The organism is Pseudomonas sp. N2-3-1-14 (assembly GCF_041228395.1).
Classification (GTDB): Bacteria; Pseudomonadota; Gammaproteobacteria; order Pseudomonadales; family Pseudomonadaceae; genus Aquipseudomonas.
In genome coordinates, this window is record NZ_CP166199.1 from 5,450,343 (window position 1) to 5,564,025 (window position 113,683).

General features: G+C 60.9%; 105 protein-coding genes and 2 pseudogenes (2 of these 107 only partly in view). 52 read left to right on the plus strand and 55 right to left on the minus strand.

The window, feature by feature from the left end; all coding sequences use genetic code 11:
- A protein-coding gene (locus AB5I78_RS25235) for a sulfite exporter TauE/SafE family protein (RefSeq protein WP_369302472.1) crosses the window boundary here: on the plus strand, window positions 1-616 show its 3' portion. It extends 131 nt beyond the left edge of the window; the window shows 616 of its 747 coding nt (coding positions 132-747); its start codon lies off the left edge, out of view; its stop codon occupies window positions 614-616.
- Here the strand turns inward: AB5I78_RS25235 and AB5I78_RS25240 are convergent.
- The 4 genes and pseudogenes from AB5I78_RS25240 to katB all read right to left on the minus strand — a co-directional run bounded on the left by AB5I78_RS25240 (window position 536) and on the right by katB (window position 4,945).
- Window positions 536-1,375 carry a hypothetical protein gene (locus AB5I78_RS25240; RefSeq protein WP_370004119.1) on the minus strand — a complete coding sequence of 280 codons (840 nt, stop codon included), beginning with the start codon at window positions 1,373-1,375 and terminating at the stop codon, window positions 536-538. The genes AB5I78_RS25235 and AB5I78_RS25240 overlap by 81 nt on opposite strands.
- Before the next feature lie 27 nt (window positions 1,376-1,402).
- Window positions 1,403-2,769 (minus strand): annotated as a pseudogene (radA, locus tag AB5I78_RS25245) (DNA repair protein RadA).
- 35 nt (window positions 2,770-2,804) lie between these two features.
- On the minus strand, window positions 2,805-3,344 hold the full coding sequence (locus tag AB5I78_RS25250) for an ankyrin repeat domain-containing protein (protein WP_145162225.1): 540 nt from the start codon (window positions 3,342-3,344) through the stop codon (window positions 2,805-2,807).
- Window positions 3,345-3,403: 59 nt separating this feature from the next.
- Complete coding sequence (gene katB, locus AB5I78_RS25255) at window positions 3,404-4,945, minus strand: catalase KatB (RefSeq protein WP_369302470.1); 1,542 nt, start codon at window positions 4,943-4,945, stop codon at window positions 3,404-3,406.
- Window positions 4,946-5,232: 287 nt separating this feature from the next.
- On the opposite strand from katB, the gene mscL reads away from it, so the two are divergent.
- Window positions 5,233-5,649: a large-conductance mechanosensitive channel protein MscL gene (mscL, locus tag AB5I78_RS25260; protein WP_106579295.1), complete on the plus strand. Its 417-nt coding sequence runs from the start codon at window positions 5,233-5,235 to the stop codon at window positions 5,647-5,649.
- Window positions 5,650-5,706: 57 nt separating this feature from the next.
- Here the strand turns inward: mscL and AB5I78_RS25265 are convergent, their stop codons facing one another.
- Window positions 5,707-6,483, minus strand: a complete 777-nt coding sequence (locus AB5I78_RS25265; protein WP_145162227.1) for a ferredoxin--NADP reductase — start codon at window positions 6,481-6,483, stop codon at window positions 5,707-5,709.
- Window positions 6,484-6,939: 456 nt separating this feature from the next.
- On the opposite strand from AB5I78_RS25265, the gene AB5I78_RS25270 reads away from it, so the two are divergent.
- Together AB5I78_RS25270 and AB5I78_RS25275 are read left to right on the plus strand one after the other, a co-directional pair.
- Window positions 6,940-7,650: a LuxR family transcriptional regulator gene (locus AB5I78_RS25270; RefSeq protein WP_145162230.1), complete on the plus strand. Its 711-nt coding sequence runs from the start codon at window positions 6,940-6,942 to the stop codon at window positions 7,648-7,650.
- A 166-nt stretch (window positions 7,651-7,816) separates the two neighbouring features.
- The gene (locus AB5I78_RS25275) at window positions 7,817-8,941 is read left to right on the plus strand and encodes a methyltransferase (RefSeq protein ID WP_262206733.1); all 1,125 of its coding nucleotides are present in this window, start codon (window positions 7,817-7,819) and stop codon (window positions 8,939-8,941) included.
- Between the two features lie 67 nt (window positions 8,942-9,008).
- On the opposite strand, the gene AB5I78_RS25280 is transcribed toward AB5I78_RS25275, so the two are convergent.
- The 3 genes from AB5I78_RS25280 to AB5I78_RS25290 are packed head-to-tail and all read right to left on the minus strand — an operon-like array spanning window position 9,009 to window position 11,637.
- On the minus strand, window positions 9,009-9,176 hold the full coding sequence (locus AB5I78_RS25280; protein WP_071489954.1) for a DUF2474 domain-containing protein: 168 nt from the start codon (window positions 9,174-9,176) through the stop codon (window positions 9,009-9,011).
- A 12-nt stretch (window positions 9,177-9,188) separates the two neighbouring features.
- Complete coding sequence (gene cydB, locus AB5I78_RS25285; protein WP_124418507.1) at window positions 9,189-10,196, minus strand: cytochrome d ubiquinol oxidase subunit II; 1,008 nt, start codon at window positions 10,194-10,196, stop codon at window positions 9,189-9,191.
- A gap of 1 nt (window position 10,197) precedes the next feature.
- A complete protein-coding gene (locus AB5I78_RS25290; protein WP_106579300.1) occupies window positions 10,198-11,637 on the minus strand; it encodes a cytochrome ubiquinol oxidase subunit I in 1,440 nt (479 codons plus the stop codon).
- A gap of 328 nt (window positions 11,638-11,965) precedes the next feature.
- Here AB5I78_RS25290 and AB5I78_RS25295 point away from each other — a divergent pair, with 328 nt between their 5' ends.
- Entirely contained in the window at window positions 11,966-13,222 is a 1,257-nt protein-coding gene (locus tag AB5I78_RS25295; RefSeq protein ID WP_145162236.1) for an MFS transporter, read from the plus strand.
- Between the two features lie 145 nt (window positions 13,223-13,367).
- On the opposite strand, the gene AB5I78_RS25300 is transcribed toward AB5I78_RS25295, so the two are convergent.
- The 4 genes from AB5I78_RS25300 to AB5I78_RS25315 all read right to left on the minus strand — a co-directional run bounded on the left by AB5I78_RS25300 (window position 13,368) and on the right by AB5I78_RS25315 (window position 17,598).
- Complete coding sequence (locus AB5I78_RS25300; RefSeq protein ID WP_369302469.1) at window positions 13,368-15,551, minus strand: xanthine dehydrogenase family protein molybdopterin-binding subunit; 2,184 nt, start codon at window positions 15,549-15,551, stop codon at window positions 13,368-13,370.
- Window positions 15,548-16,537, minus strand: coding sequence for a xanthine dehydrogenase family protein subunit M (locus AB5I78_RS25305; RefSeq protein WP_369302468.1), 990 nt, complete (start codon window positions 16,535-16,537; stop codon window positions 15,548-15,550). The genes AB5I78_RS25300 and AB5I78_RS25305 overlap by 4 nt, the downstream gene beginning before the upstream one ends.
- Window positions 16,534-17,058, minus strand: coding sequence for a (2Fe-2S)-binding protein (locus tag AB5I78_RS25310; protein ID WP_145162245.1), 525 nt, complete (start codon window positions 17,056-17,058; stop codon window positions 16,534-16,536). Before AB5I78_RS25310 ends, AB5I78_RS25305 begins: the two co-directional genes overlap by 4 nt.
- 96 nt (window positions 17,059-17,154) lie before the next feature.
- A complete protein-coding gene (locus AB5I78_RS25315) occupies window positions 17,155-17,598 on the minus strand; it encodes a DUF4879 domain-containing protein (RefSeq protein WP_369302467.1) in 444 nt (147 codons plus the stop codon).
- A 210-nt stretch (window positions 17,599-17,808) separates the two neighbouring features.
- Between AB5I78_RS25315 and AB5I78_RS25320 the strand changes: the two genes are divergently transcribed.
- From AB5I78_RS25320 to AB5I78_RS25335, 4 genes are all read left to right on the plus strand, one after another.
- Window positions 17,809-19,104 (plus strand): NCS2 family permease, encoded by a 1,296-nt coding sequence (locus tag AB5I78_RS25320; protein ID WP_369302466.1) that lies wholly within the window; start codon window positions 17,809-17,811, stop codon window positions 19,102-19,104.
- Entirely contained in the window at window positions 19,101-20,180 is a 1,080-nt protein-coding gene (trmA, locus tag AB5I78_RS25325; protein WP_369302465.1) for a tRNA (uridine(54)-C5)-methyltransferase TrmA, read from the plus strand. The genes AB5I78_RS25320 and trmA overlap by 4 nt, the downstream gene beginning before the upstream one ends.
- Before the next feature lie 175 nt (window positions 20,181-20,355).
- Entirely contained in the window at window positions 20,356-20,796 is a 441-nt protein-coding gene (gene aroQ, locus AB5I78_RS25330) for a type II 3-dehydroquinate dehydratase (protein ID WP_145162258.1), read from the plus strand.
- A gap of 5 nt (window positions 20,797-20,801) precedes the next feature.
- On the plus strand, window positions 20,802-21,650 hold the full coding sequence (locus AB5I78_RS25335) for a shikimate dehydrogenase (RefSeq protein WP_369302464.1): 849 nt from the start codon (window positions 20,802-20,804) through the stop codon (window positions 21,648-21,650).
- A gap of 116 nt (window positions 21,651-21,766) precedes the next feature.
- On the opposite strand, the gene AB5I78_RS25340 is transcribed toward AB5I78_RS25335, so the two are convergent.
- Window positions 21,767-22,432, minus strand: coding sequence for a TetR/AcrR family transcriptional regulator (locus AB5I78_RS25340; RefSeq protein ID WP_145162264.1), 666 nt, complete (start codon window positions 22,430-22,432; stop codon window positions 21,767-21,769).
- Window positions 22,433-22,513: 81 nt separating this feature from the next.
- Window positions 22,514-24,415 carry a 3-dehydroshikimate dehydratase QuiC gene (gene quiC, locus AB5I78_RS25345; RefSeq protein ID WP_369302463.1) on the minus strand — a complete coding sequence of 634 codons (1,902 nt, stop codon included), beginning with the start codon at window positions 24,413-24,415 and terminating at the stop codon, window positions 22,514-22,516.
- Between the two features lie 221 nt (window positions 24,416-24,636).
- Between quiC and AB5I78_RS25350 the strand changes: the two genes are divergently transcribed.
- Complete coding sequence (locus tag AB5I78_RS25350) at window positions 24,637-25,971, plus strand: MFS transporter (RefSeq protein ID WP_145162271.1); 1,335 nt, start codon at window positions 24,637-24,639, stop codon at window positions 25,969-25,971.
- A 1-nt stretch (window position 25,972) separates the two neighbouring features.
- Here AB5I78_RS25350 and AB5I78_RS25355 read toward each other — a convergent pair whose 3' ends face one another.
- On the minus strand, window positions 25,973-26,851 hold the full coding sequence (locus tag AB5I78_RS25355; protein WP_145162274.1) for a DMT family transporter: 879 nt from the start codon (window positions 26,849-26,851) through the stop codon (window positions 25,973-25,975).
- Between the two features lie 197 nt (window positions 26,852-27,048).
- On the opposite strand from AB5I78_RS25355, the gene AB5I78_RS25360 reads away from it, so the two are divergent.
- From AB5I78_RS25360 to AB5I78_RS25370, 3 genes are all read left to right on the plus strand, one after another.
- The gene (locus AB5I78_RS25360) at window positions 27,049-27,465 is read left to right on the plus strand and encodes a membrane lipoprotein lipid attachment site-containing protein (RefSeq protein ID WP_145162277.1); all 417 of its coding nucleotides are present in this window, start codon (window positions 27,049-27,051) and stop codon (window positions 27,463-27,465) included.
- A gap of 171 nt (window positions 27,466-27,636) precedes the next feature.
- On the plus strand, window positions 27,637-28,524 hold the full coding sequence (locus AB5I78_RS25365; protein WP_369302462.1) for a neutral zinc metallopeptidase: 888 nt from the start codon (window positions 27,637-27,639) through the stop codon (window positions 28,522-28,524).
- Window positions 28,525-29,511 (plus strand): alpha/beta hydrolase, encoded by a 987-nt coding sequence (locus tag AB5I78_RS25370; protein ID WP_369302461.1) that lies wholly within the window; start codon window positions 28,525-28,527, stop codon window positions 29,509-29,511.
- 135 nt (window positions 29,512-29,646) lie between these two features.
- Here AB5I78_RS25370 and AB5I78_RS25375 read toward each other — a convergent pair whose 3' ends face one another.
- Genes AB5I78_RS25375 through AB5I78_RS25385 form a run of 3 tightly spaced genes read right to left on the minus strand, consistent with a single transcriptional unit; the run spans window position 29,647 to window position 31,711 of the window.
- Window positions 29,647-30,234 (minus strand): HAD family hydrolase, encoded by a 588-nt coding sequence (locus AB5I78_RS25375; RefSeq protein ID WP_369302460.1) that lies wholly within the window; start codon window positions 30,232-30,234, stop codon window positions 29,647-29,649.
- Complete coding sequence (gene tesB / locus AB5I78_RS25380) at window positions 30,231-31,100, minus strand: acyl-CoA thioesterase II (RefSeq protein WP_145162285.1); 870 nt, start codon at window positions 31,098-31,100, stop codon at window positions 30,231-30,233. Before tesB ends, AB5I78_RS25375 begins: the two co-directional genes overlap by 4 nt.
- A gap of 41 nt (window positions 31,101-31,141) precedes the next feature.
- Window positions 31,142-31,711 carry a GNAT family N-acetyltransferase gene (locus AB5I78_RS25385; RefSeq protein WP_242200343.1) on the minus strand — a complete coding sequence of 190 codons (570 nt, stop codon included), beginning with the start codon at window positions 31,709-31,711 and terminating at the stop codon, window positions 31,142-31,144.
- A 76-nt stretch (window positions 31,712-31,787) separates the two neighbouring features.
- Here AB5I78_RS25385 and AB5I78_RS25390 point away from each other — a divergent pair, with 76 nt between their 5' ends.
- Together AB5I78_RS25390 and AB5I78_RS25395 are read left to right on the plus strand one after the other, a co-directional pair.
- Entirely contained in the window at window positions 31,788-32,708 is a 921-nt protein-coding gene (locus AB5I78_RS25390; protein WP_369302459.1) for a histone deacetylase, read from the plus strand.
- A gap of 170 nt (window positions 32,709-32,878) precedes the next feature.
- A complete protein-coding gene (locus tag AB5I78_RS25395) occupies window positions 32,879-34,105 on the plus strand; it encodes a TIGR03862 family flavoprotein (protein ID WP_369302458.1) in 1,227 nt (408 codons plus the stop codon).
- A 122-nt stretch (window positions 34,106-34,227) separates the two neighbouring features.
- Here AB5I78_RS25395 and AB5I78_RS25400 read toward each other — a convergent pair whose 3' ends face one another.
- Together AB5I78_RS25400 and yedA are read right to left on the minus strand one after the other, a co-directional pair.
- A complete protein-coding gene (locus AB5I78_RS25400) occupies window positions 34,228-35,565 on the minus strand; it encodes a DEAD/DEAH box helicase (protein WP_369302457.1) in 1,338 nt (445 codons plus the stop codon).
- Window positions 35,566-35,613: 48 nt separating this feature from the next.
- Window positions 35,614-36,510 (minus strand): drug/metabolite exporter YedA, encoded by an 897-nt coding sequence (yedA, locus tag AB5I78_RS25405; protein WP_106579323.1) that lies wholly within the window; start codon window positions 36,508-36,510, stop codon window positions 35,614-35,616.
- Window positions 36,511-36,670: 160 nt separating this feature from the next.
- On the opposite strand from yedA, the gene AB5I78_RS25410 reads away from it, so the two are divergent.
- Entirely contained in the window at window positions 36,671-37,123 is a 453-nt protein-coding gene (locus tag AB5I78_RS25410) for an Lrp/AsnC family transcriptional regulator (RefSeq protein ID WP_145162303.1), read from the plus strand.
- A gap of 249 nt (window positions 37,124-37,372) precedes the next feature.
- Entirely contained in the window at window positions 37,373-37,681 is a 309-nt protein-coding gene (locus tag AB5I78_RS25415) for a DUF3077 domain-containing protein (protein ID WP_145162307.1), read from the plus strand.
- Window positions 37,682-37,920: 239 nt separating this feature from the next.
- Here the strand turns inward: AB5I78_RS25415 and AB5I78_RS25420 are convergent, their stop codons facing one another.
- From AB5I78_RS25420 to AB5I78_RS25430, 3 genes are all read right to left on the minus strand, one after another.
- Window positions 37,921-38,532: a PolC-type DNA polymerase III gene (locus AB5I78_RS25420; RefSeq protein ID WP_221295693.1), complete on the minus strand. Its 612-nt coding sequence runs from the start codon at window positions 38,530-38,532 to the stop codon at window positions 37,921-37,923.
- 29 nt (window positions 38,533-38,561) lie between these two features.
- Window positions 38,562-39,038 (minus strand): NYN domain-containing protein, encoded by a 477-nt coding sequence (locus AB5I78_RS25425; RefSeq protein WP_119740929.1) that lies wholly within the window; start codon window positions 39,036-39,038, stop codon window positions 38,562-38,564.
- Between the two features lie 128 nt (window positions 39,039-39,166).
- A complete protein-coding gene (locus tag AB5I78_RS25430) occupies window positions 39,167-39,934 on the minus strand; it encodes a DUF2076 domain-containing protein (RefSeq protein WP_369302456.1) in 768 nt (255 codons plus the stop codon).
- A 180-nt stretch (window positions 39,935-40,114) separates the two neighbouring features.
- Here AB5I78_RS25430 and AB5I78_RS25435 point away from each other — a divergent pair, with 180 nt between their 5' ends.
- Together AB5I78_RS25435 and AB5I78_RS25440 are read left to right on the plus strand one after the other, a co-directional pair.
- Window positions 40,115-40,774, plus strand: coding sequence for a YciC family protein (locus AB5I78_RS25435; RefSeq protein WP_242201810.1), 660 nt, complete (start codon window positions 40,115-40,117; stop codon window positions 40,772-40,774).
- 39 nt (window positions 40,775-40,813) lie between these two features.
- Entirely contained in the window at window positions 40,814-41,902 is a 1,089-nt protein-coding gene (locus AB5I78_RS25440; protein WP_369302455.1) for an endonuclease/exonuclease/phosphatase family protein, read from the plus strand.
- Between the two features lie 153 nt (window positions 41,903-42,055).
- On the opposite strand, the gene hrpB is transcribed toward AB5I78_RS25440, so the two are convergent.
- Window positions 42,056-44,563, minus strand: coding sequence for an ATP-dependent helicase HrpB (gene hrpB / locus AB5I78_RS25445; protein WP_369302453.1), 2,508 nt, complete (start codon window positions 44,561-44,563; stop codon window positions 42,056-42,058).
- Window positions 44,564-44,815: 252 nt separating this feature from the next.
- Between hrpB and AB5I78_RS25450 the strand changes: the two genes are divergently transcribed.
- Together AB5I78_RS25450 and AB5I78_RS25455 are read left to right on the plus strand one after the other, a co-directional pair.
- Window positions 44,816-45,235: a polyribonucleotide nucleotidyltransferase gene (locus tag AB5I78_RS25450; RefSeq protein WP_106579351.1), complete on the plus strand. Its 420-nt coding sequence runs from the start codon at window positions 44,816-44,818 to the stop codon at window positions 45,233-45,235.
- 15 nt (window positions 45,236-45,250) lie between these two features.
- The gene (locus AB5I78_RS25455) at window positions 45,251-46,144 is read left to right on the plus strand and encodes a cation diffusion facilitator family transporter (RefSeq protein ID WP_145162411.1); all 894 of its coding nucleotides are present in this window, start codon (window positions 45,251-45,253) and stop codon (window positions 46,142-46,144) included.
- On the opposite strand, the gene AB5I78_RS25460 is transcribed toward AB5I78_RS25455, so the two are convergent.
- Entirely contained in the window at window positions 46,141-47,235 is a 1,095-nt protein-coding gene (locus AB5I78_RS25460; RefSeq protein WP_369302452.1) for a DUF6515 family protein, read from the minus strand. The two genes, AB5I78_RS25455 and AB5I78_RS25460, sit on opposite strands and share 4 nt — an antisense overlap.
- A 442-nt stretch (window positions 47,236-47,677) precedes the next feature.
- Between AB5I78_RS25460 and AB5I78_RS25465 the strand changes: the two genes are divergently transcribed.
- Both AB5I78_RS25465 and AB5I78_RS25470 read left to right on the plus strand, forming a co-directional pair.
- Window positions 47,678-48,157 carry an Lrp/AsnC family transcriptional regulator gene (locus AB5I78_RS25465; RefSeq protein WP_003194418.1) on the plus strand — a complete coding sequence of 160 codons (480 nt, stop codon included), beginning with the start codon at window positions 47,678-47,680 and terminating at the stop codon, window positions 48,155-48,157.
- A 195-nt stretch (window positions 48,158-48,352) separates the two neighbouring features.
- Window positions 48,353-48,562 carry a DUF2788 domain-containing protein gene (locus AB5I78_RS25470; protein ID WP_007975837.1) on the plus strand — a complete coding sequence of 70 codons (210 nt, stop codon included), beginning with the start codon at window positions 48,353-48,355 and terminating at the stop codon, window positions 48,560-48,562.
- On the opposite strand, the gene AB5I78_RS25475 is transcribed toward AB5I78_RS25470, so the two are convergent.
- The 4 genes from AB5I78_RS25475 to AB5I78_RS25490 all read right to left on the minus strand — a co-directional run bounded on the left by AB5I78_RS25475 (window position 48,557) and on the right by AB5I78_RS25490 (window position 55,041).
- Entirely contained in the window at window positions 48,557-49,192 is a 636-nt protein-coding gene (locus tag AB5I78_RS25475) for a pseudouridine synthase (protein WP_242201802.1), read from the minus strand. The two genes, AB5I78_RS25470 and AB5I78_RS25475, sit on opposite strands and share 6 nt — an antisense overlap.
- Before the next feature lie 72 nt (window positions 49,193-49,264).
- Window positions 49,265-50,737 carry an AMP nucleosidase gene (amn, locus tag AB5I78_RS25480; RefSeq protein WP_178119700.1) on the minus strand — a complete coding sequence of 491 codons (1,473 nt, stop codon included), beginning with the start codon at window positions 50,735-50,737 and terminating at the stop codon, window positions 49,265-49,267.
- 186 nt (window positions 50,738-50,923) lie between these two features.
- Window positions 50,924-52,573 (minus strand): acyl-CoA dehydrogenase family protein, encoded by a 1,650-nt coding sequence (locus AB5I78_RS25485; protein WP_369302451.1) that lies wholly within the window; start codon window positions 52,571-52,573, stop codon window positions 50,924-50,926.
- 89 nt (window positions 52,574-52,662) lie between these two features.
- A complete protein-coding gene (locus tag AB5I78_RS25490; RefSeq protein ID WP_369302450.1) occupies window positions 52,663-55,041 on the minus strand; it encodes a 7TM diverse intracellular signaling domain-containing protein in 2,379 nt (792 codons plus the stop codon).
- A 286-nt stretch (window positions 55,042-55,327) separates the two neighbouring features.
- On the opposite strand from AB5I78_RS25490, the gene AB5I78_RS25495 reads away from it, so the two are divergent.
- The 4 genes from AB5I78_RS25495 to AB5I78_RS25510 all read left to right on the plus strand — a co-directional run bounded on the left by AB5I78_RS25495 (window position 55,328) and on the right by AB5I78_RS25510 (window position 58,849).
- On the plus strand, window positions 55,328-56,125 hold the full coding sequence (locus AB5I78_RS25495) for a hydroxymethylpyrimidine/phosphomethylpyrimidine kinase (RefSeq protein ID WP_124418525.1): 798 nt from the start codon (window positions 55,328-55,330) through the stop codon (window positions 56,123-56,125).
- A 19-nt stretch (window positions 56,126-56,144) separates the two neighbouring features.
- Window positions 56,145-56,774: a thiamine phosphate synthase gene (gene thiE / locus AB5I78_RS25500; protein ID WP_369302449.1), complete on the plus strand. Its 630-nt coding sequence runs from the start codon at window positions 56,145-56,147 to the stop codon at window positions 56,772-56,774.
- An 11-nt stretch (window positions 56,775-56,785) separates the two neighbouring features.
- Window positions 56,786-58,069, plus strand: a complete 1,284-nt coding sequence (gene hemL, locus AB5I78_RS25505) for a glutamate-1-semialdehyde 2,1-aminomutase (RefSeq protein ID WP_063026923.1) — start codon at window positions 56,786-56,788, stop codon at window positions 58,067-58,069.
- Window positions 58,070-58,294: 225 nt separating this feature from the next.
- Window positions 58,295-58,849 carry a tetratricopeptide repeat protein gene (locus AB5I78_RS25510; protein ID WP_369302448.1) on the plus strand — a complete coding sequence of 185 codons (555 nt, stop codon included), beginning with the start codon at window positions 58,295-58,297 and terminating at the stop codon, window positions 58,847-58,849.
- A 128-nt stretch (window positions 58,850-58,977) separates the two neighbouring features.
- Here the strand turns inward: AB5I78_RS25510 and AB5I78_RS25515 are convergent, their stop codons facing one another.
- Window positions 58,978-59,304, minus strand: a complete 327-nt coding sequence (locus AB5I78_RS25515; protein WP_003194436.1) for a DUF1820 family protein — start codon at window positions 59,302-59,304, stop codon at window positions 58,978-58,980.
- Window positions 59,305-59,435: 131 nt separating this feature from the next.
- Here AB5I78_RS25515 and miaB point away from each other — a divergent pair, with 131 nt between their 5' ends.
- The 5 genes from miaB to lnt all read left to right on the plus strand — a co-directional run bounded on the left by miaB (window position 59,436) and on the right by lnt (window position 64,849).
- Window positions 59,436-60,764, plus strand: a complete 1,329-nt coding sequence (miaB, locus tag AB5I78_RS25520; protein ID WP_145162435.1) for a tRNA (N6-isopentenyl adenosine(37)-C2)-methylthiotransferase MiaB — start codon at window positions 59,436-59,438, stop codon at window positions 60,762-60,764.
- 218 nt (window positions 60,765-60,982) lie between these two features.
- Window positions 60,983-61,984: a PhoH family protein gene (locus AB5I78_RS25525; protein WP_369302447.1), complete on the plus strand. Its 1,002-nt coding sequence runs from the start codon at window positions 60,983-60,985 to the stop codon at window positions 61,982-61,984.
- On the plus strand, window positions 61,977-62,450 hold the full coding sequence (ybeY, locus tag AB5I78_RS25530) for an rRNA maturation RNase YbeY (RefSeq protein WP_124418527.1): 474 nt from the start codon (window positions 61,977-61,979) through the stop codon (window positions 62,448-62,450). Before AB5I78_RS25525 ends, ybeY begins: the two co-directional genes overlap by 8 nt.
- Window positions 62,451-62,477: 27 nt before the next feature.
- Entirely contained in the window at window positions 62,478-63,317 is an 840-nt protein-coding gene (locus tag AB5I78_RS25535; RefSeq protein ID WP_015373027.1) for an HlyC/CorC family transporter, read from the plus strand.
- A gap of 8 nt (window positions 63,318-63,325) precedes the next feature.
- Window positions 63,326-64,849: an apolipoprotein N-acyltransferase gene (gene lnt / locus AB5I78_RS25540; RefSeq protein ID WP_145162444.1), complete on the plus strand. Its 1,524-nt coding sequence runs from the start codon at window positions 63,326-63,328 to the stop codon at window positions 64,847-64,849.
- A gap of 154 nt (window positions 64,850-65,003) precedes the next feature.
- On the opposite strand, the gene AB5I78_RS25545 is transcribed toward lnt, so the two are convergent.
- Together AB5I78_RS25545 and AB5I78_RS25550 are read right to left on the minus strand one after the other, a co-directional pair.
- On the minus strand, window positions 65,004-65,765 hold the full coding sequence (locus tag AB5I78_RS25545; protein ID WP_369302446.1) for a YdcF family protein: 762 nt from the start codon (window positions 65,763-65,765) through the stop codon (window positions 65,004-65,006).
- 42 nt (window positions 65,766-65,807) lie between these two features.
- The gene (locus tag AB5I78_RS25550; protein WP_370004139.1) at window positions 65,808-66,173 is read right to left on the minus strand and encodes a hypothetical protein; all 366 of its coding nucleotides are present in this window, start codon (window positions 66,171-66,173) and stop codon (window positions 65,808-65,810) included.
- A 262-nt stretch (window positions 66,174-66,435) separates the two neighbouring features.
- On the opposite strand from AB5I78_RS25550, the gene leuS reads away from it, so the two are divergent.
- From leuS to AB5I78_RS25575, 5 genes are all read left to right on the plus strand, one after another.
- Complete coding sequence (gene leuS / locus AB5I78_RS25555; RefSeq protein WP_145162457.1) at window positions 66,436-69,042, plus strand: leucine--tRNA ligase; 2,607 nt, start codon at window positions 66,436-66,438, stop codon at window positions 69,040-69,042.
- A gap of 88 nt (window positions 69,043-69,130) precedes the next feature.
- The gene (gene lptE / locus AB5I78_RS25560) at window positions 69,131-69,736 is read left to right on the plus strand and encodes an LPS assembly lipoprotein LptE (protein ID WP_145162460.1); all 606 of its coding nucleotides are present in this window, start codon (window positions 69,131-69,133) and stop codon (window positions 69,734-69,736) included.
- A gap of 39 nt (window positions 69,737-69,775) precedes the next feature.
- The gene (gene holA / locus AB5I78_RS25565) at window positions 69,776-70,813 is read left to right on the plus strand and encodes a DNA polymerase III subunit delta (protein WP_145162463.1); all 1,038 of its coding nucleotides are present in this window, start codon (window positions 69,776-69,778) and stop codon (window positions 70,811-70,813) included.
- Between the two features lie 218 nt (window positions 70,814-71,031).
- The gene (arfA, locus tag AB5I78_RS25570; RefSeq protein ID WP_003176285.1) at window positions 71,032-71,196 is read left to right on the plus strand and encodes an alternative ribosome rescue factor ArfA; all 165 of its coding nucleotides are present in this window, start codon (window positions 71,032-71,034) and stop codon (window positions 71,194-71,196) included.
- A gap of 61 nt (window positions 71,197-71,257) precedes the next feature.
- The gene (locus AB5I78_RS25575) at window positions 71,258-72,583 is read left to right on the plus strand and encodes a lytic murein transglycosylase (RefSeq protein WP_369302444.1); all 1,326 of its coding nucleotides are present in this window, start codon (window positions 71,258-71,260) and stop codon (window positions 72,581-72,583) included.
- Window positions 72,584-72,759: 176 nt separating this feature from the next.
- Here AB5I78_RS25575 and AB5I78_RS25580 read toward each other — a convergent pair whose 3' ends face one another.
- The 13 genes from AB5I78_RS25580 to AB5I78_RS25640 form a co-directional block, all read right to left on the minus strand.
- On the minus strand, window positions 72,760-73,692 hold the full coding sequence (locus AB5I78_RS25580) for an LD-carboxypeptidase (RefSeq protein ID WP_369302443.1): 933 nt from the start codon (window positions 73,690-73,692) through the stop codon (window positions 72,760-72,762).
- A 179-nt stretch (window positions 73,693-73,871) separates the two neighbouring features.
- The gene (gene lipA, locus AB5I78_RS25585; protein WP_090401916.1) at window positions 73,872-74,891 is read right to left on the minus strand and encodes a lipoyl synthase; all 1,020 of its coding nucleotides are present in this window, start codon (window positions 74,889-74,891) and stop codon (window positions 73,872-73,874) included.
- Between the two features lie 2 nt (window positions 74,892-74,893).
- Window positions 74,894-75,541, minus strand: coding sequence for a lipoyl(octanoyl) transferase LipB (gene lipB / locus AB5I78_RS25590; RefSeq protein WP_106579371.1), 648 nt, complete (start codon window positions 75,539-75,541; stop codon window positions 74,894-74,896).
- A complete protein-coding gene (locus AB5I78_RS25595) occupies window positions 75,541-75,822 on the minus strand; it encodes a DUF493 domain-containing protein (protein ID WP_017136054.1) in 282 nt (93 codons plus the stop codon). Before AB5I78_RS25595 ends, lipB begins: the two co-directional genes overlap by 1 nt.
- A gap of 85 nt (window positions 75,823-75,907) precedes the next feature.
- The gene (locus tag AB5I78_RS25600; protein WP_106579372.1) at window positions 75,908-77,065 is read right to left on the minus strand and encodes a D-alanyl-D-alanine carboxypeptidase family protein; all 1,158 of its coding nucleotides are present in this window, start codon (window positions 77,063-77,065) and stop codon (window positions 75,908-75,910) included.
- 178 nt (window positions 77,066-77,243) lie between these two features.
- Window positions 77,244-78,254, minus strand: coding sequence for a septal ring lytic transglycosylase RlpA family protein (locus AB5I78_RS25605; RefSeq protein ID WP_145162474.1), 1,011 nt, complete (start codon window positions 78,252-78,254; stop codon window positions 77,244-77,246).
- Window positions 78,254-79,264 (minus strand): lytic murein transglycosylase B, encoded by a 1,011-nt coding sequence (gene mltB / locus AB5I78_RS25610; RefSeq protein WP_124418530.1) that lies wholly within the window; start codon window positions 79,262-79,264, stop codon window positions 78,254-78,256. The genes AB5I78_RS25605 and mltB overlap by 1 nt, the downstream gene beginning before the upstream one ends.
- A gap of 17 nt (window positions 79,265-79,281) precedes the next feature.
- A complete protein-coding gene (gene rodA, locus AB5I78_RS25615; RefSeq protein ID WP_057703348.1) occupies window positions 79,282-80,385 on the minus strand; it encodes a rod shape-determining protein RodA in 1,104 nt (367 codons plus the stop codon).
- Between the two features lie 31 nt (window positions 80,386-80,416).
- A complete protein-coding gene (mrdA, locus tag AB5I78_RS25620; RefSeq protein ID WP_242201786.1) occupies window positions 80,417-82,315 on the minus strand; it encodes a penicillin-binding protein 2 in 1,899 nt (632 codons plus the stop codon).
- 15 nt (window positions 82,316-82,330) lie between these two features.
- On the minus strand, window positions 82,331-82,798 hold the full coding sequence (gene rlmH / locus AB5I78_RS25625; RefSeq protein ID WP_369302442.1) for a 23S rRNA (pseudouridine(1915)-N(3))-methyltransferase RlmH: 468 nt from the start codon (window positions 82,796-82,798) through the stop codon (window positions 82,331-82,333).
- A 9-nt stretch (window positions 82,799-82,807) separates the two neighbouring features.
- Window positions 82,808-83,302 (minus strand): ribosome silencing factor, encoded by a 495-nt coding sequence (gene rsfS / locus AB5I78_RS25630; RefSeq protein ID WP_003215432.1) that lies wholly within the window; start codon window positions 83,300-83,302, stop codon window positions 82,808-82,810.
- 69 nt (window positions 83,303-83,371) lie between these two features.
- Window positions 83,372-84,016 (minus strand): nicotinate-nucleotide adenylyltransferase, encoded by a 645-nt coding sequence (gene nadD / locus AB5I78_RS25635; RefSeq protein ID WP_106579377.1) that lies wholly within the window; start codon window positions 84,014-84,016, stop codon window positions 83,372-83,374.
- Window positions 84,016-85,281: a glutamate-5-semialdehyde dehydrogenase gene (locus AB5I78_RS25640; protein WP_369302441.1), complete on the minus strand. Its 1,266-nt coding sequence runs from the start codon at window positions 85,279-85,281 to the stop codon at window positions 84,016-84,018. Before AB5I78_RS25640 ends, nadD begins: the two co-directional genes overlap by 1 nt.
- Before the next feature lie 174 nt (window positions 85,282-85,455).
- Here AB5I78_RS25640 and AB5I78_RS25645 point away from each other — a divergent pair, with 174 nt between their 5' ends.
- Window positions 85,456-86,139, plus strand: a complete 684-nt coding sequence (locus AB5I78_RS25645) for a DNA-3-methyladenine glycosylase (protein ID WP_369302440.1) — start codon at window positions 85,456-85,458, stop codon at window positions 86,137-86,139.
- 196 nt (window positions 86,140-86,335) lie between these two features.
- Window positions 86,336-87,652: a bifunctional DedA family/phosphatase PAP2 family protein gene (locus tag AB5I78_RS25650; RefSeq protein WP_242201779.1), complete on the plus strand. Its 1,317-nt coding sequence runs from the start codon at window positions 86,336-86,338 to the stop codon at window positions 87,650-87,652.
- Here the strand turns inward: AB5I78_RS25650 and AB5I78_RS25655 are convergent.
- From AB5I78_RS25655 to AB5I78_RS25665, 3 genes are read right to left on the minus strand one after another with little or no spacing between them, the layout of a single operon-like run.
- A complete protein-coding gene (locus tag AB5I78_RS25655; protein WP_145162492.1) occupies window positions 87,646-88,239 on the minus strand; it encodes an LON peptidase substrate-binding domain-containing protein in 594 nt (197 codons plus the stop codon). The two genes, AB5I78_RS25650 and AB5I78_RS25655, sit on opposite strands and share 7 nt — an antisense overlap.
- Before the next feature lie 22 nt (window positions 88,240-88,261).
- Window positions 88,262-88,978, minus strand: coding sequence for an LrgB family protein (locus AB5I78_RS25660; protein WP_106579382.1), 717 nt, complete (start codon window positions 88,976-88,978; stop codon window positions 88,262-88,264).
- Window positions 88,975-89,328 (minus strand): CidA/LrgA family protein, encoded by a 354-nt coding sequence (locus AB5I78_RS25665; RefSeq protein WP_145162495.1) that lies wholly within the window; start codon window positions 89,326-89,328, stop codon window positions 88,975-88,977. The genes AB5I78_RS25660 and AB5I78_RS25665 overlap by 4 nt, the downstream gene beginning before the upstream one ends.
- A gap of 158 nt (window positions 89,329-89,486) precedes the next feature.
- Here AB5I78_RS25665 and AB5I78_RS25670 point away from each other — a divergent pair, with 158 nt between their 5' ends.
- The 3 genes and pseudogenes from AB5I78_RS25670 to AB5I78_RS25680 all read left to right on the plus strand — a co-directional run bounded on the left by AB5I78_RS25670 (window position 89,487) and on the right by AB5I78_RS25680 (window position 92,436).
- A complete protein-coding gene (locus tag AB5I78_RS25670; RefSeq protein WP_369302439.1) occupies window positions 89,487-89,942 on the plus strand; it encodes a MaoC family dehydratase in 456 nt (151 codons plus the stop codon).
- Between the two features lie 105 nt (window positions 89,943-90,047).
- A pseudogene (locus AB5I78_RS25675) lies at window positions 90,048-91,765 on the plus strand (C13 family peptidase).
- A 29-nt stretch (window positions 91,766-91,794) separates the two neighbouring features.
- Window positions 91,795-92,436, plus strand: coding sequence for an oxidoreductase (locus AB5I78_RS25680; RefSeq protein ID WP_106579386.1), 642 nt, complete (start codon window positions 91,795-91,797; stop codon window positions 92,434-92,436).
- Window positions 92,437-92,583: 147 nt separating this feature from the next.
- On the opposite strand, the gene AB5I78_RS25685 is transcribed toward AB5I78_RS25680, so the two are convergent.
- The 6 genes from AB5I78_RS25685 to AB5I78_RS25710 all read right to left on the minus strand — a co-directional run bounded on the left by AB5I78_RS25685 (window position 92,584) and on the right by AB5I78_RS25710 (window position 101,532).
- A complete protein-coding gene (locus tag AB5I78_RS25685; protein ID WP_145162504.1) occupies window positions 92,584-92,868 on the minus strand; it encodes a YceK/YidQ family lipoprotein in 285 nt (94 codons plus the stop codon).
- Complete coding sequence (gene ubiX / locus AB5I78_RS25690) at window positions 92,861-93,490, minus strand: flavin prenyltransferase UbiX (RefSeq protein ID WP_003219402.1); 630 nt, start codon at window positions 93,488-93,490, stop codon at window positions 92,861-92,863. Before ubiX ends, AB5I78_RS25685 begins: the two co-directional genes overlap by 8 nt.
- Entirely contained in the window at window positions 93,487-94,836 is a 1,350-nt protein-coding gene (gene mpl / locus AB5I78_RS25695) for a UDP-N-acetylmuramate:L-alanyl-gamma-D-glutamyl-meso-diaminopimelate ligase (protein ID WP_369302438.1), read from the minus strand. The genes ubiX and mpl overlap by 4 nt, the downstream gene beginning before the upstream one ends.
- 264 nt (window positions 94,837-95,100) lie before the next feature.
- Entirely contained in the window at window positions 95,101-95,826 is a 726-nt protein-coding gene (locus AB5I78_RS25700; RefSeq protein ID WP_370004149.1) for a hypothetical protein, read from the minus strand.
- 397 nt (window positions 95,827-96,223) lie between these two features.
- A complete protein-coding gene (locus tag AB5I78_RS25705; protein ID WP_369302437.1) occupies window positions 96,224-99,457 on the minus strand; it encodes a hypothetical protein in 3,234 nt (1,077 codons plus the stop codon).
- Window positions 99,458-99,630: 173 nt separating this feature from the next.
- The gene (locus tag AB5I78_RS25710) at window positions 99,631-101,532 is read right to left on the minus strand and encodes a sigma-54-dependent Fis family transcriptional regulator (RefSeq protein ID WP_369302436.1); all 1,902 of its coding nucleotides are present in this window, start codon (window positions 101,530-101,532) and stop codon (window positions 99,631-99,633) included.
- 272 nt (window positions 101,533-101,804) lie between these two features.
- On the opposite strand from AB5I78_RS25710, the gene AB5I78_RS25715 reads away from it, so the two are divergent.
- The 9 genes from AB5I78_RS25715 (at window position 101,805) to AB5I78_RS25755 (ending at window position 111,328) form a co-directional block, all read left to right on the plus strand.
- Window positions 101,805-103,325, plus strand: a complete 1,521-nt coding sequence (locus AB5I78_RS25715) for an aldehyde dehydrogenase family protein (protein ID WP_369302435.1) — start codon at window positions 101,805-101,807, stop codon at window positions 103,323-103,325.
- A 219-nt stretch (window positions 103,326-103,544) separates the two neighbouring features.
- Window positions 103,545-104,978: an ethanolamine permease gene (gene eat / locus AB5I78_RS25720; RefSeq protein WP_145162522.1), complete on the plus strand. Its 1,434-nt coding sequence runs from the start codon at window positions 103,545-103,547 to the stop codon at window positions 104,976-104,978.
- Between the two features lie 53 nt (window positions 104,979-105,031).
- Window positions 105,032-106,426: an ethanolamine ammonia-lyase subunit EutB gene (locus AB5I78_RS25725; RefSeq protein ID WP_145162525.1), complete on the plus strand. Its 1,395-nt coding sequence runs from the start codon at window positions 105,032-105,034 to the stop codon at window positions 106,424-106,426.
- Window positions 106,423-107,253, plus strand: coding sequence for an ethanolamine ammonia-lyase subunit EutC (gene eutC, locus AB5I78_RS25730; protein WP_369302434.1), 831 nt, complete (start codon window positions 106,423-106,425; stop codon window positions 107,251-107,253). Before AB5I78_RS25725 ends, eutC begins: the two co-directional genes overlap by 4 nt.
- Window positions 107,254-107,349: 96 nt before the next feature.
- Window positions 107,350-107,808: a GNAT family N-acetyltransferase gene (locus tag AB5I78_RS25735; protein WP_369302433.1), complete on the plus strand. Its 459-nt coding sequence runs from the start codon at window positions 107,350-107,352 to the stop codon at window positions 107,806-107,808.
- Window positions 107,809-108,228: 420 nt separating this feature from the next.
- On the plus strand, window positions 108,229-108,885 hold the full coding sequence (locus AB5I78_RS25740) for a DedA family protein (protein WP_106579396.1): 657 nt from the start codon (window positions 108,229-108,231) through the stop codon (window positions 108,883-108,885).
- A 6-nt stretch (window positions 108,886-108,891) separates the two neighbouring features.
- Window positions 108,892-109,722 carry a zinc-dependent peptidase gene (locus tag AB5I78_RS25745; protein ID WP_369302432.1) on the plus strand — a complete coding sequence of 277 codons (831 nt, stop codon included), beginning with the start codon at window positions 108,892-108,894 and terminating at the stop codon, window positions 109,720-109,722.
- Between the two features lie 93 nt (window positions 109,723-109,815).
- Window positions 109,816-110,343: an inorganic diphosphatase gene (gene ppa / locus AB5I78_RS25750; protein WP_003176323.1), complete on the plus strand. Its 528-nt coding sequence runs from the start codon at window positions 109,816-109,818 to the stop codon at window positions 110,341-110,343.
- 214 nt (window positions 110,344-110,557) lie between these two features.
- Window positions 110,558-111,328, plus strand: coding sequence for a S24 family peptidase (locus AB5I78_RS25755; protein ID WP_242201764.1), 771 nt, complete (start codon window positions 110,558-110,560; stop codon window positions 111,326-111,328).
- 311 nt (window positions 111,329-111,639) lie between these two features.
- Here the strand turns inward: AB5I78_RS25755 and AB5I78_RS25760 are convergent, their stop codons facing one another.
- Window positions 111,640-113,076, minus strand: coding sequence for a hypothetical protein (locus AB5I78_RS25760; RefSeq protein WP_369302431.1), 1,437 nt, complete (start codon window positions 113,074-113,076; stop codon window positions 111,640-111,642).
- A 494-nt stretch (window positions 113,077-113,570) separates the two neighbouring features.
- On the opposite strand from AB5I78_RS25760, the gene AB5I78_RS25765 reads away from it, so the two are divergent.
- On the plus strand, window positions 113,571-113,683 hold the beginning of the coding sequence (locus tag AB5I78_RS25765) for a nucleotide pyrophosphohydrolase (RefSeq protein WP_369302430.1). Its footprint extends 271 nt past the window's final position; only the first 113 of its 384 coding nucleotides appear in the window; the start codon lies at window positions 113,571-113,573; its stop codon lies beyond the right edge, outside the window.

The window sequence follows — 113,683 nt, forward strand, 5'->3', positions numbered from 1 at the left end:
ACAGGCGTCGATAGCGACAGCCCGCCTGGCTTCGGTAGGGACGATGTTTGCCGGATTAAGACACTTTCATAACAATGGAAAAGTGGATTACAGGTTAGCGGCCCCCGCCGCCGCACTTGGGTTGGCTGGCGCCTTGGTCGGTGCAAGTCTACTCGTGCAAATAGATCCGGCGCTGCTGCATAAAATCATTGGCGGCCTGACACTGCTACTGGTGGGGCTTTCACTCATCAGGAAGCCCCACTCGCCGAAGACGGCCCCCTCTTCGCTCAGACGCTTTTGCGGCTATATCCTCTTTATTCCCGTCGGCATGATTGGCGGCCTGTTCGGCGGGCAGGCCAAGCTATCAACTTATTTGTATATTATATTTTTTAAAAAAACGATCAGTGAGTCAATTGGCACGCGTAAGGTGGGAGGCCTCATCCTCTCAGTCGGCTCGTTAATAATATTCGGTATCAGCGGAATCATTAATTGGCAGTACGGGTGTTGCCTGATCATAGGCACGCTATTTGGCGCCAATGCGGGCGCCAAGTTTGCTCTACACAAAGGCGATAAGTGGATGGAAAGCGCTTTCAACGTAGTCGTGATTGCCTTGGCGTTGAAAATGATCTTTTGGTAGTGACTCTCTCACGCAAAAGCGACAGTCAGGGAAACGCTGCACTCGGGGGAAGTCGCTTTCCGTGTCCCAATAACCCGCCTTCTGACCCGACACGGCCTGCCATTGCCCATCGATAAAACGATAGGTCGTGTAGCGGGTTGCGAAATCATCGTCGCCGTCACCGTCCATAAAGGACGAGACCTGCAGTAACTCATCCGTACCGCCGGCGGCTGGCGTGGCGATCTGCCAGGCGGCTTTGCCGGTCTGGGCCAGGGTCAGCGGCTCGACCTTAGCGTCGGCGCCCTTGTAATTCAGCGGCGTGAGTTGCTGCCGGCTCGGCAGCAGCAGGTGCGTCGCGGGGCCGCTGTAGCTGCCCATCGGCGCGGTTTGATCGATGGTCAAAAAATACACAGGTTCCGGCAGCCCTTTGATGGGGGCCCTCTCCACCTGGGCCAAGGGGTAGCCGAGTTCTTCGCTTGCCAGCACTTCTCCGGACGCCGACAGCAAGCGCAGTCGGGCGTTGAGCAGCGGGTGTTCAACCAGATCACCGGGCTCGTCAAACGACTCCTCATCCAGGCCATTGCCCCAGCTGTCTTTGTGCAACTGGGCGCTGATGCGCTGGTCTTCCAGTACCTGCAATACGCTGGCGTCTTGCGTTGCCAACGTCTGGGCCGATCGGTAACCGACCGGCAGCTTGGCCGGCTCGGCCAAAGCGCCCATCGGCAACCCTACCAAGGCCATGAACAGGGCAGCGGCTGCCCAGCAGTTCGAGTTGTGCATTGCACTCATCCCTGACTGATCCATGAATTATTCGAACAGTGCATCCAGCGCCTGCTCCAGGCGGTTACACCGATCACCTTCAACCCTGCCGGCATTTCCTTGGGCGCGTTGCCCTTGGGCACAATCGCGCGCTTAAAACCGTGCTTGGCCGCCTCCTTCAAACGCTCCTGGCCGCTCGGCACCGGGCGTACCTCGCCCGACAGGCCGACCTCACCAAACACCAGCAAATCATGCGGCAACGGTTTATTGCGCAAGCTGGACATCACCGCCGCCATCAACGCCAGGTCGGAGGCGGTTTCCAGCACCTTGACCCCACCGACCACGTTGAGGAATACGTCCTGGTCGTGGGTGGGAATGCCGCCGTGACGATGCAGCACCGCCAGCAGCATCGCCAGACGATTCTGGTCCAGGCCGAGGGTCACGCGGCGCGGGTTGGCCAAGTGGCTGTCATCCACCAGCGCCTGCACTTCCACCAGCATCGGGCGGGTGCCTTCCCACGTTGCCATCACCACACTTCCCGGCACTTCTTCCTGGGCGCGGGTGAGAAAAATGGCTGACGGGTTGGAGACTTCTTTCAACCCCCGGTCGGTCATGGCAAACACGCCCAGTTCGTTCACCGCGCCGAAGCGGTTCTTCACCGCCCGCAGCAACCGCAAACGGCCATCGGATTCACCCTCGAAATACAGCACGGTGTCGACCATGTGTTCGAGTACCCGCGGACCGGCCAGCGCACCTTCTTTGGTCACATGGCCGACCAGGAAGATCGCCGTGCCGCTCTGCTTGGCATAACGCACCAGCAGCGCCGCGCTCTCGCGCACCTGGGACACGCCGCCCGGCGCCGATTGCAGCTGTTCGGTAAAAATCGTCTGGATCGAGTCGATCACCATGACCTTGGGCTTTTCGATGCGCGCCGTGGCGATGATGCTTTCGATGCAGGTTTCGGTCATCACCCGCAGTTGGTCCTGGGGCAAGCCCAGGCGGCGGGCGCGCATCGCCACTTGCTGCTGGGATTCTTCGCCGGTGACGTACAGCGCCGGCATGCGGCTGGCGATGCTGCACAGGGTTTGCAGCAGGATGGTCGATTTGCCGATGCCCGGGTCGCCGCCGATCAGCACCACCGAGCCGTCCACCAGGCCGCCGCCAAGCACGCGGTCGAGCTCACCGGACGCGGTGGAGAAACGCGGAATTTCTTCGACGCTGACTTCGGCCAGGGTCTTGATCTGCGCCTGTTGCCCGGTCCAGCCGGCACGACCGGTGGGCGCTGCGGCGCCGCCGCTTTCGATCATGGTTTCCGTCAGGGTGTTCCACGCGCCGCACTCGGTGCATTGGCCGGCCCACTTGGGAAAGGTCGCGCCGCACTCCGTGCAGCCGTACATGCGCTTGGCCTTTGCCATTTGAGAACCTCCAACCGAAAAACCGCGATGATAGCTCAGCGCGGCGCCGGGGTCCGGATTTCACCACTGGCCAATCGTGAAGCGCTGTTGCCGATCGGGTCTTCAGCGTTGAGGTCGGCGCCTTTGGCCTTGAGTTCATCGAGCAGTTCGACGCGCTTGAACAACCCGGCGTACATGGCCGCGGTCTGCCCGGCGCCGTTGCGTTGGTCGGGGTTGCAGTCGGTGGCCAGCAGGCGCTGGGCGATTTTCAGCTCGCCTTTGAAGATGGCGCCCATCAGGGCGGTATTGCCGCGTTTGTCTTGCACGCAGGCGTCGGCGCCGGCGCTGAGCAGGCGCTCCACGAACGGGCCCTGGCCGTGATAGGCGGCGAGGATCAGCGCGGTGTAGCCCTTGTCGTCCTGGGTGTTGAGGCTGTAGCCAGACTCGATGAAGGTGTTGAGCATGTCGATATCGCCACGGCGGGCGGCGTCGAAATAGTAGTCCTGCAACTGCGCCTTGAGCGCGAGCGGGTCAGGCGACTCGGCATGGGCGACAAAGGCCAGCATCGCCATCAGTAAACCAATCGAAATACGCATGGGGGTGTTCTCCTGCCAGGGGGTCGACGCCCGTACAAGGGCGCCGACCGGAACCAACGTCAGTCAGTGAGTTTTTCTGCCAGCGCTTTCACGCGAGCCAAATCACCCTTGGCGACCTTGGTCACGCCGGTGCCGTACTCCGGGTCGGCCTTATAGAGGAACGACAGGATGATGTGCTTGCTCTCGTCATCGGTGGTGGCCAGCGAGCCGCCAAAGTTGTCGATCAAGTCCTGACGCTCTTTCTTGTTGTACGAGCGGTACAAGTCACCGGCCTGCTTGAAGTTCTGCTCACGCTGGATCTTCGCCTGCTGGGTGCTGCCCGACAGCGCCGACTGGCTGTAGCGCGCGGCTTGCGGCTCTTCGCGCGGCAGCAGGCGGCTTGGCTGGTAGTTCACGCCGGTAGTGGTTTTGCCTGCATTCATCGCGCCGTCCTGGTTACCGTTGTTAACGGTTACCCGTGGGGCGTTGATCGGCAGTTGCAGGGCGTTCGGCCCCAGGCGGTACATCTGCGTGTCGGCGTAGGAGAACACCCGGCCTTGCAGCAGGCGGTCTTCAGAAGGCTCGATACCCGGCACCAGGTTGGCCGGCGCCATGGCCACTTGTTCGGTTTCCTGGAAGACATTCGCCGGGTTACGGTTCAGCACCATCTGCCCGACTTTGCGTTCCGGTACGTTCGGCCAGATTTTAGTGGCGTCCAGCGGGTCGAAGTCGAACTTGGCCAAGTCCTCAGGCTTGAGCACTTGCACATACAGGTCCCACTTGGGGAAGTCACCCTTGTTGATGTGGGTAACCAAGTCATGGGTCATGTGGCTGTAGTCACGCCCTTGCACTTCGGTGACTTGCTTGGGATCGAGGTTGTTGATGCCTTGCAGGCTCTTCCAGTGGAACTTGACGTAGTGCACTTCGCCTTTGGCATTAATCAACTTGTAGGCATGTACGCCGTTGCCGTCCATTTCCCGATAACTGGCCGGGGTGCCGGAGTCGGAGTACAACTCGGTGAGTGTACGAGTGGACTCTGGAACATGAGAGAAGAAGTCGAAACGGCGGGAATCGTCATCCAGGTTAGTGCGTGGGTCGGGTTTGAACGCATGAACCATGTCCGGGAACTTGATAGCGTCGCGGATAAAGAACGTCGGGAAGTTATTGCCGACCAGGTCCCAGTTACCTTCGGCCGTATAGAACTTGGTGGCGAAGCCGCGCGGGTCGCGCAGGGTTTCCGGGGAGTGGTTGCCGTGCACCACGGCCGAGAAGCGCACGAACACTGGCGTGGCCTCGCCTGCCGCGAACACTTTGGCCTTGGTCAGGTCGCTGAGGTCGTCAGTGACGGTGAAGGTGCCGTGGGCGCCGGTGCCACGGGCATGCACCACGCGCTCGGGAATGCGCTCACGGTCAAAGCGTTGCAGTTTTTGAATCAGTTGCACGTCTTGCAACAGCACCGGGCCATTGGCGCCGGCCGTTTGCGAGTTCTGGTTGTCGCCCACCGCCGCGCCGTTATCGCGGGTCAGGTTGGCAGCGTGTACGGAGAGTGAAAGCAGGCTGGCGCTCGCCAGTATCAGCGCGTGTCGCGCGATAACCGGGCGGCGCTTGATTGGATTCTTCATCGAGGTTTCCTCTGGTTTTTCTAGTGCACATTCAGTTGTGCTTGCCAGAGGCTAGTGACCCGCGACGCAGAAGATAAATAGAAAAACCCCACCGGGACGATTAAGAAAATACGATGGTAAGCCACTGAAATAGCGAGTATTTCGCGCGCGATTGGTGGCACTTTGCAAACTATTTGCGTTTTAATGTGTCGATAAAAACTGACAGTGTTAACGGTTGTGTCGCGCAAGCCCTCTACGACTGACTTACACTGACCTCCACCCTTCTCATCTGTAACAAGGAATAACCTATGGGCGTGATCAGTGAGTTCAAGGCCTTCGCGGTCAAAGGCAATGTGGTCGATATGGCCGTCGGTATCATCATCGGCGCCGCCTTCGGCAAAATTGTTTCCTCGTTTGTAGGCGACGTCGTGATGCCGCCTCTCGGTCTGTTGATCGGTGGTGTGGACTTCGGCGATTTGGCAATCACACTCAAGGCCGCTCAGGGCAACGTCCCTGCGGTGGTGTTGGCCTACGGCAAGTTTATCCAGAGCGTGGTCGACTTCCTGATTGTCGCGTTTGCAATCTTCATGGGCGTAAAGGCGATCAACCGTCTCAAGCGTGAAGAGGCTGTGGCCCCGAGCCTGCCGCCGACGCCGACCAAGGAAGAGGTGTTGCTGGGCGAGATCCGCGATCTGCTCAAGGCACAGAACGACAAGCCGCTTTAACCGGCACGGGTTTGGCAAAAAAGGCGCCTGTTGCAGGCGCCTTTTTTATGCGCCGTATTACCAGTAATTCTCCACTGCCACCTGGCCCGGGCGCCGGCTCAGGCTCAGTTGCATGTCGCGTTGCTTGAGCAATTGGCGCGTGTCGTCGACCATCTGCGGGTTGCCGCAAATCAGCACGCGGGAGTGTTCGGGGGTCAACTCGACGCCGGCCGCGCGCTCCAGTTCGCCATTCTCGATCAAGGTGGTGATGCGACCGTTCAAGGCGCCAGGGTGTTGCTCGCGGGTGACGGTGGGGATGTAGACCAGCTTGTGCGCATACTCGGCCAGGTACTCACGCTCGCCCAGCGCGTGGATCAGTTCCTGATACGCAAGCTCCTTGGCCTCGCGGGCGCTGTACACCAGGACAATGCGCTCGAATTTCTCCCACACCTCGAAGTCCTGCAGGATCGACAGGAACGGCGCCACGCCTGTGCCAGTGCCCAGCAGCCACAAATCTCGCCCGTCCACAAATCGGTTCAGCGTCAGAAAGCCCGTGGCCTGGCGCTCGACCATCAAGGTGTCGCCCACTCGCAGGCGGCTCAATTGACTGGTGAACTCGCCACCCGGAACGACGATGGAGAAGAAGTCGAGGTGCTCGTCGAACGGTGATGACACGATTGAATAAGCGCGCCACACGGTGCTGCCATCCGCCGTGTTCACCCCCAGGCGCACGAACTGGCCGGCGGTAAACCGAAAACCCGGGTCGCGAGTGGTACGCAAGGTAAACAGGCTGGGGGTCAGCGATTGCACGTCGAGCAAGGTCTGGCGGGTAAATTTCTCAGCACTGGCCGTCATGGGGGGCTCCGTTGAACAGGTGCCCTAGTGTCCCTCAAAGCGTCGCTGGGAAACACCGGTGGTTTGTACTGGCATTTTCATTGCTCGGGCATTCGCAAATGTAACGCCAGTGAAACGCTGATGTTTTCGAGGCAATTGCACCTTCGTCGGGAATTTCGTGCTCACACTAACTATTTAGCTATCGCCCCTCATCCAATAGGCCATTAGATGATGGCGTTCATAAAAACAGCCCTGAATCGGCCGTTTCCGCAACCTATTAAAATCAATAAGTTTTCTTCATCCAGCAACTAACCTTCACAAAAGCCCAGTTGTTGTACAAGTTCAAGCAGTTTAAATAGCCGATCTTACTGACATCTTTTTCATCTCAATATGTAGTCTTTATCCTACACTCCTGTTCGTGGCGCATTGGGAGCCAGGACGTACCCAACTCACACCTACCCCATGGAGATTCACCCTATGGTTAACTGGCGCAACACGAGACTCCCAAAACTGGAAGGCGAGAATAAGATCACCACTGTTTACGAGATGATCGTCAATCAAACTTTCCAGCTCGGTTTTGAATATTGCTCATTTACGATGAGTTCCCAACAACCTGCTAACCAAACAAAACCTATTCGATTAAACAACTATCCAAATGAATGGAATACACTTTATAACCAAGCGCATTTTTTTGATGTGGATCCCGTAGTCGCCCACTGCAAACGCAGCGTAATGCCGCTGGTCTGGGATGAAAAAACGTTCAGCACCGCGCCGCATCTATGGACGCTGGCCCAATCGTTTGGCGTGCATCTGGGATGGACTCAAGCCGTGCATGACTTCCAGGGTGTGTTCAGCATGCTGACCCTGGCCCGAAGTGTCGGCAACGTCAGCCCTGAAGAGCTGTACGAGAAAGCAGGCCAGGTACTGTGGCTGTGTCACGCCATGCACGCCGTTGTAGCGCAAACATATGCCGACACACCGAGTATCACGCCGCCTTGCAAACTGACCCCACGGGAAATAGAAATTCTCAGATGGTCAGCCATCGGCAAGACCGCCTCGGAAATCGCCACGATTCTGTGCCTGTCGGAGCGTACGGTGGGCTTTCATATCAGCAGTTGCCTGAAAAAACTGGGCGTTACCAACAAGATCGCAGCTGTACTGCGCGCCTCAAAAGCGGGGTGGTTTTAGCCAACCTGGAAACACCGCATGTAATCCCCCTGAAAAAAACGTAACATTTACGGCCAATTCTGAGTGTTGAAGCTGCGCCTTTAATGCCGCCTCGCCGTACACTCAGACGGTTACGCCGGGTACCACGCCCGTCGAACGCCCATCGATGACCAGAGCCTCCCCCGCCATGCCCCTGCTTGACAGCCCCTTCGCCCAGCTCGATCTGATTCGCCAGCCAGAGCAACACAATGACCCGCTGCAGGCCTTTGATGCCGCCGATGAGTACTTGCTCAACTACCTGGCCGAACAGTCGCTGAGTTCGGCAACCCGCGTGCTGGTGCTCAATGACAGCTTCGGTGCCCTGGCGGCCAGCCTCGAAGGCCAGGTGCAGGTGACCTCCAGTGGCGATTCGTTTCTGGCAGCCCTTGGCCTTGAGAAAAACCTGGTGCGCAACGCCAAGGCGTTTGACGCCGTAGCGTTTGTACCGGCCTCGCAAGTAGCCACCGGGCCTTTCGACCGCGTGCTGATCCGCGTGCCGAAAACCCTGGCCTTGCTCGAAGAACAGTTGATTCGCCTGCAAGGCCAGCTGGCGCCAGGCGCCGAAGTGATCGCCGGGGCGATGATCAAGCATCTGCCACGGGCCGCCGGTGAACTGCTGGAGCGCTACATCGGGCCGATGCACGCCTCGCTTGCGGTCAAAAAAGCCCGGCTGCTGATCGCCACCGCAGAAGCTCGCCCAACCGCCGTGTCGCCCTACCCTACCCGCTACACCCTGGACGCACCGGCCATCGAATTGCTCAATCACGCCAACGTGTTCTGCCGCGAAGGCCTGGACATCGGCACCCGCGCTTTCCTCCCGCACCTGCCGAACAACCTCGGCAGCGCCCGCGTGGCCGACCTGGGTTGCGGCAACGGTGTACTGGCGATCGCCAGCGCCCTGCAAAACCCAGACGCGCACTACACGCTGGTGGATGAGTCCTACATGGCCGTGCAATCGGCGGCCGAGAACTGGCAGGCCGCCCTGGGCGCTCGCGAGGTCGCCCTGCGCGCCGACGACGGCCTGGCAGGCCAGGCGCCGCAGTCGCTGGACGTGGTGCTGTGCAATCCGCCCTTCCACCAACAGCAGGTGGTCGGTGACTTCCTTGCCTGGCGCATGTTCCAGCAGGCGCGTGACGCCCTGGTCGTTGGTGGCGCGCTGTATATCGTCGGCAACCGCCATTTGGGCTATCACAGCAAATTGGCGAAGCTGTTCCGTGGCGTCGAGCAAGTCGCGGCCACGCCGAAGTTTGTGATTCTCAAAGCGCGCAAATAAAAAAAACCCTGCCGCTCTTGCGAGTGGCAGGGCTGAAAAGCCGGGCCGCGAGGCCCGGATTGGGATGTCAGTGGGTGGTCAGGCCGGCCGCGCTCATGAACATGCGCATCAGGCTGGCCACGACAAACAGGGCCAGCACGCTGCCGGTCCAGATCATCGCCAGCCACCCCAGGCGCCGCCACAACGGCTGTTTCTCGGCCTGTTCGATCTCGTGCAACGAAGGTTTGCCGGACATGAAACGACCCTCCTAGTGATAGCCGTCTTCGTGGGTGACCTTGCCGCGGAACACGTAGTAGCTCCAGAAGGTGTAGCCCAGGATGAACGGGATGATGAACAACGTGCCCACCAGCATGAAGCCTTGGCTTTGCGGCGGTGCAGCGGCGTCCCAGATGGAGACCGACGGCGGAATGATGTTCGGCCACAGGCTGATCCCCAAGCCGCTGTAGCCGAGGAAGATCAGCACCAGCGTCAACAGGAACGGCGTGTAGTGCGCATTTCGCGCCACCGCGCGGATCAAGCCGTACATGGTCACCAGTACCAGAATCGGCACCGGCAGGAACCAGAACAGGTTCGGCAGGGTGAACCAGCGCGAGGCGATTTCCGGGTGCGCCAGAGGCGTCCACAGGCTGACAACGCCGATTACCGCCAACACCACGAACGCCAATGGCCGCGCCAGGTTGTGCATCTGCTCCTGCAACTTGCCTTCGGTCTTCATGATCAGCCAGGTGCAGCCAAGCAAGGCATACGCGATGACCAGTGCAACGCCGCAGAACATCGTGAACGGCGTGAGCCAATCCAGCGAGCCCCCGGCAAACTGGCGGTCGACCACCGGAATGCCATCAATGAATGCTCCCAATGCCACGCCCTGGAAGAAGGTCGCCGCAATGGAACCGCCGATAAACGCCTTGTCCCACAAGTGGCGCTTGTCGTCCTTGGCCTTGAAACGGAATTCGAAGGCCACGCCACGGAAGATCAGCCCGATCAGCATCAGGATCAGTGGCAGGTACAACGCCGACAACACCACCGAGTAGGCCAGCGGGAACGCGCCGAACAACGCCGCGCCGCCCAGTACCAGCCAGGTTTCGTTGCCGTCCCATACCGGGGCGACCGTGTTCATCATCACGTCACGGTCGACTTTGCCTGGGATGAACGGAAAGAGAATGCCGATACCCAGGTCGAAGCCGTCCATGACCACGTACATCATGATGCCGAAGATGATGATCACGGCCCAGATCAGCGGAAGATCAATACCCATCTCAATTCCCCTTGTGCTGAATGTGGGCGTGGTCGTCATCGCTGCCATCATCGGCGGCGGACAACGGACGGGCCGGCGTGCGTTTCTGGCCAGGGCCACCATGGGTTGGCTCGCTGCCTTCGTGGGTCTGCGGCCCTTTGCGCACCAGGCGCATCATGTAGCCCAGCCCTGCGCCGAACAGCGCGAAGTACACCACCACGAACAGCACCAGGGTGATCGTCATCTGCGCCAGGCTATGCCCGGAGGACGCATCCGCCGTGCGCATCAGGCCGTAGACCACCCACGGCTGGCGGCCGATTTCGGTGGTGAACCAGCCGGCAAGAATCGCGATCAGGCCGGACGGGCCCATCCACAGCGCCAGGTACAGGAACGGCCTGGAGGTGTACATCTTGTCGCCCCGGCGCAGCCAAAGGCTGAACAGACCGGTGAAGATCATCAGGAAGCCCAGGCCAACCATGACCCGGAACGACCAGAACACAATGGTCGAGTTGGGACGGTCTTCAGGCGGGAACTCCTTGAGCGCCGGCACCTGTTTATCCAGGGAGTGCGTCAGGATCAGGCTGCCCAGGTAAGGAATTTCGACCGCGTACTTGGTTTTTTCGGCCTTCATGTCGGGCAGGCCGAACAGGATCAGCGGCGTCGGCTCGTTGCCGATATTTTCCCAGTGGCCTTCAATCGCGGCGATCTTCGCCGGCTGGTGCTTGAGGGTGTTCAGGCCGTGGAAGTCACCGATCACCGCCTGGATAGGTGCCACGATCAGCGCCATCCACATTGCCATCGAGAGCATGGTGCGGATCGCCGGGTTGTCCTTGCCGCGCAGCAGGTGCCAGGCCGCCGACGAACCGACGAAGAACGCCGTGGCCACAAAGGCCGCCGTGGCCATGTGCATCAGCCGGTACGGGAAGGACGGGTTGAAGATCACCGCCAGCCAGTCGGTAGGAATCACGCGCCCGTCGACGATTTCAAAGCCTTGCGGGGTCTGCATCCAGCTGTTGGACGCAAGAATCCAGAAGGTCGAAATCAACGTACCGACGGCCACCATCACCGTGGCAAAGAAGTGCAGCTTGCGCCCCACCTTGTTCCAGCCGAACAGCATCACGCCGAGGAAACCCGCCTCCAGGAAGAAGGCCGTGAGCACCTCGTACGTCAGCAATGGCCCGGTTACCGCGCCGGCGAAGTCCGAGAAGCGGCTCCAGTTGGTGCCGAACTGGTAGGCCATGACCAGGCCCGAGACCACGCCCATGCCGAAGTTGACGGCAAAGATCTTCGACCAGAAATGGTAGAGGTCACGGTAGGTGTCGTTATGGGTCTTGAGCCACAAACCTTCCAGCACCGCGAGGTAACTGGCCAGGCCGATGGTGATCGCCGGGAACAGGATGTGGAACGAGATAGTGAATGCGAATTGAATTCGGGCGAGATCTAGCGCCTCCAAACCGAACATAAGTCTTCCTCTGTCAGGTAATACCGGCTGCTGGCTGGAAGCCTGCACCCACTGCCCCACGGATATGGAGTGTGGCGAATTTCAATTCGTTTCTTTTTTTAACCAACCACGTAGGGAATCGGGCCTTTCGGCCTCCAGAACAATCCCGGGGCCGGTTTTGATCTGGATCAAGCATTGCTCAAAGAGTAGTCCCATTTTCGCTGTAGGACGGCGTGGTCTTTTGCCGCGTGACAGCTTGCCTCATGCCGGTGCACAGCAAACCCTTGCAACTATTTGTTACAGCATGATGCTAATCTCGCCGTTCCCTCTGCTCCCGACCTGAATTCCGATGCCTACGAGTGAACCTGCGTTGCTGTTGCGTCACCATCGCCCTTTCATCGCGTTCTGGCTGGCTCGGATTTTCACCGCCAGCGGCTTCCAGATGCTCACCGTGGCCATCGGCTGGAACCTCTACCAACTGACCGGCAACGTGCTGGACCTGGGCTTGGTCGGCCTGGTGGAATTCATCCCACGCGTATTGTTCATGCTGCACACCGGGCATGTGGCCGATCGCTATGAGCGGCGCAAGGTCGCCGCCATCTGCCAGACCGTGCAGGCGCTGATTGCCTTGTCCCTGGCCATCGGCGGCCTGACCGGCAACGTGACGCGCGAGATGATCTTTATCCTCGCCTTCCTGCTGGGCGCTGCGCGTTCGTTTGAAATGCCGACCACCCAGGCGCTGCTGCCAAGCATCGTGCCCAGCGCACTGTTCCCGCGGGCCGTGGCCTCGTCGCAATCGGCGCAGCAACTGGCAACCATCGTCGCGCCGGCCTTGGGCGGTTTGCTCTACGCATTCGGCAGCGTGTGGGTGTATGGCCCGACAGTGGCGCTGTACCTGATCGCCTGCGTGCTGACCCTCAACCTGCCCGCGCGCCAGACCCCTTTGAACAAAGCCAAGGCCACCATGGACTCGCTGCTGGCCGGGATTCGCTTTATCCGCAGCCGCCCGGACATCCTCGGCGCCATCTCTCTGGACCTGTTCGCCGTGCTGCTGGGCGGTGCCACCGCGTTGCTGCCGGTGTTTGCCAAGGACATCCTGCTGACCGGCGCCTGGGGCCTGGGCCTGCTGCGCTCGGCACCGGCGGTGGGTGCGTTGTTGATGTCGTTGTGGCTGGCGCGGTTCTCGGTGGATCGGCATGTCGGGCGCGTGATGTTTACTGCCGTCGGCGTGTTTGGCGTGGCGACCATCGCGTTCGGCCTGTCGACATCGTTCTGGTTTTCCCTGGCAGTGCTGGTGGTGCTGGGCGCGGCGGACATGATCAGCATGGTGATCCGAGCGTCGTTCGTGCAGCTGGAAACGCCGGATGAAATGCGCGGCCGCGTCAGTGCGGTCAACGGCCTGTTTATCGGCGCGTCCAATCAACTGGGCGAGTTCGAATCGGGGATCACCGCCCACTGGTTCGGCACCGTGCCCGCCGTGGTCATGGGCGGGATCGGCACGCTGCTGGTGACCGGGGTGTGGATAAAACTGTTCCCAACCCTGGCCAATCGCGACCGGATGCATGTGCCGGTGGAAGAGCCGAAGGCTGAAGCGGCGAAGGTCTGAGCACCGCCGCCTGACTGGGTGCAGGACTACAAAAAAATGTGGGAGCGGGCTTGCTCGCGAATGCGGTGCGTCAGTCGATACATTCACTGACTGACGCTCCGATTTCGCGGGCAAGCCCGCTCCCACAGTGGTTTTGAGGTGTGTGCTAGAGCACCTTATCCAGGGTGATAGGGAAGTCGCGTACCCGTTTGCCGGTGGCGTGATAAATCGCATTCGCCACCGCCGCCGCCACCCCGACGATGCCGATTTCGCCCACGCCTTTGGAGCCCAGGGCATTAACCACGTCGTCGTGTTCTTCGACAAAGATCACGTCAATCTCGCCAATGTCGGCATTCACCGGGATGTGGTATTCGGCCAGGCTGTGGTTCATGTAGCGCCCCAGGTGATGGTCGATCTGCGTCTCTTCATGCAGCGCCATGCCAATGCCCCACACCACGCCGCCGAGGATCTGGCTGCGGGCCATCTTCGGGTTGACCACGCGACCGGCGGCAATCGCGCTGACCACGCGGCTGACCTTGATGGTGCCCAGGTCTTCATCGACCCGCACTTCCACAAATACCGCCGAGTGAGTGGCCGTGGCGTAGCCCTCGCGTTTTTTGTCGGGCTCGCTGTCAACCTGCACTTGCAGCGCGTCCTCACCGCTGTCTTTAACCAGTTGGGCCAACGACACACTCACATCGCCTGTGTGCAATTGGCCGTCTTCAAAGCGCACGGACTCGGCGTCCTTGAACACCGGGTAAGTCTGCCGGGCAACCTTCAGCAGTTTGGCGTTCAGCGCTTCGCATGCCTGTTGCACGGCGGTGCCGACGGACGACACGGTAAACGAGCCGCCCTGCAAAGGCGCGGTGGGCAAGGACGAATCCCCCAGCAAAAACTGGATATCGCCCATCGCCACACCACTGGCCTGCGCGGCAATCTGGGTCATCACCGTGTAAGTGCCGGTGCCGATATCGGTGGTGGCGCTGCTTACTGTCAATTTGCCTTCGGCGTCGATGCTCGCCTTGGCGCTGGCCTTCATCTGCATGGCTTCCCACACGCCACCGGCCATGCCCCAGCCGATCAACTGGTTGCCGTCACGCATGCTGCGCGGCTCCGGGTTGCGCTGGCCCCAACCGAAGCGCTCGGCGCCTTCGCTGTAGCACTCGCGCAGGGCTTTGCTCGACCAGGGTTTGTCTTCGTTCTGGTTGCGCTCGGCGTAGTTGATCAGGCGCAATTGCACCGGGTCCATGCCCAAGGCGCAGGCCAGTTCGTCCATCGCGCACTCCAGGCCGATCACGCCCAGCGCAGCGCCTGGCGCGCGCATGTCCAGCGGCGTGTACACATCCAGCGGCACCAGGTTGTAGGTCAGTTGCACGTTGTCGCAGTGGTAGAGCATGCCGCTCCATTCCACCACGTGCTCGCTGAAGTCTTCAAAGCGTGAAGTCTGGCCAATCGCGGTGTGCCCCAACGCCAGCAGCCGACCGTTGGCGGCCGCGCCCATCTGCAACCGCTGCAAGGTGCGTGGTCGGTAGCCAAAGGTGAACATCTGTTGACGCGTCAGGGTGACGCGCACCGAACGCTTGAGCGCCAGGGACGCCATCACCGCCAGGGGCAACTGGTATTGCGGGCGCAGGCCCGAACCGAAAGCGCCGCCGACGAACGCGGCAAAGATCCTCACCTGGCTCTTATCCAGGCCGAAGATTTTTTGCACATAGGCCTGGCAGTTCTGCGGGCCCTGGGTTTTGTCGTGGATATGCAGGGTGCCGTCCGGCTGATACAGCACCGTACTGGCGTGGGGTTCCATCGGGTTGTGGTGTTCGATGGGCGTGCTGTAGTGCACGTCGAGGCTGACGGCGGCCGCGCTCCACTCGGCCTGGAAGTTGCCGCGGGGCGCGGGCGGCGTTTGCGGCGAGGGGTACGCCTGCTCCTGCATGGCCAGCAAGTCGGTTTCAAAGGCTTCGCTTGCGTACTCGATCTCGACCAGAGAACCGGCATGTCGCGCCAGCTCCAGGTTGTCGGCAATCACCAGCGCCAAGGGCTGGCCGCTATAAAGGACGCGGTCGTTGTAGAGCGGGCGAAACGGCGAGCCATCCGCCGCATCGTCGTCGGCGAACGCGTCATCGTAGCTGGCAAGCTTGGGGCGATTGTGGTGATCCAGCACCATGACCACGCCCGGCAGCGCCAGGGCCTTTGAGGCATCGATCTTGATCACCCGGCCCTTGGCGATGGTGCTGGAAACCACACTGCCGTGCAGCAAGTCATTGCCTGGAAACTCGCCGGCATAGCGCGCCTGGCCGGTGACCTTGAGCAGACCGTCGACGCGGTCCAGAGGTTTGCCGATAGCGGTCATGGGCGTTCTCCTGCGACTGCGGCGTCGCTCAGGGCGCGAATAATTGCACGGCGCGCCAGCTTGATCTTGAAGCCGTTGTGTTCCAGCGGTACGGCGTCTTGCAGCAAGGCGTCGGCAGCGTTGCTGAAGGTTTCGCGGCTGACCGTCTGGCCAATCAGCGAGGCTTCCACCGCGCGGTCACGCCAAGGCTTGTGCGCCACGCCACCAAGCGCAACGCGGGCGTCGATGATTTGGTCGCCATCCAGTTCGAGGGCGGCGGCCACGGAGACCAGGGCAAACGCGTAAGAGGCGCGGTCGCGGATTTTCAGGTAATGACTGTGACTGGCCAGCTGGTTGGCGGGCAGCTCGATGGCGGTGATCAACTCATCGTCGGCCAGCAGGTTGTCGCGCTGCGGCGTATCGCCGGGCAGTCGATGGAAGTCAGCAAATTCGATGACCCGCGCACCTGCGCGGCCTTCGACATGCACCCGCGCCTCCAGCGCCGCCAAGGCCACGCACATGTCCGACGGGTGCGTGGCCACGCAGTGTTCGCTGGCGCCGAGGATCGCGTGGATACGGTTCAAGCCGGTGCGCGCCGGGCAGCCGCTACCGGGTTCGCGCTTGTTGCAGGGCACGCTGGCGTCATAGAAGTAGTAGCAGCGGGTGCGCTGCAACAAGTTGCCGCCGGTGCTGGCCATGTTGCGCAACTGCGGCGAGGCTCCGGCCAGGATGGCCTGGGACAGCAGTGGGTAACGCGCCTCGATCACGGGGTGCCAGGCCAGGTCGGCGTTGCTCACTAAGGCGCCGATCATCACGCCGCCACTGGCAGTTTCTTCAACGCACTGCAGCGGCAGGCCGGTGATATCGATCAAGTGCTCGGGGCGGCTGATGTTTTCTTTCATCAGGTCCAGCAGGTTGGTGCCACCGGCGATAAAGCGTGAAGCCGCGCTGCTCATGTGCACGGCCTCGTGCACATCGGCTGGCTTGCTGTACTGGAAGGGGTTCATTGCTCACCTCCCTGGGCACGGCAGGCCGGCAAGGCGTCTTCGATGGCATCGCGGATGTTGCTGTAGGCGCCGCAGCGGCACAGGTTGCCGCTCATCAGCTCCTGGATCTGCGCGGTGTCGTGGGCACGGCCTTCATTGGCCAGGCCCACGGCGGAACAGATCTGCCCTGGGGTGCAGTAGCCGCACTGAAAGGCGTCATGCTTGATAAACGCCTGCTGCATCGGGTGCAGCACATCGCCATCGGCCAGGCCTTCGATGGTGGTCAACTCGGCGCCATCGCACATCACCGCTAGGGTCAGGCAGGCGTTTACGCGTTTGCCGTCGCGCAACACTGTGCAGGCACCGCATTGGCCGTGGTCGCAGCCTTTTTTACTGCCGACCAGGTCCAACTGTTCGCGCAGCAGGTCCAGCAAGGTGGTCCACGGCAACACGTCAAGTTGGCGATCCTGGCCGTTCAGGGTCAGACGAATCGGGTGGCTGACGAACGGTCTGGCCGCCGCGCCATTGGGGGTTGCGCTCATAAACACCTCACGGGTTGGGGTATATCCGCGGCGTTCAGGAAAGTCGCCGTCTCAGGGGTACGACTTCCCGGGGTATTGAGCGTTCAAGAGGATTGATCAGCGGATGTTGAACATCGTCGTCAGCGGGGTTTGCGAGCCATTGATCGAAGAATTGCTGTACTCGAACCAGCCAGGGGCCTGGACGTTCAGGTCAAACACATAGATGTAGCCCATCACCGTGCCCACGCCATTACAGGCCTGGCTGATGTTGCCGACCTGACACACCGGCGAGCGTTGCCCGTTCAACTCTGCGCCATCGAAACGGCCCATCGGGCTTTTGCCCAGGCCGACTTCCATCACCGACACCTTGGTGGGCCCGCGATGGGTGCACATCTGCGTGCTGGTCGCGCGCTCCGGGATGGTTTCAGCGCAACCGGCAGATTCCACTTTGAACACGCGCACCTCGCTCAATGCCGGTGCAGTCGCGCCCCAAGCCGGTGCCGCCAGCCCCAGGCCGATTATGGCGAACAGAGCTAGACTGCTGGCGTTGGCTTTTTTCATGCTGTTGACGACTCTGGATTGAACGTCGGCGCAGTATGCCTCAAGGCCATCCACCCACAAAACCAAGCCTATGCGCCATTGGCCTTCGGCTGCTGGTATGATGCGCCGCTTTTTCCGATCCTCTCTGAAACCACAGGCGCTTGGCGCAGTTTGTGCTTTGACTTAGAGGTCAACAAATAACGACGCAAAATAGCGTCACAGGGAGCCGGCATGCTGGAAAAGCTGTTTCAACTCAAAGCACACAACACCAACGTGCGCACCGAGATTCTTGCGGGGATCACGACCTTTCTGGCCATGGCCTACATTCTGTTCGTGAACCCGAGCATCCTTGGCGAGACCGGCATGGACAAGGGCGCGGTGTTTGTCGCGACCTGCCTGGCCGCCGCCATCGGTTCGACCGTGATGGGCCTGATCGCCAACTACCCGATCGCACTGGCGCCGGGCATGGGCCTCAACGCCTTCTTTACCTACACCGTGGTGCTGCACATGGGCCACACCTGGCAAGTGGCGCTGGGCGCGGTGTTTATTTCGGCGGTGCTGTTCTTCCTGCTGTCGATCTTCCGCATCCGTGAGTGGATCATCAACAGCATCCCCTTGCCCCTGCGCTCGGCGATTGCCGCCGGTATCGGCCTGTTCCTGGCGCTGATCGCCCTGCACAACGCCGGGATCGTGGTCGGCAACCCGAACACCCTGGTGGGCCTGGGCGACCTGAAACAACCGGCGCCTATCCTGGCCACCTTTGGTTTTATCCTCATCGTTGCGCTGGAAGCCCTGGCCGTACGCGGTGCAGTGCTGATTGGCATTCTGGCCGTGACCATTGTCTCGATTCTGTTGAATGTCACCCCGTTCGGCGGCGTGATCTCGATGCCACCGTCCCTGGCCCCGACCTTCCTGCAGCTGGATATCAAAGGCGCGCTGGATATCGGCCTGGTCAGCGTGATCTTCGCGTTCCTGTTCGTTGACCTGTTCGACAACTCCGGCACCCTGATCGGCGTCGCCAAGCGCGCCGGCCTGATGGGCAAGGACGGCCACATGCCAAAAATGGGCCGTGCGCTGATCGCCGACAGCACCGCGGCCATGGCCGGTTCGCTGCTGGGTACGTCGACCACCACCAGCTACATCGAGTCCGCTGCAGGCGTGAGCGCCGGTGGCCGTACCGGTTTGACCGCCATCGTGGTCGCGATCCTGTTCCTGCTGGCGCTGTTCTTCTCGCCACTGGCGGCCAGCGTTCCGGCCTTCGCCACCGCGCCTGCGTTGTTGTTCGTGGCCGTGCTGATGACCTCGGGCCTGGCCGAAATCGACTGGGATGACATTACGGTTGCAGCGCCGGCGGTGATCACCGCCCTGGCGATGCCCTTCACTTACTCCATCGCCAACGGCATCGCCTTCGGTTTCATCGCCTGGACCGCCATCAAGCTGCTTTCGGGCCGCTACCGTGAGCTGAACCCGGCACTGGTGATCCTGTCGATTCTGTTTGTGATCAAGCTGGGCTGGTTCAACGCATGACTTTTGACGCCGCAAGCTACACCGCTCAACTGCAAGACAAGGTCACGCGCTTGCGTGACCTGCTGGCACCGTTCGACGCACCCGAGCCGCAGGTCTTCGATTCGCCGCTGCAGAACTTCCGCCTGCGTGCGGAGTTCCGCCTGTGGCGCGAAGGCGGCGAGCGCCACTACGCGATGTTTTCCCAGGACGACAAGCGCACGCCGATTCTGATCGAAGCATTCCCGATCGCCAGCCAGCGCATCAACCAGTTGATGCCGCAACTCAAAGCCGCCTGGCAAGCCAGCGCGGCCCTGAGCCACAAGCTGTTCCAAGTGGAGTTCCTCACCACCCTGGCCGGCGACGCGATGATCACCCTGTGCTACCACCGCCCGCTGGACGAGCACTGGCACGCGGCCGCCAACCAACTCGCTGCCGACTTGAATGTCAGCATCATCGGCCGCTCCAAGGGCAAGCGTGATGTGATCGGCCACGACTACGTGGTGGAAAAACTCGCCGTCGGCGGGCGCACGTTCAGCTATCGCCAACCCGAAGGCGCATTCACCCAGCCCAACGGCACGGTGAACCAGAAGATGCTCAACTGGGCGTATGAAGCCATGGGCGATCGCCCGGATGATTTGCTGGAGCTGTACTGCGGCAACGGCAACTTCACCCTGCCGCTGGCGACCCGTGTGCGTAAAGTGCTGGCGACCGAAATCAGCAAGACCTCAGTGAATGCGGCGTTGAGCAACCTCGATGAAAACGCGGTGGATAACGTCACCCTGGTGCGCCTGTCGGCTGAAGAACTCACCGAAGCGCTCAACGAAGTGCGCCCGTTCCGCCGCCTGCATGGCATCGACCTGAAAAGCTACGAATTCGGTAGCGTGTTCGTCGACCCGCCACGCGCCGGCATGGACCCGGACACCTGCGAGCTGACGCGGCGCTTTGACAACATCCTCTACATCTCCTGCAACCCGGAGACGTTGGCGGCGAACATTGCGCAACTGCATGACACGCACCGGATTACCCAGTGTGCGATGTTTGACCAGTTTCCATGGACGCACCATATGGAATCCGGCGTATTGCTGACCCGCCGGTAACCCGTCTCACACGCGTGCGACCGCCATTGGCAAGGGCGGTCGCCGACCACCGAAAACTCCCACGCGCTGATTTACGGTTCGATAATCGAACAGATCCGCCGCCGTCAATTGACCAAATTAACCATCCAGTACATTTTATCTCCACAACCAATAATAACTGTGGAGATACCCCAAAATGCCGCCCATCGTGCTGGTGCTCAACGGCCCTAATCTCAACTTGCTCGGCACCCGCGAGCCCGCCACCTACGGCCATGAAACCCTGGCCGACATCGCCGCCCTGTGCGGGCGCAGCGCAGAAAAACTCGGGCTGAAAATCGAATTCCGCCAGACCAACCACGAAGGCGAACTGCTCGACTGGATCCACGGCGCCCGCGCCCGTTGCGCCGGCATCGTGATCAACCCGGCAGCCTGGACCCACACCTCGGTAGCGATTCGCGACGCACTGGTGGCCAGCGAAGTGCCGGTGATCGAGGTGCATTTATCCAACGTGCACGCGCGTGAGGCGTTTCGGCATCACTCGTTTGTGTCGCCCATTGCCAAGGCGGTGCTCGCCGGGTTCGGCAGCCATGGTTACCACCTGGCCCTGGAACATTTCAGCCACACGTTGAAAGGGTGAAGCCGATGAAACCGCGCATCCTCGCCGGCCTGATCGGCGCAGGTATCCAAGCCTCCCGCACGCCTGCCCTGCATGAGCAGGAAGGTGATGCCCAGGGCTTGCGCTACCTGTATCGCCTGATCGACCTGGAACCGCTGCAACTGAACATCAATGCCTTGCCCGACCTGCTGCACGCCGCCGAGAGGATGCAGTTCACCGGTTTGAACATTACCTACCCGTGCAAACAGGCGATTCTGCCGTTGCTCGACGAATTGTCCGACGAAGCCAGGGGCATTGGCGCGGTCAACACCGTGGTGTTCAAGAACGGCAAACGCATCGGCCACAACACCGACTGCCTGGGCTTCGCCGAAGGGTTCCGGCGCAATTTGAATGACGTCGCGCGCCAGCATGTCGTGCAGATGGGCGCCGGCGGTGCGGGCGCGGCGGTGGCCCACGCGCTGCTGGCCGAGGGCGTGCACCACCTGAGCATTTTCGACGTGGACGTGACCCGCGCTCGGGACCTGGTGGATAACCTTGCCCAGCATTTCGGCGCCGGGCGCGCGCAGGTCGGCAACCACCTGGAAAGCGCCATGGCCGAGGCCGATGGGCTGGTCAACACCACGCCGATGGGCATGGCCAAGCTGCCCGGCACGCCGGTGCCTGCCCATCTGTTGCGGGCGGCATTATGGGTCGCAGAAATCGTGTATTTCCCGCTGGAAACCGAGCTGCTGCGCGATGCCCGCGCCTTGGGCTGCCGCACGCTGGACGGCGGCAACATGGCGGTGTTTCAGGCGGTAAAAGCGTTTGAACTGTTCAGTGGTGAGAGGCCGGATGCGCAGAGGATGTTGGCGCACTTCCAGAGCATGAATACCTGACTGCCGAAACCCAATCCAAGAAATGTGGGAGCTGGCTTGCCTGCGATAGCGCTTGAACAGTCAATATTGATGTGGCTGACACACCGTCATCGCAGGCAAGCCAGCTCCCACAGGATTTAGGCTTGCAGGTAACGCATCACCGCTTCACAAATCATCTCCCGATGCCGCTGTTTAACCGCCTCGTCCGACAACCCGATCTGAAAGATCTCACTGAACGTATGGCGGTTGGACACTCGGTAAAAGCTGAACGAGTTGATCAGCAGGTGCACGTCCAACGGGTCCAGCCCTTGGCGGAACACGCCCATCTCAACGCCACGCTGCAAGGTGGCGCCAAGCGCTTCGAGAATATTGCTGTTCATCGCCTTGATCGAATCCGAGCGCTTCACGTATTCGGCGTTGTTGATGTTTTCGATGCAGACGATGCGCACGAAATCCACGTTCTGGTCATGGTGATCAAAGGTGAATTCCACCAGCCGACGAATCGCTTCGCGCGGTTCCAGGGCGGTGAGGTTCATGCGGGTTTCAGTATTGCGAATGTCGCCGTAGAGCTTCTCCAGCACCTCGACGTATAACTGCTCCTTGCTGCCGAAGTAGTAATAAATCATGCGTTTGGAGGTGTGGATGCGTTCGGCAATGGCATCCACGCGAGCGCCGGACAGGCCCTGCTGGACAAACTCGACGATCGCTTCCTGCAGGATGTTTTCGCGGGTCTTTTCCGGATTGTTCTTACGACTCTTGCGCGGTGCGTCTGACACAGCGGAGAGGTCGGGGGTCAGGGTCATGGTGCGCTCACGGCCATTTTTGTTGTGCAGGCCGCGATTATGGGCCGAGGCGCTTCCCGAAGGAAGCACCTGGCCGCGCCGTCACAACCGTGCTTGTCGCGGCGCCCCGCTACGCGATTTGGCCATCGCCGCCAGGCGCACTGCCACGTTGGCTGCGCCATACCCGGCATAGCCGTTTTTGCGCTGGATGATCTCGAAGAAAAACCGCCCTTCGAACGGCTCGGTGTACACATGAAACAGCTCACCGCCCTGAGCGTCACGGTCGTACAGCACGTTGTAGTACGCCAGCTCGCTGAGGAACTCGTCGTCGAAATCAAAGCGTGCCGCCAGGTCGTCGTAGTAGTTGAGCGGGATGTCCAGCAAGGGCACACCTGCCTCTTTGGCCCGACTCACCTCGGCGAAAATATCCGCACAGTCGAAGGCGATGTGGTGCACACCCGAGCCGCGGTAGCTTGACAGCGCGTGGGAAATCGCCGTGTTGCGGTTCTCGGAAATGTTCAACGGCAGGCGAATCGAGCTGCAGCGGCTGCGCAGCGCGCGGCTTTTCACCAGGCCGTACGGGTCAGGCAGCACCACTTCATCATCGGCTTCGAAATCCAGCAGGCTCTTGTAGAACAACACCCAACTGTCGAGGCTGTCGGCGGGCAAGGCCATGGCCATATGGTCAATGCGCAGCAGGCCGCCGCTTGAGGTGGTAGTCGGTTGCAGATTGAAGTCGGTGCCGTACAGCCCGCCTGCGTTCTGATCCACCAGGTAAATCAGGCTGCCGTCCGGCGCACGCACGGCGGCCAACTCCAGTTCATTTGGCCCTACAAGCCCCCGATAAGGCTGGCCTTTGTAGGCCACCGCGCGCTGCAACGCCTTGGCGCTGTCCTTGACCCGAATCGCGGTGGCGCACAGCGACGGCCCATGGGCTTCGAAAAAGTTGTGGGCAAAAGAATAGGGTTCGCAATTGAGGATCAAGTTGATATCGCCCTGGCGCAACAGGCTCACGCTCTTGGAACGGTGCTGCCCGGCCTTGACGAAACCCAGGCGCTCCAGCCATTGCGTGAGCTTGGCAGCGAGGTTTTCATCCACGGCAAACTCAAGAAATTCGATGCCGTCGTACTCGCTGGCGGCCGGCGTATCAAACAGCAGGTCGACCGGTTGAGCAGGCGCTTGCTGCTTGAGGCGCTCGCGGGTTTTCTCTTCCAGGTACAACAGCGAGCGCAGTCCATCCGCCGCATTCGCCCGCGTCGGGGCTGCGCGAAAGCCATCGTTGAAAATTTCCAGAGACAACGGCCCGCTGTAGCCACTCTGGATAATCGGCGCGAGAAACCCCGCCAGATCGAACTCGCCCTGCCCCGGGAAGCAGCGGAAATGCCGGCTCCACTCCAGCACGTCCATGGCCAGGATCGGCGCGTCGGCCATTTGCACAAAGAAGATTTTGTCGCCCGGGATCTGGGCGATTGCACTCGGGTCGCCCTTGAGCGACAGGGTGTGAAAGCTGTCGAGCAACACGCCAAGGCTCGGGTGGTCGATCTGACGCACCAGGTTCCACACCTGCTGCCAGGTATTCACGTGCTTGCCCCAGGCCAGCGCTTCATAGCCGATGCGCAGGCCACGGCGGCCGGCGTGCTCGGCGAGCAGGCTGAGGTCGTCGAGCAGAATCTGCTCATCGCCGACGCAATCGGCCGAAGCGTTGCTGCACACCAGCACCAGGTCGGTGCCCAGTTCCTGCATCAAGTCGAACTTGCGCTCGGCGCGCTCGATGTTGCGCGCCAGGCGGTCGCGGCGGCAGCCTTCAAAGTCGCGAAACGGCTGGAACAAGGTGATGGCGATACCCAGGTCGGCGCACATCTGCCTAACTTCCCGTGGGCTGCCGTCGTAATACAGCAGATCGTTTTCGAAGATTTCCACACCATCAAACCCGGCAGCGGCGATGGCTTCGAGTTTTTCCGGCAGGGTTCCACTCAAGGAAACAGTGGCAATGGAGCGTTGCATGGGGCGACTCCCGACAAATGAGGCTCGTCTTATTTACGGCAAATTATTGGCCGCTAAACTGTGCACAGCAATTGAAATGTACGAACCGGTTAGTTTTTTGGGCGATTATCGAACAAAATGGTAATCCGCGAATTGACGAGTTTTTAGCCACTGCGCACCATCGAACACGTATCAAGACCCAGAACACACCATAAAAATTTCAAAAAAACGGGTACGACCTCATGCCTTCGCAAACTCCCGCCGTGGCCGTGCGCCACAGCAATCCGCACAGCGGCATCGGCGACAAAATCCGCGGCGCCATGGCCGTGGGCAAAACCCGCTGGGGCATGCTGGCCCTGGTGTTCTTCGCCACCACCCTGAACTACATCGACCGCGCCGCGCTGGGCGTGATGCAACCGATCCTGGCCAAGGAGATGAGCTGGACGGCGATGGACTACGCCAACATCAACTTCTGGTTCCAAGTCGGCTACGCCATCGGCTTTGTGCTGCAAGGCCGGCTGATTGACCGAATTGGCGTGAAGCGCGTGTTTTTCTGCGCCGTGTTGCTGTGGAGCATCGCCACGGGCGCCCATGGCCTGGCGACGTCGGCCGTCGGCTTTATGGTCTGCCGCTTCGTTCTCGGGCTGACCGAGGCCGCCAACTACCCGGCCTGCGTCAAGACCACGCGGTTGTGGTTCCCGGCCGGTGAGCGCGCGGTGGCCACCGGTATTTTCAACGCCGGCACCAATGTGGGCGCGATGATGACGCCGATGCTGCTGCCATTGATCCTTCACGTGTGGGGCTGGCAGGCGGCGTTCCTGTGCATGTCGGCACTGGGCGGGATCTGGCTGGTGTGCTGGGGCCTGAAGTACTACAACCCGGAAGACCACCCGACGGTCAAAAAATCCGAATTGGACTACGTGCTACAGGAAGTCGAACCGGAGCAACCCAGTGTGCCTTTCAGCCGCATCCTGCGCATGCGCGGCACCTGGGCCTTCGCCCTCGCCTACGCACTGACCGCGCCGGTGTTCTGGTTCTACCTGTACTGGTTGCCGCCGTTTCTGAACCAGCAATACAACCTGGGCATCAACGTGACCCAAATGGGCATCCCGCTGATCATCATTTACCTGACAGCCGACTTCGGCAGCGTGGGTGGGGGAATTCTGTCGTCATTCCTGATCGGCCGTGGGATGAATCCGATCAAGGCGCGGCTGTTGTCGATGCTGCTGTTTGCCTGCTGCATCGTCGGCGTGATCATGGCCGCCGGCTCCAGCCAGTTGTGGGTCGCCGTGTTCGCCATCTCCCTGGCCATCGGCGCGCACCAGGCCTGGACCGCCAACATCTGGAGCCTGGTGATGGACTACACGCCCAAGCACATGATGAGCACGGTGTTCGGTTTCGGCGGCATGTGCGCAGCCATCGGCGGCATGTTCATGACGCAGATCGTCGGCCACATCCTCACGGTCACGAACAACAACTACACCGTGCTGTTCACCCTGATCCCGGCGATGTACTTCATCGCGCTGACCTGGATGTACTTCATGGCGCCTCGCAAGATTCCAACAGTCGAGGCTTGATTCAGCGCCGCCGCTGCTGCCAGGCAGCGGCCAACCCACTCATGCAGATCACCCCGATGCCGACCACCGTGGTCATGTCGGGGGTATGGTTGAACACCAGCCAGCCCAACAACCCCGCAAACACGATCTGGCAGTAGCCGAACGGCGCCAGCAAGGCCGGCGCCGCAAAGCGGAAGGCCTGGGTCAACATCAAGTGCGCGGTCATGCCGCACGTGCCCAGCGCCAGCATCAGCACGCCATGCCACACCGTGGGCAACTGCCAGAAGAACGGCACCATCGCACTCATCACCAGGGTATTGCACAGGCCGGCGAAAAAGTTACTGGTGGTCGGCGTGTCGTATTGGCTGAGGATGCGCGTGAGCAGCTGGTAGAAGCAGAAGAACAACGCCGAACACAGCGGCAGCAGCACCGCAGGGGTGAACAGCTCACCGCCGGGGTGGATGATGATCAGCACGCCGACAAACCCGCAGATCACCGCCAGCCATTGGCCACGTGTCACGTGTTCACCTAGCAAGGGCACTGACAATGCTGTCACCAGGATCGGCGCCAGGAAGTTCACCGCCGTGGCTTCCGCCAAAGGGATGTAGTGCAGCGCCGCGGTAAAAAACAGGCTGGTGCCCAGCAGGCACAACGCACGCACCACCTGCATGCCCGGGCGTTTGCTGCGCAGTACGCGCAAGCCCGACTGCGGCAGGAAAATGCCGGCCATCAGCAAGGTGTGCACCAGGTACCGCGCCCACACCACCATCACGATCGGGTAGAACCCGGCCAGGTATTTGGACAAGGCGTCGTGGCTGGAAAACAGAAACGTTGCCACCACAATCAGCAAAATGCCTTTGAAGGGATGGTTGACGCCGGAAAGGGGTGTACTGACAGTCATTGAATTCTCTTGCATGGCGGGCTGAATGCTGAGCACTGAACACGCAAGCGCTCAACCCGGTAATCTAGCAGGCGGGCCTGCGTGCGCCCCAAGAGCATAACCAAACAGCGTGCGAACAGCGCACTAAATCACCGGATTCGAGTCCAACGCTGCACCTTTGCCCGCGCGTTGCACTTTTTAACCAAGGCCTTGCCGCTATGAAAAAGACACTCTTTGCTCTTTCTGCTCTCGTCCTGCTCACTGCTTGTAACCAAGAGTCCAAAGAAGCACCCAAGCCCGCCCCGGCCTCGGTGCAGGCCACCCTGGTACCGGCCACGCCGCCCACCGACAAATGGGTCGGCAAGTGGATCGGCGTCGAAGGCCTGAACCTGACCATCGCCAAGGACGACAGCATCGGCCGCGGCCACTACGTTCTGACCATGAAGTACGGCCTTGACGCCGACGACGAAGGCACCTTCAAAGGTGAAGCCAACGAAGACGGTATCGCCTTTACCCGCCCGGACGGCCCGCAACAATTGAGCGCCGGTGACGGTGAGGCCACTGGCCTGAAATGGCTGGCGGATAAAAAGGACTGCCTGATCGTCGATACCGGCGAAGGCTATTGCCGCGACTGACCCAATCAAGCTGACACAACTTTCATCTGGCGCCCCTGCCTGCACGGCCTGACAGCAGCAATACTAGGCAACTCTTGTTGCTTGTCGGACAGCCGGGCTGGCGCCATTCATACGCACCAACAACACTGCTCTTACAAAAGTGTTCGACAGGTTTAACGAGAGGATTGCCCCATGCTATGGAAAAAAGGCCGACGCAGCGACAACGTGGTAGATGCCCGCGATGACAGTGGCGGCGGCGGTGGCGGCATGCGGTTTGGCGGCGGCAAGGGGCTGAGCCTGACGGCAATTGTGCTGATCGTCGGTATTGGCTGGCTGACCGGCCAGGACCCGCTGCAGATCCTCGGCCAGTTGACCGGCCAAGCGGAGCAAGCGCCGTCAGTGAGCACGCAGTCGCGCCAGGCACCGCCGGCCAATGACCAGCAGGCCGATTTCGTCCGCGCGATTCTGGGTGACACCGAAGACACCTGGGGCCAGGTGTTCAAGGAAAACGGGTTGGTCTACAAGAACCCGAAACTGATTCTGTTCCGTGGTCGGGTCAATTCCGCCTGCGGTGGCGCCACCTCGGCCAGCGGCCCGTTTTATTGCCCGGCTGACCAGCAGGTGTATTTGGACCTGGATTTCTTCCGGGAAATGTCGCAACGCTTCCAGGCCGCCGGCGATTTCGCCCAGGCCTACGTGATCGCCCACGAAGTCGGGCACCACGTGCAAACGCTGCTGGGCATCTCGGCCAAGATTCAAACCGCGCGCCAGCAGGGCCGCCAGATGCAAGGCGACGGCGGCCTGCTGGTGCGCCAGGAGCTGCAAGCCGACTGCTTTGCCGGCGTGTGGGCCAACCGTGCGCAAAAACGCCTGAACTGGCTGGAGCCCGGCGATATCGAAGAAGCACTGAATGCGGCCAACGCCATCGGCGATGACCGTTTGCAACAGCAGGGTCAGGGCCGCGTGGTGCCGGACTCGTTTACCCACGGCACCTCTGCGCAGCGCGTTCGCTGGTTCAAAACCGGCTTCGCAGCGGGCCAGATCACTCAATGCGACACTTTTACAGCGAAGAGTCTTTAGATGAATAAACGATTGGGATTGCTGTTCGGCGTGATGATTGCCTGTTCCTCCTCCACCTGGGCCGCCGAGAAAGAACACGGCGTCAAGGTGGTCAGCCCCGATCGTTTCCACCTGGACGCCGGTGACCTGAGCCTGGGCTTGAGCCAGGACTGGAACCAGCCGCTGCCCAACGTGACCCGCGCGCTGATCATCGTGCATGGCCGCCTGCGCAATGCACAGACCTACCTGCAAAGCGGCGAAGATGCCGCCGAAAACGCCGGGATTGCGGCCAAAACCCTGGTGATCGCGCCGCAATTTCTCAACGAGTCCGACATAAAGCGCAACCACTTGGGCAGCCAGGTGCTGCGCTGGAACGGCAATGACTGGATGGCCGGCGACGCCTCGACGGGCCCAGGTCAGCTCAGTTCCTACGGCGCGCTGGACCAGATCATCAAGCACCTGGGCAACCGCAAGCTGTTCCCGGCGTTGAAGGAAATCGTAGTGGCCGGCCATTCCGGCGGCGGCCAGGTGGTGCAGCGTTTCGCCCTCACCGGCCACGACCACCCGCTGCTGCAAACCGAAGGCATCAGCCTGCGTTATGTGGTGGCCAACCCGTCGTCCTACGCCTATTTCAGCCCGCAACGCCCGGTGACATTCGACACGGCCAGTTGCCCTGGCTTCAACGACTGGAAGTACGGCATGCAAAACCTGCCGGACTACGCCAAGGGCCAGAGTGCCCAGCAGCTTGAGCAGGCTTACGTGTCACGCGACATCACCTACTTGCTCGGCCAGCAGGACACCGACCCGAACCACCCGGCGCTGGATAAAAGCTGCGAGGCCGAAACCCAGGGCGCGTATCGCCTGATTCGTGGGCACAACTATTTTGATTACCTCAAGCAGCGTCATCCGCAGCTGACTCAGAGGTTGGTGGAAGTGCCAGGGGTTGGGCACGATGGGGATAAGATGTTTACTTCGCCTGAGGGCGAGAAGGTGTTGTTCTCTAAGTAAAAACAGCTGACGAAAGCGGATAAAAATGTGGGAGCGGGCTTGCTCGCGAAGGCGGATTTTCAGTCGACTCATCAGTGACTGATCCACCGCTTTCGCGGGCAAGCCCGCTCCCACATTGGCTCTTCAGTGCCTGGTTTAGATCATCCGGCGCAGCACCGCACAATCTTCAGCATGCCAATCCGCCAGTTCCGGCCACGGGTTCTCCGGCACGTTAACCAATACCGTCTTGGCTCCTGCCGCCCGCCCGCAATCGAGGTCAAAGCGGTAATCCCCGACCATCACCATTTCGCCCGGCGAAACCTCCCAAGCTTCTGCCAGTTTCAGCAACCCACCCGGGTCCGGCTTGGGCGGCGCATCTTCACGCCCCAGCACATCGTCGACGGCAAAGCAGTCCGCCAGGCCAATCGCTTGCAGGGTGATGTGCGCCAGCTCGCGCGCATTGCGCGTCAGGATGCCCAGGCGATACCCGCGCCCGGCCAGCTCGCGCACCAGCTCCACCGCCCCTTGCGCCGCCACTGATCCCACAGCCAGCTCGCGTTCGTGCGCAAGCAACCACGCGTGCTTGGCCGCCGCCACGTCCGTCGGCAAGGCCGCCAGGTGCGTGAGGATGTCGTCCTCGGGCGGAATCTCCAGGGCCACGCGAATCGCCGCAAAATCATGCACGGCCACCGTGAGGGTGCCGTCCATGTCAAACACCCAATGCTTAACGTCGGACAGGCTCATGCCCAGTCCTTGCGATGGCGAATCAAGCCTTCCTGGGTCACCGAGGCCACCAGTTGCCCGGCGCGGTTGTACACGCTGCCGCGCGAGAAACCGCGCGAGTTGCCGGCCCACGGGCTGTCCATTGCGTATAGCAACCAGTCATCGGCGCGCAAGTCGGCATGAAACCACAGCGCGTGGTCGAGGCTGGCGACCTGCATATCTTTTTGCCACACGGTCTTGCCATGGGGCAGCAACGAGGTGGTCAGCAAGCCGAAATCCGAGGCGTAGGCCAGCAGGTATTTATGCAGCGCGGGCGCGTCGGCCAGCGCGCCGTCAGCTCGGAACCACACGTACTTGACCGGGTCGGACGGCTGCGGGTTGTACGGGTCTTTTTCAGTCACCGGGCGCACTTCGATCGGCTTGGGACACAGCAACTTGTCGCGCATGTGCTCGGGGATCAGGTGCGCACGCTGCTTGGTCAGTTCCAGCTCCGAAGGCAAGTTCTCCGGGCCGACCACCACAGGCATGGTGGTCTGGTGCTCGAAGCCCTTTTCGTCATATTGGAACGAAGTGGTGCAGGTGAAAATCGGGTTGCCCTTCTGGATAGCCGTGACGCGGCGCGTGCTGAAACTGCCGCCATCGCGCACACGGTCAACCGAATACACCACCGGCAATGACGCATCGCCGGGGCGCAGGAAATAACCATGCAGGGAATGTACATGTCGCGCTTCTTCTACGGTCTGGCTGGCAGCCGACAGCGACTGGCCCAGCACCTGACCACCGAACAGTTGGCGAAAACCCAGGTCCTGGCTGCGGCCGCGAAAGAGGTTTTCCTCGATCGGCTCCAGCGTCAGCAAGTCCACCAGATCTTCCAATACTTGGCTCATAGAGCAACTCCTACAACAATCGAGAGGGCATTCCGGGCTGCTTATCCGTGCAGCGTGTCCAACCATTGGGCGCGGGTGATGCGATACAAAACATGATGGCGCAGCGGGTCATCGGCTGCGACCTTGGGGTGTTCAAAATCTGCCTGGGGATCGTAATGCATACCGATGGCCTGCATGACTTTTTGTGATGGCAGATTGGTTTCGGTGGTGAAGGCGAGAATTTCATCCAACTGCAGTCGGTCGAAACCACACCGCAGCGCGGTCCACGCGGCCTCACTGGCGTAGCCCAAACCCCAATGTTCGCGGGCCAGGCGCCAGCCAATTTCCACCGCCGGGGTAAAGTCCGCTTCAAAGCTGACATTCAGCAGCCCGGTCAGGCCGATAAATTCGCCGGTGTCCTTGCGCTGCAAGGCCCACAGGCCAAAGCCGTATTCAGCGAAATGCCCGCGAATCCGGCCAATCAACGCCGCGCTTTCCAAGTGGCTCAACTTGGCCGGGAAATAACGCATCACCTGCGGGTCGGCGCACATGCGCGCAAATTCCGTTAAGTCGCTGTCGCGCCATTGGCGCAGCAGCAAGCGCGCGCTTTCCAATTCCAGTATCGGCTCCATGGGTCCCCCTCCCTTGCCATGTGCGTGAGTGTACAGCGCTGGTAAGATCCTTCGCAGGTTCCCGTCAGAAAATCCCATGCCCTTGCCATTGATCTACCACGATGACTACAGCCCTGAGTTCCCGGCAGACCACCGGTTTCCCATGGACAAGTTTCGCCTGTTGCGCGATCACCTGGTGGACAGCGGGCTGACCGAGGACAGCCAATTGCTGCGCCCCGAACTGTGCCCACCCGAGATTCTGGCCCTGGCCCATGACGCTGGGTATATCGAACGCTACATGGGCGGCGAGTTGTCCCGCGAAGACCAACGGCGCCTCGGCCTGCCGTGGAACGAAGCCCTGGCGCGGCGCACCGTGCGCGCGGTCGGCGGTTCGATCCTCGCGGCCGAACAAGCGCTGCAACAAGGCCTGGCCTGCCACCTGGCGGGCGGCACCCACCACGCCCATTACGATTACCCGGCCGGCTTTTGCATCTTCAATGACCTGGCGGTGATCAGCCATTACCTGCTGGCCAGCGGCCGGGTCAACCGCGTGCTGATCTTCGACTGCGACGTGCACCAGGGCGACGGCACTGCACGCATCCTCCACGACACGCCGGATGCCATCACCGTGTCGCTGCATTGCGAAAAGAACTTCCCCGCACGCAAGGCCCAGAGCGACTGGGACATCCCGCTGCCCATGGGCATGGGCGACGCCGATTACCTCAAGGTGGTGGACGATGCGCTCAACTACTTGCTGCCGCTCTATCAGCCTGACCTGGTGTTGTACGACGCCGGTGTCGATGTGCACAAAGACGACGCCCTCGGTTACCTCAAGCTGACAGACGCAGGCGTCGCCGCCCGTGATGAAAGCGTGATGCGCCACTGTCTGGGCCGCGACATTCCGGTGATGGGCGTGATCGGTGGCGGCTACAGCAAAGACCGCCCGGCCCTGGCCCGCCGTCATGGCATCCTGCACCACAGCGCTCAGCGGGTGTGGACGTCATCAGGCTGTCATTGAAGTGTGAGCGTTACCCACAATGCCTGTGGAACGGCCTGTGGATAACTTGAGCGTAAGCGCCTGAAAGCGAACAGCCGTATGGCCTGTAGGAAAGTGTACGTTTTTTGATCAGGCAGCCACGCTGCCGTCGGGTAGAATGCTCGGCCTATTCAGCGACCGTAGCCTTGCCCATGCCTCAGCTCCCTTCTCGACACGTCACTCTTATCGGCGGCGGCCCAGCCGGGCTGATGGCCGCTGAAGTCTTGAGCCAGGCGGGCGTGCGGGTAGACCTGTATGACGGCATGCCATCGGTGGGCCGCAAGTTTCTGCTCGCGGGCGTGGGCGGCATGAATATAACCCACTCCGAGGCCTACCCGGCGTTCCTGTCGCGCTACGCCGAACGCGCGCCAGACATGGCGCCGCTGCTGCGAGCGTTTGGTGCCGAGGCGTTGTGCGAGTGGATTCATGGGCTGGGCATACAAACCTTTGTCGGCACTTCCGGCCGCGTGTTTCCTACCGACATGAAAGCCGCCCCGCTGCTGCGCGCCTGGCTCAAACGCCTGCGCGAACAAGGCGTGGTTATCCACACCCGCCATCGCTGGCTGGGCTGGACGGCCGACGGCGGTTTACTTATCCACAGCCCGGACGGCGAAAAAACTGTCCACAGCGATGCCGTGTTGCTGGCCCTGGGCGGCGGCAGCTGGTCGCGCCTGGGCTCCGATGGCGCCTGGCTCACGTTGCTGGAAGACAAAGGCGTGCCTTACGCGCCGTTACAACCAAGCAATTGCGGCTTTGAGGTGTCGGCCTGGAGCGAATTGATGGTGAGCAAATTCGCCGGCGCGCCGTTGAAAAACGTCGCCATCGGCGTGGCGGATGACAAGCCTCGGTTGGGCGAATGCGTGGTCACCGCCATGGGCATCGAGGGCAGCTTGATCTACGCGCTCTCGGCGCCGATTCGTGAAGCGATCAATCGCGATGGCTCAGCCACGGTGCATATCGACCTGCTGCCGAGCAAGCCGCTGGACAAGGTGCAGGCTGCACTGGCCAAGCCGCGTGGTTCGCGCTCGATGAGCAAACATTTGCACAGTCAGTTGGGCTTGGACGGGGTCAAGGCGGCGCTGTTGCGTGAGTTGGCACCTGCGGAACACTTTCATGATCCGGCGCAGCTGGCGGTGGATATCAAGGCATTGCCGCTGACGCTGGTGAAAACGCGGCCGATGGATGAAGCCATCAGTACGGCGGGTGGTGTGCCGTTTGAGGCGCTGGATGAGCGGTTGATGCTCAAGCAATTGCCGGGCGTGTTTTGCGCCGGGGAGATGCTCGATTGGGAAGCGCCGACGGGCGGCTATTTGCTGACGGGGTGCTTCGCCAGTGGGCGGGCAGCGGCGCGGGGCATGCTGGAGTGGCTTAGGCGCTGAAATCGGCGGTGAATTCAGAGCCGCCCTCGCAGGCAAGCCAGCTCCCACATTTTGAGCTGTGAATACATTCAAAAGGTGGGAGCTGGCTTGCCTGCGATGAGGCCATCAGCAGCGACGCAAAATCACTTCTTCTTGCGCGGCCCGGTGTTGAACACCGGCACCTTGCGCACCGGCTTGATCGACGGTTCAGCCGGCGCTACGTCCCCGCTGTCCACCCACTTACCCAAATTACGCTTACCACCGCCACCGCCCGACGTCTTGGGCTTCTTCGGTTTCTTCGGTTTCTTCACCACTTGCCCACTGGCGTCGGTGTCCGGCACGCGGTGCTCAGGTTCGAAATCCGGCTCCATTTTGCGGGTCAGGGTCTGACGCGTGAGCATCTCGATGGCCGACAGCATGTTCACCTCATCGGCACACACCAGCGAAATCGCCTCACCGGTGTTGCCCGCACGGCCGGTGCGACCGATACGGTGAATGTAGTCTTCGGCCACGATCGGCAGGTCAAAGTTGACCACCAGCGGCAAGTCTTCGATGTCCAGGCCACGGGCTGCCACGTCGGTGGCCACCAGAATCTGCACGTCGCTGGATTTGAAGCGATCCAGCGCACGCTGGCGGGTTGCTTGCGGTTTGTCGCCGTGGATGCCGTCGGCATTGATGCCCAGGCCCTGCAACTTGTCCACCAGCGCATCCACGCCGTTACGGGTCTTGGCAAACACCAGCACCTGCTTCCAGCGACCTTTGCGCATCAGGTGCACAAACAGCTCCGGCTTACGCTTCTTGTCCACCGGCACCACCCATTGCTTCACGGTGTTGGCGGCGACGTTGCGCGGGCTCACTTCAATGCTCAGCGGGTCGTTGAGCATCTGCCCGGCGAGCGAGCGGATTTCATCGGAGAAGGTCGCGGAGAACAGCAGGGTCTGGCGCTTTTTCGGCAGCATGCGGTAGATGTTCGCCAGCTCTTCGGAGAAGCCCAGGTCGAGCATGCGGTCGGCTTCATCCAGCACCAGGGTTTGCAGCTGGTTGAGCTTCAGCGCGTTCTGGCGGAACAAGTCGATCAGGCGGCCAGGGGTAGCGACCAGAATGTCGACGCCCTTGCGCAGCTTCATCATCTGCGGGTTGATGCTCACGCCGCCGTACACCGCGTAGGTGGTCAGCGGCAGGTGTTGGGCGTATTCGGCGACGCTGGCGTGAACCTGCTCGGCCAGCTCGCGGGTCGGGCACAGAATCAGCGCACGCGCCGAGTTGGCGGCGACTTTCGGCCCTTCCATGGTCAGCAGTTGCAGCAGCGGCAAGGCGAAACCTGCGGTCTTGCCGGTGCCGGTCTGGGCCGCGGCCATCAGGTCGCGACCGGCCAGCACCGCCGGAATGGCTTGCGCCTGCACCGGCGTCGGGGTCTGGTAGCCAAGCGTCTCAAGGGCGCGCAGCAAGGGTTCGATCAGGCCAAGGGTGGCGAAAGTCATGTGTTTACCGTAGGAAAAATTCAGCGCAAGGGCGTAATGCGCGGCAGTTTACCTTATTTCCGGCTTGGGCTTTCGCCACTGGGGCAGGCTGATCAGCAACACCGCGCTGATGATCACCAGCATCGCCAAGGCTTCCTCCATGCCGATGGTCTCGCCGACGAACACAATACCCAACAACACCGCGACGGCCGGGTTCACGTAGGCATAACTGGTCGCCGCCGCCGGGCGCACGTGTTTGAGCAGGTACATATAGGCATTGAAGGCGATGATCGAGCCGAACACGGCCAGGTAAGCCAAGGCCAGCCAGCCCTCAATCGGCGGGATTGAATGCAGGCGCTCACCGGTCAGCGCACTGCCCACCAGCAGCAGGGCACCGGCGATGATCATCTCGGCCGCACTGGCCATGGCGCCGGCAGGCAACGGCAAGTGCCGGCTCCACACCGAGCCGAAGGCCCAGGAGGCAGCGGCGAACAGCAGCAACATGGCGCCGGTGGGGCTCGATTGCAGGTTGGAGCCCATGTTGAGCATGGCGATGCCGATAATCCCCAGCACCACCCCGGCCCATTCCAGGCGCGTATTACGCGCGCCCCAGAAATACCCACACAGCAAGGTGAACAACGGCACCGTCGCCACCGCCAACGCGGCCACGCCGGAAGCAACGCCCGTGTGCTCGGCAACCGTCACCGCACCATTACCAAAGGTCAGCAGCAAAACGCCGATCTTGGCCGCCGCCTTCCACTGCACCCACGTCGGCGCAGGCGCCCCGCGCCAGCGCAAATAGCCATACATCACCAACCCCGCTACCAGGAATCGAATCCCGCCCAACATCAGCGGTGGCCAGTACTCCACGCCAATTCGAATTACCAGGTAGGTAGAACCCCAGATCACATACAGCGCAAAAAAAGCGGCAATCAACGGTAAGGGAAAGCGACGTGGGCCAGGCATTGGGTAGCTCTGCGGCAGAATATTGGAGGCTTATTCTAAAAAGGCAGCACGCTGAACATAAGTTACAAAACCTGTTTAAAGCGCCCATACACTTTTCAAAACATGGTTATGAAGGCTATAACCCGTGCATTCGAAAGCCATGCATCACCGGAGCTTTATCATGGATAAATACGACCGCATGCTCCTCAGCGCCCTGCTCGAAGATGGCCGCGCTTCCTATGCGCAGTTGGCCCGCACCGTAAACCTCTCCGCCCCCGCCGTGGCTGAACGCGTGGCCAAGCTGGAAGCCAGCGGGGTGATCACCGGGTATCAGGCCAAGGTCGACCTGTCCAAAATCGGTTTGCCGATCCAATGCACGATAGAGCTGCGCCTGACCAACAATGGCAGCCAAAAGGTCTACGACGCCTTGGCTGAAATACCCGAACTGACCGAATGCCACCGCGTGACAGGCGACCCGTGCGTGATCATGCAGGCCGCGGTGGGCTCGATGCCGGAGCTGGAGAACCTGATCAACCGAGTGGCGAAGTTCGGGTTCAGCAAAACCTCGATCATTTTGTCGAGCGCGATAGCGCGGCGGGTGCCGTTGGGGCAGTTGGAAGGGAAAGCCACCTGACACCGATCGTTCCCACGCGGAGCGTGGGAACGAACAAACAGGAAATTTACTGTGGGAGCTGGCTTGCCTGCGATGGCGTCAGTTGTGTCACCGCTTCCCATTCTTTTGAAGGACGTTTCCGAGCGACATTTCATGCCTTGTTCCAGCTAAATTCAGCCGCTAGTCTTCCCCACGTCATCGGCCCTTCGGTGACCGGAAGTGCAAGCCGAAATTGACGAAGGAGAGAGTTACAAGTCCCGGAGACTCAACATGGTCAAAACAACCTCTGCTTCAACTGATAACCATACAAACTTCCTCAGCGAAGACGCCCTGCTCAACCGACGAGCCATCGACTACTACCTCAAAGCCTGCGCCCCGGATGCGCCCAACTTTGTGCTGAATGACAACCTGAGCTTCGAAGACGCCCTCGCCCATGCGGCGGATTTGCTGCATTGCGCGGTGGAGACGGCGCTGGTGTCGGGCGAGACGCTCAGTGTGCAGCAGCGGGCGGTGATGCATTTGGTGGGGATGGCAAAGGAGGTGGTGGGTCGGGCGTTGGAATGCGTGCAGCCTCGATAGCCTGACAAGCAAACTTCTGGGGCAAATGGGCTTGTTGTGGCGAGCGGGCTTCTGTGGCGAGCGGGCTTGCCCCGCGTTGGGCTGCGAAGCGGCCCTAATGAAGTCACCGCGTTCTGTCAGTTGGAACTGGGTGTCAGGGTTTGGGGCTGCTGCGCAGCCCAACGCGGGGCAAGCCCGCTCGCCACAACAAGCCCACTCACCACAATTAGTCCTCTGCCCACATGAGATCTGCGCAGGGTTCAGAACCCGCGATGCTTCTTCAGATGCTCATTGATCTTCGCCGCCGGCACTTTCTGCAAGGTGCACAGCAGGTCGTGGGACAGTTCGCGCAACCCATGCGTACCGCGCAATTGTTCGGCCAGGTGCGCCGTCAAGTTAGCTGCCATCTCGGCATCCGCCATCGCCCGGTGGGCCTTGCCGGTGTGGGGCAGTTGGGCATAGCTGTTGAGGGTGCCGAGCTTGTGGTTCGGCGCCGCCGGCATGAGGCGGCGGGCCAGCAGCAGCGAGCAGGCGAATTTTTGCAGGCGGGTGCGGCGGATCAGGCCCAATTCGAAGTCCCAGAACTTCTGGTCGAACGCGGCGTTGTGCGCCAGCAGTGGCGTGGTGCCGACGAATTCATTCACTTCGTTCATCACCCGCTCGGCCGGTGGCGCGCTGCGCAGCATGGCGTTGCTGATGCCGGTGAGCTGTTCGATAAACCCCGGCACGCGCACGCCGGCATTCATCAGGCTCTGGTAACGGTCCACGATCTGGCCGCGCTCAAGGATGACCACCGCGATTTCCGTGGCCCGGCAGTGGCTGCTCGGAGTGATGCCGGTGGTTTCAAAGTCGATGACCGCTATACGTTCCAAACCTGTTCCAACTCCGTCTGACAATTGACTTATTTAAGCAGCAGCGCGCCTTCGATCGGCACGTAACGGCTGGCGGCGCGGATCAGCGAGTTGGCCGTCAGCCCCGGGACGCCATAGGCCACGGCTTCGACGCCATGCTTTTGGATGATGCGTTCGAGCAGCATGTCGAAATCGCCGTCGCCGGAGGCCAGCACCACTTCGTCGACGTGGTCGGCGGCGTCCATGATGTCGAGGGTGATGCCCACGTCCCAGTCGCCCTTGGCCGAGCCGTCGCTGCGTTGGATGTAGGGTTTGAGTTTTACCGTGAAGCCCAGGTTGCGCAGGATCTGCTGGAATTGCTGCTGCTTGCTGTCGCCACGGTCGATGGCGTACGCATAAGCTTCGACGATCTGCCCGCGCGCGCTGATGTCAGCCCACAGGGCGGCGTAATTGAAGTGGCAACCGTAGGCCTGGCGCACGGTGTAGTAGAGGTTTTGTACATCGGCGAACACCGCAATTTTCTTCACCGCACTTCCCCATGGATGCCACTTGGACCTCGGACGTGAGAGCCCGCAAAGGCGCCAGTATGCCAGCCATGGGAAAGTTTCAGCGAAAAATCAGCCCGGGGCGACGAAGCGCCCCGGTTGAAGGCGGGTCAGACGAAGGAGTCGTCGTCGCCAAACGAGGCAGAATCGTCGCCATAGTCGCTGTCGGCGAAGCTGTCCGAGGCGTTGTCGCTGCCCCAGCTGTCATTGCCGGCAAACTTCTGGTCGTCGTTGCCCCAATTGCCGTTATCACTGGCGGGCGCCGGTTCTTCGCGGATGATTTCTTCCACCACTTGCGGCTGTTGCGAGTTGTGGCTGAACAAGCTGCTGATGCCTTCGGCCAGCATCACACCACCGGCCACACCGGCAGCGGTTTTCAACGCCCCGCCGAGGAAGCCGCTGCCAATCGGTGCTGCGGGCGCTTGTTGTGGCTGTTGATAGTTTTGCTGCGGCGCGCCGTAGCTTTGCTGGGGCGCAGGCTGGCCGAACGAAGGCCGCCCAGGCTCACGCCAGCCGCCACCGGAAGCCGCCGGCGCACTTTGCGTGGATTGCGGCTCACGGGAGCCGCCACCAAAGATGCTCGACAGAAAACCGCCACTGCTCGGCGCCGGCTGTGCTGCCTGAGCCTTGGCCTGCTGCAACTCATCCTGCAATTGCTGGATCTGCTGCGCCTGTTGCTTGTTCTGCGCGTCGAGGCTCTTGATCGCGTGTTCTTGCACCAGGATCGACTGGGTCATGTAATACCCGGCGGCCGGTTGGCGAGTCATGTGCTCCTTGATCCGCGCTTCGGCCAGGGCGTCGCGGGGGGCTGAGTCCGTTTCGGCTTGCTGCAGCCGTGAAAACAGTCCATCGATCAGGGTTTGCTCTTCGCTGTTCATGGCGACCTCGTTAGATTGCCGGTAAAAATCATGGGCCCGCCTGTGATCAGGCGAGCTACGCACTAGTTATGGGGCTGTTACCAGACGTTTCAATGGTCTTTACGCAAGGTTTACGTTTGCTTACCTCTCGTCATGATCGGTTAAAGTGTGGGCCTTGCTTTTCGGTCTGTGATGAACCTGATGAATCCGTTAGACGTATTGCGCGACTCCTTCCGTTTTACTCAGCGTAACCTGGGCGCCATCGTGCAGCTGTGCCTGCCCCTGGTGATCCTCGAAGCCCTGCTGCAACAGGTAATCGAGCACACGCTGGCGCCGGATGCTTCGCGCGCCTACAGCATTGTGGTGGGGTTGGTGATGTACCCGCTGTACGTCGGCGCCTTGATCTTGTTTCTGGATGCCCGCACGCGTGGCGACTCGCCGCGCACTAAAGACTTGTGGGCGACGGCCTTGACCCTGTGGCCACGCTTCGCCGTGCTGACCGCGATAAGTACATTGCTGGTCTGGCTGGGCCTGTCACTGTTTTACCTACCCGGCCTGTGGCTGATGGTCGTGCTCGGTTTTGCCGAGTACCTGCTGGTGCTGCGCGGCCTGTCGGCGCTGGGGGCGATGCAGGAAAGTTTGCGCCTGACTCGCGGGCATTTTTGGCGAATTCTGGTATGCCTGCTGTGTGTGATGACGCCGCTGTTGCTGCTCAAGGAAGCCACTGATGCCGTCTACCCCAGCCCGAGCCCAATGCTCGCCACCGTGCTCGACAGCGCCCAAAGCTTTTTGCAACTGTTTACCAGCGTGGTGCTGTTCCGTTTATTCATGCTGATCGGTGGCGATGCCGACGCGCGGTGATATGCTCCTGCCACTCCTGAAACGCCATAAGCCGAGCCGATGACCCGTTTATTGCGCATCACCCTGTTGAGCCTGCTGATTATCGCGGGCCTGCTCGCCGCCCTGATCTACAGCCTGACCTGGCGCCCTGCCGACAAACAAACCCTGCCCGTCAGCTGCGTCGCGCCGCGTGCGCCAACGCTGCTGCCCGGGCAGGCGCTGAAGGTCATGACCTGGAATGTGCAATACCTGGCGGGCAAGAACTATGTGTTCTGGTACGACACCACCGACGGCAACGGCCCGGATGATCGCCCTACCGTGGAAGACATGGCCTCCAGCCTCGACGAAGTGGCACGGGTGATCCGCGACGAACAACCCGACATCCTGCTGCTGCAGGAACTCGACGAAAACGCCAAGCCCTCCCATTACCAGGACCAGATCGCACTGCTGCAGGAACGCTTGGTCGATCTCTACCCGTGCAGCGCCCAGGCCTTCGATTGGAAAGCCGACTTTGTGCCCAGCCTGCATATCTTCGGCAGCGTCGGCCGCAAGCTGGTGACCCTCAGCCGCTACCAGATCGAACACGCCGAACGCCTGCAACTGCCGGTGTCCCCGGCCAACATCATCAGCCGCCAGTTCCAACCCAAACCCGCCTTATTGCTGACCTACTTGCCGCTGAGCGATGGTGGCCAATTGGCCGTGCTCAACACCCGGCTGGATGGCGATATGCCTGGGCGGTCGGCGGTGCAGGAGCAGGCCAAAGCCACCGTGAAGCTGCTGGATAAATTCGAAGGGCGTGGCACGCCATGGCTGATCGGTGGGGACTTCAACTTGCTGCCACTGGGGCAATTCCTGCGCCTGGACGCCGAGAAGCGCGGGCAGTATTCGCCGGACAGCGAGCTGCATTTGCTGTGGGATAAGTACCCGATGATCCCCAGTAACAGCGAATCCAGCGGAATTGACCGGGCGAAGTGGCTTACGCACTTCCCCAATGACCCGAGTGTGGATGGGCCGGATCGGACGTTGGATTATTTGTTCTACAGCCCAAGGATCAAGCGGATAGAGGCCAAAGTACGGCAAGAAGACACACTGCGTATCTCCAACCACCTACCAGTGATCGCCCGGTTCCTGCTCCCGGCCGCGCAATAACCCACACCACAAAGCTCAATGTGTGTGGGCTTTTGTGGGAGCTGGCTTGCCTGCGATAGCATCGCCTCGGTGAAACAGGTACACCGAGTCGTCTGCATCGCAGGCAAGCCAGCTCCCACACCATCCCGCTCCCAAATTTGATCTCCACAAGCTTTACTTGCGCGGTTTGATCCGGGCGGTGGGTTCGGCCACCAACGGGTCGTCCGGCCAGTAATGCTTGGGATACCGCCCCTTCAAATCCTTTTTCACCTCGGCATATGTGCTGCGCCAGAAGTTCGCCAGATCCTGGGTCACCTGCACCGGCCGGCGCGCCGGGGACAGCAGGTGCAGCTTGACCGCCTGGCGCCCACCGGCAATACGCGGCGTGTCCGCCAGCCCGAACAATTCCTGCAAGCGCACCGCCAGAATCGGCGGCTGTTCGCTGTAGTCCAAACGCACCGAGGAGCCCGAGGGCACCTTCACGTGCTGCGGCGCCAGCTCGTCCAGGCGCTGGGGCAGCGGCCAGGGCAACAGGTTGTGCAGGAAACTGGAGATATCCAGGTTGGCGAAGTGGCTCAGGCGCGAGACTTTGCCCAAGTACGGCATCAGCCAATGCTCCAGGCTGGCGAGCAAAGCCTTGTCGCTGATATCCGGCCACTCACTGGTTTTGCCAGCGTCCAGCTGACGCAGCAGCATGACGCGGGCCTGCCATTGGCGCAGTTCAGGCGTCCACGGTAACAATTCCAGGCCTTTGCGGCGCACGAGGTTGACCAGCGCCTGGCTGCGCGCGGCCTCGTCCAGACCGCTCAGCGGTTCGCGACTGAGCACCAGTTCGCCGACTTTGCGCTGGCGCTCAGCGCGCAGCACACCTTCGCGCTCGTCCCAATCCAGCTGGTCGACGTTGCGCACTTGCTCGGCAAGCACTGTGTCGAACAGCGCCGGATCGAAGTCGGCCGCGAGGTAGATGCGCTCTTCGCGCTGGCCCTGACGGCTGCCGAGGTCGGCGATCACCAGCCACGCTTGTTTCATCAGGCTGTCGGCCTCGGCGAACAGCGCGGCACGGCCATTGGCCAGGCGGTATTCGGCGCCGCCGGGGCGACGTTGCTGGGCGACGCGGTCCGGGTAGGCCAGCGCCAGCAAGGCGCCGAGCCAGCGCGGGTGATCGGGATCGGGCACGGCCTGAGTCGCCTGGCCTCTTAAATAGCTGCGGTATTGCCGGGCAAGTTGCTTGGCGCGCTGCACGCCGCCTTGGGTACCTCGCGCACGCTCCTCGCCGGACATCAGCGCCAGCCGGCTGTGCAAATCGGCACCGGCGCCGCGCAAGATGTCACGCTCGCCCAACAGCGCGGCGACGTCACACGCCGTGGCCGCCAGCCCCAGGTCCTGACCGCGCAGCAACAGGTGGGCGATACGCGGATGCGCGGGCAACTCGGCCATCTTCTGGCCATGGGCGGTGAGTTTGTCGTCGTTCAATGCGCCCAGACGCACCAGCAAATCCTGAGCCTGGGCGTACGCGGCAGTCGGCGGCACATCCAGCCACACCAGTTGCGTGGGCGTGACGCCCCAACGCGCCAGTTGCAAGGCCAGCCCGGCAAGGTCGGCGGCAAGGATTTCCGCACTGCCATACGCCGCCAGGCCTTCATGCTGGTCTTCGGACCACAGCCGATAACACACGCCCGGCTCCAGGCGCCCTGCCCGGCCGGCCCGCTGGGTGGCGCTGGCGCGGGAGATGCGTTGGGTGTCGAGGCGGGTCATGCCGCTGCCGGGGTCGAAACGCGGGACCCGCGCCAGCCCGGCGTCGATCACCACGCGCACACCGTTGATGGTCAGGCTGGTCTCGGCGATGTTGGTGGCCAGCACCACTTTGCGTTTGCCGGCGGGCGCCGGGTCAATGGCGGCGCGTTGGGCGTTGAGGTCAAGCTCGCCATGCAGCGGGCACAGCAGCACATCCGGGCGATCACCCAAAGCGTCGGCCAGTTGTTGATTAACCCGGCGAATCTCGGCCTGCCCCGGCAGAAAGACGAGAATGCTGCCGGTCTCGTCATGCACGGCTTCAAGGACGGTCTGCACCACACGCGGCTCGATGAATTCACCGGCCTGGTACGGGCGGCCCCAGCGCATCTGCACCGGGAACATGCGCCCTTCGCTGCGCAGGATCGGCGCGTCATCCAGCAGGCCGGAGAGGCGTGCGCCTTCGAGGGTGGCGGACATCAGCAGGATTTTCAGCGGTTGTTCGTCGCGAAACAGATCGCGGCCATTCAGGCTCAGGGCCAGCGCGAGGTCGGCGTCGAGACTGCGCTCGTGGAATTCGTCAAAGATCAGCAGGCCCACGCCTTCCAGCGCCGGGTCGTCCTGCAAGCGGCGGGTGAGGATGCCTTCGGTGACCACTTCGATACGTGTATTGGGGCCGACTTTGCTGTCGAGGCGAATGCGATAACCGACGGTTTCGCCGACCTTTTCGCCCAGCTCACTGGCCAGGCGTTCGGCGGCCGCGCGCGCGGCCAGGCGCCGGGGTTCGAGCATCAGGATGGTCTGCCCGGCCAGCCATGGCTCGTTCAACAAGGCCAAGGGCACGCGGGTGGTTTTACCGGCGCCGGGCGGCGCTTCCAGCACGGCTTCATGGCGAATCGCCAAGGCGTCACGCAGGGCGGGTAAAACATCATCGATCGGCAACGAATTCATACTGGCTCCAAAGCAGAGCGGCGAGTATAACGACGAACTGCCGGATGCCGGTGCTGGTCTCAAAGACACCTCGTTCTTCCTTAATTGGAATACAGGTAAATGTAGGAGCTGGCTTGCCTGCGATAGCGGTGGGTCAGCTAGGCATGTGTCACTGATCCACCGCTATCGCAGGCAAGCCAGCTCCCACATTGGATCATCGTCGTCTGATGGATCTGGCTTATAGTCACCTTTAAACGTGTTCAGGAGATTCCCATGCGTATCGCTTCCCGTGTCATCGGCGGTGTCCTCGCCGTCACCCTGCTGAGCCAACTGACCGCCTGCGGTTCGATTTTCTACCCGGACCGCCGTGGCCAGATCGACGGCAAGATCGACCCGGCAATTGCCGTGCTCGACGCAGTGGGCCTGCTGTTCTACGTGATCCCCGGCCTGATCGCATTCGGCGTGGACTTCGCCACCGGCGCGATTTACTTCGAGCCCGGCAAAACGGCTCAAGTCGCGCCCGAGAAACTGCATGAAGCCATCGGCGCCGACGGCAAGGTCGATAACGCCAAGCTGCAAACCATCATCCAGAAGGAAACCGGCCGCACCCTGCCACTGGATGACCCGCGCATGATCCAGTTCAAGGGCAGCGTGCAACAACTCGCCTCCCTGGGCCTGCAGCCCGCCGCTTAAGGACTCGACCCGCTTATGACCAGCAGTCCCGAACACGCAAGGCTCTTGCGCCTGGCCACCCGCGCGTCGGTGGGCGTGGCCTGTGCGCTGATTATTACCAAGGCCATTGCCTGGTGGTTCAGTGGCTCGGTGAGCATGCTCGCCGGGTTGACCGACTCGCTGCTTGATGGCGTGACCTCGTTGCTCAACCTGCTGGCAGTGCATTACGCGCTGCGCCCGGCCGATGATGACCACCGTTATGGGCATGGCAAGGCGGAGTCGCTGTCGGGCATGGCCCAGGCGTTGTTTATTGCCGGCAGTGCGGTGCTGATCGCGTTCCAGGCGTACCAGCGTTTGCACCATCCGGAACCGGTCGGCGCGCCTTGGCTGAGCATCGGGGTCATCGTGTTTTCGCTGGTGATGACGGTGGCGCTGCTGATGCTGCAACACCGGGTGATCCGCGAAACCGGCTCCAACGCCGTGCGCGCGGACTCGCTGCACTACCGTTCGGACTTGATGCTCAATGGCAGCATTCTGGTGGCATTGGTGTTGGCGGGGTTCGGCTTCAATCAGGTCGATGCGTGGTTCGGCCTGGGCATCGCCGCGTACATTTTGTGGAGCGCCATCCAGATCGCCCGTGAAAGCTTTGCGGTGTTGATGGACGAGGAACTGCCAGCCGATGTGAGCCAGCACATGCTGGAACTGGCGCGCGGTGTGCCAGGCGTGTTGGGTGCGCATGATTTGCGCACGCGGATTTCCGGCAGCCACTGGTTTGTGCAACTGCATCTGGAGTTGCCGGGGGAATTATCGTTGTCGGTTGCCCACGGCATCAGCGACCAGGCCGCCGATGCCATTCACAACGCCTACCCGCGCGCCGAAGTGCTGGTGCACGCCGACCCGCGGGAAGTGGTCACGGGCAATAAGGCCTAGTACTGCACCTGATACCCGCGGCTGGTGAGGCAGTTGCCCTGGGCTTGGCGGTAGGTTTGCACCACCGCGGGGTCTGGGGCGTAAGTGACGGTCCGTGGGTCGAAACCGCTTTGTTGCACTGCCCAGCGATAACAGTCGTAGCCGTCCTGCTGCACTTGCGCCGGTGACTGGCCGTTGGCCGGGTAGGCCACCACGTCATAGCCATTGCCCTGCGGCGCGGGTTGCGGTGCCGGCACTTCTGTCGGCGGCTGCACCACCACGTACTGCTGGGTGGCGCTTTCGTAGGTGTAGTACGAACCCGCTGCAAGGAAGAACAGTGCGCTCCCCACCCACACTTCGCGCGCAAAGTCCGGCAGGTATTGCACGCGGATGCCGTACGGCGGCGTCACCACGACATAACGCGGGCCTTGCGGGCGATACCAGTAGCCGCCGGAAAAGAAGTAATCCTGACCCCGGTAAGGCACGCGGTAGTTGCGGTCGGGAAAACGATCCACCGTATAGCCGGGGCGATATTGCGGGCCAGGGCCCCAACCAGTGCCGTGCCCACTGGGGCGACCCGGCCAGCGGTTGTCGTTGGGGTGACCATTGTTGAACCCGCCACCTGGGCGCCCGGGGCCATTGCCGGCCTGCCAATGCTGGTTGCCATCGTTACGGCGCGGGATGTCCTGATAGTGACCCTGGCGCGGCTCCTGGGTTTGCCGAACCGTGTCCGGGCGCCCCTGAATCGGCAGGTTATTCGCGGGCTGTGGCGCTGGCCGAGGCTGTTCGGCACCTTGCGGGCGACCTTGCCATTGCCCACCGCCGTGCTGCTGTTGTTCGGCGCGATCAAAATGCTGATTTTGCGGCCGAGGCTGGTTGTTCTCGACACGCGGGTTCTGCGGGCGCGGCTGGTTGATTTCCGGGCGCGGTTGATTGTTCTGCGGGCGTGGTTGGTTATTTTGCGGTCGCGGCTGTTCGTTGCCTTGCCGTCCGCCTTCGGGACCTCTTTCATGCTGACCGCCCCCTTCAGAGCGCGGGTCGTCGGCCATTACTTGCGAGCCAACGGTCATCATCAGCAAACCTACACCTGCCATACGCCAGATGCGCTTCATGCTATTCCTCACTGCGGATAAGGGCCTAGAACGTCCGGCCTCATAGATGAGACTGGAAAAGCCTCGCCCGGTTCTGAGACAGGTTATCAGTCACGAGAAGTATTTTTTTGGGTAAAAACGCGCGCAAAGAAAAAGGGGTGACCCGTCGGCCACCCCTTGAGAATTTCGTCCGTGCTCAACGCTTTTGACGTTGGCTCACCTCACGCCGTCTTGTGGACAGTGTGCAGCCTGGAGGCCGACTCAACCCTGCTCGGGCGGCGGCCGCAGCGGGCCTGATTGGGCGGGCTGCAGTGGACTGTTGTCCAGGCGGTGATTCTGTTGGTAATCATAGGCCCGCCGCGCCGACAGATGATTGCGAAGATTGCGTCAATAAACAGTGCTTGCGCAATTTTTAACCCTTCATAGATAATTCGCCGCAATAGTTACGACAAAGGCCAACCCAATGAGCAAGCTTGACCGATACGACCTGAGTATTTTGGCGGAATTGCAGCGCGACGCGAGGATCTCCAACCAGGAGTTGGCCGAGCGTATCGGCTTGTCGCCTTCGCCCTGCTCGCGCCGGGTCAAGCAGCTTGAAGACGATGGCTACATTGCGCGCCAGGTCGCCTTGCTGGATCGCAAGATGCTCGGCCTGAGCCTCACGGCCTATGTGCTGATCGGCATGGACCGCCACACACCCGAGCGTTTCGAGAATTTCGAAGCGGCGATTCGCACCCTGCCGCAAGTGCTCGAATGCAGTTTGGTCACTGGGATGGATGCGGACTATCAGTTGAAAGTGGTGGTACCGGACATGGATCACTACCAGAAACTGCTGCTGGGCCACCTGACCCGCATTGAAGGCGTGACCAGCGTGCGGTCGAGCTTTGTGCTCAATCAGGTACTCAACAGCACCGAATTGCCGCTGACCCACCTGCGTACTTAAGGTCGCAGAAGATCAAATGTGGGAACTGGCTTGCCTGCGACACAGGCCACTCGGTGTATCAGCCAGCCCCAGTTGATGCTATCGCAGGCAAGCCAGCTCCCACATTGACCGCGTCAAGACTCAGGTCAATGTTGCGCCTGATGCCCTGCTTTATACTTCCCGCCTGCCCTGTCGGAAAATTCCCACATGAACAACATCGACCCCGCCGTGTTTGAAGAATGGATGATGACTGGCCTGGTCACCATTCTGATCATTTTCATGGGCTTTATCGTTTGGGACTTGGCGAAGAAATCCAAAGCCGGGCGCTTTGGCTCGTTCATTCTGTTCTTCGTACTGGGCCTGGGCGTGGCCGCGTTCATTATCAAGAGCGTGGTGATCGGCCTGATCGAATCCGGCGCCTTATAAACGCGCCGGCACTTCCTTCCATTGGCCTTGGTCCAGGCCATCAATCGACCAATCCCCGATACGCACGCGCACCAGGCGCAAGGTCGGTAAGCCCACCGCAGCGGTCATGCGCCGTACCTGGCGGTTACGCCCTTCACGAATCACCAGCTCCAGCCAGTGCGTGGGCACGCTCTTGCGAAAACGCACCGGCGGATTGCGTGGCCATAATTCAGGTTCGTCCAACTGCCGGGCTTGCGCTGGCAAGGTCATGCCGTCATTAAGCTCCACGCCGTCGCGCAGGCGCTGCAATTGCTCTTCGGTCGGTTCGCCTTCGACTTGCACCCAGTAGGTTTTCGCCAGCTTGTGCTTGGGGTCGGCAATCCGCGCCTGCAGTTGGCCATCGTTGGTCAGCAGCAGCAGGCCTTCGCTGTCACGGTCCAGGCGGCCAGCCGGGTAGATACCGGGGATGTCGATAAAATCCTTGAGGGTCGCGCGCCCGCCTTCGTCGCTGAACTGGGTCAGCACGTCGAAGGGTTTGTTGAACAGGATCAACTTCGGCTCGGCCGGTGGCGCCTTGGCGACACGCCGGGGAGCGGGATACGCAGGTTTCACGCCAGGGCGGCGCGAGTCGGGACGGGTGGGACGGGACATGGCAAAAGGAACATCTAACGGTCAGGACCGACAATGCTAGTGGCCTGACCGCTAAATGACCATCCCAACCGCTTAGCGGAACGGCGGCTCGTCGAAGCTGCGCAGTTTGCGCGAGTGCAGCGAGTTGAGTTCGGTGCGCAACAGGTCCACCGCCTCGATGCCGATCTTCAAGTGTTGGCTGACCGCACGCTCATAGAACGCGTTGGCCGAACCTGGCAGCTTGATCTCGCTGTGCAGGGGTTTGTCCGAGACGCACAGCAACGTGCCATATGGCACCCGCAGACGATAACCCTGGGCGGCGATGGTGCCGCTTTCCATGTCCACAGCCACGGCGCGGGACAGGTTGATCAGCGGCCGTTCCTGGGCCCAACGCAGCTCCCAGTTGCGGTCGTCGTAGGTCAACACGGTGCCGGTGCGCAGGCGCTTTTTCAGCTCCTCGCCTTTTTCGCCGGTAACGTTGGCCGCCGCTTGCTGCAGGGCCATCTGCACTTCGGCCAGGGCCGGGATCGGAATATTCGGCGGCACTACGCGGTCCAGAATCCCGTCGCGGCGCATGTAGGCGTGGGCCAGTACGTAATCGCCAATGGTCTGGGATTGGCGCAGGCCGCCGCAGTGACCAATCATCAGCCAGCAATGCGGGCGCAGCACGGCCAGGTGGTCGGTGATGTTCTTGGCGTTGGACGGGCCGACGCCGATGTTCACCAGGGTCACGCCGTGGCCATCAGTGGCCTGCAGGTGATAGGCCGGCATCTGGTAACGGTGCCAGACCACGCCCGCCGCAATCGCCGAGGCTTCGCCGTGGTCCATGCTCTTGTCGATGATCACGTTACCCGGCAGCACCATGCGGATAAACCGCGGGTCACTGCGCAATTGCTCCAGGCCATGCAGGATGAACTGGTCAACATAGCGATGGTAGTTGGTCAGCAGGATCCACGGCTGCACATGACGCCAGTCGCTGCCGGTGTAGTGCACCAGACGGCGCAGGGAGAAGTCCACGCGGGCGGCATCGAACAGCGCCAGCGGCAGCGGGTCGGTGTTTTCCCAGTCGTAAAGGCCATCGGCAATACCGTCGGTGGCCGCGGACAGGTCGGTGCTGGGGAACACCCGCGCCAGGGTCGCGGCGGTCACGCCGGAGCCGGCCAGTTCGTCGCCCTGCTCCACCACATACGGGTACGGAATATTCTGTTGGCTCACGCCGACTTCCACCGTCACGGTGAAGTCGTGCATCAGCGGCACCAGCTGCTCCAGCAGGTACTTACGGAATGCGCCCGGATGGGTGACGGTGACGCTGTAGGTCCCCGGCAACTGAACCTTGGCGTACGCCCGAGTGGTCTGTGGGACTTCGCCATGGCAATGGTAGGTCAGGCGCAGTTCTGGATAGCGAAACAGTGCGCGTTGCGCGGCGTCGGGCTCGACGCGGTCCTTGAGGTATTGCTTGAGGGCTTGATTGAGCGCGCCGGTAGCACGCTCGTGAAGAGCCGCCAGCCGATCCACGGCTTCTTCGGCGGTTTGAACGACAACAAAAGCTTCGGTCACGGTAAGCATCCTGTGTTCTGACTTGCAGGCCTTTATCTTGCCTGTATCCCGGCCTCACTGAAACAGTAGTGATTGGAATGCGGTTAATAATGTGGGAGCGGGCTTGCTCGCGAATGCGGTGTATCAGTCACCTGCTCAGTCACTGAAGAACCGTATTCGCGAGCAAGCCCGCTCCCACATTTTGACCGAGTGTAGTCAGAGGGTTGGGGTTGAACGCGCGACAATCGCCTCCACATCCACACCTCGCGGCAAGGTGCCATACACCCGACCGGACGACTCCCCCAAGCGGCTGGCGATAAAGCCATCACTGACCGCCGCATTCCCGGCCTCCAGCAACAACTTGGCCTGCAACGCCACGGCAATATCCTCGGTCAGTTGGCGGGCGCGGTACTGGATGTCCTGAGTGTCCATGAACGCCGACTTCAGCTGCGCGATATGCCGCGCCAGCTGCGTGTGGCCATGCCCGTCCCCGAGTTCGACAAACAGCGCCTCCAGCACGCCCGGCTCTTTCGACAGCGCCCGCAACACGTCCAGGCACTGCACATTGCCGGAACCTTCCCACGTTGAATTCACCGGCGCCTCACGGTACAAGCGCGGGAGGATGCTGTCCTCGACATACCCGGCACCGCCCATGCACTCGGCCGCCTCGTTGATCATTGCTGGCGCGCGCTTGCAGATCCAATACTTGCCCACTGCCGTTACCAGCCGGGCAAATTTGGCTTCCTGCTCGTTATCCAGATGGTCCAGTGCCCGGCCCATGCGCATGCTCAATGCCAGCGACGCCTCGCTTTCCAGGGCCAGGTCAGCCAATACGTTTTGCATCAGCGGCTGCTCACTCAGCACGCGTCCGCCTACCAAGCGGTGCGCGCAATGATGACTGGCCTGGGTCAACGCCTGACGCATCAGCGCGCTGGAGCCAACCATGCAGTCGAAGCGGGTCATGGCGACCATTTCGATAATGGTCGGCACGCCACGGCCCTCTTCGCCGATCATCCAGGCCAGCGCGCCCCGAAACTCCACTTCGCTGGAGGCGTTGGAGCAGTTGCCGAGTTTGTTTTTCAGGCGCTGGATGTAGAACTCGTTGCGGGTGTCATCCGGGCGGTGCCGGGGCAGCAGGAAACAGGTCAGTCCTTTGTCGGTCTGCGCCAACGTGAGGAACGCATCACACATCGGCGCCGAGCAGAACCACTTGTGCCCCACCAGTTCATAGGCTTGCCCTGGGCCGCCCGCGCCCACTGGATACGCGCGGGTGGTGTTGGCGCGCACGTCGGTGCCACCCTGCTTCTCGGTCATGGCCATGCCGATGGTGGCCCCGGCCTTGTGGGCGATGCCGACATTGCGCGGGTCGTATTCGGTGCTGAGGAGTTTCGGCAGCCAGGTCTGCGCCAGATCCGGTTGCAGGCGCAGGGCCGGTACGCAGGCGAAGGTCATGGTCAGCGGGCAGCCGGTGCCCGCTTCGGCCTGGCTGTGCAGGTAGGTCATGGCGGCGCGCGCCACATGGGCGCCGGGTTGTGGGTGCGCCCACGGCAGCGACGGCAGGCCATGCTCGACGGCGGTGCGCATCAGCTCGTGGTACGCCGGATGAAACGCCACGCAGTCGATGCGATGGCCATAACGGTCATGGCTGTTGAACACCGGCTTATTCTCGTTTGCCAGGAACCCGGCTGCCATCAACGGCCCGCCCGCCAGTGCGCCATACGCATCGACACGCGCATGGGCCCAGCCGGCGCCAAAGCGGCGCGACCACTCTTGCAGGGGCACGTCGATGCGGTACAGGTTGGTGCCGTCCAAGGACGGTGGCTGATTGGTGACGTCGTGGGTTTCGGCGAACTGATGCAGGTTCATGACGGGCCTCCTGAAAAAAGGCCACGTGCAGTTGAGGCCTGAATTTCAGTTAAGCACCGTCACCGGGCTTAAAAAAGTGGCATACGCGCCTAATGTCCGGCGCTTTCGCCCTCTAACGGGCACAGCAGCCGACGCTCCAGCACCGCCTGCAGCGCTTCAAAACGCACGGGCTTGGCCAGCCGGTCAGTGATGCCGATGCCATGGCAGCGCTCCCGGTCCGTCCCACTCAGGGACGTACTCAGGGCGATCACCGGCAGTTCGCCACACCCAGGCAGTGCGCGAATCTGACAGCACAATGAGAACCCGCCTTCAGGCACATCCAGCAGCACCGCATCAAACGTTTCACTCTGCAACATCGCCAGCGCAGACGAACCGTTGTCCACGGTTTTCACCCGATAGCCCAGCTTGAGCAGCATGCCACGCACCGCCAGTTGGCCGACGCTGTTGTCGTCCACCAGCAGCACCGCGCACTCGTGGGGCGCGCGCTGCGTCAAGGTTTCCTGGGGCGTCGCTTTGGGCCCGGGCGGCACCGGGCTTACCGTCACCTCGAGTTGGAAACGGCTGCCCTTGCGCGGCTCGGAATGATGGGTCAGGCGCCCACCGAGCAGTTCGATCAGCTGTCGGCAGATCGCCAGGCCGATGCCCAGGCCGCCGTATTCGCGGGTGGTCGAGCCGTCGAGCTGGAAGAAGCGCTGATACAGCGTGGCCTCGTCGAGGAAAGCGAAGCCGATACCACTGTCGGTGACGATAAAGCTCAGGCGCAAGCTGCCATCGTTTTGTGGAACCCCCACCACGCGCAGGCGCACCGCGCCTTCGTGGGTGAACTTGAACGCGTTGTCGAGCAGACAATCCAGGCACTGGATCAGTTTGTCGGCATCGCCGATCACGCGGTCCGGCAACTCGTCCGCCACGTCGATGGAGAATGCCAGGCCCTTGTTCTGCGCGCCGGTGCTGAACTGCTGACGCAAGGTGTCGAGCGCACCGCGCAGGCTGAACATTTGGGGCTGGGGGGTCAGGCGCCCGGCTTGCAGTTCGGTCAGGGTGAGGATGCCGTTGACCATGCGCATCATGTCCCGCGCCGAGCCGGCGGCGGTTTGCTGGTACTGCGCCAGGTCATCGTCCAGCGGCACGGTTTGCATCAGCTCAAGGGAGCCGATCACGCCATTCATCGGTGTGCGCAGTTCGTGGGTCAGGGTGGCGAGGAATTCGTCTTTCAGACGATTGCTGCGCGCGAGTTGCTGGTTGAGCACTTCGAGTTTCTGGCTGGCGTCGAACAGGATTTGCGCCTGCTGCTCACGCATGCCATTGATGCGGTCCGCCAGGGCCAGTGAGAGCAGCGCCACTTCGATGGCCGAGCCGAGCTGACTGGCGTACATGGTGAGGAACATATTCGGCAGGTAGCCCAACACCATCATCGTGTTGACCACCCCGCCGAGCAGGAATGCCGACCAGGCGATGATGAAATACCGCGCCATGCGCTGGCCGCAGTACCACGCCTTGATCGCGGCAACAAAGATGGTCACGGTAAACACCAGCGCCAGACCGGTGGCCAGGCGCAGGGCCACCGCATAGCTGGTCAGCAGCGCCAGCACCATCACCACCGCGCCGCAGGTCGCCAGCGCCAGCAAGATCCGGTCGAGCCAGCGGCTGTGCTGCGCGGTGTGCAGGAAGCTGCGCGCGAACAGGCTGCCGAACAGCGCTGCCGACCCGATCAGGAACGGCACCGCCGCATTCGACCACCACGGGTTGTTCGGCCAGAAGTACTCCACGGCCACGCCATTGACCGACAGTTGGTACAGGCCGAACGAGGCGATATACAGGATGTAATAGAGGTAGCTGGTGTCGCGCACGCTGAGGTAGATAAACAGGTTGTAGACCAGCATCCCCAGCAGTACGCCGTAGATGGCGCCCAGCACATACAAGCGCAGCGGCTGTTCTTCCAGGTAGGCGGTGCCGGCCCAGAGCGTCAACGGCGCCTGGATCGAGCCTTCGCTTTGCAGGCGCAGGTACACGGTTTGCTGCTGGTCGGGCACAAAGTTGAGCTTGAACAGGTAATTGCTCTGACGCACTTCACGGCTGGAAAAAGGCAGTGCACTGCCGGTGCGGGTGGTCAGTCGGTAGCCGCCGGTGCCGTCGTTCTGGTACAGGTCCAGGCGGTTCAGCGGCGGGTACGCCAGCTCCAGAAACCAGGTACGCGGCGCGCGAGGGTCAGTGGCAGTGTAATGCAGATCGACCTTGAGCCAGAACACCGAGCGTGAATAACCGGCATTGAGGGTGGCTTGGTCGTGGGTCTTGAACTGGGCGGCGTAGGCGGGGGAACTGACTTGGGCGATGGTGAGGGCGTCGGTAGGGTCTTCGAGTACTTGCATGATCCGGCCCAGCGGCAGGCTTCGAGTGCTCTGATTGAACTCGACGGCGCCGGCGAGCATCGGCAGCCCGCACAATAATAAGATCAGCAAATAGCGCATAGAGCCCCAGCGTGGCCTGTCCGGTTATGTCAAAAGCCCCCATTCCTTTTGAGAAGACGTATGCCGGCGATACAGTAAGTTGTTTGGATCCACTCTAGCATAGCCGCTGGAGGCCATTAGACACCATTGAAATAATTTTTTGAAAGGCTCTAGCACGCGGCTTTCAACGCATTTATGACCCAACACTCGATAATGGCTATCAGCCATAAATGCGCCTGGACAGTGGCAAAATTCAACCCTCGCCAGACAGCCACGCAAAAAGCGTTTGGTGGTAAGCTCGCGCACCATGAATATCTACAGCTCTCGCCCCGTTGTCCTCTGTCTCTCCGGCCATGACCCAAGTGGTGGCGCCGGCCTGCAGGCAGATATCGAAGCCCTGCTCGCCCAAGGCTGTCATGCGGCTCCCGCCGTCACCGCCCTGACCGTGCAGAACACCGTCAATGTCAGCGATTTCCGCGTGCTCGACCGCGAGTGGGTCCTGGCCCAGGCGAATGCCGTGCTCGGCGACTCCGAAGTGGCGGCGGTCAAGCTTGGCATGCTCGGCTCTACCGCGATGGTCGACACCGTGGTCGAACTGCTGCAGGCGCACCCGCACCTGCCGGTGGTGTGCGACCCGGTGCTGCGGGCCGGCGGCGGTGGCAGCCTGGGCAAGGACGAAGTCGGCTACGCGATGCGCGAGCGGCTGCTGCCGTTGTCGCTGATCGCCACGCCCAACTTGCCTGAAGCGCGCATCCTCGCCGAATTGCCTGAAGGCACTGCGGACGAATGCGCCGAGAAGCTGCTGCCGTTTATCAAGCACTTGCTGATCACCGGCGGCCACGGCGACGAGCATGAAGTGCACAATCGCCTGTACAGCCGCGACGGCACGCGCCAGACCTTTACCTGCCAGCGCCTGCCCGGCAGCTATCATGGTTCGGGCTGCACGCTGGCCAGCGCACTGGCCGGTCGCATCGCCCAGGGCGAAGGCCTGGTCAGCGCTGTGCAGTCGGCGCTCAACTACACTTGGCGCACCTTGCGTGACGCCGAACAACTCGGCCAGGGCCAGTTCGTGCCGCGCCGTTTGCCGCTGGATTTCTGCTCTTAAAGCACAAGAGGCCTGCCCGATGAAACTACGTGGCCTGTATGCCATTACCGACAGCCAACTGTTGGCCGGCAAATTTCTCGCCTACGTCGAAGCGGCATTGGACGGCGGCGTGACCCTGCTGCAGTACCGCGACAAAAGCAGCGACGAAGCCCGCCGCCTGCGAGAGGCGGAGAAACTGCGCGAGCTGTGCTCGCGCTACAAGACCCAGCTCATTATCAATGACGACGCCGAACTGGCCGCGCGCCTGGGCGTGGGCGTACACCTGGGTCAAACCGACGGCCCACTGACTCCGGCCCGAGCGTTGCTCGGTTCCAAAGCGATCATCGGCGCCACCTGCCACAGCCAGATCGAACTGGCCGAACAGGCCGCCAAAGAAGGCGCAAGCTACGTCGCCTTCGGCCGCTTCTTCAATTCCAACACCAAGCCCGGTGCACCCGCCGCCACCGTTGACATGCTGGCCCAGGCCCGCGCGCGCCTGCATCTGCCGATCTGCGTGATCGGCGGCGTCACCCTGGAAAACGCCGAACCGCTGGTGGCCCACGGTGCCGACCTGCTCGCCGTGGTGCACGGCCTGTTCGGTGCCGACAGCACCCAGGAAGTCACGCGCCGCGCGCGCGCATTCAACGATCTTCTTAAAATTTCAGTTTAGAGAGCCCGACCATGTCCCGTTCCGAAACCCTGTTTGCCAATGCTCAGAAACACATTCCCGGCGGTGTGAACTCCCCCGTGCGTGCGTTCAAGAGCGTGGGCGGCACGCCGTTGTTCTTCAAGCATGCCGAAGGCGCCTACGTCACCGACGAAGATGACAAGCGCTACGTTGACTACGTGGGTTCCTGGGGTCCGATGATCCTCGGCCATAGCCACCCGGACGTGCTCGATGCGGTGCGCCAGCAGTTGCAACACGGCCTGTCCTACGGCGCCCCGACCGCCATGGAAACCGAGATGGCAGACTTGGTGTGCTCGATCGTGCCGTCGATGGAAATGGTGCGCATGGTCAGCTCAGGCACCGAGGCCACCATGAGCGCGATTCGCCTGGCCCGTGGTTTTACCGGCCGCGACAGCATCATCAAGTTCGAAGGCTGCTACCACGGCCACTCCGACAGCCTGCTGGTAAAAGCCGGTTCCGGCGCGCTGACCCAGGGCGTGCCGAGCTCGGCCGGTGTGCCGGCGGCCTTCGCCAAGCACACCCTGACCCTGCCGTTCAACGACATCGCCGCCGTCGAGCAGATGCTCAGCGAAGTGGGCCAAGAGGTGGCGTGCATCATCGTCGAGCCGGTCGCCGGCAACATGAACTGCGTGCCGCCGGCGCCTGGTTTCCTTGAAGGCCTGCGCGAGCAGTGCGACAAGCACGGCGTAGTGCTGATTTTCGACGAAGTCATGACCGGTTTCCGTGTCGCCCTCGGCGGCGCCCAGGCTTACTACGGCGTCACGCCGGACCTGAGCACCTTCGGCAAGATCATCGGCGGCGGCATGCCGGTGGGTTGCTTCGGCGGCAAGCGCGAAATCATGCAGCACATCGCGCCACTGGGCCCGGTGTACCAGGCGGGCACCTTGTCGGGTAACCCATTGGCCATGGCGGCCGGCCTGACCACCTTGCGCCTGATCAGCCGCCCGGGCTTTCACGCCGAGCTGACCGACTACACCACGCGCCTGCTCGATGGCCTGCAACAGCGCGCCGATGCTGCCGGCATCCCGTTCGTCACCACGCAAGCCGGTGGCATGTTCGGCCTGTACTTCAGCGGTGCCGACGATATCGTCACCTTCGATGACGTGATGGGCAGCGATGCCGACCTGTTCAAGCGCTTCTTCCACTTGATGCTGGAAGGCGGCGTTTACCTGGCACCGAGCGCCTTCGAAGCGGGCTTCACCTCGATCGCCCATGGCGATGCAGAGTTGAAATTGACCCTGGATGCTGCCGAGCGCGCCTTCGCGGCCCTGAAATAAGAGGCCTATCAAGCTGACGTTGCCTTGGGTGACGTCAGAATTTGCTACTTTGCTTACAGCGCTTTCCTGCATTTTTCGAGAAATCACCTGCAATCCGGCAGATAACTTGCCCACGCAGCAGAAAAACGAGTAAAGACTTTGTAAGCAGAGGCCTGCTTATTTCATAATGCGCGCTTATTGGACCCGCGAGGGTCCGCGCGCCCCGTCAGAGGTAAGTCGATTCCCATGAAACGCACCGGCCGCACCCTGGTTCTGGGCTGCCTGTTGCTCCTTCAGCCGCTGCTGGCACATGCACAAGCAGGCGGCAACTCGTTGTTAATCCCAGCGATGGGTCGTTGCACCCTCAATACCCAGCCAGACAGCCAGGCCGAAGCCCTGAGCGCGTGCCAGAAACAGGCCGACGGCGGGGATGCGCAGGCGCAATACGAGTTGGGCGAGTACTACCACGACGACAAAAAACCCGCGCGCGACCTCAACAAGGCCTTGAGCTACTTCGAGAAAGCGTCGCTGCAGGGCCATGCCCAGTCGCAATTCGAACTGGGAAAAATGTTTTTCCATGGCGAAGGCGTGCCGGCCAATAACGTCCAGGCCTATATCGTGCTGAAAATGGCCGCGGTCAACGGCGCTGAAGACGCGCTGGACACCGCCGACGAAGTCGCCGAGCACATGCAGCGTGATGAGTTGGAAGTGGCGACCCAGGTGCTGGGCCAGATCTTCCGCAATTACTTGCAGGAATTGCAGAGTGCCGATGGGCGTTCGCCCTTCTCGCCCCTTCCCTGATTTCAGCTAAACCCTTCTACCGCTATTGCAGACAAGCCAGCTCCCACACTTGAACGCGCTCCAAGATTGGAATGCAGTCGAATCTGGGAGCTGGCTTGCCTGCGATGGGCACACCTCGGTCTAACGCCCTACTTCTCAGGCATCGGCATCGGAAACGGCATCACATTGCTGGTGCCACGCGCTTCGCTGATTTTCGGCGTGCCCAGGCGCTCGACTTCGTCGATGCGCACAATCGAATGCATCGGTACAAAGCTACGCACCACGCCTTCAAACTGCGCTTTCAGTTTTTCCTCGCCCGGATCGACGACCAACTGGGTGCGCTCGCCAAAGACGAACTCTTCCACTTCCAGGAAGCCCCACAGATCACTTTGATAGATCTGCTTGGCGTACATTTCGAACACCTGGCCCTGGTTAAGGAAAATCACCTTATAGATTGGAGCTTCACGTTTGGTCATGGTGGGCGAATAACACATCGGGGATATAAAAGAGGGCGCGAACTATAGCATGGCACCCGATGCACAACGCTAGGAACCAATGGACATGCCCCCTATAATGCGCGGTTCTTTACCACCAGTTGACGATTCCCATGGCCAAGAAGCTTTACATCGAAACCCACGGTTGCCAGATGAACGAGTACGACAGCTCGCGCATGGTCGATCTGCTGGGCGAACATCAGGCCCTGGAAGTCACCGCCCGCGCCGAAGATGCTGACGTTATCCTGCTCAATACCTGCTCGATTCGTGAGCGCGCCCAGGACCGTGTGTACTCCCAGCTGGGCCGCTGGCGCGAGTTGAAACTGGCCAACCCGGACATGGTGATTGCCGTTGGCGGCTGCGTGGCCAGCCAGGAAGGCGCCGCGATCCGCGACCGCGCGCCCTATGTTGACGTGGTCTTCGGCCCGCAGACCCTGCACCGCCTGCCGGAAATGATCGACGCCGCGCGTATCACCAAGCTGCCGCAGGTGGACGTGTCGTTCCCGGAAATCGAAAAATTCGACCACTTGCCCGAGCCGCGCATCGACGGCCCAAGCGCTTATGTGTCGGTGATGGAAGGTTGCAGCAAGTACTGCACCTTCTGCGTGGTGCCCTACACCCGTGGTGAAGAAGTCAGCCGGCCGTTTGATGACGTGCTGGCAGAAATTATCCACCTGGCCGAAAACGGTGTGCGTGAAGTCACCCTGCTGGGCCAAAACGTCAACGGCTATCGCGGCCAGACCCACGATGGTCGCCTGGCCGACCTGGCAGAGTTGATCCGCGTAGTGGCCGCCGTCGATGGCATCGAGCGCATTCGCTACACCACCTCGCACCCGCTGGAGTTCTCCGACAGCCTGATTCAAGCCCACGCCGAAGTGCCGGAGCTGGTCAAACACCTGCACTTGCCGGTGCAATCGGGTTCGGACCGCATTCTGTCGGCGATGAAGCGCAACCACACGGCCCTGGAATACAAATCCAAGCTGCGCAAACTGCGCGCGGCGGTGCCGGGTATCTGCATCAGCTCGGACTTTATCGTCGGCTTCCCTGGGGAGACCGAGAAAGATTTCGAGCAGACCATGAAGCTGATCGAAGACGTCGGTTTCGACTTCTCCTACTCGTTCGTCTACAGCCAACGCCCGGGCACCCCGGCTGCCGACTTGGCGGATGAAACCCCTGAAGCGCTGAAAAAAGAACGCTTGAACGCGCTGCAGCACCGTCTGAACCAGCAAGGTTTCGAGATCAGCCGACAAATGGTCGGCTCGATCCAGCGCATCCTGGTCACCGACTATTCGAAAAAAGACCCGGGCGAGCTGCAAGGGCGTACCGAGAACAACCGCATCGTCAACTTCCGCTGCGACAACCCAACCCTGATCGGCCAGTTTGCGGATGTGCACATTGATGCGGCGCAACCGCACTCGTTGCGCGGGTCGTTGGTTAACTGATCGCTCTGACCTGATGTAGATCAAAATGTGGGTGCTGGCTTGCCTGCGATAGCGGTGAGTCAGCCGATACAACTGGCGCTGATACACCGCTATCGCAGGCAAGCCAGCTCCCACATGGGAACCGTGCTGCACTTGGGCTAGATAAGTGCTTTCGCACGTCGACGGCTGGCGTTATCCTCTCTTTCACCTCAACAGCCAAAGGGCGGCTAAAAGCGACCTTGAACGCACCCATAGAACCCCATCGTTTTCTCCTCGAGCCTTTTGAGGCTCGCCGTTTCGCCAACCTGTGCGGACAGTTCGACGAGCACTTGCGCCTGATCGAACAACGCCTGAGCATCGAGATCCGCAACCGCGGCAATCAGTTCGAGCTTATTGGTGAACCCCAGCACACCACGTCTGCAGAAAACCTGCTCCGCCGCCTCTACCGCGAAACCAAGGGTAGTGAGCTGTCGCCGGAGACCGTGCACCTGTACCTGCAGGAATCTGCCGTGGAAGACTTGGCCAACAACCCGGTGGCCGAAGCCAGCGTGGCCCTGCGCACCAAAAAAGGCATGATTCGCCCGCGCGGCTTGAATCAGCAGCGCTACGTCAAAGAAATCCTCGGTAACGACATCAATTTCGGCATCGGCCCCGCCGGTACCGGCAAGACCTACCTGGCCGTGGCCTGTGCGGTGGACGCCCTGGAGCGCGAGCAAGTGCGCCGCATCCTGCTGGTGCGCCCGGCGGTCGAGGCCGGCGAAAAGCTTGGCTTCCTGCCCGGCGACCTGGCCCAGAAGATCGACCCGTACCTGCGCCCGCTCTATGACGCGCTGTACGAGATGCTCGGCTTTGAATACGTGGCCAAACTGATCGAGCGCCAGGTGATCGAGATCGCCCCGCTGGCCTACATGCGTGGCCGTACGCTGAACAACAGCTTCATCATCCTCGACGAAAGCCAGAACACCACCGTCGAACAGATGAAGATGTTCCTCACCCGTATCGGTTTCGGCTCAACCGCCGTGATCACCGGTGACGTGACCCAGGTCGACCTGCCCAAGGGCACCAGGTCGGGCCTGGCCCAAGTCATCGAAGTGCTCAAGGACGTGCCGGGCATCAGCTTTACGCATTTCATGCCCAAAGACGTGGTGCGTCACCCGCTGGTGCAGCGCATCGTTGAAGCCTACGAGCGCTTCGACCACAAGGACGACGCACCCGCCAAGGACGTTCGCCGCGATGCTTGAGCTTGATCTGCAGCTGGCCACCGAAGCGCCCGCCCCCAGCGAAGAACAGTTCCGTCAATGGTGCACGCTGGCCCTGCGCCAGCGCACCGCCGACTCGGAGCTGACCATCCGCCTGGTGGACGAGCCCGAAGGCCGCGAACTGAATCACACGTGGCGCCAAAAGGATTACGCGACCAACGTGCTGTCCTTCCCAGCCGACGTGCCGGATGAGTTACTGGACATCCCGCTGCTGGGCGACCTGGTGATCTGTGTCGAGGTGGTGGAACGCGAAGCCAAGGAGCAAGGCAAGGAACTTGAGGCCCATTGGGCCCATCTAGTGATCCACGGCTGCTTGCATCTCTTGGGTTACGACCATATAGACGATGACGAAGCGCTGGAGATGGAAACACTGGAACAAACGTTGCTTGCTGAATTGGGTCACCGTGACCCTTATGCAGACGACGAAATCGAAACTACACCTCACTGAAACAACAAAGGATTTAGAGTAATCGCTATGAGCGAAGACCGATCGAGCAACGGGCAGAAGTCATGGCTGGGTAAATTGACCCAGGCTTTTGCCCACGAGCCGAAAAACCGCCAGGAGCTGCTTGAGCTGCTGCGCGAGGCCCATCAGAACAAGTTGCTGGACAGCGAAGCGCTGGCCATCGTCGAAGGCGCCATCCAGGTGGCTGACCTGCAAGTCCGGGACATCATGGTCCCGCGTTCGCAGATGATCAGCATCAAGGCGACCCAGACCCCTCGGGAATTCCTCCCGGCCGTGATCGACTCGGCGCACTCGCGCTACCCGGTGATCGGTGAAAGCCATGACGACGTCATGGGTGTCCTGCTGGCCAAGGACCTGCTGCCGTTGATCCTCAAGGAGAACGGCGACAACTTCAACATCAAGGACCTGCTGCGTCCGGCCACCTTCGTGCCTGAATCCAAGCGCCTGAATGTGCTGTTGCGTGAATTTCGCGCCAACCACAATCACATGGCCATCGTGATCGACGAATACGGCGGCGTGGCGGGTCTGGTGACCATCGAAGACGTGCTGGAACAGATCGTCGGCGACATCGAAGACGAGCACGACGTCGAAGAAGACAGCTACATCAAGCCGCTGCCCAGCGGTGATTTCCTGGTCAAGGCGCTCACGCCGATCGAGAACTTCAACGAGTTCTTCGACAGCGAATTCTCCGACGACGAGTTCGACACCGTCGGCGGCCTGGTGATGAGCGCGTTCGGGCATCTGCCCAAGCGTAACGAGACCACCGAGATCGGCGCCTATCGCTTCCGCATCCTGAATGCCGACAGCCGCCGCATCCATTTGATTCGCCTGACACCTATTGCCCGCTAAGGATTGATATGCGCCGTCTGACCCGCCCCGGCTGGCCCGGTAACTTGCTGGCCGTGGTGGCCGGCGCCATCACCACCCTGGCGCTGGCGCCGTTCGATCTGTGGCCATTTGCACTGGTGGCGGTCGGGTTGTTCTATATCGGCCTGCGCGAGCTGACGCCACGTCAGGCCCTGGGCCGTGGCTGGTGTTTCGGCTTCGGCCTGTTTGGCGCCGGCACCAGCTGGATCTACTACAGCATTCACCATTTCGGCGGCGCTTCGGTGCTGCTGGCTGGCTTTTTGATGCTGCTGTTTACCGCCGCCATCGCCTGGTTTTTCGCCCTGCCCGCCTGGCTATGGGCGCGCTGGCTGCGCCGTAATGAAGCACCGTTGGCCGACGCGCTGACGTTTGCAGCGTTGTGGGTCGGCCAGGAGGCGTTTCGCGGCTGGTTCCTCACCGGTTTCCCCTGGCTCTACTCTGGCTACAGTCAACTCGACGGCCCACTTACCGGCCTTGCGCCGCTGGGCGGGATGTGGCTGATTTCCTTCGCGCTGGCACTGACCGCTGCGGTGCTGTGCAACCTGCCACGCCTGCTGGCGAGCAAGCGCAACGGGTTTATCGGCGCAGGCCTGGTTCTGCTGGTTGCGCCCTGGGCCATCGGCCTGGCGCTCAAGCACCACGCCTGGACCACGCCCTCGGGCGCGCCCCTGACGGTGGCAGCGATCCAGGGCAACGTCGAACAAAGCATGAAGTGGGACCCCGAGCAGCTCAATGCGCAGTTGGCGCTGTACCGCGACATGAGCTTCAGCTCCAAGCGTGTCGACCTGCTGGTGTGGCCGGAAACCGCGGTGCCGGTGCTCAAGGATTCCGTCGAAGGCTATCTGGGCATGATGGGCAAGTTTGCTGCAGACCGGCACACGGCGCTGATCACCGGCGTGCCGATCCGCCAGGAAGTGCACCACCAGAAGCGTTTCTTCAATGGCATCACCGTGGTCGGTGAAGGTGAAGGCACCTATTTGAAGCAGAAACTGGTGCCGTTTGGCGAATACGTGCCGCTGCAAGACATGCTGCGCGGGCTGATTGCGTTCTTCGACCTGCCCATGTCGGACTTCGCCCGCGGCCCGTCCGACCAGGCGATGCTGCAGGCCAAGGGCTATCAGATTGCGCCCTTCATTTGCTATGAAGTGGTGTACCCGGAATTTGCCGCCGGCCTGTCGGCCCAGAGCGATCTGTTGCTGACCATCAGTAATGACACCTGGTTTGGCCGCTCCATCGGCCCGCTGCAACACCTGCAAATGGCGCAGATGCGCGCATTGGAAGCTGGTCGCTGGATGATTCGGGCGACCAACAACGGCGTTACCGGCCTGATCAACCCGTTCGGGCAGATCACCGCGCAGATCCCGCAGTTCGAGCGCGGGATCCTGTACGGCGAAGTGGTGCCGATGCACAACCTCACGCCGTACCTGCAATGGCGCTCATGGCCGTTGATCATCGTGTGCCTGGGGCTGTTTGGCTGGGCGTTGCTGGCGGGGCGGATGTCCAAGACGGTCTGACAGACAAACCCAAAATCAATGTGGGAGCTGGCTTGTGTGGGAGCGGGCTTGCTCGCGAATAGGGTGCATCAGCCAACGAACATGCTGACTGACGCACCGCTTTCGCGAGCAAGCCCGCTCCCACATAGGCCCACCGCACCGTTGATTTACGGTGTTATCGATAAAACACCCGATACCCCACCTGCCCCACCGCCTCATTGATCAACTGCCCGCTGCGCCACACCGACACAAACTCGGGCATCCAGCCGCCGAGCGGCCGGGCATTGTCCACGCCCAAAAACCCCACCGGCGCCGGCACCACAGTGAAGCCGGCCTTCTCAAAACTCCACACCGCGCGCGGCATGTGCCAGGCCTGGGTCACCACCACCACGCGCTTGATGCCTTGGGGCAGCAGAATCTCGGCACTCATCTGCGCGTTTTCCCAGGTAGTACGGCTGCGTTCTTCCTTCCAGCGCACCGTCACGCCGAAGTCATCCTGCATCGACACGGCCATCAACTCTGCTTCACTGGGCGGCGTGCCGTAGTGCAAGCCGCCGCTGGTCAATACCGGCAACCCGGAGGCCTTGGCCAGTCGCGCGGCATACCGCAGGCGCTCAAGGCCGATGCCGGTGGGCTGATCACTGCCCCAGGCCGGATCACCGCGTTCGCGCCCGGAGCCCAGCACCACAATGGCATCGGCGCGCTGCGCCAGCGTTGCCCACGCGTCACGCGCCAACGGTGGCTCGGTTTCCAGCGCATGCGCGCCCCATTGCACCATCACCGGCAGGCTGATCAGCCACATCCCGCCCAACCCCACCACAAAGCAAAACCCGGCCAGGCGCGGACGGCTTTTACGAAACCACCAGGCAAACACCAGCAGCAGCAAAAAAATGCCGGGCGGCAAGAGCAATTGTTTAATGAAATAACGAAAAGGCATCGGGCATCTCCAAAGATGCCCGAAGCCTAGATGCAACGGGATTTAGCGACAATCTTTACCCACACATTTCGAGAAGGTCACTGGATAACGCGATGTTTCACCGAACGGCCCGAAGCTTTTCGGGCCGCGACCGGCCGCCACATCCTTCAACCAGATTACCTTGGCCGAACGTGATGGCGCCTGGGCAGGCGGGGAAGCCTGCCCTTGAGAGGCACGTTGGTGATTCAATTCCAGGTAAACCTTGATCAATTCAAGCTCAGCCTGGCTCAAGCCTCGCAACTCCAATTCCAGAGGCCGTTCATCACGCAATCGGCCTGCGGTTCTGGCGGCATCCAATGCCCGACCCAAACGGTCGATCAGTCCTTGGTACAACTGCGGTTTCGTTAAAGTTCGCTGCGATTCAACCATCCCCTCACCTCATTGAAGATAAGACTCACTCCCCAATAAACAGCGTAGTCCCCGTGGCTGCGCCTGCCCGGCGCCGCGACAGACGGCCCTGCCTGCGCAATCAGGGTTTCCCTCGATAGAGTGGGGTCATGTATGCTACGGCGCTTCCTGTAACTCCACTTCCCGCAGGGTTTGGGCACGGACGCGCCGCTTTTTGGTGTCGATCAACCTGAACGTTGCACCGAAGAGGATTAGGCCACCCCTATTCAGTTCAAAAGTAGCCATGCACGAACAATATCAGCCCCGTGAAATAGAAAATGCCGCCCAAACCTTCTGGGACGAGCAAAAGTCCTTTGAAGTCAGTGAACAGCCAGGCAAGGAGACTTACTACTGCCTATCGATGTTCCCTTACCCCAGCGGCAAGCTACACATGGGGCACGTGCGTAACTACACCATCGGCGACGTGATTTCGCGCTACCAGCGCATGCTCGGCAAGAACGTTCTGCAACCCATGGGTTGGGACGCCTTCGGCATGCCGGCGGAAAACGCCGCGATGAAAAACAACGTGGCGCCCGCCAAGTGGACCTACGAAAACATCGCCTACATGAAGACCCAGCTGCGCAGCCTGGGCCTGGCGGTGGACTGGTCGCGCGAGGTGACCACCTGCAAGCCCGATTACTACCGTTGGGAACAATGGCTGTTCACCCGCCTGTTCGAAAAAGGTGTGATCTACAAGAAAAGCGGCACCGTGAACTGGGACCCGGTCGACCAGACCGTACTGGCCAACGAGCAGGTCATCGACGGTCGCGGCTGGCGCTCCGGCGCGCTGATCGAAAAGCGCGAAATCCCGATGTACTACTTCAAGATCACCGCCTACGCGGATGAACTCTTGTCGAGCCTCGACGACTTGCCGGGCTGGCCTGAACAGGTCAAGACCATGCAGCGCAACTGGATCGGCAAGTCCAAGGGCATGGAAGTGCAGTTCCCGTACAACGTCGATTCCATTGGCGTTGCCGGCGCACTGAAAGTCTTCACCACCCGCCCAGACACCCTGATGGGCGCGACCTACGTCGCCGTGGCCGCTGAACACCCGCTGGCCACCCAGGCCGCACAGAACAACCCAGAGCTGCAGGCTTTCATCGCCGAATGCAAAGGCGGCAGCGTGGCCGAAGCCGACGTCGCCACCCAGGAGAAAAAAGGCCTGCCAACCGGCCTGTTCGTCGAGCACCCGCTGACCGGTGAAAAACTGCCGGTGTGGGTCGCCAACTATGTGCTGATGCACTACGGCGATGGCGCAGTAATGGCCGTGCCGGCTCACGACGAGCGCGATTTCGAATTCGCCACCCAGTACGACCTGCCGATCAAATCGGTCGTGCGTACCAGCTCGGGTGATACCAACCCGGCTCCGTGGCAAGACGCCTATGGCGAGCACGGCGAACTGATCAACTCCGGCGAGTTCGACGGCCTGGATTTCCAGGGTGCCTTCGACGCCATTGAAGTGGCACTGATCAAGAAAAACCTCGGTGCCTCGCGCACCCAGTTCCGCCTGCGCGACTGGGGCATCAGCCGCCAGCGCTACTGGGGCTGCCCGATTCCGATCATCCACTGCCAAACCTGCGGTGACGTGCCGGTGCCGGAAGACCAGTTGCCGGTGGTACTGCCCGAAGACGTAGTGCCCGATGGCGCCGGTTCGCCGTTGGCGCGCATGCCCGAGTTCTACGAGTGCGCCTGCCCGAAATGCGGAGCACCGGCCAAGCGTGAAACCGACACCATGGACACCTTCGTCGAGTCCTCGTGGTACTACGCTCGCTACGCCTCGCCGCACTATGAAGGCGGCCTGGTGGAAAAATCCGCGGCCGACCACTGGTTGCCGGTGGATCAGTACATCGGCGGCATCGAACACGCCATTCTTCACCTGCTGTACGCGCGTTTCTTCCACAAGCTGATGCGCGACGAAGGCCTGGTCAGCTCCGACGAGCCGTTCAAGAACCTGCTGACCCAAGGCATGGTGATCGCCGAGACTTACTATCGCCGCGAAGCCAATGGCGCCTACACCTGGTTCAACCCGGCGGACGTAGAGCTTGAGCGTGACAGCAAAGCCAAGGTGATCAGCGCCAAGCTGAAATCCGACGGCCTGCCGGTGGAAATCGGCGGCACCGAGAAGATGGCCAAGTCCAAGAACAACGGCGTCGACCCACAGTCGATGATCGATCAGTTCGGCGCCGACACCTGCCGCCTGTTCATGATGTTCGCCTCGCCGCCCGACATGAGCGCCGAATGGTCCGACTCCGGCGTCGAAGGCTCGCACCGTTTCCTCAAGCGCGTCTGGCGCCTGGCGCATGCCCATGTCAGCCAGGGCCTGCCGGGCAAGCTGGACGTGGCGTCCTTGAGCGATGAACAGAAAGCCATTCGCCGCAGTACTCACCTGGCCATTCGCCAGGCCAGCCAGGACGTGGGCCAGAACCACAAATTCAACACCGCCATCGCTCAGGTGATGACGCTGATGAACGTGCTGGAAAAAGCACCGCAGGCGACCGAACAAGACCGCGCGCTGGTCCAGGAAGGCCTGGAAACGGTCGTTCTGTTGCTGGCTCCGATCACGCCGCACATCAGCCACGACCTGTGGAGCCGCTTGGGCCACAGTGGCGCGGTGATCGACGCCGGTTGGCCGGTACAGGATGACAGCGCCCTGGTACAGGACACGCTGCAGTTGGTGATCCAGGTCAACGGCAAACTGCGTGGCCAGATTGATATGCCGGCCAGCGCCAGCCGTGAAGACGTCGAGGCGGCTGCAAGGGTCAACGAGAACGTGCTGCGCTTTACCGAAGGCCTGACGATCCGCAAAGTGATCGTAGTGCCTGGCAAACTGGTCAACATCGTCGCCAGCTAATCGGATCGGGCGCAGGGCTTGGGCCCTGCGCCGAACCAAACCTTTAAGGCCTCGATAAGGCCCACATGGTTTCAAGGGGAGCAACAAAATGATCAAACGCAATTTGCTGGTGATGGGCCTCGCTGTGCTGCTGAGCGCTTGCGGCTTCCAGCTGCGCGGCACCGGCACCAATGAACTGAGCATCAAGGAACTGGACGTCAGCGCCCGCAACGCCTACGGCGACACCGTGGTTCAGCTGCGCCAGACCCTGGAAAACAGCGGTGTGCACGTCTACACCGGTGCAACCTACAAACTGGTCCTGGTGGACGAGCAGGAATCCCAGCGTAGCCTGAGCTACGCCAGCGCCGGCCGCGCGTCGGACGTTGAGCTCAATACGGCCGTCAACTATGAAGTACAGGGCCGTGACCACCTGTCATTGATGGCCGACAAGCTCGAAGTTCAGAAAGTTGTGAGCCACGACGGCAACAACCTGGTGGGTTCGGACTCGGAGATCATTCAGGTTCGCAAGGAAATGCGTCGTGAGCTGATCCAGCGCCTGATGGTACGTCTGCAACAGCTGACGCCGGAAAAACTGGCCGCTCTGCAGCAAACCGCCGACAACAAGGCCAAGGCTGACGCCGACGCCCTGAAAGCCGCAAAAGAGTACGAAGACAACACGCCGAAACAATCGCCTGTTGAAGTCCCTGTCGAGTAAGCCAGACGGGGCGCCCCTGGCGCCCCGTTTGCCCCGCCTATGAAGCTCGCCCCCGCCCAACTCGCCAAACACCTGCAAGGTGGCCTCGCGCCTGTCTATATCGTCAGCGGTGATGACCCGCTGTTGTGCCAGGAAGCCGCAGACGCTATTCGCAGCGCCGCGCGCCAGCAGGGTTTCGATGAACGCCAGGTCTTCAGCGCCGACGCCAGTTTCGACTGGGGCACGCTGCTGCAAGCCGGTGCGAGCATGTCGCTGTTCGCCGAAAAACGCCTGCTGGAATTGCGCCTGCCCTCGGGCAAACCCGGGGACAAGGGCGCGGCGGCGTTGATGGAATACTGCTCGCGTCCCGCTGAAGACACGGTGCTGCTGGTCAGCTTGCCCAAGCTCGACGGCAGTGCGCAGAAAACCAAATGGGGCAAGGCGCTGGTAGAGGGACCACAGACCCAGTTCATCCAGATCTGGCCAGTGGACAGCAACCAGTTGCCGCAGTGGATTCGTCAGCGCCTGTCCCAGTCGGGGTTGTCAGCGACGCAAGACGCTGTTGAGCTGATCGCCGCCCGGGTCGAAGGCAACTTGCTTGCTGCCGCCCAGGAGATCGAAAAGCTCAAGTTGATGGCCGAAGACGGGCAAATCACCGTCGAAACCGTACAAGGCGCAGTGGCCGACAGCGCTCGCTTTGACGTGTTCGGGCTGGTGGACGCGATTCTTAACGGTGAACCCGCCCACGCCCTGCGCATGCTCGAAGGGCTGCGCGGCGAAGGCGTGGAACCCCCGGTGATTCTATGGGCGCTGGCCCGTGAGTTGCGGGTGCTGGCCAATATTTCGCTGCAATACAGCCAGGGCACTCCGCTGGACAAATGCTTCAGCCAGGCGCGGCCACCGGTCTGGGACAAACGCAAACCGCTGATGAGCAAAGCCCTGCAACGGCACTCGGCGCAACGCTGGGCGCAATTGCTGCTGGAAGCGCAACGAATAGACGCGCAGATCAAGGGCCAGGCGGCCGGTTCGCCGTGGATGAGCCTGAGCCGCCTGTCGCTGTTGATGGCCGGCCAGCGCCTGACCTTGCCCGCCGAATAACCTTCTCTCAAAAACATCACAGATCCCATGTGGGAGCGGGCTTGCCCGCGAATGCGGTGGTTCAGCTGACACTTGTAGTGACTGACACGCCGCCTTCGCGGGCAAGCCCGCTCCCACATTTTGATCGTGCACCTTTCCTACACCGCGCCGGGCTTTACAGCGGCGTCACTTCGGCAGATGATTTGCACCGCTTCATCCCACCGACAGAGAGTATCGACATGAGCAAAAAGCCATCCAAGCATGGCCCCAACAAGGCCAAATCCATCATCGCCCAGCCACTGTTCCGCAGCCGTCAAGAACGCGCCGGCAAGGGCAAAGGCAGCTACCGCCGCGAAGCCTTCCAGTCTAATAGCTGGGAGGCTTCTTACTTTCTGGCTGCCTGAAGGCAAGCGCCCCTCCGGCATGATAAGGTCTGTACCTGATTTGTAATCCCTGGACCTGTGCATGCCCTCTAGTCTTTCCCGTCGTTGGCACCTTCGCCAATTGATCGCTGCCTCCAGCCTCATTCTGCTTGTCGCCTGCGCGGAAAAACCCACCGCCGCAGACGCTCAACCCCTGCCAAAACTGCAGACTGTGCCGGCCGTCGCGCCCGCCGTCGTTGCGCCGTTGGCCGTGGACAACCTCGATATCCAACCGACCCAAACCTTTGCCGAATGGCAGGCGGCCTTTCGCGTTGACGCGCTGAAAGCCGGGATCACGCCCGCGGTGTTCGACAACGCCTTTGCCGGCGTCACCCCCGACATGGCGGTGATTCGCGCTGACCGCAGCCAACCGGAATTTTCCCGCCCGGTTTGGGAATACCTCGACGGCGCACTCTCGCCGGTGCGCGTACGCAATGGCCAAGCGTTGCTGATCAAGTACGCCGACATCCTGCAAAGCATCGAACAACGCTATGGCGTCGACCGCCAGGCGCTGGTTTCGGTGTGGGGCATGGAAAGCAATTTTGGCCAGTTCCAGGGCAATAACTCGGTGATCCGTTCCCTGGCCACCCTGGCCTACGAAGGCCGTCGCCCGGCATTCGCCCAGGCGCAACTGCTGGCGGCGCTGCAGATCATCCAGCATGGCGACATCCAGGCCGACCAGATGAAAGGCTCCTGGGCCGGCGCGATGGGCCAGACGCAATTTATCCCAACCACCTACAACACCCACGCCGTCGACTTCGACGGTGACGGTCGCCGTGACATCTGGAACAGCCCAGCCGACGCCCTCGCCTCCACAGCGCACTACCTGCAAAGCTCTGGCTGGCAAAAAGGCCAGCCGTGGGGCTTTGAGGTGCAACAGCTGCCGGCCAACTTTGATTACGCCCTGGCAGACGGCGGCGTGCGCAAGACCGTCGCCGAGTGGCTGAACCTCGGTATCCAGTTGCCACCTGGCGCGAGCATGCCGCCCAACGTCGACCAACTGTCCGCCGCCCTGTTGCTGCCGGCAGGCTACCGGGGCCCGGCGTTTCTGGTGCTGGACAACTTCCGCGCCATCCTCAAGTACAACAACTCGTCGTCCTACGCGCTGGCGGTTGGCCTGCTGTCGGAACGGTTTGGCGGCGGTGGTGTGATTCGTGGCGATTGGCCCAAAGATGAGCTGCCACTAAGCCGCTCCCAGCGCATCGATTTGCAGACAGTGCTGAGCGCCAAAGGGTATGACGCGGGCAATGCAGACGGCATCATCGGCGCCAACACGCGCAAGGCGATCCGCGCAGCGCAGCAGTCGTTGGGCTGGCCGGCGGATGGGTATCCGACGGTGAAGTTGCTGGAATCGTTGCAGAGCCGATAGACCTGCAATGGTGGCGAGCGGGCTTGCCCCGCGTTGGGCCGCGAAGCGGCCCTGATCAAGCAGAATACGGTGTATCAGCTGCGCCTGAGTGGCTGGTTTTGGGGCTGCTGCGCAGCCCGACGCGGGGCTAGCCCGCTCGCCACAAAAAAGGCCCGCGCGATGGTTTTATCACCACGTCAGGGCTTGAACACTACATCCTGCTCCAACACCACCCGCTGCGCCCCCGCATCCAGGCGCACCAACGCGCCCATCGGCAGAGTCAGGTTCGGGTCGCAGTGCCCACTGCGCCAGCCGGACAACACCGGAATGCACAACGGTGCGAAGGTCTGCTTCAGCAGTCGCTCCAGCGCTGCTTTATCCACACCCGCCACATCGCCCACCAGCACACCGGCAATCTGCTCCAGCTTGCCCGCCAGGCGCAGGTGAGTCAGCAGGCGGTCGATACGGTAGATCGGCTCGTTGACGTCTTCGATCAGCAAAATGATGCCTTCGGCGTCAATCTCATAAGCCGTGCCCATCACCGCCGCGATCATCGACAGGTTGCCACCCAGCAAGCGTCCACAGGCGATACCTGGCTCAAGGGTGGTCAATGGGTAGGCCACCGGGTGCGCCACTGCACTGCCGGCGCCAAGCTGGCCGCGCAGCATGCTGAACAGCGATGACTCCGTGGGCTGTTGCTTGTCGCCCAGCAAATCGGCATTGAACATCGGCCCGTGGAAAGTCACGAAGCCCGCGTAGCGGCTGATCGCCAGGTGCAACGCGGTGATGTCGCTGTAACCCACGAACGGCTTGGGGTTGGCGCGCAGCAGGTCGTAATCCAGACGATCCAGCAAGCGTGGCGTGCCGTAGCCGCCGCGCAGGCAGAAGATGGCATCGATGTCGGGGTCGGCGAAAGCAGCATGAAGGTCACGCAGGCGCACGTCATCGCTGCCTGCGAGGTAACCGTCGCGTTCGTATACACCTGGAAAAATCCGCAGCTCATGGCCACGGGCGCGCATCCATTGCCCGGCTTTTTCAACGTCGAGGGCGGCAGGGCCGGCGGGGGCAATCAGGCCGATGATGCCTTCGGGGCGCAGTGCAGGTACCGCGGCCGCAAGTTGAGTTGTCATCCATGGGTCTCCCTGTATGACGCGGAACGAAATGTGGGAGCCGGACCCTGTGGGAGCGGGCTTGCCTGCGATGCAAACACCTCGGTTTTCAGTCAAACCGAGGCGATGCTATCGCGGGCAAGCCCACTCCTACATAAGCCCGCTCCCACATTGGATCTGCGGTGTTGCGCACATCGTTATTACGAAACCAGGCTAGCCTTGACCAGCTTGGCCTGCTCGTCAGCGTGGTACGAGGAACGCACCAGCGGGCCGGACGCCACGTTCTTGAAGCCCATTTTGTAACCTTCCTCAGCGAACCAGGCGAAGGTGTCCGGGTGCACAAAACGCTGCACCGGCAAGTGGCTGCGCGACGGCTGCAGGTACTGACCGAGGGTCAGCATGTCGATGTCGTGTTCGCGCATGCGCTTCATGACTTCGATCACTTCTTCGTCGGTCTCGCCCAGGCCCAGCATCAGGCCGGATTTGGTCGGGATGTGCGGCATCATCTGCTTGAATTTCTGCAGCAGGGTCAGCGACCACTGGTAGTCCGAGCCTGGGCGCGCGGCCTTGTACAGGCGTGGCACGGTTTCCAGGTTGTGGTTGAACACATCCGGTGGCTCGGCCGCGGTGATTTCCAGCGCGACGTCCATACGGCCACGGTAGTCCGGCACCAGGGTTTCGAGCATCACGTTCGGCGACAACTTGCGGATCTCGCGAATGCAGTCGGCAAAGTGCTGGGCACCGCCGTCACGCAGGTCGTCGCGGTCTACCGAGGTGATTACCACGTATTTGAGTTTCAGGTCGGCGATGGCGATGGCCAGGCTTTCCGGCTCGTTGACGTCCAGAGGCTTCGGCCGGCCGTGGCCAACGTCGCAGAACGGGCAACGACGGGTGCAGATGTCACCCATGATCATGAAGGTGGCGGTGCCGCCGGAGAAGCATTCGCCCAGGTTCGGGCAGGACGCCTCTTCGCACACGCTGTGCAGCTTGTGTTTGCGCAGCAGGGCCTTGATACGGTCGACTTCCGGCGAAACCGGGATGCGCACGCGGATCCAGTCAGGTTTTTTCGGCAGTTCGGTGGTCGGGATGATCTTGACCGGGATGCGTGCAACCTTCTCGGCGCCGCGCAGCTTGACGCCGGCTTCCACCTTGGCACGCGGGGCCGGACGCTCGGTGATGTCCAGCGTCGGGATCATGGTTTGCACTGCATCAGTAGTCATAATCAGTCGATTCCGCCCGTAAGGGTCGTCTGCTCAGCATAGTCGAGGTGTTTGACGAGCTGCGCACGCAGCCGGGCACTTACCTCGGCAAATTTAATCGGTGTGGCGTGATCGCTCAGTTGGGTCATCGCCAACCCTGCATAACCGCACGGGTTGATGCGCCCGAATGGCGCCAGGTCCATGTCCACGTTCAGGGCCAGGCCATGAAAGGAACAACCGTGGCGGATCCGTAAACCGAGGGATGCGATTTTCGCGCCGTCCACATACACACCGGGTGCATCGGGCTTGGCCGCGGCGCTCACGCCGTAACTGGCCAACAGCTCGATCAGGCAAGCTTCCATGCGGCTCACCAGGTCACGTACGCCAAAACCCAGCTTGCGCACGTCCAGCAAGAGATAAGCAACAAGCTGACCCGGCCCATGGTAAGTCACTTGACCACCTCGGTCGACCTGCACCACCGGAATATCCCCCGGCAGCAGCAGATGCTCGGCCTTGCCAGCCTGGCCCTGGGTGAATACCGGCGGATGTTCCACCAGCCAGATTTCATCCGGGGCCGAGCTACCGCGCTCGTTGGTGAAGCGCTGCATGGCATGCCAGACCGGCTCGTAGGCCATCTGGCCGAGCTCGCGAAAGCCCAGGACCTGAGACATCACAGCACCATGTGCACGAAGCCGGTGGCCCGCAGTTCGCTGTTGATGTCGTAGAGCTGGTCTTGACCGGTCGCAACGATGTGCAACTGGATCGTGGTGTACTTGCCGTTGGAGCTCAAACGCTCGTCCACACGGTTGTCGTTGATCGTCGCGTGTTTACGCACGATCTCCAGAATCTTGTCTTTGTTGCCCACACCCGTATCGCTGATCACCTTGACGGGATAGTCCACGTTAGGGAATTCGATCTTTGGCGCCTTTACTTCTACTTCTTTATCGGTCATGGCGTAACGGCCTCGTAAGCGTAAGCCGTGGCGACGGGCAAAGCCCCGCGTCAGGTCGACGCGGGGCTTTGCAGGTGCACACTTATCAGTTGAACAAGCTGTAGAAGAATAGACGGATGCTATCCCACACGCGGCGGAAGATACCACCTTCGTCGACGGCGTCCAGCGCGATCAGGTCGGCGCTGTGCACCACCTTATCGTCCAGCTTCACTTCGACTTTACCGATAACGTCACCCTTGGCGATTGGCGCAACCAATTGCGGGTTCATGGTCATGCTGGCAGCGAGCTTTTTCAGCTGGCCTTTAGGCATGGTCAACGTCAGGTCATCAGCCAGGCCGGCTTTGACTTGGTGGGTAGCGCCTTTCCATACCGGGGCTTGAGCCAGCTCAGCACCCTTCTGGTAGAAGGTCTGGGTTTCGAAGAAGCGGAAACCGTAGGTCAGCAGCTTTTGCGTCTCGGCCGCACGGGCCTGCTCGCTGTTAGTACCGAAGACCACGGCGATCAGGCGCTGGCCGTCACGTACCGCAGACGACACCATGCAGTAGCCGGCTTCGTCGGTGTGGCCGGTTTTCAGGCCATCGACGGTCTTGTCGCGCCACAGCAGCAGGTTGCGGTTAGGCTGCTTGATGTTGTTCCAGAAGAACTCCTTCTGGGAGTAGATCGCGTAGTGCACCGGGTCGACGCGGATGATCGCGCGCGCCAGCAGCGCCATGTCGTGAGCCGACGAGTAGTGCTCCGGGTTCGGCAGACCGGTCGGGTTCATGAAGTGGCTGTTGGTCATGCCCAGGTCGCCGGCCGTCTTGTTCATCATGTCGGCAAAGGCGTCTTCGCTGCCGGCGATGTGCTCGGACAAGGCCACGCTGGCGTCGTTACCGGACTGGATGATGATGCCGTGCAGCAGGTCGCTGACAGTCACCTGCGAACCCACCTTGATGAACATCCGCGAACCGCCGGTACGCCAGGCGTTTTCGCTGACGGTAACCGGGTCGTTTTCGCCGATCTGGCCGCGACGGATTTCCAGGGTCGCGATGTACGCCGTCATCAGCTTGGTCAGGCTCGCGGGTGGCAGGCGCTGGTCACCGTTGTTCTCGACCAGCACGTTGCCGCTGGCGGCATCCATGAGGACCCAGGCCTTGGCGGCCAGTTGCGGGGAAGCCGGCACCATTTCAACCGCCCAGGCGGCCGGGGTGATGATCAGCGAAAGAAGCAGGCACGTGCGTTTGGCTAAGGTGGTGATGTTCATCCGTCTCTCGAAATTGCTTATGGAAACTTGCCCTCGCGGGCAAAACTATTCAGACAGCCCGCTGCCAGACTGTCACGTGTTCGGTTGCCCGCTCACCCCTTGCCCCTGGGTTTTTATTGTTCAACGAGCCAACAACCAGGGCCCAGACCCGCGCACGCGCCTGAGCCATCAATCTTTCTTATTCGGCGGTGACCACGCTGGGTTGCCCCAGGTTGGCCAGGCGCACGCTGTTCTGTACTTGCGCCACTTCACTTGGCGAACCAATTGGCCCCATGCGCACACGGTGCAGGGTCTGCTGGTTACGCACGATGGAGCTGATGAAAACCGGCGCATTGACCATGCTGCTCAGCTTGGACCTTAACAGTTCTGCCGCATCGGGGTTGGCGAAAGCGCCGACCTGCAGGTACTGACCGCCCACCGTGGAAGCGCCCGGTGCTGCGTGCGGCACGACCACCGTGTCCGGTGCGTGCTGCGCCGGTGGCGGTGTCCACTGTTCGATCTTGCCGGTTGACGCGGTCACTTGCGGCTGTGGCGTTTGCGGCTCGTTGAGCATCAACGGCGCCGGTTTGCCACGCTGGGCCCAGTACTGCGCCGGGTCGATGCCTTCGACTTTGACGCGCGCGGTGCCGATTTCGGCGTAACCGAGTTTCTTCGCGGCGGCGTAGGACAAGTCGATGATCCGGTCCGAATAGAACGGCCCACGGTCGTTGACCCGCAGGATCACCGTGCGGTTGTTGTCCAGGTTGGTCACGCGTACGTAGCTGGGCAGCGGCAGTGTCTTGTGGGCCGCGCTCATGCCGTACAGGTCATAGACCTCGCCGTTGGCGGTGTTCTGGCCATGGAACTTGGTGCCGTACCAGGACGCCGTGCCCGATTGGACGTAGGTCTTGGAATCCTGCAGCGGGAAGTAATTCTTGCCCAACACGGTATACGGGTTGGCCTTGTAAGGCCCGGTGTGCAGGGTCGGCGTGGCATCCGGGATTTTCGACACGTCGACATCCCACCACGGCGCGCCGTCTTTGTGCGCGCGGTTGATGTCCAGGCCCGGCTGGGCGCGGACGATACCGCCACCGCTCTTCTGCGCCGGCGCGCGGCTTTTGGTGGTGGTGGAAGAGCAACTGACAACCAGCAAGGACAACGCGGCAAACGCCACCAGCTTGAGCGGTTTATTGAACGGCGATGCCCGCATTACTTGTTGCCCCGTGCTTGGACCAGCATGTCTGACAGCTGATGCACGGCCATGGCGTACATCACACTGCGGTTATAACGCGTGATTGCGTAAAAATTCTTCAGGCCCATCCAGTATTCCGGGCCGTTTTCGCCTTCCAGGCGGAACGCCGTCACCGGCATATCATCGCGTGGCGCATTCTGACTCGACCAGCCCAGGGCTCGCAACTCCCCGACGGTCTTGACCGGCTCGATTCCCTGGGTCAAACCTTCGTCGGCGCGCTCCCCGGTAACATCGGCCCGGATCACCACCGGCTCGCCGGACACCCAGCCATGGCGCTTGAAGTAGCTGGCCACGCTGCCAATGGCGTCATCCGGATTGCTCCAGATATTGATGTGGCCGTCGCCGTCAAAATCCACCGCGTAAGCACGGAAGCTGCTCGGCATGAACTGCGGCAAGCCCATCGCACCGGCGTAGGAGCCCTTGAGGGTCAGCGGGTCGACTTGTTCTTCGCGGGCCAGCAGCAGGAATTCGCGCAGCTCCTTGCGGAAGAACTCGGCGCGCGGCGGGTAATCGAAGCCCAGAGTTGATAAGGCGTCAATCACCCGGTAACTGCCGGTATTGCGCCCGTAAAAGGTTTCAATGCCGATGATCGCGACGATAACCTGGGCCGGCACGCCGTACTCCTGCTCGGCGCGGGCCAGCGCGGCTTCATGCTGGCGCCAGAAGTCCACACCCCGCGCCACGCGGGCGTCGGTGAGGAACATCGGACGGTATTCTTTCCACTGTTTGACGCGCTCGGCGGGACGCGAGATCGCATCAAGGATCGCCTGCTTGCGCTGGGCTTCGCGGAACACGCCCATCAGCTGTTCACCGGCGAAACCGTAGTCGCGGGTCATTTCACCGACAAATTCGGCGACCTGGGGTGAGCCATCGTAGTCACCGGCCTGCGCCTCTTGCGTCGCGCCCAGCAGCCCAATCAGGCTCATCCAGGACGCATGCCGAGTCGCCCAGCCGCGCATTACTTGCATTGACATCTTCACCTTATTCAAACCTGTGCGATCCACTTGCGATGCGTGTGAATCGACATCAAAACCCCAAACGCTGACAGCAATGTCACCAGCGAAGTTCCGCCGTAGCTAATGAACGGCAACGGCACCCCAACCACCGGCAGCAGGCCACTGACCATACCGATGTTGACGAAAACGTAAACAAAAAAAGTCATGGTCAGGCTGCCGGCGAGCAGTTTGCCGAACAGCGTCTGCGCCTGCGCGGTGATCACCAGCCCGCGACCAATCAACAGCAGATAAATCAGCAACAGCGCGCAAATGCCTACCAGGCCGAACTCTTCGCCCATCACGGCAATGATGAAGTCGGTGTGGCTTTCGGGCAAAAAGTCCAGGTGCGACTGCGTGCCCAGTAACCAGCCCTTACCAAATACTCCGCCGGAACCGATGGCGGCCTTGGACTGGATGATGTTCCAGCCGGTGCCCAGCGGGTCACTCTCCGGGTCGAGGAACGTCAGGATCCGTTGCTTCTGGTAGTCGTGCATAAAGAAGAACCACATGGCCACGGCCACGGGGATGGCGGCCGCGAGCACGCTGAGGATCCAGCGCCAGCGCAAGCCGCCCATAAACAGCACGAACGCACCGCCCGCGAGTATCAGCAACGAGGTGCCGAGGTCGGGCTGGCGCACGATCAGGATGAACGGCACGCCAATCAAGATCAGGCTGATGCCCACGTGCTTGAGCTGCGGCGGCAAGGTGCGCTTGGACAAATACCAGGCGATGGTTGCCGGCATCAAAATCTTCATGAATTCCGACGGCTGGAAGCGAATCACCCCTGGAATGTTGATCCAGCGCGTCGCGCCCATGGCGTTGTGGCCCATCACGTCCACCACCACCAGCAGCAATACGCCAGCGACATAACCAAGCGGCACCCAGCGCGCCATGAAACGCGGTTCGAGCTGGGCGATCACCACCATCGACAACAGGCCCAGGCCGAACGACGACGCCTGCTTGATCAGCAGGTCCCAGTTCTTGCCGCTGGCCGAATACAGCACGAACAGGCTGCCGGCCGCCAAGGTCAGCAGCAGGATCAGCAACGGGCCATCAATGTGCATGCGCTGCAATAACGTCGCGCGGCGACGCATCACATCCTCGCTGGAGAGGATGCGGTCAAAATTACTCTTCACGGGCCGTAACCTCGGTGCTTGAAGGGGGGCCGCCATATTCGGGCTTGAGCCGGCCGTCGTCGGCCAACAGCCAGGCGTCCATGATCTGGCGCACCACGGGCGCAGCCACGCCGGAGCCGGACTCGCCGTTTTCGACCATCACCGCCACGACGATTTTCGGGTCGTCTGCCGGGGCAAAACCGACGAACAAGGCGTGGTCGCGGTGGCGTTCCTGAACCTTGGAGCGGTCGTATTTCTCGCCCTGCTTGATCGCGACCACCTGCGCAGTACCACTCTTGCCGGCGATGCGGTATTGCGCGCCGGCCGCCGCTTTGCGCGCGGTGCCCCGGGCGCCGTGCATCACTTGCTGCATGCCGTGGTTGACCTTGGTCCAGTCGGACGGGTCACGCAGCACGATGTCGGGAATCGGGTTTTCATCCACAGGCTTCTCGCCTTCGATGGTCTTGGCCAGGTGCGGACGGTTCCAGATGCCTTTGTTGGCAACCAGCGCCGTGGCCTGCGCCAGCTGCAAAGGCGTTGCCTGCATGTAACCCTGGCCGATACCAAGAATCAGGGTTTCGCCCGGGAACCAGGCCTGGCGACGGGTTGCGCGTTTCCACTCCCGCGACGGCATCAGGCCGGGGGATTCTTCGAACATGTCCAGGGAGACTTTCTGACCCAGGCCGAACTTGCCCATGTAGGCAGACAGCCGGTCGATGCCCAGCTTGTGGGCCAGGTCGTAAAAATAGGTGTCGTTGGAGCGCATGATCGCGGTGTCCAGGTCGACATAGCCGTCACCGGTGCGGTTCCAGTTACGGTATTTGTGATCGTAGTTGGGCAGCATGTAGTAGCCCGGGTCGAACACACGGCTTGACGCGGTGACCACGCCCGAATCCAGGCCGGCAATCGCCACCGCCGGCTTGATGGTCGAGCCCGGCGGATACAACCCGCGCAGCACGCGGTTGAACAGCGGCCGGTCGATGGAATCACGCAGCTCGGCGTAGGCCTTGAAGCTGATCCCGGTGACGAACAGGTTGGGGTCGAAGCTTGGCTGACTGACCATCGCCAGCACTTCGCCGGTTCTCGGGTCCAGTGCCACTACCGCGCCACGCCGGCCACCCAGGGCCATTTCGGCCGCTTCCTGCAACTTGATGTCCAAGCTCAACACGATGTCTTTGCCCGGCACCGGGTCGGTGCGCTTGAGCACGCGCAGCACGCGGCCGCGGGCGTTGGTCTCGACTTCCTCGTAACCCACCTGGCCATGCAGCTCCGGCTCGTAGAAACGCTCGATGCCGGTTTTACCAATATGGTGGGTGCCGCTGTAATTCACCGGATCGAGGCTTTTCAGCTCTTTTTCGTTGATGCGCCCCATGTAACCGACGGAGTGGGCAAAGTGCGGCCCTTGCGGGTAATGCCGCACCAACTGCGCCACCACTTCCACACCGGGCAGGCGGAACTGGTTCACGGCGATTCGCGCAATCTGCTCTTCGGTCAGCTCGAACAGGATCGGCACCGGCTCGAATGGCCGGCGCCCCTGCTTCATGCGTTTTTCGAAGATCACCCGGTCCTCCGGCGTCAGTTGCAGCACCTCGACGATCACGTCGAGGATTTGCTGCCAGTCACCGGAACGCTCGCGGGTCATGCTCAGGCTGAAGCTGGGCCGGTTATCGGCCACCACCACGCCATTGCGGTCGAAAATCAGCCCACGGGTCGGCGGAATCGGCTGCACATGCACCCGGTTATTTTCCGACAGCGTGGAGTGATAGTCGTACTGGATCACCTGCAGGAAATACAGGCGCGCAATCAGCACACCGATCAGCCCCACCACCAGAAAGGCGCCGAACACGACCCGCGCGCGTACCAGACGTGCGTCTTTCTCGTGGTCCTTGATGCGGATCGGCTGGGTCATCGGCAGGGGCGCAGATTATTTGTGGTAAGGGTGCCCGGACAGAACTGTCCAGGCGCGATACAGCTGTTCACCGATCAGAATCCTTACCAACGGGTGCGGCAGCGTCAGCGCTGACAGCGACCAGCGCTGGTCCGCCCGCGCACAGACTTCCGGCGCCAGCCCTTCGGGGCCGCCGACCATGAAGTTGACCGTGCGCGAATCCAGGCGCCAGCGATCCAGCTCCACCGCCAATTGCTCGGTGCTCCAGGGCTTGCCGTGCACCTCGAGGGTGACGATGCGCTCGTTGGGGCCGACCTTGGCCAGCATGGCTTCGCCTTCCTGACGGATAAAGCGCGCCACGTCGGCATTCTTGCCCCGGGTGTTGAGCGGTATTTCCACCAGTTCCAGCGACAGCTCAGCGGGCAGACGCTTGGCATATTCGTGCCAACCTTCTTCCACCCACTTGGACATGCGTGAACCGACAGCGATCAGACGCAGGCGCACAGCCGTTCCTTATTCCTGGTCTTTGTTGAGCTTGTCGAAGTGCGCGTGGCCCACTTCCGGGCTGTGGTGCTTGCCATCAGCAGCACGGCTCTGCTCGGCGCCTTTCCACAGACGCTCCAGGTCGTAGAACTGACGGGCGTTGGACGTCATCATGTGAACGATCACGTCGTCCATGTCCAGCAGCACCCAGTCGCTGTCGCCCTTGCCTTCTTCACCCAGCGGCTTCACGCCTTGGGCTTTGACGGCTTCGCGAACCTTGTCGAGCATCGCGCCGATCTGGCGGTTGGAGGTACCGGTGGCGATGATCATGAAGTCGGTGATGCTTTGCTTGTCGCGCACGTCCAGCACCTGGATGTCCTGGGCCTTAACGTCTTCCAGGGCAGCCACGGCGACTTTTACCAGCTCTTCGCCAGCCAGCTCAGGGCCGGTGTGCGCTTCAACTGGCAGCGGGGCGCTTTTGAAAGTGCCTTTGCGCTTAACTTTGCTTACGTCTTTGTTCGTCATATAAAACTCGTTTTGCTCGTATGTTCGGGCGCTTGCTGCACGACTGTGCGTGCGATCAAACGCGCCTTTTCAGTTCGACGCACGGTAAAGCCCGTGCGCATCGATGTAGGCCAGGACCGCGTCAGGCACCAGGAAACGTACCGACTTCCCGCTGGCCAGCAGTTGACGGATCTGGGTGGCGGACACCGCAAGCGGGGTCTGCCAGACGAATGCAATATTCCCGTTTGGCCCGGTCAGGGCCAAGGGGTCACTTACCGACCGCGCGGCCAGCAGGTTGCGCAAGGCATCCGGCGGTTCGCTGTCGGCATCCGGGCGTTGCAAAACCAGGATGTGGCAATGCTGGAGGAGTTCCTCCCAGCGATGCCAAGAGGGCAGGCCGCAAAATGCGTCCCAGCCCAAAAGCAGAAACAACTGGTCGTCTGCGGCCAACTCGGCACGCATCAGTTCCAGGGTATCGACAGTGTAGGACGGTTTATCGCGCTTGAGCTCGTGGTCGTCCACCACCAGCGGCGCAATGCCGTCTACCGCCAGGCGCACCATCTCCAGGCGTTGTTGCGGTGATACCTGCGGCGTATCGCGATGCGGCGGCCGCGCGTTGGGCATCACCCGCAGCTCATCCAGCGCGAGGGCGTCCGCCACTTCCAGGGCACTGCGCAAATGGCCGATGTGCACGGGGTCGAAGGTACCGCCGAGCAGCCCGATGCGTTTAGCCATCAAGTGCGCACGTGACCGTCGCCGAACACCACGTACTTCTCGCTGGTCAGGCCTTCAAGGCCAACCGGGCCGCGTGCGTGGAGCTTGTCGGTGGAGATGCCGATTTCCGCCCCCAGGCCATATTCGAAGCCGTCGGCAAAACGCGTCGAGGCGTTGACCATCACCGAAGCGGAATCCACTTCGTTGAGGAAACGCCGGGCATCGCTGAAATGCTCGGAAACAATGGCATCGGTGTGCTTGGAGCCGTATTTATTGATGTGCTCGATGGCCTGGTCCAGGTCGTCGACGATGCGGATCGACAGGATCGGCGCCGTGTACTCGGTGTACCAGTCCTGCTCTGTCGCCTCGATCACGTCCGCGCCCAACAGCGCACGGGTACGCTCACAACCGCGCAGTTCCACGCCCTTGTCACGGTAGATGGCAGCCAGCGGCGGCAGCACGCGATCGGCAATGCCGACGTGCACCAGCAGGGTTTCCATAGTGTTGCACGGGGCATAGCGGTGGGTCTTGGCGTTGTCGGCGATGCGGATCGCCTTGTCGATGTCGGCGGCGATGTCGATGTACACGTGGCACACGCCGTCCAGGTGCTTGATCACTGGCACCTTGGCATCGCGGCTCACGCGCTCGATCAGGCTCTTGCCACCGCGCGGCACGATCACGTCGACAAATTCCGGCATGGTGATCAGCGCGCCAACGGCGGCACGGTCGGTGGTTTCCACCACTTGCACCACTTCAGCCGGCAACTCGGCCACGGCCAAGCCCTGCTGAATGCAGGCGGCGATGGCGCGGTTGGAATTAATCGCCTCGGAACCGCCACGCAGGATCGTAGCGTTGCCCGACTTGAGGCACAGGCTCGCGGCGTCGATGGTCACGTTCGGGCGCGACTCATAGATGATGCCGATCACGCCCAGGGGCACGCGCATTTTGCCGACCTGGATACCGGACGGCAGGTAACGCATGTCGCGGATTTCACCGATGGGGTCAGGCAGCTTGGCCACCTGACGCAGGCCTTCGATCATGTCGTCGATACGCGCCGGGGTCAGCGCCAGGCGGTCGAGCAGGGCTGGCTCCAGGCCATTGGCGCGGCCATTGGCCAGATCCAGTTCATTGGCGGCGGCCAGCTCGGAGCGCGAAGCATCCAGAGCATCGGCGGCGGCCAACAGGGCACGGTTCTTCTGCGCAGTACTCGCACGGGCGATCAACCGCGAGGCCTGCCGGGCAGCGCGACCCAGGCGGGTCATGTAGTCAAGAACGGACTCAGTCATGGTCAGGGAGTCTTGGCAAAGAGGAAAGCGGCAGATTATAGCTGTGACGCCGCCCGACTGACAGCGGTGAGGGGCGGATGGTCGAAATGAACTGTAAAAACTTGGGGTTCAGCGGTAATTAAGGTGGGAGTTGTTATTATTCCGTCACATTTAGCCGCATTAACCCTGATCGCCATGTCCAGTTTTGCCCCTCTGCTCCCCGCCAGCGCCCTGCCCGACAGCTTCTTCGACCGTGACGCGCAAATCCTCGCGCGCGAATTACTCGGAAAAGTCATACGCCACCGCGTGGGCGATATCTGGCTTTCAGCGCGAATTATTGAAACCGAAGCCTATTACGTGGCCGAAAAAGGCAGTCACGCGTCGCTCGGCTACACAGAAAAGCGTAAGGCTTTGTTTCTGGATGGCGGGCACATCTACATGTACTACGCCCGTGGCGGCGATTCGCTGAACTTCAGCGCCCAGGGGCCAGGCAATGCCGTGCTGATCAAATCGGCGTATCCGTGGGTCGATGAGATCTCCGGCCCGGCGAGCCTGGCGCAGATGCTGCTGAACAACCCCGACGCCAACGGCCACCCTCGCCCCGCGCAGAAACTCTGTGCGGGCCAGACGCTGCTGTGCAAAGCCTTGGGATTGAAAGTGCCGATGTGGGATGCCAAGCGTTTTGACCAGGAACTGCTCTACGTTGAAGACGTCGGCCAGGCGCCGTCGCAGATCATCCAGACCACGCGCCTGGGCATCCCCAGCGGGCGTGATGAACATTTGATGTACCGTTTTGTGGACGCGGGCTATGCACCGTATTGCACCCGGAACCCGCTGCGCCGGGGCCAGGTCGAAGGCCGCGATTACTTTTTGGTTTGAACAGACTGAGACTGCTGCTCGCGCGGGTCATTGATACCAGCCACACAGCAGCTCCAATGTGGGAGCGGGCTTGCTCGCGAATGCGGTGTGTCAGCGGCGGATTACTTCACTGAGACACCGCATTCGCGAGCAAGCCAGCTCCCACAATTGATCTTCACTGTCTCAGGTTTCGCAATACAGATATGGAGTTGATTGTATGGGCCAATGGCTCGATAGCATTACCGGCTGGCTGACCCTGAACCCGCAATGGCTGGCCGTCGCGGTGTTTATCGTCGCGTGCGTGGAATGCCTGGCCATCGCCGGGCTGATCGTGCCGGGCACGGTGTTGCTGTTTGCCATTGCGGCGCTCGCCGGCAGTGGCGCGCTGTCCTTGAGTGAAACCCTGTTGCTGGGTTTCCTCGGCGGCTTGCTGGGCGACGGGGTTTCCTACTACCTGGGCCGACATTTCCATCAGAACATCCGACGCTTGCCCGGCCTGCGCCACCATCCTGAATGGATGAACGGCGCAGAAACCTACTTCCACAAGTACGGCATCGCCAGCCTGTTGGTAGGACGTTTCATCGGCCCGTTGCGCCCGATGCTGCCGATGGTGGCCGGGATGTGCGACATGCCCTTCCCGCGCTTTGCCGCCGTGAGCGTGTTGGCGGCGGCCGGCTGGTCGGTGGCCTATCTGCTGCCGGGCTGGGCCACCGGCGCGGCCTTTCGCCTGCCACTGCCGGCCGCTTTCTGGCCGCAGGCAGGTATCGTCGCGGCCTGCCTGGCGGTGTTGCTGGGCCTGAGCTTGAACAGCAGCCTGCGCGGCCATCGTCGCGCCACCTTGTGGATGGGTTGCGCCAGCCTGACGTTGTTGATCGCCCTGTTCATTGGCTACCCGCACCTCAATGATTTTGATCAAGGTTTGAGCGCACTGGTGCAGGAACACCGTAGCCCCTGGCTGGACGAGGTGATGGTGCGGATCACCCAGCTGGGTGAGTTCAGGAAGATGTTTGTCGCCAGCGCCATCTTCACCGGTTTGTTGCTGCTGGCTCGGCAGTGGCGTCATGCGGTGTTCGTCGGCGCGACGCTGGCCGGCGCGGCGGTGATCAACACCGGCACCAAGCTGTTTTTCGCCCGTGGCCGGCCGGAAATCCTCACCGACCCGCTGACCAGTTTCAGCATGCCCAGCGGCCACGCCTCCGGCGCATTTGCGTTTTTCCTGGCGCTGGCGGTACTGGCCGGTCGCGGCCAACCCACAAGATTGCGCCTGACCTGGATGCTGCTGGGCTGTATTCCGGCGGCCTTCATTGCGCTATCGCGCGTCTATCTCGGCGCGCATTGGCCCACGGACATCCTGGCCGGCACGTTGCTGGCGATGACGGTGTGTGCGTTCAGCCTGACCGTCACCCAGTATCAAAGCCCGCTGCCGGCCATGCCGCGCAAGACCTGGTGGCTGCTGCTGCCGGTGCTGGTGGCGCTCATGAGTTTTATCGCCCTGACCGGCACCCCGCACGCCCTGCTGCGCTACGCCTACTGAGTGAAGAGCTCGCCCTGCAACTCGTCGAGCAACATCTGGATGGCATCCAGGCGTTGCTGCGGGTCGTCGAGTTGCAGCAGGTCGATCTTGTCGGCCTCGGTGAACGGCAGCAGATAGGCCAGCTGGTTACCCAAGGCTTGCTGGCCATCGGCGTGGGTGCCCATGTCCAGCGAGGCAACCATCGGATGTTCAGCCAGCGCCTGGAGCAACGCCAGCAGGTCGGCGTCCTCTTCTTCCAGCGGTTGATCCGGCAGCTCTTCGAGCCACTGCACCTCGGCGACCAGCAGCTGGTCCTTCTGCACGCCGGTATCACGCACGCGGAACCTGCGCCCGCCTTCGACGCGAATCCCCAGCAGGCCGTTGTCCTGTTGCTTGAAGTCGCGAATCAGCGCTTCACAGCCGATCAGCGCGTAGCCGTCCGGGGCCATGCCCACTTCCCTGCCGCTTAAGATGCACACCACGCCGAAGCTTTCGCCCTTTTTCATGCAGCGGCTGATCATGTCCAGGTAGCGCGCCTCGAACAGTTGCAAGTCGAGGGTGCAGCCAGGGAACAGCACGGTATTGAGCGGGAACAGCGCCAGACTCATAGAGGTTTCCTTCAAACCCGGTTTAAACGATCACGGACACGGCCAGCGGCAGGAACACCGCCGTGGCCACGCCCATCAGACTCATGGCCAACGCCGCGAAGGCGCCGCACTCTTCGCTTTCCTGCAGCGCGACCGAGGTGCCGACCGCATGGGCGGTCATGCCCAGGGCCATGCCGCGCGCTTCGGGGCTGTGCACGCCCAGGCGCGACAGGTACGCCGGGCCGATCATCGCGCCGACCACCCCGGTGATCAACACAAACACCGCCGCCAGGGCCGCCACGCCACCGATCTGCTCGGCCACCAGCATGGCAATCGGCGAAGTCACCGACTTGGGCGCCATGGTCATCAGCATCCTATGCTCAGCGCCAAACCACCAGCCCAGCAGCACACACAGGCCAGTGGCCAACACGCCACCTACCACCAGCGTAGTAAAAATCGGCCAGAACAATTGGCGGATCCGCCGCAGGTTCAGAAACAGCGGCACCGCCAGGGCCACGGTCGCCGGGCCGAGCAGGATGCCCATGATCTCGGTGCTTTTGCGGTACTCGACGTAAGTCAGGCCACAACTGAGCAATACGCCGATCACCAGCAGCATGGACACCAGCACCGGCTGCAGGAAGATCCAGCGGGTTTTCTCGAAAGCCGCCAACACCAGTTGATAGGCACCAAGGGTGATACCGATGCCGAACAGAGGGTGATGAATGACCGCCGTCCATGCGCCTTGCCAATCGAAGGTCATTGATCCTTCTCCTTGCGCTTGACCATCTGCTGCATCAGCACGCCGACAAAGCCCATGGCGATCACCAGCGACAACACCAGCGCGCCGACGATAGCCCAGAAGTCGGCGGCGATGTCCCTGGCGTACACCATCACGCCCACGGCCGGCGGCACCAGCAGCAATGGCAAATAACGCAACAGGCTGCTGGCGGCCAGGCTCAAGGGCTCGCCGACTTCACCGCGCCAGATCAGAAAGCCCAGCATCAGCAGCAAGCCGATGATCGGCCCAGGCAGCACCGGCACCAGCAAATGGTTGATCGCGGTGCCGATCAATTGAAACAGCACCAGCCATGTCAGGCCCCTTAACAGCATCGCTTATCTCCCCCTCAAAACCCGCCCGCATTATAAGCACGCCGGCTCTATGCTTCGGCATTCGCCAAAAGCATGGTGGGTTGACCGGGTGGGTTGCCCATGATGATCTACCCTGGATTTGGCCCACCTATAAAAACGATGAACCAAGGAGAGTCGCAATGCCCTATGTACCCGTAGCGCAGCTCAAAGATTATGTCGGCAAGGAACTGGGACGTTCCGAATGGCTCACCATCGACCAGGCGCGTATCAACCTGTTTGCGGAGGCCACCGGCGATCATCAGTTCATCCACGTCGACCCGGTCAAGGCCGCGCAGACCCCGTTCGGCGGCACCATCGCCCACGGTTTCCTGTCGCTGTCGCTGATACCCAAGCTGATGGAAGACCTTCTGATCGTGCCTGAGGGCCTGAAGATGGCGGTCAACTATGGCCTGGACAGCGTGCGCTTCATCCAACCGGTCAAGGTCAACTCCAAGGTGCGCCTGAACGTGACGCTCAATGACGTCACCGAGAAAAAGCCTGGCCAATGGCTACTCAAAGCCACCGCCACCCTGGAAATCGAAGGGCAGGAAAAACCGGCTTACGTCGCCGAGTCGTTGTCACTCTACTTCGTGTAAGCCCGCGCCTGTGGTGGGGATATAAACCTCACCACAGCGTATGTAAATTTATGTATGAAACTCGCAGCTGCGGCATACTCGGCGCTCAATTATCCGGATCCCGCTATGCGCCCACTCGCTCCCCTTGCCCTTGCCCTGTTGCTCACCGCTTGCGGAGACGGCGAATCGCTGTTGCCGCCCGATGCGCGCCTGCCCGACGGCGGCCGTTACCGGGGCGATGTGGTCAATGGTTTGCTGCAAGGCCAGGGCCGGGTCGACTACCCCAACGGCAGTTGGTACGCCGGCCAGTTCGACAAAGGTCAATGGCACGGCCAGGGTGAATGGCATGGCAGTAACGGCGAGGTCTATAAAGGTCAGTTCAAGCAAGGCCTGTTCGATGGCCAGGGCAGCCTGACCACGGCGGGCAGCAGTTACGTCGGTGGTTTCAAGAATGGCCGGCGCAACGGCGAGGGCACCCTCAAAGAGGGGCAAATGACCTATCGCGGCGAATTCAAGGACGATCAATATTCCGGCCTTGGCCGCCTCGAGCTGGCCGACGGCAGCCAATACCAGGGCCAGTTCGCCCACGGCAAACCGAATGGCGAAGGCCAGCGTAACGACGACAGTGGCAACCAGTTCAGCGGCCACTTTGTCGATGGCCAACTCGAAGGCAATGGCACGTTCAACAGCGCCGACGGCGACATCTATGTCGGCCAGTTCAAACAGAACCAGCTCAACGGCAAAGGCCGCTATGAAAACGCCGACGGCGACGTGTGGATCGGCCAGTTCAAGGAAGGCGCCCTCAGCGGCAAAGGCGAGCTGATCGGCGTGGACGGCAGCCACTATGTCGGCCAGTTCAGCGACTGGCGCTTCACCGGCGAAGGCCGCTTGAACCTCACTGACGGCAGCTTCTATATCGGGGGTTTCGACAGCGACAGCTATCAAGGCAAGGGCACCCTCGTGCTCACCGATGGCACCGTAGAGGCCGGCACCTGGGTCAACGGCATGCGCGTGCGCGACGCCGACGGCAAGCTGCTGCCCGACCCGCTGGAAATCGGCATACTGGCCCAAGGCCGCTTGCTCGATGCCGCCCTTGCCGCCGTACCCGCCTCCACCCCCGCCGTCGAGCTGTACACCCTGGTGCTGGCCGGCGACGGCAAGCAAAGCGTGTTCCTGCGCGAAGCCGATTACGTGAGCAACATGCTCGCCACCCGTTTCGGCGCGCGCGGGCAGATTCGCCTGGTCAACCACCGCGACCATATTGCCGACCGCCCTCTGGCCACGCGCGAAAGCCTGCGCCGCGCCGTGCAAACCCTTGCCGAGCGCACGGGGCCGGAAGACCTGGTGTTTATCTACATGACCAGCCATGGCACCCACGAACACGAACTGGTGCTCGACCAACCGCGCATGGAACTGGCCGACCTGCCGGCCGATGAACTGGCGGCCGTGCTCGCCCCCCTGAAAAACCGCGACAAGGTCATCGTGATTTCCGCCTGCTACTCCGGTGGGTTTATCCGGCGCTTAAAGATGAGCGGACGCTGATCATGACCGCCTCGCGTGCCGATCGCGTGTCCTTTGGCTGCTCCGAGGAAGCGGACTTCACCTACTTTGGCGATGCCCTTTTCGCACAAGCTTTAAACCAGACAGATGACTTACAGCAGGCTTTCAAACTGGCACAAATGCACGTGGCCGAGCGCGAACAGGCGGACAACTTCGAAGCGTCCGAACCGCAGATCTGGGCGCCCAAAGGCGTGATCGCCCATTGGCAGTTATTACGTAAACAGCAGGCACGAAAGGCGCTCGAAAGCGTCTCAATGAATAGCAAGGAAGCCAAAGGCAACTAAGCTGTAACGTGTTACAAGGGGGAAACACCATGTACCTGACACCACAACATATCTTGCTCGCCGGGGCCTCGGGCCTCACCGGCGAACACCTGCTCGACCGCCTGCTCAACGAACCTACCGTGACCCGCGTACTGGCGCCTAGCCGCAAGCCGCTGGCTGAACACCCGCACCTGGAAAACCCGGTGGGTGACCCAGTGGCGTTGCTGCCGCAACTGAGCGGCCAGGTCGATATCGCCTTCTGCTGCCTGGGCACCACAATCAAACAGGCTGGCTCCGAAGCGGCCTTTCGCGCCGTCGATCTGGACATGGTGGTGGCCTTCGCCAAGCGCGCTCGGGAAATGGGCGCGCGGCACCTGATCGTGATCAGTGCAATTGGCGCCGACCCGAAATCCTCGATCTTCTACAACCGCGTCAAAGGCGAAATGGAACAGGCGTTGAAGGCTCAGGACTGGCCGCAACTGACCATCGCACGCCCTTCGCTGCTGCTGGGAGAGCGCCTGGAACCACGCTTGGCTGAACAGCTCGCCGGGCCGTTGTCGCGGCTGATTCCAGGCAAGTACCACGGCATTGAAGTCTGCGAGCTGGCCCGGGCCATGTGGCGCCTGGCGCTGGAAGAGCAGGACGGGGTGCGAGTGGTCGAGTCGGATGAGCTACGCAAACTCGGCAAGTAATGTCGTTGAGCTCTGGCACACAATAAACGGTGGGAGCGGACTTGCTCGCGAAGGCGGTGGACCAGTCAACTTAGGCATCGACTGACACGCCGCCTTCGCGAGCAAGCCCGCTCCCACATTGGTTTTATGTTGCCTGCGAGGTCGGTGCTACAGACCACCGGTTGCATTAAAACCCACGCCCAATACCGTCAACGCCGACAACGGCAACAGCAGCGTGTCGAGCAACGCACTGGCCGGCAGGTCGATGTGCGGATAGCTCGGCGCTTCAGCGCCAAACCGGTCCTTGGCGCAACAGCCGCCGTTAATCGCATACAAATCCAGCCGTGTGCCGGCGTACACCACCGGCGCGCCAGGCTGCGCGGCGTCGAGCGTGCGCGCGGTGGCGCAGCCCGTCAGTTGCAGCGCCAGCATCACCAGCAGCGCCTTATTCATCGCTGCTCAAATGGTGCTCGCCCCAACGCGGCAGCATGTCCTGGGGAATATTCAGCAGGTTGAGAATCCGCGCGACCACAAAATCCACCAGGTCATCAATGGTCTGTGGCTGGTGATAGAAGCCGGGCGAAGCCGGCAAGATGGTCACGCCCATGTTCGACAACTTGAGCATGTGCTCCAGATGGATACTCGAATACGGCGCCTCGCGCGGCACCAGAATCAGCTGGCGGCGCTCCTTCAAGGTCACGTCCGCCGCGCGCTCGATCAAGTTGTTGCAGGCGCCCGTCGCAATCGCCGACAAGGTGCCGGTCGAGCACGGCACCACCACCATCGCCGCCGGCGCTCCGGAGCCTGAGGCCACGGGCGACATCCAATCCTCTTTGCCGTAAACCTTGATCTGCCCTGCCGCCGCCCCCGTGTATTCGGTGAGGAAGGCTTGCATCATTTGCACTTTGGGCGGCAGCGCGACATCAGTTTCGGTGGCCAACACCAACTGCGCGGCCTTGGAGATCAAAAAATGCACCTCGCGGTCTTCGCGCACCAGGCAATCGAGCAGGCGCAGGCCATAGGGCGCGCCGGAGGCACCGGTCATCGCCAGCGTGACGCGTTCCGGGCCGCTCATTTCAGCGCCTCGGCCAGCTTGCCATGCAGGCCGCCGAAGCCGCCGTTGCTCATCACCACGATGTGGGTACCCGGCGTGGCTTGATACTTGACGTGTTCAATGATGCCCTCGATGGAATCGCAGACGGTTGAGGGCACGCTGCACAGCGCTGCAATGCCCGGCAGGTCCCAGCCAAGGTTGGGCGGCGCATACCAGACCACTTGGTCGGCGTCGTTGACGCTTTCCGGCAGGCCATCGCGGTGCGCGCCCAGCTTCATGGAATTGGAGCGCGGCTCGACAATGGCAATGATCGGCGCATCGCCGACCTGCTTGCGCAGGCCATCCAGCGTGGTGGCAATGGCCGTCGGGTGGTGGGCAAAGTCGTCGTAGATGGTAATGCCGTTGACGTCGGCGACTTTCTCCATGCGGCGTTTCACGCTTTTGAAGGCACTCAACGCGGCGATGCCCATGGCGGGCACCACGCCCACGTGTCGCGCGGCCGCCAGGGTGACCAAGGCGTTGGCGACGTTGTGCTGGCCAGTCATGCCCCACTCGACGATGCCTTGGGCTTGCCCTTCAAACAGCACTTCAAATCTGGAACCGTCTTCGCTGAGCAGCTTGACCTGCCACTGCCCGCCCGCGCCGGTGGTTTGCACCGGGGTCCAGCAACCCATGTCGATCACGCGCTGCAACGCCGGCTCGGTGGTCGGATGGATGACCAGGCCTTCGCTCGGAATGGTGCGCACCAAGTGGTGAAACTGGCGCTCGATGGCCGGCAGATCGGGGAAGATGTCGGCGTGATCGAACTCAAGGTTGTTCAGGATCGCCGTGCGCGGGCGGTAATGGACGAACTTGGAGCGTTTGTCGAAGAACGCGCTGTCGTATTCATCCGCCTCGATCACAAAGAACGGCGTGTCACCCAGGCGCGCCGATACCGCGAAGTTCTGCGGTACACCGCCAATCAAAAAGCCTGGGCTCATGCCCGCGTGTTCCAACACCCAGGCGAGCATGCTGCTGGTGGTGGTCTTGCCGTGAGTGCCGGCCACCGCGAGTACCCAGCGACCTTGCAGCACGTGGTCCGCCAGCCACTGCGGGCCGGAGACATAAGGCAAACCTTTATTGAGTACGTACTCGACCGCTGGGTTGCCACGCACCATGGCGTTGCCGATCACTACCAGGTCTGGCACCGGGTCGAATTGCGACGGATCGTAGCCTTGGGTCAACTCGATACCCTGGGCCTGCAGTTGCGTGCTCATGGGCGGGTAAACGTTGGCGTCGGAGCCGGTGACGTGGTGGCCCAGCTCTTTGGCCAGAACCGCCATAGAGCCCATGAAGGTGCCGCAAATACCGAGAATATGAATGTGCATGGTTGACCTCGTAAAACATCGAGGCAGGTTAGCGCAGGGAGGGGAAAATCGCACTCTTTAGCTGTCGCCGTGCAGCGCTGACGGGGGTCAATCCCGACATGCGTTTACCGAAAAAGAAGTGCCGCCGCATACGCTGTGGTTGCCAGTACGCAACCCATCGAACACAACAGCACGTCTTTCATTGCTGGCTCCGTGGCTCGGAGCCTGGAACGTCGGCGCTCACCTAGGCGGCGCTGGCCCTATGCTTGACTTTCATTGCCCCCATCAATGCGGTAAGGGCCGCCATCCTGGACTCCAAGCCAAGCGCCCGGCTTTTGATGTCGTCTTTTGCGGCCCGGTTGAGGCGGCCTGAAAGGAAATACTCAGCTTCTGCGCTTCGTTGGCAAATGCCGGCTCAATGTAATCAAGCATCTCCTCGAGATAATCCATTCGCTCTTCATTTGTCTTCGCTACCCATTCCAAGCCTGGCTGTACATGCGGCTCGGAACGAAGATCCGCCAAGGTATTCGCCAACAGGAATACGCTCTTCTGACTATGATCCACCAAACGCCCATCCTGAACACTTTGCTCGGTGGCCGCCGTCTGCGCCGAACTGATGAGGGGTTTTACAACCTCCAGAATGGCTCCGCTGACGACCACGCCGACCGTCGACAGCGGTACTGTGACCGCTGCCGTGATGCTGGCGACTTTTGCAATGTCCTTGCGCTGAAGTGGAAGCGCGCGGTCCGCTTTCGCACTGCTGGCTTTCACCAACTCTACTGCGTTTTCTTCCAGGCCCTGTGCAGAAAACGGTTCGACTTCCTGGCCCTCTACTCGACCGGGCGTCGGCTGCGCAAACAACTTATCTCGCAATCCAGCATCTTTCTGGGCTTGCCATTCTTTTTGATGCCTGGCGTGATAATCAGCCATTTCCGGTGTGTCAGGCGTATCAGGTGCCTCTCCCGGCGTGCGGGTACCGCTCGCATGGCCTGGCGCGCTGAAGCCATTCACGTGTGCGTCCACGAACTGCTGATCATAGGCCTGATTGCCAGCCCGGGTTTACTGCCTGCCCGCCTTCCAGTTTCGGCGCGTCAATCACTCGCGTAGAACCGGAAGGAACACCCGAGACATCCACCCTGTTAAAACCCGTGGAGAAAAGATCGCCGATCTTTGAGAATGCCAATGGCCGCGAGATTGAATTTGAAAACATCATAATGATTTACCTAATGGTTGATTAACATTAGAAAGTCATCCATTTCCTTCATTTAATACGTGGCAAAACAACTAATAACGTTCCGACCAGAGCCCATAAATATACAACCGATTAATTAGCATGCCACTTACCCACAGCCATAACTTCTCAAATACGAAGAGACCATCACTTAACACAATGTAACTACCTGCTAAATTATTTGGCCGCAGGGGCTATCGCACTCACTACACCAAACTGCAGCAACTGAGGCCCAAACGGCGTATTAGTGAGAATATTGTAGGCGTACCACGCACCTTTCTTGAAAACTGCAACCACAGGCGCCAACGAATTATTGCTTTGCATGCGATGAAACCCCTTAACGATATCATCGTCTTTATAAACTTTTGTCACATCATAGCTGCGCCAGCGCCCTCTTAATCGGGACAACACCTCGTCGCCATGTTCAAGCACGTACTTGATATCTTTATACCCAGCGCTCGCCCCTCGATTAAGGTTTTTTGCAATATCGGCCGCATCGGTATAGCCCACCGAAGCGCCGACACCGGAAAAGATCGAACTCTTGATGACATTGCCGAGCGACTGACCGCCCTTGACTGCTTTTCGAGCCGTGTTAAGCGCCGGAAGCGCAAAGCCTAAAATATCGAAGCCGATATTAAAGATCGCGCCCGATACGTCACCCTTAATCGCGTCCTGAATACCGTCGTAGAAAGGGATAAGCCCAAGAAAAAAATCCTTCAACTGTTTGTCGTAGCGCTTTCCTTTTTCTATCGCTGTCATGACGGACGCTTTGGACTTTAGCGCCTCATAGTCTCGGGTAAAAAAGCTGGCTGCGGTGATACCAAGGGCACCGCTTTTGGCGGAAAAATACGTCCCGTGTAATGTACCGGGGTGTTCAAGGGGATCAGGTCCGTAGTGGGTCGCGCCGTATTGCGTATAGACGTTGTACGTGCCCGGAACACGACCTTGGGTGCTCCCGCCAAAATAAGCGCCATCGTTAGCATTGGTGTGTTCACCCGGAAACCCGCTTTCCTTGACGAACCGCCCCAATGCCGGGAAGTAACTGTAGTAGCTGGCCTGGCCCGCACTCCCCGCTACTTTCATGAGCAAACCATGCCGGCCCTTGAGTGCCTCTATCTCCTGTGCTGTCGGCGTGCGGGGCTTGATATCGGCGTACAAGGAGAGCCCTGATACAGGCTCTGCACTGTTCCAGGACAATCCCGGTGCGGGCGCTGTATTGAGAAAGGGGCGAGACACCTCGATAAAACTGACCGCCGACTGTTCGATCCGCGCTTGATCCTCACTGGGTAAAAGCGAAAGCTGATACTTAAACTGAATGGCCCAGGCACTGTCGTGCGCCACTTTATAGTTCTCAAACGTTGTAGAAAATACCTGATTGATATCGGGAACAAGTTGAGTAAGGCGTGGCGTTATTGCCGCCCAAGGCAGCACCTTGTTATTCAGCGACCGCCAGCGCTCTGGCTTGATCGGCCCGCTCATATAGACATCAAGCAGCGAAACAGGGTCATGTTTGACCCACGGTGCCTGCAATACTTTTTGGGTGGGGTCCAACTCAGGAAACACCCGCTTCAACTCGGCCGCCGCCAACTGCTCTCGTGTCATCGCAGGCGCTGACAAGGTATCACGCGCCCACGCCAGCTCTTTTTGTTGTTTATTCAATGCCTCTTGGGAACGCTTGACGTCTGTGTACGTATAGTTGTGGTCAGGTTTATGCGCGATAACGCCGTTGGCCAGGCCCCAGGTAATAATCGCAATGCCTGACGCAGCGCTCAGCTGATCCTCGCTTTCCAGGGACGTAAGCGGCGCTTCACCAAACGCCATGACCTGGCTGAACGTCATGTTCCCCGAAGCGCCAGGCACTTGTTGCTCTATACGTGAAACTTCGATGGAAAAGTTCGCCCATGTATGAGAGCCGTAAACAAGGTTAGGCGGGATGTCTTTTACCAAAAACTCCGGGGCGGCTGCCGCTAATAACAGCTGCGCAGCAAGAGGCGCGGCTTCAACCCCGACCTTACGCTCAAGGTGAGTGATGAAACTTTTGACGATGGTTGCCGGTGAGTAACCTGCGTTGTCCCTTTGATACAGATTGTAGCCCGCCAGGTTGAAGCAGGACTTGCCCATTCCAGGATCAAGCTCTTGCACCAGGGCGACACTTACACTCTCAATGACACTGGTGGGCGTCTCGATCACCTTGATCTTTTTTTGTATCTCCTGACCCAGGGCCCGCGCCTTGGGTGATCGAATCAGCTGGTCCAATGCCGACGCTGGGTTGCTCGCTATCGTCGCCCTGGTGGCCGGAGGAAGCTCGCTGATCAACCCCCGTAATAAGCTGCCGGCACCCGCTTGAGGATTTGAACGGTGAGTTACTTGGGCCTTGTGCCATTGAACTACCGTTGCGCGGACCTTGCGCAGTGAGGTAGCGCTCAATAAACCAGCAATCGGCCTTGCCCCGCCAGCGTTCGCCCGCGGTGCCCGGTGGGCAAGGTCAAAGGATAAAGCCAGCGCCAAACCCTGGGCCTGCTGACTATTGACGGGCACTTTATGCCCATCCTGCCTGAGCATTTGCGCCACGCTCATCTGGCGGCGCTGCTCGCTGGCAAATCGGCTGGAACGCGGGTCGATCTGGAGCATGACCTGGTCCAGGTCGATGCTCCCGTTGGCGTCGTCTGCCTGAGACCTCAGCGCAGTCATGAGCGCATGACGGTCAGCGTCATCACCCAGCGCCGTCTGCTGCTGGGCCAACGCCTCTGCAGACCGCAGCGATGCATAAGCCGAGGGCGCGAATTCAAACAGCGCCTTATTCGCCAGCTTCTTGCGGTGCAAGGCCGCTTGCGCCGGCGTGAGGTCTATCGGCTGGTTGTAAAACCGGCCCACTGTGTACAACGGCACTTTGCCTTCCGGCCAGGGGTAACTGAACCCATGCCCGGGTTGAGGTGCGATCACCCTGGCAATCGACAACAGTGTTCGGGAAACATCGGACCACCCCGAATCGTCCCGCAGCGTAAAAGTCTGCACCTTGCCGTCGACGATGCCGGCAAGCTCCCCGCGCGCCGGGTCCAGTTGCATGCCCGCCGTATCAAGCCCCTGCCCTTTTGCCCACGCGAGGAACCCAGGGGCTTTGAACGCGCTGTCCAGCTGGGCGCGCCAACGCCCAAGCGTGGACCCCGCGGGCACTTGAACATCAGGCGACATCCCCGACGTCTGGTAGGAACGCGTGGCCAATGCGCTTGCGAAGAACCTCGCCAATTGGGCATCACCCGTGGCACGGCACGCGGTGCTGTCCGGCAACGCGGTATTGCGCGCCTGTCCAATGGCAGGGTTATCGGCAGGCGCCGGGGCGGACTTCACGACCGGCGCCGCTGCATGAGTTGCAAAGATTGGCTGTGGACTAAACTTCGAAACATTAGTCATTCAACACCTCGCAGGCAAAACAGTCTGGCTGACTGTTCACGCACTGAGTGGTGCAACCGCCTACAAACATCACAACAGACTGCCGAAAAGTCTGCGTTCGGATATGTCAATTACTGGTTGTTTCTCTCTCTACATTACGCAACACATAACCGGCGTTAATGGCCTGACTAAGCTCAAGAACTTCGTTCAATCCCGTGTTTGCGCAACTTTCTGTAAAGCGTATTTCGGCTCACCCCCAAATGCTCAGCGGTGTGGGTCATGTGCCAATGGTGTTGCTGCAACGCTTCAAGCAAGGCCACGCGCTCCGCATCGTTCAAGGCAAGACCGGGAACCGGTTCAGAGGCCACGACGGGGCGGGCCCGACGAATGATTGGCGGCAAGTCGTCAAACCTGATGCGCCCATCCTCGGACAACGCCGCCAAGGTGCGTAATACGTTGCGCAACTGCCGCACGTTGCCCGGCCAGGCAAAGTCCAGCAGCGCCTGGCGCGCTATCTGGTCGAGCAACACGACCTGCCCTGGCGCCTCATCGGCGAGCAAAAAGTCCAGCAATTGGGCTTTGTCGCTGCGCTCACGCAAAGGCGGTACGTCAATTTCAAGGCCATTGAGGCGGTAGTACAAATCTTCGCGGAAGCTGCCGCTGGCCACACGCGCCAACAAATCACGGTGGGTTGCGCTAATGATCCGCACATTGATTGCTTGCGGCTCACCGCCGATGGGCACGACCAGACGGTCTTCCAACACCCTCAGCAGGCGGGTTTGCAATGCGAGGGGCATGTCGCCGATCTCGTCGAGAAACAAGGTACCGCCGTCGGCCTGCTGTAACTTGCCGCGCATGCCTTCCTTGAGCGCGCCGGTAAAACTGCCGCCGCGATACCCGAATAGCTCGCTTTCGATCAGGCTTTCAGGGATGGCGGCGCAGTTGAGCGCAACAAAGGCTTTGTCAGCCCGCTGACTGGCCTGATGCACGGCCTTGGCGAAGGCTTCCTTGCCCGAACCGGTTTCACCGTTGATCAGCAACGGCACGTCACGTTCGAACACCCGCAGCGCCTTGCGAAACTCATTCTGCAGCACCGGGTCGCCCAGGCAGATACCCGCCAGGCGCGGCGCCTCGGGCTTGGCCAGCGGTGCCGGTACGCTGCGCGCCTGGCCGCGCAATGCGGCGAATAAATGCCGGCCATCACGGGTACGCAGTGGCCAACTGGCCGTGGCGTTGGCGCTGGCACGGCCAAGCAGCTGATCAAGGGAACACTCGAAAAACGCCTCCACCGGTTGCCCCAGCAAACCGCCACGCGCCTGTGCCAGCAGGTTCAGCGCGCTTTGGTTGACGGCGCAGATCCGCCCTTCGCCATCGAACGCCAGCAACCCTTCACTGAACAGCCCCACGGATTCGGCCTGCAGGTGAAAACGCAGCAACCACTGGTTTTCAAAATGACGCAGGAAGTAACAACTCTCGATCATCTTCGCTGACAGGTTCACCAGCGCCATGGTGTGGAATTGGCTCTGACGCGACACGGCTTCACGCGCCGAGGACACGTCCAGCACGGCCAACAGCTCACCCTGAGGGTCGAACACCGGGCTCGCCGAACAGGTCAGGCCGGTGTGGCGGCCGCGAAAATGTTCATCACGGTGAATGGTCAGGGACTGACGCTCCACCAGGCAGGTGCCGATGCCGTTGGTGCCTTCGCACGCTTCGCTCCAGTCGGCGCCCAGCCACAGCCCGGCGCGCTCGAAAATCTTGCGTTCCGAAGGTGCTGTCACACAGTTGAGAATCACCCCACGCGCATCGGTGAGCAATACCGCATGGCCGGCGCCGGAAAGCTGCTGATGCAGGCTGTTCATTTCGCTGCCAGCAATGTGCAGCACCTGCTGCAGGCGTTCGCGGCTTTCCAGCAGGCGGCCATGTTCAAGCACGGTGGGGGCGATGCTCAACGCGGGGTCGAGGTGATAATCCTCCAGGCAACGCAGCCAGGAGCGGGCGATGGACGGGTCGCTGCCGGGGCCTTGGGCAAGGTCCTGCCCACGGGTGACGGTAAGGACTTGCTGGGCATGGCGACTGAAATGATCGTTTTGCATGTTCTTATTATTCTCTCTGCGTGAGAACAGCCAGCATCCCCCAGCCATCCAGGCATTGCAATCCCGGGCAGACTCGCCGGTCACAGGCTGTACCGTTTGTGGCACACACTGTCACCCTGCCTGTACCAGCCCTGTCACAGCAACGCTTTGCAATAAACCTCAAGCCCTTGATTTACCTGGCCTGCAAAGCAGTGGCCCGACCTTTGCTCTACGCTTTATCAAGCGCAACACCGCTGAACTCCAATAAACATAAAAGTCAGGAGATACCCACCATGCGTTATGCACATCCCGGTACTGAAGGCGCGATCGTTTCGTTCAAGGCCAAGTACGGTAACTACATCGGCGGCGAATTCGTCGCGCCGGTGGATGGCAACTACTTCACCAACACCTCGCCGGTCAACGGCAAGCCTATCGCCGACTTCCCGCGCTCCACGGCCAAAGACATCGACAAAGCCCTCGACGCCGCCCACGCCGCCGCAGATGCCTGGGGCAAGACCTCGGCTCAGGACCGCTCGCTGGTGCTGCTGAAAATCGCCGACCGCATCGAACAGAACCTCGAACTGCTGGCCATCACCGAAACCTGGGACAACGGCAAAGCCGTGCGTGAAACCCTCAACGCCGACATCCCACTGGCGGCCGACCACTTCCGCTACTTCGCCGGCTGCATCCGCGCGCAGGAAGGCACCAGCGCCGAAATCAACGAACTGACCGCCTCGTATCACTTCCACGAGCCGCTGGGCGTGGTCGGCCAGATCATCCCGTGGAACTTCCCGCTGCTGATGGCCGCGTGGAAACTCGCCCCGGCCCTGGCTGCCGGTAACTGCGTGGTGCTCAAGCCCGCCGAGCAAACGCCTCTGGGCATCAACGTGCTGATGGAGCTGATCGGCGACCTGCTGCCGCCAGGCGTGCTGAACGTGGTGCACGGTTACGGCAAAGAAGCCGGCGAAGCCCTGGCCACCAGCAAGCGCATCGCCAAGATCGCCTTTACCGGCTCCACACCGGTGGGCTCGCACATCATGCACGCGGCGGCTGAGAACATTATTCCGTCCACCGTTGAGCTGGGCGGCAAGTCGCCGAACATCTTCTTCGCCGACATCATGAAAGCCGAACCGTCGTTTATCGAAAAGGCCGCCGAAGGCCTGGTGCTGGCGTTCTTCAACCAGGGCGAGGTGTGCACCTGCCCATCGCGCGCACTGGTGGAAGAGTCGATCTACGACGACTTCATGAAAGTGGTGATGAAAAAGATCGAGCAGATCAAACGCGGCGACCCGCTGGACACTGACACCATGGTCGGCGCCCAGGCGTCCGAGCAGCAGTTCGACAAGATCCTCTCCTACTTGGAAATCGCCAAGGGCGAAGGCGCGCAACTGCTCACCGGCGGTAAGGTCGAGCAGCTCAGCGGCGACATGGCCGGCGGGTATTACATCCAGCCGACCCTGCTCAAGGGCACCAACGAAATGCGCGTGTTCCAGGAAGAAATCTTCGGCCCGGTGGTGAGCATCACCACCTTCAAGGACGAAGCCGAAGCCCTGGCAATTGCCAACGACACCGAGTTCGGCCTGGGCGCCGGTGTGTGGACCCGCGACATCAACCGCGCCTACCGCATGGGCCGCGCGATCAAGGCCGGCCGCGTGTGGACCAACTGCTACCACCTGTACCCGGCGCACGCCGCGTTCGGCGGTTACAAGAAGTCCGGTGTGGGCCGTGAGACGCACAAGATGATGTTGGATCACTACCAGCAGACCAAGAACTTGCTGGTGAGCTACGACATTAATCCGTTGGGCTTTTTCTAACTTAAACCTGTAACAGGCGACCAGTTCTCAACTTGAAATGCAATCAAGTGTGGGAGCTGGCTTGCCTGCGATGGCGGTGTATCAACTAAGCGTGTGGTGGCTGACACACTGCTTTCGCAGGCAAGCCAGCGCCCACATTAGCTCTTCGCAAGTACTCGCAACTCGCATTCGGCACAAAGAGGCCGAGTTAAAAACAATAAGAATGGACGGTACTTTCCCATGCCTAGCGAACCTACTGGCTCTTCCGTCGACTTCGAAAAAGTCGGCACCGACTACTTCCAACAACGCGAACTGAAAAAAGGCGCCGCCGGCTGGGTGCTGTTGGTCGGCCTTGGCGTTGCCTATGTGATCTCCGGCGACTACGCCGGTTGGAACTTCGGCCTGGCCCAAGGTGGCTGGGGCGGCATGTTCCTCGCCACCTTGCTGATGGCCACCATGTACCTGTGCATGTGCTTCTCCCTGGCCGAACTGTCTTCCATGATCCCCACCGCCGGCGGCGGCTATGGCTTTGCCCGCAGCGCCTTCGGCCCCTGGGGCGGCTTCCTCACCGGCACTGCGATCCTGATCGAATACGCCATCGCCCCCGCCGCCATCGCGGTGTTTATCGGCGCTTATTGCGAGTCGCTGTTCGGCATTGGCGGCTGGATGATTTACCTGGCCTTCTACATCATCTTTATCGGCATCCACATCTTCGGCGTGGGCGAAGCCTTGAAGCTGATGTTTGTGATTACCGCCGTTGCGGCGATTGCCTTGGGCGTGTTCCTGGTATCGATGGTGCCGCACTTCAACGTTGCGAACCTGCTGGACATCCCGGTGACCGAGGCCAAAGGCGCCAGCACGTTCTTGCCGTTCGGCTACGTCGGCGTATGGGCGGCGATTCCCTATGCAATCTGGTTTTTCCTCGCCGTCGAAGGCGTGCCGTTGGCTGCCGAAGAAACCAAGAACCCCAAGCGTGACCTACCTCGTGGCCTGATCGGCGCCATTGTGGTGCTGACCAGTTTTGCCCTGTTGATTCTGGTCATCGCCCCCGGCGGCGCGGGCACTTACGCGTTGATCAAGTCGGGCAACCCGTTGGTTGAGGCGCTGGCACTGTCCTACGGCGGTTCGACCTGGATGGGCAGCTTCGTCAACCTGGTTGGTTTGGCCGGGCTGATCGCGAGCTTTTTCTCGATCATCTACGCGTATTCCCGGCAGATCTTCGCTTTGTCCCGCGCTGGTTACTTGCCGCGCAAGCTGTCGCAGACCAACAAAAGCAAGGCGCCGGTGCTGGCGCTGGTGATCCCGGGCATCATCGGTTTTGGCCTGTCGCTGACCGGCCAGGGTGATTTGCTGATTCTGGTGGCGGTGTTTGGCGCGACCATTTCCTACGTACTGATGATGGCCGCGCACATCACCTTGCGCATCCGCCGCCCCAAAATGGACCGTCCGTACCGCACGCCGGGCGGCATTTTCACCTCCGGTGTCGCGCTGGTACTGGCCTGCGTAGCGGTAGTGGCGGGCTTTCTGGTGGATCCACGGGTGGTGATTGGCGCCGCGATCATCTATGGAGTATTAATTGCTTACTTTGCTTTCTACAGCCGGCATCACTTGGTAGCAGGCACGCCCGAAGAAGAATTCGCCGCGATCCAGGCCGCAGAGGCCGCCTTGCACTGAATGCCGTAAACCTCGACGCGGGCAGCTGGCCCGCGTCGCCAAGGAGACACTGTATGGCAAGCTTTTCCCACGCGGTGGGTGCACAAACCTACCGCTTCGACAGCCTCAAGGACGTGATGGCCAAGGCCAGCCCGGCGCGTTCCGGGGACTTTCTGGCCGGTGTGGCCGCGCAGAACGACGGCGAACGCGTGGCCGCGCAGATGGCGTTGGCGAACATCCCGCTGAAACACTTCCTCGAAGAAGTGCTGATCCCCTACGAAAGCGACGAAGTCACCCGGCTGATCATCGACACCCACGATAAACAGGCGTTTAGCGTGGTCAGCCACCTGACCGTCGGCGGCCTGCGCGACTGGCTGCTCAGCGACGCGGCCGATGAACATTCCCTACGCGCCCTGGCGCCGGGGCTGACACCGGAAATGGCCGCCGCCGTCTCCAAGATCATGCGCGTGCAGGACTTGGTACTGGTCGCGCAAAAGATCCGCGTGGTCACCCAGTTTCGCGGCACCATGGGCCTGCGCGGGCGCCTGTCGACGCGCCTGCAGCCCAACCACCCGACGGATGAACCGGCGGGCATCGCCGCGAGCATTCTCGACGGCCTGCTTTATGGCAACGGCGACGCCATGATCGGCATCAACCCGGCCACCGACAGCATCGCCTCGATCTGCGCCATGCTCGAGATGCTCGATGCGATCATCCAGCGCTACGAAATCCCCACCCAAGCGTGCGTGCTGACCCACGTGACCACGTCCATCGAGGCCATCAACCGGGGCGTGCCGCTGGACCTGGTGTTTCAGTCGATTGCCGGTACCGAAGCGGCCAACGCCAGTTTCGGCATCAGCCTGAGCGTGCTGCAGGAAGGTTACGACGCAGGCTTGAGTCTGAACCGCGGCACCTTGGGCCAGAACCTGATGTACTTCGAAACCGGCCAGGGCAGCGCCTTGTCGGCCAACGCGCACTTTGGCGTCGACCAGCAAACCTGTGAAACCCGCGCCTACGCCGTTGCGCGGCATTTCAAGCCGTTTTTGGTCAACACCGTTGTAGGTTTTATCGGCCCCGAGTACCTGTACAACGGCAAGCAGATCATCCGCGCCGGCCTCGAAGACCACTTCTGCGGCAAGCTGCTCGGCGTGCCGATGGGGTGCGACATCTGCTACACCAACCACGCCGAGGCCGACCAGGATGACATGGACACCCTGCTGACCTTGCTGGGCGTGGCCGGGATCAACTTCATCATGGGCATCCCCGGCTCCGACGACATCATGCTCAACTACCAGACCACCTCGTTTCACGACGCGTTATACGCCCGGCAAACATTGGGTTTAAAACCGGCGCCGGAGTTTGAACAGTGGCTGGCCAAGATGGGCATCTTCACGCAAGCCGACGGCAAGGTGCACTTCGGCAACAGCCTGCCACCGGCATTTCGCCACGCCTTGAAGCAATTGGGATGAAGGAGCCGCCTGTGCAAGTAGAACTGCCTGACAACCCGTGGCTGGAACTGCGCCGCCTCACGCCTGCGCGCATCGCCCTGGGCCGCACCGGCACCAGCATTCCCACCAGCGCGCAGCTGGACTTCCAATTCGCCCACGCCCAGGCGCGCGATGCGGTGCACCTGCCTTTTGACCATGAAGGCCTGAGCAGCCAATTGGCCGAGCGCGGCCGTGACAGCCTGTTGCTGCACAGCGCCGCCGTTGACCGGCATATGTATTTGCAACGCCCGGACCTGGGGCGACGCCTCAGTGATGAGTCGGCGCAGAGCTTGCGCGACTACGCCGCCGCCAACCCTGGCGGTGTGGACCTGGCCGTGGTGGTGGCCGATGGGCTGTCGGCGCTGGCCGTGCATAAACACACGCTGCCGTTTCTGACACGCATGGAAGAACAGACTCACGCCGAAGGGTGGTCCTTGTCGCCAGTTATCCTGGTGGAACAGGGCCGCGTGGCGGTGGCCGATGAAGTTGGCCAATTGCTGGGCGCCAAGATGGTGGTGATCCTGATCGGCGAGCGGCCGGGGCTCAGCTCGCCAGACAGCTTGGGGCTGTATTTCACCTACAACCCCAAGGTCGGGCTCACCGATGCGTATCGCAACTGCATTTCCAATGTGCGCCTGGAAGGCCTGAGCTACGGCATGGCCGCGCACCGCCTGCTTTACTTGATGAAAGAGGCGTGTCGCCGGCAGCTGTCGGGGGTCAATCTCAAGGACGAGGCACAGGTGCAGACCATTGAATCGGATGATCCTGACCTGATGAAAGGCAATTTCCTGCTCAGCCCGCCGGAATGAACGATAGCCGCACGATTGCGCTTTTTCGCGCCATTAGGCAGCATCCGGTCACGGCCGCTTGTGTGGTCATCCCCCCTTTGGAAGTTGAGGCCTGGCATGCGGATTACTCAAGCGACCCTGGAACACTTGGACCTGTTGACCCCGTTGTTCGTCAAATACCGCGAGTTCTATGGCGCGCTGCCGTTTCCGGATTCATCGCGGGCGTTTCTGGAAAAACGCCTGCGCCGCAAGGAGTCGGTGATCTACCTGGCCCTGGCCGACGATGATGACAAGCGGTTGCTGGGCTTTTGTCAGCTTTACCCGAGCTTTTCGTCGCTGTCGCTTAAACGCGTGTGGATCCTCAACGATATCTATGTGGCCGAAGATGCGCGCCGGCAATTGGTGGCGGACAACCTGATGCGCACGGCCAAGAAAATGGCCAAGGAAACCCATGCGGTACGACTGCGGGTGTCGACCAGCAGTGATAACGAGGTGGCGCAGAAGACTTATGAGTCGATCGGCTTTCGCGAGGATACGGAGTTCAAGAACTACGTGTTGCCGATCAGCGAAAACTGATAACGCCGAATGGCGTTGGCTTCCCCTTGTGGTGAACGGCCTTACAGTGGCGAGCGGGCTGAGTGTGGCGAGCGGGCTTGCCCCGCGTTGGGCTGCGCAGCAGCCCCAAAACCAGCCGCCGAGTTATAACTGAAGGAATGCGGAACTTCTCGGGGGGCTGCTTCGCAGCCCAACGCGGGGCAAGCCCGCTCGCCACAGCAAGCCCGCTCGCCACAGAAGACCCGTTCCCCTATTTGGATCAATGTAGATCGGACATACCCACGACACGCCCCGCTACAAAACCCACACGCTTTTCACCTCTCAATACGTATAATGCGGACCTTTCAGGGTTGTAAGAAATACGGCATACACTTGTAGCCTTACTTACCCGTAGACCCCGCACTGGCCTGCTGAGCCGGCCCATTCACACAGGTGCCATCCATGGATTTCAACCCGCTCGACCTTATCCTGCATCTCGACGTGTACCTCGACATGCTGGTGAGAAACTACGGAGTGTGGATCTACGCCATTCTGTTCCTGGTTATCTTTTGCGAAACCGGCTTGGTGGTCATGCCATTCCTGCCCGGTGATTCCTTGCTGTTCATCGCTGGCGCTATCGCGGCAGGCGGCGGCATGGACCCGATCCTGTTGGGCGGCTTGCTGATGCTGGCGGCCATTCTGGGTGACAGCACCAACTACGTGATCGGGCGAACAGTGGGCGAACGCTTGTTCAGCAACCCGAACTCGAAAATCTTCCGCCGCGACTACCTGCAAAAAACCCACGAGTTCTACGACAAGCACGGCGGCAAAACCGTGACCCTGGCGCGTTTCCTGCCGATCCTGCGCACCTTCGCACCCTTCGTCGCCGGCATCGCCAAAATGCCTTACCCGCGCTTCTTCGGGTTCAGCGTGTTCGGCACCGTGCTGTGGGTCGGCGGCCTGGTGACCTTGGGTTACTTCTTCGGCAATGTGCCGTTCATCAAGAAGAACCTGTCGCTGCTGGTGGTATTTATCATCCTGCTGTCGCTTATCCCGATGATCATCGGTGTGTTCCGCAGCCGCTTTGGCCGCTCGTCCTCCGAAGCCAAACCGCAGTAACCGGCGATGTGGTCCCTCAGCGCCTGGCGTCGCCGGCGCCTGCTGGCCAAGCACCCGATTGCCGATGACACCTGGCAACGGGTGCGCCACCACCTGAGCTTTCTCGACGGCATCAGCGCCGAGCAAGACCGGTGGCTGCGCGAAGCCTGCGTAGTCTTCCTCGCCGAAAAACACCTCACCGCCCTGCCCGGCGTCGAGCTGCATCAGGAGCACCGCCTGCTGCTCGCCGCCCAGGCGCAACTGCCGTTGATGAACCTGGGCGACCTCGATTGGTACCAGGGCTTCCACGAGATCGTGCTGTACCCCGACGACTTCGTCAGCCCGCAACGCCATCGCGATGCCAGCGGCGTCGAACACGAGTGGGACGGCGAACACAGCGGCGAAGCCTGGCAGCAAGGCCCGGTGATTCTCGCCTGGCCCGGCGTGTTGGCCAGCGGCCAGTGGGAAGGCTACAACCTGGTGATCCACGAACTGGCGCACAAACTCGACATGCTCAACGGCGACGCCAACGGCCTGCCGCCGCTGCATCACGACATGCGCGTGCAGGAATGGGCCAGCGTGATGCAAAGCGCCTTTGATGACCTCAATCGCCAGCTCGACGCCAACCCGGACGCCCATACCGAGATCGACCCCTACGCCGCCGAAAACCCGGCGGAGTTCTTTGCCGTCACCAGCGAATATTTTTTCAGCGCCCCGGATTTACTGGTCAGCACTTATCCACAGGTGTACGCGCAACTGAGCCGCTTCTATCGCCAGGATCCCCTGGCCCGCCTGCACCAACTGCAAGCCAGCGACGCGCGCTATCAGACGGAACGCCACGCGCCGTACGACGTCTGACGCATGGCATCGGCGTCAGAATATGCCTATAATCGCCGCCACTTTTAGGCCAATCCGGCCATGTTCCATGGCCAACTACGGGGGCATCGCCCAATGAGCTACAGCAAGATTCCGGCTGGCAAAGACCTGCCGAACGACATCTACGTCGCCATCGAAATTCCGGCCAACCACGCGCCGATCAAATACGAAATCGACAAAGACAGCGACTGCCTGTTCGTTGACCGTTTCATGGCCACCCCAATGTTCTACCCGGCCAACTACGGTTTCATCCCCAACACCCTGGCTGACGACGGTGACCCCCTCGACGTGCTGGTTGTAACCCCTTACCCGGTTACCCCAGGCTCGGTTATCCGCGCGCGCCCAGTCGGCATCCTGAACATGACCGACGACGGCGGCGGCGATGCCAAAGTTATCGCAGTGCCCCACGACAAGCTGTCCCAGCTGTACGTGGACGTGAAGGAATACACTGACCTGCCGCCACTGCTGCTGGAACAGATCAAGCACTTCTTCGAGAACTACAAAGACCTCGAAAAAGGCAAATGGGTGAAGATCGACGGTTGGGGCAACGCAGACGCCGCCCGCGCCGAGATCATGAAGTCGGTGGCTGCCTACAAAGGCTGATACCCGCTCCTCATTGCCCCGGCAATCAAAAAAGCCCCGACTATTCGGGGCTTTTTTTGTGGGAAAAATTAAACTCCAAGTGCAATGTTTAATGCGCCATGTTTAACAGCGTTAAGACACTGACATATCAACCTACAACTAAGTAAATCCCTACACACGCAATTCAACGCATAGTTTATTTGATGTCTTTTTCCGGCCAGTAAACTCTGCGTTTATGAATACATCAGGTGATCGACTAAAAGCGTTATTACGGGAAGTTCATCTTTCCGCCTCCGACTTCGCCAAGAACCGCGGCGTCACGCCTCAACACGTGAACAACTGGTTCAAACGCGGCGTGCCCATGGGCCGACTCAACGAGATCGCAGAACTGCTCTGCGTCTCCAGCCGTTGGCTACGCACCGGCGAAGGCCTCAAACACCCACCGGCCAACTTCCTGCTGGAAGGCCCCGGCACCACCAAAGGACTGCCCACCCGCGAAGAAAGCGGTAAATACCTCACAGGCCCCGCCTGCCTCCCGGAAAAAATCGACGTGGAGATCGCCCTCCACCCCACCTTCACCTCAAGCGAACGCATCCGCGTCTCGCTGCATACTCTGGAAACCCTCAACGTAAACCCCGACCGTGCCATAGGCGCCTACATGGTCGACAACAGCATGATCGACATCATCCAACAAGGCGCCACCCTCGCCATCGACCGCGGCCGCAGCCAAATCACCGACGGCGAAATTTACGCCGTCGAACACGACGGCATGCTGCGCATCAAATACCTCTACAACCGCCCCGGCGGCGGCCTGCGCATGCGCAGCCACAACGCCAGCGAACACCCGGACGAATACCTCACCCACGAGCAACGCTTTGAGCAGAATTTTCAGATCGTGGGCTGGGTGTTCTGGTGGTCCACCCTCAACAACCGCCGACCGGTGCCACTGGACGAACACCTGCTGGGCTGGGAAGGCTCTAAATCGGACCCGGAGGTAGGCATTTGAGGTGAATGTGGGTATCATCCGCCGCACATTTGGCAGGGGGTGGCTTTGCGCTATCCATCCTGCCTGGCGATGCGGAGGAGTTCCCGCTGATGCCCTTACTATTCAGCCAGACGTGATGTGGGCTGAGCGATTTGAAGGCTGGTGAGGTTTGTCAAAAACAAGCTGAGGCAGTCCCCGAGAAGCCGGCCACAAGCCGGCTTTTTAATGCCTTAGATTCCTTAATGTATAAGAATTTTTGATCATGAACCGTCGCCCCCTACGCTTCGATTCATGCATTGTGCCTAAAGGCTATGTAATCTAACTCATCGCCATCAAGGCAACGCGACACGCCGAAACCTATCACTGAAAAAGCGCTCATACGGGCTAGTATCGCCGTCTATTGCTCGATCAAGCATAGTAATGAGGTCGGCATCAGCTATGGGTAACATCACACCTCTACCATCTTTGTAAGTGTCATTGCACCGCTGGATTAGACGCTCCATATTTTCCGCCTCTCTGAAAAGCAAGATTCCAAACTTCCCTCTATTCATAGAGAACCTGCCAGATAGCTGATCAACCTCAGGGTTTGCCACTTCTCTGGTGTAGTTTTTGCATTCAGCAAAAATAAACTGAGCGGGTGTTTGATGTATCGTATGGATCCGATAGAAAAAGCCACTTGCCGCTGCATTATCAAAAACTATGTCTATTCGTTTACGTCCATCATGAATCTCCGCCTCCACCACTGGGCATATTACATCTGGATAAAGGAGAAACTCCAATATACCCACTGCCACACGATGATATTGCGTCGCGCCGTTGGCGCCTGCCTCTACATCACGAAGCTTTCTCTTCAGGTACTCAGCGATAACAATATTGTTTCGACCGTCTAACTCTTCATTAGCTAAAGACTTAGCATCGCTCGCGATCCAATTCTTAAAGTCTGCAAATACCTCGGGATGTCTTGCGGTGAAATCAGTCAAAAACCCTTTGGAATATGGAGCAACCTTCTCTTTCAAAGAGACTTTAGTTACAAACTGGCTCCCGTCACGTCTGTGCCCAACAAGCGGAGTCGCTCTTCGTATGTGATCCTCTTGGAGAAACTCGAGAACAAATTTGTTGTAGTATTGCTGAGGAGTGTACTTTTTAGCATAAGAAACTACAGCTTTTGGAACAAATATGATGGGTCTCTGATCAATAACTAACATTTCTTGATAGCTAGTCTCCCAAGCAGAAATACTCCGATTCCAATAGAAGCCGCTCTGTGCATTCATCTGCATCGGAATCAACCAAAGCTTACACTGTGCCTGGGTATACTCGATCAAATGGAGCCGTATTATGTTGACGGTCATATCGGAAACTTTATCCCGATCAATACCATCGATAAAAAGCCTGAAGTCCTGAAGATCTTCAACAACTCCGGTTTCTACAGACCGACTAGTAATGATGCTTTGGAAGAGTTTTTCTCCATCAACGCTTCCTATTGCATTACCTCTGGGCCGATCTGAAGAAAGCCCCAAACAAATTTCATTTGGCTCATGAAGATAATTCAACAAACCTCGTGCACTTTCCATCTCGCCAGCTCTAAAGAGATTCACGAACGTCTGGAAAAAACTTTTGAGTGTACGGTTTGCATTCACAGACCATGAGTCTTGCTTCACGCTTAAGAATGCCGGATCCAAAAAGAGTGGGAGGTCGACATCTGTGTCAATATCTATGAAGTCTAGTTCAAACTGATTGGCGTTTAACTGAAACCGCTCGCTTATTTTCATCTTCTCTTCCATTGAGTGAAATGCAGCCTTAACGGCTCAGTAAAGAGTAGCCGAACGCCATCACATCATGAACCTAGATTAGAAAAGATTTCAAGGTACGTAGATAGTAGGTGAAGAGAATGTGGATTGGGGCGCCACTTGCGATTGAAAAAGGTCGGTCGACCGTTCGCATTCACGCAGTAATCATCCTTCGAAAAATCAGCAATATGAATCGCCTAAGGCTTCGTAGAGAATTTCGGTAAACCAAAAAATTGGGTGAGGACCAAAAACATCTCCAACGTTTTGATGCGTCTAATCGCCTTCAAGCAGCAAAAATCTAGACTCGGATCCGTACGCAAGCTCCTCTCAAAAGCTGCGCAGGCCTCTCATAAAAAATGACCTCAAGCTCAGGCCGCAAAAAACTCACAGCCAGAAAGAATTCTCTTACAATCCCCGTCTAGTTTTCCAAATCCATTTACGGATGCGATAACCATCGGCGATTAAGAGGTGAGCCTGTGAGCGAAGTAGGTAGCACACCCGAGCACCTAGTAAACATTGAAAATCTTTCTGCGTCATTGCAGCGCTTTGCCGATGATCGCGACTGGCGACAATTCCACTCTCCGAAGAA

Coding starts and splice junctions, on each gene's coding strand:
- AB5I78_RS25240 (WP_370004119.1), bottom strand. CDS start 1,375: ATGCACAACTCGAACTGCTGGGCAGCCGCTGCCCTGTTCATGGCCTTG.
- AB5I78_RS25250 (WP_145162225.1), bottom strand. CDS start 3,344: ATGCGTATTTCGATTGGTTTACTGATGGCGATGCTGGCCTTTGTCGCC.
- katB (WP_369302470.1), bottom strand. CDS start 4,945: ATGAAGAATCCAATCAAGCGCCGCCCGGTTATCGCGCGACACGCGCTG.
- mscL (WP_106579295.1), top strand. CDS start 5,233: ATGGGCGTGATCAGTGAGTTCAAGGCCTTCGCGGTCAAAGGCAATGTG.
- AB5I78_RS25265 (WP_145162227.1), bottom strand. CDS start 6,483: ATGACGGCCAGTGCTGAGAAATTTACCCGCCAGACCTTGCTCGACGTG.
- AB5I78_RS25270 (WP_145162230.1), top strand. CDS start 6,940: ATGGTTAACTGGCGCAACACGAGACTCCCAAAACTGGAAGGCGAGAAT.
- AB5I78_RS25275 (WP_262206733.1), top strand. CDS start 7,817: ATGCCCCTGCTTGACAGCCCCTTCGCCCAGCTCGATCTGATTCGCCAG.
- AB5I78_RS25280 (WP_071489954.1), bottom strand. CDS start 9,176: ATGTCCGGCAAACCTTCGTTGCACGAGATCGAACAGGCCGAGAAACAG.
- cydB (WP_124418507.1), bottom strand. CDS start 10,196: ATGGGTATTGATCTTCCGCTGATCTGGGCCGTGATCATCATCTTCGGC.
- AB5I78_RS25290 (WP_106579300.1), bottom strand. CDS start 11,637: ATGTTCGGTTTGGAGGCGCTAGATCTCGCCCGAATTCAATTCGCATTC.
- AB5I78_RS25295 (WP_145162236.1), top strand. CDS start 11,966: ATGCCTACGAGTGAACCTGCGTTGCTGTTGCGTCACCATCGCCCTTTC.
- AB5I78_RS25300 (WP_369302469.1), bottom strand. CDS start 15,551: ATGACCGCTATCGGCAAACCTCTGGACCGCGTCGACGGTCTGCTCAAG.
- AB5I78_RS25305 (WP_369302468.1), bottom strand. CDS start 16,537: ATGAACCCCTTCCAGTACAGCAAGCCAGCCGATGTGCACGAGGCCGTG.
- AB5I78_RS25310 (WP_145162245.1), bottom strand. CDS start 17,058: ATGAGCGCAACCCCCAATGGCGCGGCGGCCAGACCGTTCGTCAGCCAC.
- AB5I78_RS25315 (WP_369302467.1), bottom strand. CDS start 17,598: ATGAAAAAAGCCAACGCCAGCAGTCTAGCTCTGTTCGCCATAATCGGC.
- AB5I78_RS25320 (WP_369302466.1), top strand. CDS start 17,809: ATGCTGGAAAAGCTGTTTCAACTCAAAGCACACAACACCAACGTGCGC.
- trmA (WP_369302465.1), top strand. CDS start 19,101: ATGACTTTTGACGCCGCAAGCTACACCGCTCAACTGCAAGACAAGGTC.
- aroQ (WP_145162258.1), top strand. CDS start 20,356: ATGCCGCCCATCGTGCTGGTGCTCAACGGCCCTAATCTCAACTTGCTC.
- AB5I78_RS25335 (WP_369302464.1), top strand. CDS start 20,802: ATGAAACCGCGCATCCTCGCCGGCCTGATCGGCGCAGGTATCCAAGCC.
- AB5I78_RS25340 (WP_145162264.1), bottom strand. CDS start 22,432: ATGACCCTGACCCCCGACCTCTCCGCTGTGTCAGACGCACCGCGCAAG.
- quiC (WP_369302463.1), bottom strand. CDS start 24,415: ATGCAACGCTCCATTGCCACTGTTTCCTTGAGTGGAACCCTGCCGGAA.
- AB5I78_RS25350 (WP_145162271.1), top strand. CDS start 24,637: ATGCCTTCGCAAACTCCCGCCGTGGCCGTGCGCCACAGCAATCCGCAC.
- AB5I78_RS25355 (WP_145162274.1), bottom strand. CDS start 26,851: ATGACTGTCAGTACACCCCTTTCCGGCGTCAACCATCCCTTCAAAGGC.
- AB5I78_RS25360 (WP_145162277.1), top strand. CDS start 27,049: ATGAAAAAGACACTCTTTGCTCTTTCTGCTCTCGTCCTGCTCACTGCT.
- AB5I78_RS25365 (WP_369302462.1), top strand. CDS start 27,637: ATGCTATGGAAAAAAGGCCGACGCAGCGACAACGTGGTAGATGCCCGC.
- AB5I78_RS25370 (WP_369302461.1), top strand. CDS start 28,525: ATGAATAAACGATTGGGATTGCTGTTCGGCGTGATGATTGCCTGTTCC.
- AB5I78_RS25375 (WP_369302460.1), bottom strand. CDS start 30,234: ATGAGCCTGTCCGACGTTAAGCATTGGGTGTTTGACATGGACGGCACC.
- tesB (WP_145162285.1), bottom strand. CDS start 31,100: ATGAGCCAAGTATTGGAAGATCTGGTGGACTTGCTGACGCTGGAGCCG.
- AB5I78_RS25385 (WP_242200343.1), bottom strand. CDS start 31,711: ATGGAGCCGATACTGGAATTGGAAAGCGCGCGCTTGCTGCTGCGCCAA.
- AB5I78_RS25390 (WP_369302459.1), top strand. CDS start 31,788: ATGCCCTTGCCATTGATCTACCACGATGACTACAGCCCTGAGTTCCCG.
- AB5I78_RS25395 (WP_369302458.1), top strand. CDS start 32,879: ATGCCTCAGCTCCCTTCTCGACACGTCACTCTTATCGGCGGCGGCCCA.
- AB5I78_RS25400 (WP_369302457.1), bottom strand. CDS start 35,565: ATGACTTTCGCCACCCTTGGCCTGATCGAACCCTTGCTGCGCGCCCTT.
- yedA (WP_106579323.1), bottom strand. CDS start 36,510: ATGCCTGGCCCACGTCGCTTTCCCTTACCGTTGATTGCCGCTTTTTTT.
- AB5I78_RS25410 (WP_145162303.1), top strand. CDS start 36,671: ATGGATAAATACGACCGCATGCTCCTCAGCGCCCTGCTCGAAGATGGC.
- AB5I78_RS25415 (WP_145162307.1), top strand. CDS start 37,373: ATGGTCAAAACAACCTCTGCTTCAACTGATAACCATACAAACTTCCTC.
- AB5I78_RS25430 (WP_369302456.1), bottom strand. CDS start 39,934: ATGAACAGCGAAGAGCAAACCCTGATCGATGGACTGTTTTCACGGCTG.
- AB5I78_RS25435 (WP_242201810.1), top strand. CDS start 40,115: ATGAATCCGTTAGACGTATTGCGCGACTCCTTCCGTTTTACTCAGCGT.
- AB5I78_RS25440 (WP_369302455.1), top strand. CDS start 40,814: ATGACCCGTTTATTGCGCATCACCCTGTTGAGCCTGCTGATTATCGCG.
- hrpB (WP_369302453.1), bottom strand. CDS start 44,563: ATGAATTCGTTGCCGATCGATGATGTTTTACCCGCCCTGCGTGACGCC.
- AB5I78_RS25450 (WP_106579351.1), top strand. CDS start 44,816: ATGCGTATCGCTTCCCGTGTCATCGGCGGTGTCCTCGCCGTCACCCTG.
- AB5I78_RS25455 (WP_145162411.1), top strand. CDS start 45,251: ATGACCAGCAGTCCCGAACACGCAAGGCTCTTGCGCCTGGCCACCCGC.
- AB5I78_RS25460 (WP_369302452.1), bottom strand. CDS start 47,235: ATGAAGCGCATCTGGCGTATGGCAGGTGTAGGTTTGCTGATGATGACC.
- AB5I78_RS25465 (WP_003194418.1), top strand. CDS start 47,678: ATGAGCAAGCTTGACCGATACGACCTGAGTATTTTGGCGGAATTGCAG.
- AB5I78_RS25475 (WP_242201802.1), bottom strand. CDS start 49,192: ATGTCCCGTCCCACCCGTCCCGACTCGCGCCGCCCTGGCGTGAAACCT.
- amn (WP_178119700.1), bottom strand. CDS start 50,737: ATGCTTACCGTGACCGAAGCTTTTGTTGTCGTTCAAACCGCCGAAGAA.
- AB5I78_RS25485 (WP_369302451.1), bottom strand. CDS start 52,573: ATGAACCTGCATCAGTTCGCCGAAACCCACGACGTCACCAATCAGCCA.
- AB5I78_RS25490 (WP_369302450.1), bottom strand. CDS start 55,041: ATGCGCTATTTGCTGATCTTATTATTGTGCGGGCTGCCGATGCTCGCC.
- AB5I78_RS25495 (WP_124418525.1), top strand. CDS start 55,328: ATGAATATCTACAGCTCTCGCCCCGTTGTCCTCTGTCTCTCCGGCCAT.
- thiE (WP_369302449.1), top strand. CDS start 56,145: ATGAAACTACGTGGCCTGTATGCCATTACCGACAGCCAACTGTTGGCC.
- hemL (WP_063026923.1), top strand. CDS start 56,786: ATGTCCCGTTCCGAAACCCTGTTTGCCAATGCTCAGAAACACATTCCC.
- AB5I78_RS25510 (WP_369302448.1), top strand. CDS start 58,295: ATGAAACGCACCGGCCGCACCCTGGTTCTGGGCTGCCTGTTGCTCCTT.
- AB5I78_RS25515 (WP_003194436.1), bottom strand. CDS start 59,304: ATGACCAAACGTGAAGCTCCAATCTATAAGGTGATTTTCCTTAACCAG.
- miaB (WP_145162435.1), top strand. CDS start 59,436: ATGGCCAAGAAGCTTTACATCGAAACCCACGGTTGCCAGATGAACGAG.
- ybeY (WP_124418527.1), top strand. CDS start 61,977: ATGCTTGAGCTTGATCTGCAGCTGGCCACCGAAGCGCCCGCCCCCAGC.
- AB5I78_RS25535 (WP_015373027.1), top strand. CDS start 62,478: ATGAGCGAAGACCGATCGAGCAACGGGCAGAAGTCATGGCTGGGTAAA.
- lnt (WP_145162444.1), top strand. CDS start 63,326: ATGCGCCGTCTGACCCGCCCCGGCTGGCCCGGTAACTTGCTGGCCGTG.
- AB5I78_RS25545 (WP_369302446.1), bottom strand. CDS start 65,765: ATGCCTTTTCGTTATTTCATTAAACAATTGCTCTTGCCGCCCGGCATT.
- AB5I78_RS25550 (WP_370004139.1), bottom strand. CDS start 66,173: ATGGTTGAATCGCAGCGAACTTTAACGAAACCGCAGTTGTACCAAGGA.
- leuS (WP_145162457.1), top strand. CDS start 66,436: ATGCACGAACAATATCAGCCCCGTGAAATAGAAAATGCCGCCCAAACC.
- lptE (WP_145162460.1), top strand. CDS start 69,131: ATGATCAAACGCAATTTGCTGGTGATGGGCCTCGCTGTGCTGCTGAGC.
- holA (WP_145162463.1), top strand. CDS start 69,776: ATGAAGCTCGCCCCCGCCCAACTCGCCAAACACCTGCAAGGTGGCCTC.
- arfA (WP_003176285.1), top strand. CDS start 71,032: ATGAGCAAAAAGCCATCCAAGCATGGCCCCAACAAGGCCAAATCCATC.
- AB5I78_RS25575 (WP_369302444.1), top strand. CDS start 71,258: ATGCCCTCTAGTCTTTCCCGTCGTTGGCACCTTCGCCAATTGATCGCT.
- AB5I78_RS25580 (WP_369302443.1), bottom strand. CDS start 73,692: ATGACAACTCAACTTGCGGCCGCGGTACCTGCACTGCGCCCCGAAGGC.
- lipA (WP_090401916.1), bottom strand. CDS start 74,891: ATGACTACTGATGCAGTGCAAACCATGATCCCGACGCTGGACATCACC.
- lipB (WP_106579371.1), bottom strand. CDS start 75,541: ATGTCTCAGGTCCTGGGCTTTCGCGAGCTCGGCCAGATGGCCTACGAG.
- AB5I78_RS25595 (WP_017136054.1), bottom strand. CDS start 75,822: ATGACCGATAAAGAAGTAGAAGTAAAGGCGCCAAAGATCGAATTCCCT.
- AB5I78_RS25600 (WP_106579372.1), bottom strand. CDS start 77,065: ATGAACATCACCACCTTAGCCAAACGCACGTGCCTGCTTCTTTCGCTG.
- AB5I78_RS25605 (WP_145162474.1), bottom strand. CDS start 78,254: ATGCGGGCATCGCCGTTCAATAAACCGCTCAAGCTGGTGGCGTTTGCC.
- mltB (WP_124418530.1), bottom strand. CDS start 79,264: ATGCAAGTAATGCGCGGCTGGGCGACTCGGCATGCGTCCTGGATGAGC.
- rodA (WP_057703348.1), bottom strand. CDS start 80,385: ATGCGTCGCCGCGCGACGTTATTGCAGCGCATGCACATTGATGGCCCG.
- mrdA (WP_242201786.1), bottom strand. CDS start 82,315: ATGACCCAGCCGATCCGCATCAAGGACCACGAGAAAGACGCACGTCTG.
- rsfS (WP_003215432.1), bottom strand. CDS start 83,302: ATGACGAACAAAGACGTAAGCAAAGTTAAGCGCAAAGGCACTTTCAAA.
- nadD (WP_106579377.1), bottom strand. CDS start 84,016: ATGGCTAAACGCATCGGGCTGCTCGGCGGTACCTTCGACCCCGTGCAC.
- AB5I78_RS25640 (WP_369302441.1), bottom strand. CDS start 85,281: ATGACTGAGTCCGTTCTTGACTACATGACCCGCCTGGGTCGCGCTGCC.
- AB5I78_RS25645 (WP_369302440.1), top strand. CDS start 85,456: ATGTCCAGTTTTGCCCCTCTGCTCCCCGCCAGCGCCCTGCCCGACAGC.
- AB5I78_RS25650 (WP_242201779.1), top strand. CDS start 86,336: ATGGGCCAATGGCTCGATAGCATTACCGGCTGGCTGACCCTGAACCCG.
- AB5I78_RS25655 (WP_145162492.1), bottom strand. CDS start 88,239: ATGAGTCTGGCGCTGTTCCCGCTCAATACCGTGCTGTTCCCTGGCTGC.
- AB5I78_RS25660 (WP_106579382.1), bottom strand. CDS start 88,978: ATGACCTTCGATTGGCAAGGCGCATGGACGGCGGTCATTCATCACCCT.
- AB5I78_RS25665 (WP_145162495.1), bottom strand. CDS start 89,328: ATGCTGTTAAGGGGCCTGACATGGCTGGTGCTGTTTCAATTGATCGGC.
- AB5I78_RS25670 (WP_369302439.1), top strand. CDS start 89,487: ATGCCCTATGTACCCGTAGCGCAGCTCAAAGATTATGTCGGCAAGGAA.
- AB5I78_RS25680 (WP_106579386.1), top strand. CDS start 91,795: ATGTACCTGACACCACAACATATCTTGCTCGCCGGGGCCTCGGGCCTC.
- AB5I78_RS25685 (WP_145162504.1), bottom strand. CDS start 92,868: ATGAATAAGGCGCTGCTGGTGATGCTGGCGCTGCAACTGACGGGCTGC.
- ubiX (WP_003219402.1), bottom strand. CDS start 93,490: ATGAGCGGCCCGGAACGCGTCACGCTGGCGATGACCGGTGCCTCCGGC.
- mpl (WP_369302438.1), bottom strand. CDS start 94,836: ATGCACATTCATATTCTCGGTATTTGCGGCACCTTCATGGGCTCTATG.
- AB5I78_RS25705 (WP_369302437.1), bottom strand. CDS start 99,457: ATGACTAATGTTTCGAAGTTTAGTCCACAGCCAATCTTTGCAACTCAT.
- AB5I78_RS25710 (WP_369302436.1), bottom strand. CDS start 101,532: ATGCAAAACGATCATTTCAGTCGCCATGCCCAGCAAGTCCTTACCGTC.
- AB5I78_RS25715 (WP_369302435.1), top strand. CDS start 101,805: ATGCGTTATGCACATCCCGGTACTGAAGGCGCGATCGTTTCGTTCAAG.
- eat (WP_145162522.1), top strand. CDS start 103,545: ATGCCTAGCGAACCTACTGGCTCTTCCGTCGACTTCGAAAAAGTCGGC.
- AB5I78_RS25725 (WP_145162525.1), top strand. CDS start 105,032: ATGGCAAGCTTTTCCCACGCGGTGGGTGCACAAACCTACCGCTTCGAC.
- eutC (WP_369302434.1), top strand. CDS start 106,423: ATGAAGGAGCCGCCTGTGCAAGTAGAACTGCCTGACAACCCGTGGCTG.
- AB5I78_RS25735 (WP_369302433.1), top strand. CDS start 107,350: ATGCGGATTACTCAAGCGACCCTGGAACACTTGGACCTGTTGACCCCG.
- AB5I78_RS25740 (WP_106579396.1), top strand. CDS start 108,229: ATGGATTTCAACCCGCTCGACCTTATCCTGCATCTCGACGTGTACCTC.
- AB5I78_RS25745 (WP_369302432.1), top strand. CDS start 108,892: ATGTGGTCCCTCAGCGCCTGGCGTCGCCGGCGCCTGCTGGCCAAGCAC.
- ppa (WP_003176323.1), top strand. CDS start 109,816: ATGAGCTACAGCAAGATTCCGGCTGGCAAAGACCTGCCGAACGACATC.
- AB5I78_RS25755 (WP_242201764.1), top strand. CDS start 110,558: ATGAATACATCAGGTGATCGACTAAAAGCGTTATTACGGGAAGTTCAT.
- AB5I78_RS25760 (WP_369302431.1), bottom strand. CDS start 113,076: ATGAAAATAAGCGAGCGGTTTCAGTTAAACGCCAATCAGTTTGAACTA.